The organism is Serratia sp. CY33802, assembly GCF_052169095.1.
Taxonomy (GTDB): Bacteria; Pseudomonadota; Gammaproteobacteria; order Enterobacterales; family Enterobacteriaceae; genus Serratia; species Serratia bockelmannii.
In genome coordinates this window covers 57,212-169,025 of sequence record NZ_JBJNLL010000008.1, presented here as the reverse complement: position 1 = coordinate 169,025, position 111,814 = coordinate 57,212, and the positions used below count along the sequence as shown (strand labels likewise).

The 111,814-nt window shown below is 59.1% G+C and carries 111 protein-coding genes and 5 tRNA genes (2 of these 116 cut by a window edge); 78 read left to right on the top strand and 38 right to left on the bottom strand.

Translation table 11 applies throughout. The annotated features are described in order from the left end of the window. A protein-coding gene (gene aspA / locus ACJ8HA_RS20715) for an aspartate ammonia-lyase (RefSeq protein ID WP_004929659.1) crosses the window boundary here: on the bottom strand, window positions 1–1,302 show its 5' portion. 135 nt of this gene lie to the left of the window's left edge; 1,302 of the gene's 1,437 nt are visible here — the first part of the coding sequence; the start codon lies at window positions 1,300–1,302; the stop codon falls past the left edge of the window. A gap of 369 nt (window positions 1,303–1,671) precedes the next feature. Here aspA and ACJ8HA_RS20710 point away from each other — a divergent pair, with 369 nt between their 5' ends. The 5 genes from ACJ8HA_RS20710 (at window position 1,672) to ACJ8HA_RS20690 (ending at window position 6,833) form a co-directional block, all read left to right on the top strand. Further along, window positions 1,672–2,160, top strand: a complete 489-nt coding sequence (locus ACJ8HA_RS20710) for an FxsA family protein (RefSeq protein WP_004929660.1) — start codon at window positions 1,672–1,674, stop codon at window positions 2,158–2,160. Between the two features lie 189 nt (window positions 2,161–2,349). After that, window positions 2,350–2,643, top strand: a complete 294-nt coding sequence (locus ACJ8HA_RS20705; RefSeq protein WP_004929661.1) for a co-chaperone GroES — start codon at window positions 2,350–2,352, stop codon at window positions 2,641–2,643. Between the two features lie 44 nt (window positions 2,644–2,687). Beyond that, window positions 2,688–4,334 (top strand): chaperonin GroEL, encoded by a 1,647-nt coding sequence (groL, locus tag ACJ8HA_RS20700; RefSeq protein ID WP_025305005.1) that lies wholly within the window; start codon window positions 2,688–2,690, stop codon window positions 4,332–4,334. Between the two features lie 225 nt (window positions 4,335–4,559). Then, window positions 4,560–6,185: a methyl-accepting chemotaxis protein gene (locus tag ACJ8HA_RS20695; protein ID WP_197827915.1), complete on the top strand. Its 1,626-nt coding sequence runs from the start codon at window positions 4,560–4,562 to the stop codon at window positions 6,183–6,185. A gap of 303 nt (window positions 6,186–6,488) precedes the next feature. Further along, window positions 6,489–6,833 carry a DUF4156 domain-containing protein gene (locus ACJ8HA_RS20690; RefSeq protein ID WP_025305007.1) on the top strand — a complete coding sequence of 115 codons (345 nt, stop codon included), beginning with the start codon at window positions 6,489–6,491 and terminating at the stop codon, window positions 6,831–6,833. Between the two features lie 83 nt (window positions 6,834–6,916). Here ACJ8HA_RS20690 and epmB read toward each other — a convergent pair whose 3' ends face one another. After that, window positions 6,917–7,945, bottom strand: coding sequence for an EF-P beta-lysylation protein EpmB (gene epmB / locus ACJ8HA_RS20685; protein WP_060448256.1), 1,029 nt, complete (start codon window positions 7,943–7,945; stop codon window positions 6,917–6,919). Window positions 7,946–7,987: 42 nt separating this feature from the next. Between epmB and efp the strand changes: the two genes are divergently transcribed. The 4 genes from efp to sugE all read left to right on the top strand — a co-directional run bounded on the left by efp (window position 7,988) and on the right by sugE (window position 9,518). Next, the gene (efp, locus tag ACJ8HA_RS20680) at window positions 7,988–8,554 is read left to right on the top strand and encodes an elongation factor P (protein ID WP_004929666.1); all 567 of its coding nucleotides are present in this window, start codon (window positions 7,988–7,990) and stop codon (window positions 8,552–8,554) included. A gap of 70 nt (window positions 8,555–8,624) precedes the next feature. Then, a complete protein-coding gene (locus ACJ8HA_RS20675; protein ID WP_004929667.1) occupies window positions 8,625–8,756 on the top strand; it encodes an entericidin A/B family lipoprotein in 132 nt (43 codons plus the stop codon). A gap of 120 nt (window positions 8,757–8,876) precedes the next feature. Beyond that, window positions 8,877–9,008, top strand: coding sequence for an entericidin A/B family lipoprotein (locus ACJ8HA_RS20670; protein ID WP_004929668.1), 132 nt, complete (start codon window positions 8,877–8,879; stop codon window positions 9,006–9,008). A gap of 192 nt (window positions 9,009–9,200) precedes the next feature. After that, complete coding sequence (gene sugE, locus ACJ8HA_RS20665; RefSeq protein ID WP_004929669.1) at window positions 9,201–9,518, top strand: quaternary ammonium compound efflux SMR transporter SugE; 318 nt, start codon at window positions 9,201–9,203, stop codon at window positions 9,516–9,518. On the opposite strand, the gene blc is transcribed toward sugE, so the two are convergent. From blc to frdA, 5 genes are all read right to left on the bottom strand, one after another. Then, window positions 9,512–10,045, bottom strand: coding sequence for an outer membrane lipoprotein Blc (blc, locus tag ACJ8HA_RS20660; RefSeq protein WP_025305009.1), 534 nt, complete (start codon window positions 10,043–10,045; stop codon window positions 9,512–9,514). The genes sugE and blc overlap by 7 nt on opposite strands. Before the next feature lie 84 nt (window positions 10,046–10,129). Continuing rightward, on the bottom strand, window positions 10,130–10,489 hold the full coding sequence (gene frdD, locus ACJ8HA_RS20655) for a fumarate reductase subunit FrdD (protein WP_004929672.1): 360 nt from the start codon (window positions 10,487–10,489) through the stop codon (window positions 10,130–10,132). Window positions 10,490–10,501: 12 nt separating this feature from the next. Further along, entirely contained in the window at window positions 10,502–10,894 is a 393-nt protein-coding gene (gene frdC, locus ACJ8HA_RS20650) for a fumarate reductase subunit FrdC (RefSeq protein ID WP_442515480.1), read from the bottom strand. A gap of 14 nt (window positions 10,895–10,908) precedes the next feature. After that, window positions 10,909–11,643 (bottom strand): succinate dehydrogenase/fumarate reductase iron-sulfur subunit, encoded by a 735-nt coding sequence (locus tag ACJ8HA_RS20645; protein ID WP_004929676.1) that lies wholly within the window; start codon window positions 11,641–11,643, stop codon window positions 10,909–10,911. Then, window positions 11,636–13,432: a fumarate reductase (quinol) flavoprotein subunit gene (gene frdA, locus ACJ8HA_RS20640; RefSeq protein ID WP_049209616.1), complete on the bottom strand. Its 1,797-nt coding sequence runs from the start codon at window positions 13,430–13,432 to the stop codon at window positions 11,636–11,638. Before frdA ends, ACJ8HA_RS20645 begins: the two co-directional genes overlap by 8 nt. 385 nt (window positions 13,433–13,817) lie before the next feature. On the opposite strand from frdA, the gene epmA reads away from it, so the two are divergent. Beyond that, window positions 13,818–14,795: an elongation factor P--(R)-beta-lysine ligase gene (gene epmA / locus ACJ8HA_RS20635; RefSeq protein ID WP_442515479.1), complete on the top strand. Its 978-nt coding sequence runs from the start codon at window positions 13,818–13,820 to the stop codon at window positions 14,793–14,795. A 67-nt stretch (window positions 14,796–14,862) separates the two neighbouring features. Here the strand turns inward: epmA and mscM are convergent, their stop codons facing one another. The 3 genes from mscM to rsgA all read right to left on the bottom strand — a co-directional run bounded on the left by mscM (window position 14,863) and on the right by rsgA (window position 20,243). Next, window positions 14,863–18,210 (bottom strand): miniconductance mechanosensitive channel MscM, encoded by a 3,348-nt coding sequence (mscM, locus tag ACJ8HA_RS20630; protein ID WP_049205242.1) that lies wholly within the window; start codon window positions 18,208–18,210, stop codon window positions 14,863–14,865. Between the two features lie 13 nt (window positions 18,211–18,223). After that, entirely contained in the window at window positions 18,224–19,117 is an 894-nt protein-coding gene (asd, locus tag ACJ8HA_RS20625) for an archaetidylserine decarboxylase (protein WP_025305014.1), read from the bottom strand. A gap of 76 nt (window positions 19,118–19,193) precedes the next feature. Further along, a complete protein-coding gene (gene rsgA / locus ACJ8HA_RS20620; RefSeq protein ID WP_004929686.1) occupies window positions 19,194–20,243 on the bottom strand; it encodes a small ribosomal subunit biogenesis GTPase RsgA in 1,050 nt (349 codons plus the stop codon). Window positions 20,244–20,488: 245 nt separating this feature from the next. Between rsgA and orn the strand changes: the two genes are divergently transcribed. From orn to ACJ8HA_RS20600, 4 genes are all read left to right on the top strand, one after another. Beyond that, complete coding sequence (orn, locus tag ACJ8HA_RS20615) at window positions 20,489–21,034, top strand: oligoribonuclease (protein ID WP_004929689.1); 546 nt, start codon at window positions 20,489–20,491, stop codon at window positions 21,032–21,034. A gap of 192 nt (window positions 21,035–21,226) precedes the next feature. Then, a tRNA-Gly gene (locus ACJ8HA_RS20610) sits at window positions 21,227–21,302 on the top strand. A 66-nt stretch (window positions 21,303–21,368) separates the two neighbouring features. After that, a tRNA-Gly gene (locus ACJ8HA_RS20605) sits at window positions 21,369–21,444 on the top strand. A 54-nt stretch (window positions 21,445–21,498) separates the two neighbouring features. Continuing rightward, window positions 21,499–21,574 (top strand) — tRNA-Gly (locus ACJ8HA_RS20600). A gap of 311 nt (window positions 21,575–21,885) precedes the next feature. Here the strand turns inward: ACJ8HA_RS20600 and queG are convergent. Then, window positions 21,886–23,025, bottom strand: coding sequence for a tRNA epoxyqueuosine(34) reductase QueG (queG, locus tag ACJ8HA_RS20595; RefSeq protein ID WP_442515478.1), 1,140 nt, complete (start codon window positions 23,023–23,025; stop codon window positions 21,886–21,888). Between queG and nnr the strand changes: the two genes are divergently transcribed. The 16 genes from nnr to ACJ8HA_RS20515 all read left to right on the top strand — a co-directional run bounded on the left by nnr (window position 23,024) and on the right by ACJ8HA_RS20515 (window position 41,652). Continuing rightward, window positions 23,024–24,538, top strand: a complete 1,515-nt coding sequence (nnr, locus tag ACJ8HA_RS20590; RefSeq protein ID WP_442515477.1) for a bifunctional ADP-dependent NAD(P)H-hydrate dehydratase/NAD(P)H-hydrate epimerase — start codon at window positions 23,024–23,026, stop codon at window positions 24,536–24,538. The two genes, queG and nnr, sit on opposite strands and share 2 nt — an antisense overlap. A 10-nt stretch (window positions 24,539–24,548) precedes the next feature. Then, window positions 24,549–25,019: a tRNA (adenosine(37)-N6)-threonylcarbamoyltransferase complex ATPase subunit type 1 TsaE gene (gene tsaE, locus ACJ8HA_RS20585; RefSeq protein ID WP_025305017.1), complete on the top strand. Its 471-nt coding sequence runs from the start codon at window positions 24,549–24,551 to the stop codon at window positions 25,017–25,019. A 7-nt stretch (window positions 25,020–25,026) separates the two neighbouring features. Next, complete coding sequence (amiB, locus tag ACJ8HA_RS20580) at window positions 25,027–26,838, top strand: N-acetylmuramoyl-L-alanine amidase AmiB (protein ID WP_197781585.1); 1,812 nt, start codon at window positions 25,027–25,029, stop codon at window positions 26,836–26,838. 22 nt (window positions 26,839–26,860) lie between these two features. Continuing rightward, entirely contained in the window at window positions 26,861–28,732 is a 1,872-nt protein-coding gene (mutL, locus tag ACJ8HA_RS20575) for a DNA mismatch repair endonuclease MutL (RefSeq protein ID WP_442515476.1), read from the top strand. Continuing rightward, on the top strand, window positions 28,725–29,666 hold the full coding sequence (gene miaA / locus ACJ8HA_RS20570; RefSeq protein WP_025305020.1) for a tRNA (adenosine(37)-N6)-dimethylallyltransferase MiaA: 942 nt from the start codon (window positions 28,725–28,727) through the stop codon (window positions 29,664–29,666). Before mutL ends, miaA begins: the two co-directional genes overlap by 8 nt. A 114-nt stretch (window positions 29,667–29,780) precedes the next feature. After that, window positions 29,781–30,089 carry an RNA chaperone Hfq gene (hfq, locus tag ACJ8HA_RS20565; RefSeq protein WP_004933678.1) on the top strand — a complete coding sequence of 103 codons (309 nt, stop codon included), beginning with the start codon at window positions 29,781–29,783 and terminating at the stop codon, window positions 30,087–30,089. Window positions 30,090–30,187: 98 nt separating this feature from the next. Next, window positions 30,188–31,468, top strand: coding sequence for a ribosome rescue GTPase HflX (hflX, locus tag ACJ8HA_RS20560; RefSeq protein ID WP_004933675.1), 1,281 nt, complete (start codon window positions 30,188–30,190; stop codon window positions 31,466–31,468). A gap of 68 nt (window positions 31,469–31,536) precedes the next feature. Then, on the top strand, window positions 31,537–32,787 hold the full coding sequence (hflK, locus tag ACJ8HA_RS20555; RefSeq protein ID WP_025305021.1) for an FtsH protease activity modulator HflK: 1,251 nt from the start codon (window positions 31,537–31,539) through the stop codon (window positions 32,785–32,787). Window positions 32,788–32,790: 3 nt separating this feature from the next. Then, a complete protein-coding gene (hflC, locus tag ACJ8HA_RS20550; RefSeq protein ID WP_004933669.1) occupies window positions 32,791–33,795 on the top strand; it encodes a protease modulator HflC in 1,005 nt (334 codons plus the stop codon). A gap of 63 nt (window positions 33,796–33,858) precedes the next feature. Further along, a complete protein-coding gene (locus ACJ8HA_RS20545) occupies window positions 33,859–34,059 on the top strand; it encodes a DUF2065 domain-containing protein (protein WP_004933666.1) in 201 nt (66 codons plus the stop codon). A gap of 98 nt (window positions 34,060–34,157) precedes the next feature. Continuing rightward, on the top strand, window positions 34,158–35,456 hold the full coding sequence (locus ACJ8HA_RS20540) for an adenylosuccinate synthase (RefSeq protein ID WP_025305022.1): 1,299 nt from the start codon (window positions 34,158–34,160) through the stop codon (window positions 35,454–35,456). 233 nt (window positions 35,457–35,689) lie between these two features. Beyond that, window positions 35,690–36,115, top strand: a complete 426-nt coding sequence (nsrR, locus tag ACJ8HA_RS20535) for a nitric oxide-sensing transcriptional repressor NsrR (RefSeq protein WP_025305023.1) — start codon at window positions 35,690–35,692, stop codon at window positions 36,113–36,115. Window positions 36,116–36,174: 59 nt separating this feature from the next. Continuing rightward, window positions 36,175–38,649, top strand: a complete 2,475-nt coding sequence (gene rnr / locus ACJ8HA_RS20530) for a ribonuclease R (RefSeq protein WP_197832099.1) — start codon at window positions 36,175–36,177, stop codon at window positions 38,647–38,649. A gap of 61 nt (window positions 38,650–38,710) precedes the next feature. Then, a complete protein-coding gene (gene rlmB, locus ACJ8HA_RS20525; RefSeq protein WP_025305025.1) occupies window positions 38,711–39,442 on the top strand; it encodes a 23S rRNA (guanosine(2251)-2'-O)-methyltransferase RlmB in 732 nt (243 codons plus the stop codon). 116 nt (window positions 39,443–39,558) lie between these two features. Then, window positions 39,559–41,187 (top strand): isovaleryl-CoA dehydrogenase, encoded by a 1,629-nt coding sequence (locus ACJ8HA_RS20520; protein WP_442515475.1) that lies wholly within the window; start codon window positions 39,559–39,561, stop codon window positions 41,185–41,187. Window positions 41,188–41,253: 66 nt separating this feature from the next. Further along, a complete protein-coding gene (locus ACJ8HA_RS20515; RefSeq protein ID WP_015376394.1) occupies window positions 41,254–41,652 on the top strand; it encodes a DUF350 domain-containing protein in 399 nt (132 codons plus the stop codon). Here the strand turns inward: ACJ8HA_RS20515 and ACJ8HA_RS20510 are convergent. Together ACJ8HA_RS20510 and bsmA are read right to left on the bottom strand one after the other, a co-directional pair. Further along, the gene (locus ACJ8HA_RS20510) at window positions 41,649–41,924 is read right to left on the bottom strand and encodes a DUF1471 domain-containing protein (protein WP_025305027.1); all 276 of its coding nucleotides are present in this window, start codon (window positions 41,922–41,924) and stop codon (window positions 41,649–41,651) included. The two genes, ACJ8HA_RS20515 and ACJ8HA_RS20510, sit on opposite strands and share 4 nt — an antisense overlap. 123 nt (window positions 41,925–42,047) lie before the next feature. Then, complete coding sequence (bsmA, locus tag ACJ8HA_RS20505) at window positions 42,048–42,356, bottom strand: biofilm peroxide resistance protein BsmA (protein WP_164068210.1); 309 nt, start codon at window positions 42,354–42,356, stop codon at window positions 42,048–42,050. A 127-nt stretch (window positions 42,357–42,483) separates the two neighbouring features. Between bsmA and yjfP the strand changes: the two genes are divergently transcribed. Then, the gene (gene yjfP, locus ACJ8HA_RS20500; protein ID WP_025305029.1) at window positions 42,484–43,236 is read left to right on the top strand and encodes an esterase; all 753 of its coding nucleotides are present in this window, start codon (window positions 42,484–42,486) and stop codon (window positions 43,234–43,236) included. Between the two features lie 123 nt (window positions 43,237–43,359). After that, window positions 43,360–43,734: a hypothetical protein gene (locus tag ACJ8HA_RS20495; RefSeq protein WP_025305030.1), complete on the top strand. Its 375-nt coding sequence runs from the start codon at window positions 43,360–43,362 to the stop codon at window positions 43,732–43,734. 99 nt (window positions 43,735–43,833) lie between these two features. Here the strand turns inward: ACJ8HA_RS20495 and ACJ8HA_RS20490 are convergent, their stop codons facing one another. Further along, window positions 43,834–44,100, bottom strand: a complete 267-nt coding sequence (locus ACJ8HA_RS20490; RefSeq protein ID WP_043139300.1) for a DUF1471 domain-containing protein — start codon at window positions 44,098–44,100, stop codon at window positions 43,834–43,836. 454 nt (window positions 44,101–44,554) lie between these two features. Here ACJ8HA_RS20490 and rpsF point away from each other — a divergent pair, with 454 nt between their 5' ends. The 5 genes from rpsF (at window position 44,555) to ACJ8HA_RS20465 (ending at window position 46,468) form a co-directional block, all read left to right on the top strand. Further along, window positions 44,555–44,953: a 30S ribosomal protein S6 gene (gene rpsF / locus ACJ8HA_RS20485; RefSeq protein WP_004933634.1), complete on the top strand. Its 399-nt coding sequence runs from the start codon at window positions 44,555–44,557 to the stop codon at window positions 44,951–44,953. An 8-nt stretch (window positions 44,954–44,961) separates the two neighbouring features. Then, window positions 44,962–45,279, top strand: a complete 318-nt coding sequence (priB, locus tag ACJ8HA_RS20480) for a primosomal replication protein N (protein ID WP_049233092.1) — start codon at window positions 44,962–44,964, stop codon at window positions 45,277–45,279. A gap of 4 nt (window positions 45,280–45,283) precedes the next feature. Next, on the top strand, window positions 45,284–45,511 hold the full coding sequence (rpsR, locus tag ACJ8HA_RS20475; protein WP_000135199.1) for a 30S ribosomal protein S18: 228 nt from the start codon (window positions 45,284–45,286) through the stop codon (window positions 45,509–45,511). Window positions 45,512–45,550: 39 nt separating this feature from the next. Beyond that, a complete protein-coding gene (gene rplI, locus ACJ8HA_RS20470) occupies window positions 45,551–46,003 on the top strand; it encodes a 50S ribosomal protein L9 (protein WP_004933629.1) in 453 nt (150 codons plus the stop codon). A 111-nt stretch (window positions 46,004–46,114) separates the two neighbouring features. Continuing rightward, the gene (locus ACJ8HA_RS20465) at window positions 46,115–46,468 is read left to right on the top strand and encodes a DUF488 domain-containing protein (RefSeq protein ID WP_025305032.1); all 354 of its coding nucleotides are present in this window, start codon (window positions 46,115–46,117) and stop codon (window positions 46,466–46,468) included. Between the two features lie 3 nt (window positions 46,469–46,471). Here ACJ8HA_RS20465 and ACJ8HA_RS20460 read toward each other — a convergent pair whose 3' ends face one another. Continuing rightward, window positions 46,472–47,143 carry an OapA family protein gene (locus ACJ8HA_RS20460; protein WP_049208601.1) on the bottom strand — a complete coding sequence of 224 codons (672 nt, stop codon included), beginning with the start codon at window positions 47,141–47,143 and terminating at the stop codon, window positions 46,472–46,474. Between the two features lie 267 nt (window positions 47,144–47,410). Between ACJ8HA_RS20460 and fklB the strand changes: the two genes are divergently transcribed. Next, a complete protein-coding gene (fklB, locus tag ACJ8HA_RS20455) occupies window positions 47,411–48,031 on the top strand; it encodes an FKBP-type peptidyl-prolyl cis-trans isomerase (protein WP_004933618.1) in 621 nt (206 codons plus the stop codon). Between the two features lie 43 nt (window positions 48,032–48,074). Here fklB and ytfE read toward each other — a convergent pair whose 3' ends face one another. Next, window positions 48,075–48,740, bottom strand: coding sequence for an iron-sulfur cluster repair protein YtfE (gene ytfE, locus ACJ8HA_RS20450; RefSeq protein ID WP_025305034.1), 666 nt, complete (start codon window positions 48,738–48,740; stop codon window positions 48,075–48,077). Between the two features lie 113 nt (window positions 48,741–48,853). Further along, window positions 48,854–50,806 (bottom strand): bifunctional 2',3'-cyclic-nucleotide 2'-phosphodiesterase/3'-nucleotidase, encoded by a 1,953-nt coding sequence (locus tag ACJ8HA_RS20445; RefSeq protein ID WP_442515474.1) that lies wholly within the window; start codon window positions 50,804–50,806, stop codon window positions 48,854–48,856. 255 nt (window positions 50,807–51,061) lie between these two features. Between ACJ8HA_RS20445 and cysQ the strand changes: the two genes are divergently transcribed. Further along, complete coding sequence (gene cysQ, locus ACJ8HA_RS20440; protein ID WP_004933611.1) at window positions 51,062–51,802, top strand: 3'(2'),5'-bisphosphate nucleotidase CysQ; 741 nt, start codon at window positions 51,062–51,064, stop codon at window positions 51,800–51,802. 1 nt (window position 51,803) lies between these two features. Here cysQ and ACJ8HA_RS20435 read toward each other — a convergent pair whose 3' ends face one another. After that, window positions 51,804–52,361: a YtfJ family protein gene (locus ACJ8HA_RS20435; protein WP_025305036.1), complete on the bottom strand. Its 558-nt coding sequence runs from the start codon at window positions 52,359–52,361 to the stop codon at window positions 51,804–51,806. 330 nt (window positions 52,362–52,691) lie between these two features. On the opposite strand from ACJ8HA_RS20435, the gene ACJ8HA_RS20430 reads away from it, so the two are divergent. Beyond that, window positions 52,692–52,898, top strand: coding sequence for a DUF1107 domain-containing protein (locus tag ACJ8HA_RS20430; protein WP_004933604.1), 207 nt, complete (start codon window positions 52,692–52,694; stop codon window positions 52,896–52,898). 69 nt (window positions 52,899–52,967) lie between these two features. Here the strand turns inward: ACJ8HA_RS20430 and ACJ8HA_RS20425 are convergent, their stop codons facing one another. After that, window positions 52,968–54,299 carry a hemolysin family protein gene (locus ACJ8HA_RS20425; RefSeq protein ID WP_004933603.1) on the bottom strand — a complete coding sequence of 444 codons (1,332 nt, stop codon included), beginning with the start codon at window positions 54,297–54,299 and terminating at the stop codon, window positions 52,968–52,970. A 180-nt stretch (window positions 54,300–54,479) separates the two neighbouring features. Continuing rightward, entirely contained in the window at window positions 54,480–55,121 is a 642-nt protein-coding gene (gene msrA / locus ACJ8HA_RS20420; RefSeq protein WP_043139288.1) for a peptide-methionine (S)-S-oxide reductase MsrA, read from the bottom strand. Between the two features lie 304 nt (window positions 55,122–55,425). Here msrA and tamA point away from each other — a divergent pair, with 304 nt between their 5' ends. Genes tamA through ACJ8HA_RS20405 form a run of 3 tightly spaced genes read left to right on the top strand, consistent with a single transcriptional unit; the run spans window position 55,426 to window position 61,309 of the window. Then, window positions 55,426–57,144 carry an autotransporter assembly complex protein TamA gene (gene tamA, locus ACJ8HA_RS20415; protein ID WP_169540592.1) on the top strand — a complete coding sequence of 573 codons (1,719 nt, stop codon included), beginning with the start codon at window positions 55,426–55,428 and terminating at the stop codon, window positions 57,142–57,144. Then, the gene (tamB, locus tag ACJ8HA_RS20410; RefSeq protein ID WP_439056324.1) at window positions 57,141–60,959 is read left to right on the top strand and encodes an autotransporter assembly complex protein TamB; all 3,819 of its coding nucleotides are present in this window, start codon (window positions 57,141–57,143) and stop codon (window positions 60,957–60,959) included. The genes tamA and tamB overlap by 4 nt, the downstream gene beginning before the upstream one ends. 2 nt (window positions 60,960–60,961) lie before the next feature. Then, window positions 60,962–61,309, top strand: coding sequence for a gamma-glutamylcyclotransferase family protein (locus tag ACJ8HA_RS20405; protein ID WP_025159589.1), 348 nt, complete (start codon window positions 60,962–60,964; stop codon window positions 61,307–61,309). 53 nt (window positions 61,310–61,362) lie between these two features. Here ACJ8HA_RS20405 and ppa read toward each other — a convergent pair whose 3' ends face one another. Then, window positions 61,363–61,893, bottom strand: a complete 531-nt coding sequence (gene ppa / locus ACJ8HA_RS20400; RefSeq protein WP_004933594.1) for an inorganic diphosphatase — start codon at window positions 61,891–61,893, stop codon at window positions 61,363–61,365. A 261-nt stretch (window positions 61,894–62,154) separates the two neighbouring features. Between ppa and ACJ8HA_RS20395 the strand changes: the two genes are divergently transcribed. After that, the gene (locus ACJ8HA_RS20395) at window positions 62,155–63,708 is read left to right on the top strand and encodes a methyl-accepting chemotaxis protein (RefSeq protein ID WP_089181570.1); all 1,554 of its coding nucleotides are present in this window, start codon (window positions 62,155–62,157) and stop codon (window positions 63,706–63,708) included. A 45-nt stretch (window positions 63,709–63,753) separates the two neighbouring features. On the opposite strand, the gene fbp is transcribed toward ACJ8HA_RS20395, so the two are convergent. After that, entirely contained in the window at window positions 63,754–64,758 is a 1,005-nt protein-coding gene (gene fbp / locus ACJ8HA_RS20390) for a class 1 fructose-bisphosphatase (RefSeq protein ID WP_004933587.1), read from the bottom strand. A 169-nt stretch (window positions 64,759–64,927) separates the two neighbouring features. Here fbp and mpl point away from each other — a divergent pair, with 169 nt between their 5' ends. Continuing rightward, complete coding sequence (gene mpl, locus ACJ8HA_RS20385) at window positions 64,928–66,307, top strand: UDP-N-acetylmuramate:L-alanyl-gamma-D-glutamyl-meso-diaminopimelate ligase (RefSeq protein WP_089181571.1); 1,380 nt, start codon at window positions 64,928–64,930, stop codon at window positions 66,305–66,307. 197 nt (window positions 66,308–66,504) lie between these two features. Here mpl and yhcN (ACJ8HA_RS20380) read toward each other — a convergent pair whose 3' ends face one another. From yhcN (ACJ8HA_RS20380) to argR, 3 genes are all read right to left on the bottom strand, one after another. After that, window positions 66,505–66,768 (bottom strand): peroxide/acid stress response protein YhcN, encoded by a 264-nt coding sequence (gene yhcN / locus ACJ8HA_RS20380; RefSeq protein WP_025305042.1) that lies wholly within the window; start codon window positions 66,766–66,768, stop codon window positions 66,505–66,507. A 120-nt stretch (window positions 66,769–66,888) separates the two neighbouring features. Then, a complete protein-coding gene (yhcN, locus tag ACJ8HA_RS20375; RefSeq protein WP_025305043.1) occupies window positions 66,889–67,152 on the bottom strand; it encodes a peroxide/acid stress response protein YhcN in 264 nt (87 codons plus the stop codon). A gap of 403 nt (window positions 67,153–67,555) precedes the next feature. Then, window positions 67,556–68,026: a transcriptional regulator ArgR gene (gene argR, locus ACJ8HA_RS20370; protein WP_016929335.1), complete on the bottom strand. Its 471-nt coding sequence runs from the start codon at window positions 68,024–68,026 to the stop codon at window positions 67,556–67,558. 464 nt (window positions 68,027–68,490) lie between these two features. On the opposite strand from argR, the gene mdh reads away from it, so the two are divergent. Next, the gene (mdh, locus tag ACJ8HA_RS20365) at window positions 68,491–69,429 is read left to right on the top strand and encodes a malate dehydrogenase (RefSeq protein ID WP_004933569.1); all 939 of its coding nucleotides are present in this window, start codon (window positions 68,491–68,493) and stop codon (window positions 69,427–69,429) included. A 67-nt stretch (window positions 69,430–69,496) separates the two neighbouring features. Here the strand turns inward: mdh and ACJ8HA_RS20360 are convergent, their stop codons facing one another. Then, window positions 69,497–69,757: a helix-turn-helix domain-containing protein gene (locus ACJ8HA_RS20360; protein ID WP_004933567.1), complete on the bottom strand. Its 261-nt coding sequence runs from the start codon at window positions 69,755–69,757 to the stop codon at window positions 69,497–69,499. A 180-nt stretch (window positions 69,758–69,937) separates the two neighbouring features. Between ACJ8HA_RS20360 and ACJ8HA_RS20355 the strand changes: the two genes are divergently transcribed. After that, window positions 69,938–70,294 carry a DNA-binding protein gene (locus ACJ8HA_RS20355; RefSeq protein ID WP_025305044.1) on the top strand — a complete coding sequence of 119 codons (357 nt, stop codon included), beginning with the start codon at window positions 69,938–69,940 and terminating at the stop codon, window positions 70,292–70,294. A 50-nt stretch (window positions 70,295–70,344) separates the two neighbouring features. Here the strand turns inward: ACJ8HA_RS20355 and ispB are convergent, their stop codons facing one another. After that, complete coding sequence (ispB, locus tag ACJ8HA_RS20350; protein ID WP_025305045.1) at window positions 70,345–71,316, bottom strand: octaprenyl diphosphate synthase; 972 nt, start codon at window positions 71,314–71,316, stop codon at window positions 70,345–70,347. A 270-nt stretch (window positions 71,317–71,586) separates the two neighbouring features. Between ispB and rplU the strand changes: the two genes are divergently transcribed. The 4 genes from rplU (at window position 71,587) to cgtA (ending at window position 74,439) form a co-directional block, all read left to right on the top strand. Next, window positions 71,587–71,898: a 50S ribosomal protein L21 gene (gene rplU / locus ACJ8HA_RS20345; RefSeq protein WP_004933561.1), complete on the top strand. Its 312-nt coding sequence runs from the start codon at window positions 71,587–71,589 to the stop codon at window positions 71,896–71,898. Window positions 71,899–71,915: 17 nt separating this feature from the next. Further along, a complete protein-coding gene (gene rpmA, locus ACJ8HA_RS20340; RefSeq protein ID WP_004933559.1) occupies window positions 71,916–72,173 on the top strand; it encodes a 50S ribosomal protein L27 in 258 nt (85 codons plus the stop codon). Window positions 72,174–72,278: 105 nt separating this feature from the next. Next, window positions 72,279–73,250: a DMT family transporter gene (locus tag ACJ8HA_RS20335; protein WP_380827486.1), complete on the top strand. Its 972-nt coding sequence runs from the start codon at window positions 72,279–72,281 to the stop codon at window positions 73,248–73,250. 16 nt (window positions 73,251–73,266) lie between these two features. After that, the gene (gene cgtA / locus ACJ8HA_RS20330) at window positions 73,267–74,439 is read left to right on the top strand and encodes an Obg family GTPase CgtA (protein ID WP_025305047.1); all 1,173 of its coding nucleotides are present in this window, start codon (window positions 73,267–73,269) and stop codon (window positions 74,437–74,439) included. A 36-nt stretch (window positions 74,440–74,475) separates the two neighbouring features. Here cgtA and pmrB read toward each other — a convergent pair whose 3' ends face one another. Genes pmrB through dacB form a run of 3 tightly spaced genes read right to left on the bottom strand, consistent with a single transcriptional unit; the run spans window position 74,476 to window position 77,638 of the window. Next, window positions 74,476–75,537 carry a two-component system sensor histidine kinase PmrB gene (gene pmrB / locus ACJ8HA_RS20325; protein WP_197813008.1) on the bottom strand — a complete coding sequence of 354 codons (1,062 nt, stop codon included), beginning with the start codon at window positions 75,535–75,537 and terminating at the stop codon, window positions 74,476–74,478. Then, entirely contained in the window at window positions 75,534–76,196 is a 663-nt protein-coding gene (pmrA, locus tag ACJ8HA_RS20320) for a two-component system response regulator PmrA (RefSeq protein ID WP_049203934.1), read from the bottom strand. The genes pmrB and pmrA overlap by 4 nt, the downstream gene beginning before the upstream one ends. Window positions 76,197–76,204: 8 nt before the next feature. Continuing rightward, complete coding sequence (dacB, locus tag ACJ8HA_RS20315) at window positions 76,205–77,638, bottom strand: serine-type D-Ala-D-Ala carboxypeptidase (RefSeq protein WP_025305050.1); 1,434 nt, start codon at window positions 77,636–77,638, stop codon at window positions 76,205–76,207. Between the two features lie 256 nt (window positions 77,639–77,894). On the opposite strand from dacB, the gene greA reads away from it, so the two are divergent. After that, window positions 77,895–78,371: a transcription elongation factor GreA gene (gene greA, locus ACJ8HA_RS20310; RefSeq protein ID WP_025305051.1), complete on the top strand. Its 477-nt coding sequence runs from the start codon at window positions 77,895–77,897 to the stop codon at window positions 78,369–78,371. Between the two features lie 112 nt (window positions 78,372–78,483). Here greA and yhbY read toward each other — a convergent pair whose 3' ends face one another. Continuing rightward, a complete protein-coding gene (gene yhbY / locus ACJ8HA_RS20305) occupies window positions 78,484–78,777 on the bottom strand; it encodes a ribosome assembly RNA-binding protein YhbY (RefSeq protein ID WP_004933536.1) in 294 nt (97 codons plus the stop codon). 143 nt (window positions 78,778–78,920) lie between these two features. On the opposite strand from yhbY, the gene rlmE reads away from it, so the two are divergent. From rlmE to yedF, 19 genes are all read left to right on the top strand, one after another. After that, window positions 78,921–79,550 (top strand): 23S rRNA (uridine(2552)-2'-O)-methyltransferase RlmE, encoded by a 630-nt coding sequence (gene rlmE, locus ACJ8HA_RS20300; RefSeq protein WP_004933533.1) that lies wholly within the window; start codon window positions 78,921–78,923, stop codon window positions 79,548–79,550. Between the two features lie 56 nt (window positions 79,551–79,606). Beyond that, complete coding sequence (ftsH, locus tag ACJ8HA_RS20295) at window positions 79,607–81,538, top strand: ATP-dependent zinc metalloprotease FtsH (RefSeq protein ID WP_004933529.1); 1,932 nt, start codon at window positions 79,607–79,609, stop codon at window positions 81,536–81,538. 92 nt (window positions 81,539–81,630) lie between these two features. Next, window positions 81,631–82,467: a dihydropteroate synthase gene (gene folP, locus ACJ8HA_RS20290; protein WP_043139266.1), complete on the top strand. Its 837-nt coding sequence runs from the start codon at window positions 81,631–81,633 to the stop codon at window positions 82,465–82,467. Window positions 82,468–82,471: 4 nt separating this feature from the next. Continuing rightward, on the top strand, window positions 82,472–83,809 hold the full coding sequence (gene glmM / locus ACJ8HA_RS20285) for a phosphoglucosamine mutase (RefSeq protein ID WP_025305053.1): 1,338 nt from the start codon (window positions 82,472–82,474) through the stop codon (window positions 83,807–83,809). A gap of 220 nt (window positions 83,810–84,029) precedes the next feature. Then, window positions 84,030–84,365 (top strand): preprotein translocase subunit SecG, encoded by a 336-nt coding sequence (gene secG / locus ACJ8HA_RS20280; RefSeq protein ID WP_004933519.1) that lies wholly within the window; start codon window positions 84,030–84,032, stop codon window positions 84,363–84,365. A 69-nt stretch (window positions 84,366–84,434) separates the two neighbouring features. Continuing rightward, window positions 84,435–84,521 (top strand) — tRNA-Leu (locus ACJ8HA_RS20275). Between the two features lie 60 nt (window positions 84,522–84,581). Next, a tRNA-Met gene (locus ACJ8HA_RS20270) sits at window positions 84,582–84,658 on the top strand. A 217-nt stretch (window positions 84,659–84,875) separates the two neighbouring features. After that, window positions 84,876–85,328, top strand: a complete 453-nt coding sequence (gene rimP, locus ACJ8HA_RS20265; RefSeq protein ID WP_004933515.1) for a ribosome maturation factor RimP — start codon at window positions 84,876–84,878, stop codon at window positions 85,326–85,328. A gap of 21 nt (window positions 85,329–85,349) precedes the next feature. Next, on the top strand, window positions 85,350–86,858 hold the full coding sequence (nusA, locus tag ACJ8HA_RS20260) for a transcription termination factor NusA (protein WP_019453340.1): 1,509 nt from the start codon (window positions 85,350–85,352) through the stop codon (window positions 86,856–86,858). A gap of 23 nt (window positions 86,859–86,881) precedes the next feature. Then, window positions 86,882–89,569 (top strand): translation initiation factor IF-2, encoded by a 2,688-nt coding sequence (gene infB / locus ACJ8HA_RS20255; protein ID WP_004933511.1) that lies wholly within the window; start codon window positions 86,882–86,884, stop codon window positions 89,567–89,569. Between the two features lie 70 nt (window positions 89,570–89,639). Next, window positions 89,640–90,050: a 30S ribosome-binding factor RbfA gene (rbfA, locus tag ACJ8HA_RS20250; RefSeq protein ID WP_004933508.1), complete on the top strand. Its 411-nt coding sequence runs from the start codon at window positions 89,640–89,642 to the stop codon at window positions 90,048–90,050. Beyond that, the gene (gene truB / locus ACJ8HA_RS20245) at window positions 90,050–90,994 is read left to right on the top strand and encodes a tRNA pseudouridine(55) synthase TruB (RefSeq protein ID WP_025305054.1); all 945 of its coding nucleotides are present in this window, start codon (window positions 90,050–90,052) and stop codon (window positions 90,992–90,994) included. Before rbfA ends, truB begins: the two co-directional genes overlap by 1 nt. A 124-nt stretch (window positions 90,995–91,118) precedes the next feature. After that, entirely contained in the window at window positions 91,119–91,388 is a 270-nt protein-coding gene (rpsO, locus tag ACJ8HA_RS20240) for a 30S ribosomal protein S15 (protein WP_004933502.1), read from the top strand. 256 nt (window positions 91,389–91,644) lie between these two features. Next, a complete protein-coding gene (gene pnp / locus ACJ8HA_RS20235; protein WP_025305055.1) occupies window positions 91,645–93,762 on the top strand; it encodes a polyribonucleotide nucleotidyltransferase in 2,118 nt (705 codons plus the stop codon). A gap of 128 nt (window positions 93,763–93,890) precedes the next feature. Beyond that, window positions 93,891–94,775 (top strand): lipoprotein NlpI, encoded by an 885-nt coding sequence (gene nlpI, locus ACJ8HA_RS20230; protein WP_025305056.1) that lies wholly within the window; start codon window positions 93,891–93,893, stop codon window positions 94,773–94,775. 116 nt (window positions 94,776–94,891) lie between these two features. Continuing rightward, the gene (gene yrbN, locus ACJ8HA_RS20225; RefSeq protein WP_099032700.1) at window positions 94,892–94,972 is read left to right on the top strand and encodes a protein YrbN; all 81 of its coding nucleotides are present in this window, start codon (window positions 94,892–94,894) and stop codon (window positions 94,970–94,972) included. Beyond that, window positions 94,962–96,890 carry a DEAD/DEAH family ATP-dependent RNA helicase gene (locus ACJ8HA_RS20220; protein WP_442515473.1) on the top strand — a complete coding sequence of 643 codons (1,929 nt, stop codon included), beginning with the start codon at window positions 94,962–94,964 and terminating at the stop codon, window positions 96,888–96,890. The genes yrbN and ACJ8HA_RS20220 overlap by 11 nt, the downstream gene beginning before the upstream one ends. 146 nt (window positions 96,891–97,036) lie before the next feature. Continuing rightward, a complete protein-coding gene (gene yedE / locus ACJ8HA_RS20215) occupies window positions 97,037–98,251 on the top strand; it encodes a selenium metabolism membrane protein YedE/FdhT (RefSeq protein ID WP_049203332.1) in 1,215 nt (404 codons plus the stop codon). Beyond that, the gene (gene yedF / locus ACJ8HA_RS20210) at window positions 98,248–98,487 is read left to right on the top strand and encodes a sulfurtransferase-like selenium metabolism protein YedF (RefSeq protein ID WP_004933486.1); all 240 of its coding nucleotides are present in this window, start codon (window positions 98,248–98,250) and stop codon (window positions 98,485–98,487) included. Before yedE ends, yedF begins: the two co-directional genes overlap by 4 nt. 37 nt (window positions 98,488–98,524) lie before the next feature. Here the strand turns inward: yedF and ACJ8HA_RS20205 are convergent, their stop codons facing one another. Beyond that, window positions 98,525–99,538, bottom strand: coding sequence for a luciferase-like monooxygenase (locus tag ACJ8HA_RS20205; protein WP_033633542.1), 1,014 nt, complete (start codon window positions 99,536–99,538; stop codon window positions 98,525–98,527). A 231-nt stretch (window positions 99,539–99,769) separates the two neighbouring features. Here ACJ8HA_RS20205 and ACJ8HA_RS20200 point away from each other — a divergent pair, with 231 nt between their 5' ends. From ACJ8HA_RS20200 to ACJ8HA_RS20190, 3 genes are read left to right on the top strand one after another with little or no spacing between them, the layout of a single operon-like run. Beyond that, a complete protein-coding gene (locus ACJ8HA_RS20200) occupies window positions 99,770–100,741 on the top strand; it encodes an HlyD family secretion protein (protein ID WP_033638900.1) in 972 nt (323 codons plus the stop codon). Further along, a complete protein-coding gene (locus ACJ8HA_RS20195; protein ID WP_025305061.1) occupies window positions 100,723–101,877 on the top strand; it encodes an ABC transporter permease in 1,155 nt (384 codons plus the stop codon). Before ACJ8HA_RS20200 ends, ACJ8HA_RS20195 begins: the two co-directional genes overlap by 19 nt. Beyond that, window positions 101,874–103,016 (top strand): ABC transporter permease, encoded by a 1,143-nt coding sequence (locus ACJ8HA_RS20190; RefSeq protein WP_089181575.1) that lies wholly within the window; start codon window positions 101,874–101,876, stop codon window positions 103,014–103,016. The genes ACJ8HA_RS20195 and ACJ8HA_RS20190 overlap by 4 nt, the downstream gene beginning before the upstream one ends. A gap of 35 nt (window positions 103,017–103,051) precedes the next feature. Here the strand turns inward: ACJ8HA_RS20190 and ACJ8HA_RS20185 are convergent, their stop codons facing one another. Both ACJ8HA_RS20185 and ubiU read right to left on the bottom strand, forming a co-directional pair. Then, window positions 103,052–103,930: a U32 family peptidase gene (locus tag ACJ8HA_RS20185; protein WP_148123068.1), complete on the bottom strand. Its 879-nt coding sequence runs from the start codon at window positions 103,928–103,930 to the stop codon at window positions 103,052–103,054. 11 nt (window positions 103,931–103,941) lie between these two features. Then, on the bottom strand, window positions 103,942–104,937 hold the full coding sequence (gene ubiU / locus ACJ8HA_RS20180) for a ubiquinone anaerobic biosynthesis protein UbiU (protein ID WP_015376422.1): 996 nt from the start codon (window positions 104,935–104,937) through the stop codon (window positions 103,942–103,944). Between the two features lie 258 nt (window positions 104,938–105,195). On the opposite strand from ubiU, the gene ubiT reads away from it, so the two are divergent. Then, complete coding sequence (gene ubiT, locus ACJ8HA_RS20175; protein WP_025305082.1) at window positions 105,196–105,717, top strand: ubiquinone anaerobic biosynthesis accessory factor UbiT; 522 nt, start codon at window positions 105,196–105,198, stop codon at window positions 105,715–105,717. Further along, window positions 105,711–106,214 (top strand): GNAT family N-acetyltransferase, encoded by a 504-nt coding sequence (locus tag ACJ8HA_RS20170; protein ID WP_043139248.1) that lies wholly within the window; start codon window positions 105,711–105,713, stop codon window positions 106,212–106,214. Before ubiT ends, ACJ8HA_RS20170 begins: the two co-directional genes overlap by 7 nt. Here ACJ8HA_RS20170 and ACJ8HA_RS20165 read toward each other — a convergent pair. The 4 genes from ACJ8HA_RS20165 to speFL form a co-directional block, all read right to left on the bottom strand. Beyond that, entirely contained in the window at window positions 106,201–106,506 is a 306-nt protein-coding gene (locus tag ACJ8HA_RS20165) for a GIY-YIG nuclease family protein (protein ID WP_442515472.1), read from the bottom strand. The genes ACJ8HA_RS20170 and ACJ8HA_RS20165 overlap by 14 nt on opposite strands. Before the next feature lie 86 nt (window positions 106,507–106,592). Continuing rightward, window positions 106,593–107,909, bottom strand: coding sequence for a putrescine-ornithine antiporter (potE, locus tag ACJ8HA_RS20160; protein ID WP_025305085.1), 1,317 nt, complete (start codon window positions 107,907–107,909; stop codon window positions 106,593–106,595). 62 nt (window positions 107,910–107,971) lie between these two features. Continuing rightward, a complete protein-coding gene (speF, locus tag ACJ8HA_RS20155; RefSeq protein ID WP_060448244.1) occupies window positions 107,972–110,134 on the bottom strand; it encodes an ornithine decarboxylase SpeF in 2,163 nt (720 codons plus the stop codon). 272 nt (window positions 110,135–110,406) lie between these two features. After that, on the bottom strand, window positions 110,407–110,511 hold the full coding sequence (gene speFL, locus ACJ8HA_RS20150) for a leader peptide SpeFL (protein ID WP_004933443.1): 105 nt from the start codon (window positions 110,509–110,511) through the stop codon (window positions 110,407–110,409). A 433-nt stretch (window positions 110,512–110,944) separates the two neighbouring features. Between speFL and ACJ8HA_RS20145 the strand changes: the two genes are divergently transcribed. Continuing rightward, entirely contained in the window at window positions 110,945–111,385 is a 441-nt protein-coding gene (locus tag ACJ8HA_RS20145) for a YhbP family protein (protein ID WP_281041709.1), read from the top strand. 30 nt (window positions 111,386–111,415) lie between these two features. After that, window positions 111,416–111,814, top strand: the 5' portion of a protein-coding gene (locus ACJ8HA_RS20140; RefSeq protein ID WP_442515471.1) for an NAD(P)H-binding protein. Its footprint extends 240 nt past the window's final position; the window shows 399 of its 639 coding nt (coding positions 1–399); it begins with the start codon at window positions 111,416–111,418; its stop codon lies beyond the right edge, outside the window.

The following is a 111,814-nucleotide window of genomic DNA, read 5'->3' as shown; positions in this document are numbered from 1 at the left end:
GGTTTCGGCGCAGATCTTCCCGACGATGTCACCGTTGTGGTGGCCAATGAACGGGTTCAGATAGGTGACGATACCGATCGAGTTGAAGACGTAGTGTTCGCAGACTTCTTTATTCGCGGTGATGCCGTTAATGCATTTTTCCAGCAGGTTGTAGCAGGCGTTGGTCAGGATGTGGATCGACTCGAACATCGCCTGGCCGATCACCGGCTCCATCACGTTCAGCTGCAGCTGGCCCGCTTCGGCCGCCATGGTAACGCAAGTGTCGTTGCCAATCACCTTGAAACACACCTGATTGACCACTTCCGGCACCACCGGGTTCACTTTGGCCGGCATGATGGACGACCCCGCCTGCAGCTCCGGCAGGTTGATTTCGTTCAGGCCGGCGCGCGGGCCGGAGGAGAGCAGGCGCAGGTCGTTACAGATTTTGGACAGTTTCACCGCCAGGCGTTTGAGTGCGCTGTGCACCATCACGTAGGCGCCGCAGTCGGAGGTGGCTTCGATCAGGTCTTCCGCCGGTACCACCGGCAGGCCGCTGACTTCCGCCAGTTTTTGCACCGCCAGCGGCTGATAGCCTTCCGGGGTGTTGAGTGCGGTGCCGATGGCGGTGGCGCCCAGGTTAACTTCCAGCAGCAGCTCCGCGGTGCGGTGCAGGTTGCGGGTCTCTTCGTTCAGCAGCACGCTGAAGGCGTGGAATTCCTGGCCGAGGGTCATCGGCACTGCGTCCTGCAGCTGGGTGCGGCCCATTTTCAGGATGGTTTCGAACTCTTTCGCCTTGCGATCGAAGCCTTCACGCAGCTGGTTGATGGCGTCGATCAGTTTCTGGTTGGAGGCGTACACCGCGATGCGGAACCCGGTCGGGTAGGCGTCGTTGGTGGACTGGCACTTATTGAGGTGATCGTTCGGGTTCAGGTACTGGTATTCGCCTTTTTGATGGCCCATCAGCTCCAGGCCGATGTTCGCCAGCACTTCGTTGGTGTTCATGTTCAGCGAGGTGCCTGCGCCGCCCTGGAACACGTCCACCGGGAACTGATCCATGCACTTGCCTTTATCCAGCACCTCGTCGCAGGCCTGGATGATCACGTCGGCGATTTTGCGTGGGATGGTTTTGAGTTCTTTGTTGGCCATCGCCGCGGCCTTTTTCACCATCACCATGCCGCGAACGAACTCGGGGACATCGCTGATTTTGCTGTTGCTGATGTAGAAGTTTTCAATCGCACGCAGAGTGTGAACTCCGTAGTAAGCGTCTGCGGGGACTTCACGTGTTCCTAACAGGTCTTCTTCGATACGAATGTTGTTTGACATGAGAACCTTCTCTATGTGTTGCTGCCGAATTAATAATTTGTCAGGTCAAGGCTAGTAAGGGCACAGCCTAAATTAATGTTGCCGAAGGCTTGGGGCGTGAAACGATTAACCAAATCGCCCGTTGCTGCCCAGATCATATGCTGGTTGATAAGAAATGACTGAATCCAGATCACCTTATGGTGTTTAAGGATATGCCCTTTTCCGGTTCTGTGACTTCTTTCACGTTTGTGAACTTTAGCAATAAAAACCGGCTCTCGGTTGAAATGGTGGGGGGATGCCCTCATTGTAATGGTGTCGGCCGTTTACGGCCTCTTTTTTCGCGCCGTCGCCCCGTGGCGGCCGTGCCTTACCTACCGATAGGAGAACCAGGTGCGCTGGTTACCGCTACTGCTGATATTTCTGCTGGCTTACATAGAAATATCCATCTTTATCAAAGTCGCCGCCGTGCTCGGCGTGGCTGTCACCCTGCTGTTGGTGGTGTTCAGCTCCTGCGTCGGCATTTCGCTGGTGCGCAATCAGGGCATGAAAACCTTCGTGCAGATGCAGCAAAAACTGGCGGCCGGCGAAAGCCCGGCGGCGGAAATGGTGAAAAGCGTTTCGCTGGTGCTGGCGGGCTTCCTGCTGCTGATACCGGGCTTCTTCACCGACTTCCTCGGCCTGTTGCTGCTGCTGCCGCCGGTGCAAAAATCGCTGACGCTGAAGCTGATGCCGCACCTGTCGGTGTATCGCCCCGGCGGTTGGACGGGCGGCGACGCCGCCAACGGCAATACCTTCGACGGCGAATTCCAGCGCAAGGACGACGAACGCCCGGTGCTGGAACACCGCCCGGACGAGGATCGCAAACCTCACGATCGTTAAGCAAACGCGGCTCAGGCCGCGTTTTTCATCTCTGCGGCACTCGCCGAACCGAAAATGCGAAATTTTTTTTGTTCGCCCCCTTGAAGGGGGCTGGAACGCCCCCATCTCAAATGCCACGAGGCCGGTAATAACAACCATCCGGTGTACAACCCTAAATCTGATAGAGACCTTCTTACAGGAGAGCGTTCAATGAGTATTCGTCCATTGCATGACCGCGTTATCGTCAAGCGCAAAGAAGTTGAATCAAAATCTGCTGGCGGCATCGTCCTGACTGGCTCTGCTGCGGGTAAATCCACTCGCGGTGAAGTGGTTGCAGTGGGTAAAGGGCGTGTGCTGGAAAACGGCAACATCCAACCGCTGGATGTGAAAGTTGGCGATATCGTGATTTTCAACGACGGCTACGGCGTGAAAGCAGAGAAGATCGACAATGAAGAAGTGTTGATCATGTCCGAAAGCGACATTCTGGCAATTGTTGAAGCGTAATTGCGCTTTATCTTCTGAACTGAACGAGTTGAAGGGAAATACCAATGGCAGCTAAAGACGTAAAATTCGGCAATGACGCTCGCGTGAAAATGCTCCGCGGCGTGAATGTTCTCGCTGATGCAGTAAAAGTGACCCTGGGCCCGAAAGGCCGCAACGTAGTGCTGGATAAATCTTTCGGCGCACCGACCATCACCAAAGACGGCGTTTCCGTTGCGCGTGAAATCGAACTGGAAGACAAGTTCGAGAACATGGGCGCACAGATGGTGAAAGAAGTGGCCTCCAAAGCGAACGACGCGGCGGGCGACGGCACCACCACTGCAACCGTACTGGCTCAATCCATCATCACCGAAGGCCTGAAAGCGGTTGCTGCAGGCATGAACCCGATGGATCTGAAGCGCGGCATCGACAAAGCGGTTGTCGCTGCGGTTGAAGAACTGAAAAAACTGTCCGTACCTTGCTCCGATTCCAAAGCTATCGCTCAGGTCGGCACCATCTCCGCCAACTCCGACGAAACCGTGGGTAAACTGATCGCGGAAGCGATGGAGAAAGTGGGCAAAGAAGGCGTTATCACCGTTGAAGAAGGCACCGGCCTGCAAGACGAGCTGGACGTGGTTGAAGGTATGCAGTTCGACCGCGGTTACCTGTCTCCATACTTCATCAACAAGCCGGAAACCGGTTCTGTTGAGCTGGAAAGCCCGTTCATCCTGCTGGCCGACAAGAAGATCTCCAACATCCGCGAAATGCTGCCGGTGCTGGAAGCCGTTGCCAAAGCAGGCAAACCGCTGCTGATCATCGCTGAAGACGTAGAAGGCGAAGCGCTGGCGACCCTGGTGGTCAACACCATGCGCGGCATCGTGAAAGTGGCTGCCGTTAAGGCGCCTGGCTTCGGCGACCGTCGTAAAGCCATGCTGCAGGACATCGCTACCCTGACTGCCGGTACCGTTATCTCTGAAGAGATCGGTCTGGAACTGGAAAAAGCCACCCTGGAAGATCTGGGTCAGGCGAAACGCGTTGTCATCAACAAAGACACCACCATCATCATCGATGGCGTGGGCGACGAAGCGACCATCCAGGGCCGCGTTGCTCAAATTCGTCAGCAGATCGAAGAAGCGACCTCTGACTACGATCGTGAAAAACTGCAGGAGCGCGTAGCGAAACTGGCCGGCGGCGTTGCCGTTATCAAGGTTGGCGCAGCCACTGAAGTTGAAATGAAAGAGAAGAAAGCCCGCGTTGAAGACGCCCTGCACGCAACCCGCGCCGCAGTGGAAGAAGGCGTGGTTGCCGGCGGCGGCGTCGCGCTGATCCGCGTTGCAGGCAAAATCGCCTCGCTGAAAGGCGACAACGAAGACCAGAACGTGGGTATCAAAGTTGCGCTGCGCGCAATGGAAGCCCCTCTGCGTCAGATCGTGGTCAACGCCGGTGAAGAAGCTTCCGTTATCGCCAACCAGGTGAAAGCGGGCGAAGGCAGCTACGGCTACAACGCTTACTCTGAAGAATACGGCGACATGATCGCGATGGGTATCCTGGATCCAACCAAAGTGACCCGTTCTGCTCTGCAGTACGCGGCTTCCGTGGCTGGCCTGATGATCACCACCGAATGCATGGTCACCGACCTGCCGAAGGCTGACGCACCGGATCTGGGCGCAGCAGGCGGTATGGGTGGCATGGGCGGCATGGGCGGCATGATGTAATCATCCCCCACACGCTTGTGTGCTGAGAACCCCGGTCAACTGACCGGGGTTTTTTTTAGCTTAAAAATCAATAAAAAGAATGTTTATTTAGCTTGTTATTAGTTCACTGAATGAATAATTGCATTATTTTGTTTTTACCCTAAACCGTTGTCGTTTCGTACCGATATAGCCCTTACCGAGCGGGGAATTTCCCCTCGCCGGTGTGACTGTCAACGGAGACGACTTATGCTGAAAAATATGAAAATAGCCACCTGGCTGATGTTGATGCTGTTGCTGCTGGGCTTGATGCCCATGGGAACCGGCGCCATTGCCTTCTATTTCATGCAGCAAAACGGCCACAGTATCGACAGGATGAGCACCTTCTCCGACGAGGAAGCGGCGCTGAACCGCAGTTGGCGTGCTTTGCTGCAAACGCAGACGCTGATCGACAACATGGCGTTCGAGCGCTGGGCGCAGACCAGCAGAGCCGACATTCAACAGGGTATCGATGAGGCGCGAGGTGAGCTGCGCAGCGCCGACGTCGCTTTCAACCTGTTTTGGGAGACGCCGGGCCTGACGGTATCGCGCCCGGATCTGGGCGAGGCGATGAAAAAGGTCTACCTGGCGCAGCAGGCGGTGCTGAAGCAAGAACTGACGCTGTTGGCCGACACGCCACAGGCGGCGCTGATCGAGCGGCTGCACGCCATGGCGGCAGAGAAGCGCCAGGTGCGCCAGCGGCTGGATAACCAGTTTGCCGACTACATGCGGGCCACGGTGGCCGCCCACCGTCTGGCAGTGGAAGAGGCGGAGCAGACCCAAAAAGTCTTCGCCCGCCTGCTGAGCGGCACCCTGGCGGCGATCCTGCTGCTGCTGGTCGCCGTGCAGCGTGATTTCCGCCGGCGCTTGATTCTGCCGCTGCGCCAGATCGCCGAACACTTGCAAAAGGTTGGGCGCGGCGATCTACGCAGCGAGATCGCGGTACGCAACAACAATGAGATCGGCATGCTGTTCGCCAGCCTACGGACGATGCAGCAGGAGCTGAGTGCGACCGTGCAGCAGGTGCGTGACGGTGTGGAGTCGATCAACCACGGTACGCACGAGATCGCCGTCGGCAACGCCGATCTCTCCAGCCGCACCGAAGAACAAGCCAGCGCGCTGACGGAAACCGCCGCCAGCATGGAGCAGATTACCGCCACGGTGCGGCAAAACGCCGATAACGCCACTCAGGCCGCCGGCATGGTCAATCAGACCGCCGGCATTGCCCGCAACGGCGAAACGCTGATGGCCAGCGCGATCGACAAGATGCGGGCGATCAACGACAGCGCGCGTCAGGTGGGGGATATTACCAGCGTGATCGACGGCATCGCCTTCCAGACCAACATTCTGGCGCTGAACGCCGCCGTCGAGGCCGCACGTGCCGGGGAGCAGGGGCGGGGTTTTGCGGTGGTAGCCGGCGAAGTGCGCAATCTGGCGCAGCGCTGCGCGACTTCGGCCAAGGAGATCAGCGGTCTGGTCGACGGCGTAACCGGCGATATCGCCGCCGGCGTGCGGCTGGTGGAACAGGCGGGCGAGACGATGAATGCCATCGTCGGCTCGGTGAACCAGGTGACGTCGCTGATGGATAACATCTCCTATGCGTCGGAAGAGCAAAGCAAAGGCGTCGAGCAGGTCGGGGTGGCGGTGACCCAGATGGATCAGGTGACCCAGCAGAACGCCGCGCTGGTGGAGGAGGTGGCGACCACCGCCGTCGGCGTGGAGGAACAGGCGGCCCTGCTGGCGCAGGCGGTGGCGGTATTCAAACTGGCGGAGGGGGAACCGCGCCAGGGCGACGTGGAGGCGCAGGCATCGGCGGCCGTTGCCGGTTGGGTATAACGCCGCCGCACTGTATTTGATGATATTTTTGCCGCCCGGGGCGATTTAGCTGGTAAACTGGTAAGTCATCAGCTGTCGCTCAAGACGTTGGCCCGCTCGCGTGGCAACGGATGCTTAAGAGATGGCATCGCTTTCTGATATACCCTATGAATTTCAAGTTGTAGCTAGGTGGCCAGCTCGTGAGTCCCCAGGCGCTTACTTGAGTAAGTAACTGGGGTGAGCGAGCGCAGTCAACAACGCTACAGCTTGAAAGGCGACGGGTAGAAGATTTTGCGTAATTCTCAACATCGAATGGGGAACAAGATGCGGATTAAAGCCTTACTGGGTCTTTCGGCAGCGATGCTGCTGGCGGGTTGCAGCACCACTCATGAACTGACCGCTGCGGGTCAGCAGATCAAGTTCACCGACAGCAAGCCGGCGGCGGAATGCCAGCTGCTGGGGGAAGTGACCGGCACCCAGAGCAACTGGCTGTCCGGCAACGGCGGTGAAGGCAGCTCCATGCGCGGTGCGGCCAACGATCTGCGCAACAAGGCGGCGGCCATGGGCGGCAACGTGATCTACGGCGCCAACAGCCCGAGCCAGAATCTGCTCTCCAGCTTCGCACCGCTGGACAGCAAAATGGTCGGCCAGGTTTACAAGTGCCCGTAAGGCGCTGAGACCGCAGTCGCAAAGAGATAAAAAAAGAGGAATGCCAAGGCATTCCTCTTTTTCGTTACGGCATTTGGCGCACGTCACTCCGGCATCAGGCGCAGGTCGATCGGCGTTTTGCTCGGTTCGCCGCCCACTTCACGCGTCAGGCGCGGCACCAGATAACCGGACACCTTGCTCAGCAGCGCCTGCATGATGACGCGCGCTTCATCGTCGCTGACCATGAAGTGCGCCGCGCCCTGCACCTTGTCCAGCACGTGGATGTAATAGGGCAGGATGCCGGCGTCGAACAGCGCGTTGCTGAGTGCCGCCAGCGTATCGGCATTGTCGTTGACGTCGCGCAGCAGCACGCTCTGGTTGAGCAGCGTGACGCCGGCGAGGCGCAGCTGCGCCATGGCGCTTTGCAGGTCGCGGTCAATTTCGTTGGCGTGGTTGATGTGCGTGACCATCAGCACCTGCAGGCGCGAGGCCGACAGCAGGCGGCACAGCGCCGGCGTGATGCGCGCCGGGATCACCACCGGCAAACGGGTGTGAATGCGCAGGCGTTTCAGGTGCGGGATGGCCTCCAGTTCGCCAACCAGCCATTCCAGCTCGCTGTCTTTGGCCATCAGCGGATCGCCGCCGGAAAAAATGATCTCGTCCAGTTCCGGGTGTTGGCGGATATAATCCAGTGCCTGCCGCCAGTTGTTCTTATTGCCCTGATTATCCTGATAGGGGAAGTGGCGACGGAAGCAGTAACGGCAGTTGACCGCACAGCCGCCCTTGACCAGCAGCAGTGCGCGATTGCGGTATTTGTGCAGCAGGCCCGGCACCACGCTGCGCTGCTCATCGAGCGGATCGGTGGTGAACCCTGGGGCGTTGATGAACTCCTCTCTGGCGGTCAGCACCTGGCGCAGCAGCGGGTCGTTGGCATCGCCGGGGCGCATGCGCGCAGCGAAGGCGCGCGGCACGCGCAGGGCAAACAGCCGGCGGGCATCGCGCCCCTGCGGCAGTTCCGGGTGCGTATTCAGTGACAAAAGCTGCAGTAATTCATCAGGATCGGTAATAACATCGGCGAGTTGATGCAACCAATCTTCTCTATGTGCCGTACTTTGGGTTATAATGTGTGCCATTTTTTTGGCTAAGCTACCAGTTCAAATATTCAGAGGGCCATCATGGCGACTTATTCTAGCAACGATTTCCGTCCGGGTCTTAAAATCATGTTCGAGGGCGAACCTTACGCCGTCGAAGCCAGTGAGTTCGTTAAGCCGGGCAAAGGCCAGGCGTTCGCGCGCGTGAAAATGCGTCGTCTGCTGACCGGCACCCGCGTGGAAAAAACCTTCAAGTCTACCGATTCTTGCGAAGGCGCAGACGTGATGGACACCAACATGAACTACCTGTACAGCGACGGTGAGTTCTACCACTTCATGCACCCTGAGTCTTTCGAACAGCATCAGGTTGACGGCAAAACCGTCGGCGACGCGGCCAAATGGCTGCAGGATAACGCAGAGTGCATCATCACCCTGTGGGATGGCCGTCCAATCGCCGTTCAGCCGCCGAACTTCATCGAAGCGGAAATCACCGATACCGATCCTGGCCTGAAAGGCGATACCGCAGGAACTGGCGGCAAGCCGGCAACCCTGAGCACCGGCGCCGTGGTGAAAGTGCCGTTGTTCGTCCAGATCGGCGAAGTGATCAAGGTTGACACTCGCTCTGGCGAATACGTCTCTCGCGTTAAATAAGTTTCAAAACAGAGGAACCCCCGCGGTTCCTCTGTTTTATCCTATCCCCGTTCGTTGGCAGAAAATCCGCATGTTCAAGAAAACGTTGTTGGCCGTGCTCTCCCTGTTGTTCCTTTTCTCCCTCAGCAGTTGCAATACGTTTCGCGGTTTCGGCGAAGACGTTCAGCATCTCGGCGGCGCCATCTCCCGCACGGCCAGCTGATCCCGCCTTTAACCCGATGTATTTGCGCCACAAAGCCGGTCACGATCCCACACCCTCCGTCAATTTTGACTACGCTTAGAAAGCCGTACTTTTTCATCAACGACAAATAAGGACTTTCTTATGCTGAAGAAAAGTATTATCGCGATCTTCTCTTTGATGATTTTGAGCTCGCTGACCGCCTGCAATACCACCCGCGGTGTGGGTGAAGACATTCAGGCCGGCGGCAAGGCTATTCAGCGCAGCGCGGAATAATCCGTTCTCTACCCGGCGGCGTTCCGGCTGCGGAGAGCCGCCACATTTCTATCCCTTGCCTGCGCGTTAACGCTGCTGCTATCCTGCCGCAGTGCGGGTGAGGTTACCCGTCATGCGTCACCTCGCTAAACGGGACGACCCGTTTACGCGTCATTTTATCGGGGACGACCCCAGTGGTAGGGAGGCCGTCTCATGGCCTGGATTATTCTGCTTATCGCCGGTTTGCTCGAAGTGGTTTGGGCTATCGGTCTGAAATACACCCACGGTTTTACCCGGCTGACGCCGAGCATCATCACCATTGCTGCGATGGTGGTCAGCATGTTGCTGTTGGCCAACGCCATGAAAACGCTGCCCGCCGGCACCGCCTATGCGGTGTGGACCGGCATCGGCGCGGTGGGCGCGGCCATCATGGGCATGGTGCTGTTGGGCGAATCGACCAATATCGCGCGCATCATCAGCCTGTGCCTGATCGTGGTCGGCATACTCGGGCTGAAGTTCAGCAGTCACTGATCGGCGGACTGTTGCACCCAGATCAGCTTGTCGGTGGCGAAACCGTAGCCTTTGGCCGTCTGCAATAAGCTGTCGCGTACGCTGGCGTCAAGCGTCGGCGTGCGCGACAGGATCCACAGATAGTCGCGGTTAGGGCCGCAAACCAGCGCGTAGCGATACGCCGGGTCCAGGGCAATCACGTTATAGCCGCCGTAGAAGGGGCCGAAGAACGACACTTTCAGCGCCGCGACCTGCGGTGAACCGATAAAGTAGGCTTTGCCTTCGCTTTCTTGCCATTGCTGTTTTTGCGGATTGAAGCCGCGATTGATGACTTTCAGCCCGCCGTCGGCGCGCGGGCTGTAATGGGCGGTCACCTGCTGCAAACCGCGTTCAAAACGATGATCCAGACGAGCGATCTCATACCAGGTACCGAGATAGCGCTGGCTGTCAAAGGGGGTCACGACCTTGATGTCTTTAGGCGGGGAGACGCTGCAGGCGACGGAGAGCAGGGCGGAAAGCATGACGCTAAGCTTTGACCATAAACGCATCGGTGACTCCTGTTTACCGGGGGCGAGTAGACAGTGTAGCCGATGAGAAAAGGGCGGCCAACGGGCGTTGGCCACCCGAGCGGTTTACAGAGTGACGACGCCGATGACGGTGACGACGCTGAGGATTGCCGCCAGACCGTAGAACACCCACTTGCCGGCCGGCACGTGGATCTTCAGATCGTGCATCGCATGGTGGATGCGGTGCAGGCCGCACCACAGCGGCAGAATGATCATCAGCAGTAGGAACAGGCGGCCGATCAGGCTCTGGCAGAACGCCAGCACGCGTTCGTAACCCAGCGCTTCACCGGGGAACAGCCCCAGCGGCAGCAGAATGCCGACCAGCAGCACGATAGCCGGCGCGACGATCGCGCCCCACATGCCGCCGGCGCCGAACAATCCCCAGAAAACCGGCTCATCGGAGCGTTTAGGTGCTTGATTTATCATGTTTCCTCCGGATTAGAACAGGGCCACGGCCAGGATGACCACGCTGACGACGATCGTGACGGCCCACAGCCCTTTCACGATGGGGCCCGGTCCCATTTTCTCGCTGTTGACCACGATATTGGCGGCCTTCGGCGCCAGATCGAACCAGGTTTTGGTGTGCAGCGCCGCCGCCAGCAATGCGACGACGTTGATTAACAGCACCAGCGGATTCTGCAAGAAACCGACGAAGCCGGCCCAGCTCTCGGCGCCGCCCTTCAGCGCGAACACGCCGTAGAGCAGCACGATGCTGAACCAGACCGCCAGCACCGAGGTGCCTTCGCGCAGCATGTAGAAACGGTAAAAGCCGGGCTTTTGCCACCAGGTGGGCGTCATGGTGCGCACATAGGGCTTACGTTGAGTTGTCATGGCAATTTTCTCCCTTATTGCGGCTTCAGCATGGCGATCATGAAGTCCTTGGCGCTCTCCACCTTGCCTTGCTGGATAGCGGCGGCGGGATCGACGTGTTTCGGACAGACTTCGGAGCAATAGCCGACGAAGGTGCAGCTCCAGACGCCGTTTTGGCCGTTGAGCTGCGGCATGCGCTGTTTCTTGCCGTGGTCGCGGTTGTCCAGGTTATAACGGTGCGCCAGCGTGATCGCCGCCGGGCCGATAAACTCGGGGTTGAGACCGAACTGCGGGCATGCCGCGTAGCACAGGCCGCAGTTGATGCAGCCGGAGAACTGATGGTATTTGGCCATCTGCGCCGGAGTCTGCACGTTTGGGCCATCCTCCGGTTTGCGATCGTTGCCGATGATGTACGGTTTGATCGCCTCCAGGCTTTCGATGAAGTGGGTCATGTCGACCACCAGATCGCGCTCGATCGGGAAGTTGCCCAGCGCTTCAACCTTCATGCCGCCGACGTAGTCGCGCAGGAAGGTTTTGCACGCCAACTTCGGCACGCGGTTGACCATCATGCCGCAGGAGCCGCAGATCGCCATGCGGCAAGACCAGCGGTAGGAGAGGTCCGGCGCCAGGTTATCCTTGATGTAGCCCAGTGCATCGAGCAACGAGGTCTGTTCGTCGTAAGGCACGGCGTAAGTGACGAAATGCGGCTCGGCGTCGCTTTCCGGGTTATAGCGCATGACGTCGATCTTCAGGGTTTGCATCTCAGCCATTTGCCTGCTCCTTATTCTTTTTCTCCTGCGCTTCGGCTTCTGCGCCGTAGACGCGTTTGGCCGGCGGCAGCTTGGTAATTTTCACGTCGCTGTATTCGAGACGCGGCGCGCCCTGCGGGTTATGGAACGCCAGCGTATGCTTGAGGAAGTTGACGTCGTCACGTTCGGTGCAGCCTTCGTCCAGGCGCTGGTGGGCGCCGCGCGACTCTTTGCGGTTAAATGCGGAGTGCGCCATGCATTCGGCGACGTCCAGGCCATAGCCCAGCTCGATGGTGTACAGCAGATCGGTATTGAAGACGCTGGTGTTGTCGGTGATGTTGACGCGCTTGAAACGCTCTTTCAGCTCGGCCAGCTTATCGATGGTTTTTTGCATCAGCTCCGGCGTGCGGTAGATGCCGCAGCCTTCTTCCATCGACAGCCCCATTTCGTCGCGGATCTTCGCCCAGTTTTCGTTGCCTTCCTGCTTCATCAGGTTGCTCAGGCGGGTTTCGACGTCGCGGGTTTGTGCATCCAGCGCGCTGCCGTTGGCCGGCGCGGTCTCGAGCGCGCGGCGCGCGGCGTGTTCACCGGCGACGCGGCCGAACACCACCAGTTCCGCCAGCGAGTTGGAGCCGAGGCGGTTGGCGCCGTGCAGGCCGACGGAGGAGCACTCGCCGACCGCGAACAGCCCCTTGATGCGGGTTTCACAGTTCTGGTCGGTTTCAATGCCGCCCATGGTGTAGTGCGCGGTAGGGCGCACCGGGATCGGATCTTTCACCGGATCGACGCCGACGTAGGCCTTGGCCAGTTCGCAGATGAACGGCAGCCGCTCCAGCAGCTTTTTCTCGCCCAGGTGGCGCAGATCGAGGTAGACCACGTCGCCGCGCGGGGTGGCGATGGTGCGGCCGGCGCGCCATTCATGCCAGAAGGCCTGGGACACTTTATCGCGCGGGCCCAGCTCCATGTATTTGTTCTTCGGCTCGCCCAGCGGGGTTTCCGGACCCATGCCGTAGTCTTGCAGGTAACGGTAGCCGTCTTTGTTCACCAGGATGCCACCTTCGCCGCGACAGCCCTCGGTCATCAGGATGCCGGAACCGGGCAGGCCGGTCGGATGATACTGCACGAACTCCATGTCGCGCAGCGGTACGCCGTGGTGGAACGCCATGCCCATGCCGTCGCCGGTAACGATGCCCCCGTTGGTGTTGTAGCGATAAACGCGCCCGGCGCCGCCGGTGGCCATCACCACCGCGTTGGCGCGGATCTGCACGCGGGTGCCTTCCATCATGTTGAGCGCCACCAGGCCGCGCGCCTGGCCGTCATCCACCAGGATATCCAGCACGAAGTGCTCGTCGAAGCGTTGGATCTGCGGGTATTTCAGCGAGGTTTGGAACAGGGTGTGCAGCATGTGGAAGCCGGTCTTGTCGGCGGCGAACCAGGTGCGTTCGATCTTCATGCCGCCGAAGCGCCGCACGTTGACCGACCCGTCCGGTTTGCGGCTCCACGGGCAGCCCCATTGCTCAAGCTGGGTCATCTCGCGCGGGCACTGATGCACGAAGTGATCGACCACGTCCTGCTCGCACAACCAGTCGCCGCCGGCGACGGTGTCGTTGAAGTGGTAGTCGAAGGTATCGTGATCCTGGGTGACGGCGGCGGAGCCCCCCTCGGCGGCGACCGTGTGGCTGCGCATCGGATAGACCTTAGAGATCAGCGCGATTTTCAGTTGGGGATTGGCTTCCGCTGCGGCTATTGCTGCACGTAAACCAGCGCCCCCGGCCCCAATAATGGCAAGATCGGCGTTAAAGGTTTGCACTGCATTCCTCCAATGTTCTTGTTAAGAACGGCAAGTTAAATATCTATGCTTAAAATTTAGCGAACTCTTCGGGTGCTAACTAATTGAACCGATTAATGTTGCTTAAAGGTTAAGGATAGATATCTCCCACCAATAATGGGGAATTAACTATACCTAAAGTTAAGTAGTCGAAATTTGATGTGATCGATTGTTTTGTCGATTAACGCTCGACCAACAGGCTTGCCTGTTTTTTTGCGCGTTTGGCCTGCTTTACCCTTTTTAACGCGCTTTTGCCGCCCATTTATCGGAAATTGGCGTTATGGACGGTTGTGCATCGTGAAGAATTTGTTTGGCTGCAAGGATGCGAGTAGACTGCATCCCCTGTTTGATTTCGGAGTTAATTACCATGAGCGAAACGGCAAGCTGGCAGCCTAGTGCACCCATCGCCAATTTGTTGAAACGCGCAGCGATTCTGGCTGAGATCCGGCGTTTCTTCGCCGATCGTGGCGTGCTGGAAGTTGAGACGCCCACCATGAGCCAGGCGACGGTCACCGACGTTCACCTGTTCCCGTTCGAGACGCGTTTCGTCGGGCCGGGGGCGGCAGAGGGCCTGACGCTATACATGATGACCAGCCCGGAATATCACATGAAGCGCCTGTTGGCGGCGGGCAGCGGCCCGATCTACCAAATGGGGCGCAGCTTCCGCAATGAAGAAGCCGGGCGGCATCACAACCCGGAATTCACCATGCTGGAGTGGTACCGTCCGCACTACGACATGTACCGCCTGATGAACGAGGTGGACGATCTGCTGCAACAGGTGCTGGACTGCGAGAGCGCGGAGACCCTGTCCTATCAGCAGGCGTTCCTGCGCCATCTGGACATCGATCCGCTGTCGGCGGAGAAGGCGCAGCTGCGTGAAGCGGCAGCCAAACTCGATCTGAGCAACATCGCCGATACCGAAGAAGACCGTGATACGTTGTTGCAGCTGCTGTTCACCGTGGGCGTGGAGCCGCATATCGGCCGTGAAAAACCGGCGTTCGTGTACCACTTCCCGGCCAGCCAGGCGGCGCTGGCGGAGATCAGCACCGAAGACCACCGCGTGGCGGAGCGTTTCGAGGTGTATTTCAAGGGCATTGAGCTGGCGAACGGTTTCCGCGAGCTGACCGACGGCCGTGAACAACATCAGCGCTTCGAGCAGGACAACCGCAAACGTGCGGAGCGCGGCCTGCCGCAGCAGCCGATCGACTACAACCTGTTGGCGGCGTTGCAGCACGGCATGCCGGAATGCTCCGGCGTGGCGCTGGGCGTGGATCGCCTGGTGATGCTGGCGCTGGGCGCCGAGAGCCTGAGCGAAGTATTAGCCTTCCCAGTCGGGATCGCCTGAGTTTCAGGCGGTAAGAAAAGCAAAAAAGGCCGGCATTTGCCGGCCCTTTTTTTATCGCGAGAAACGCTTACAGCCCCCCGGCGTCGCGCTTGGTGTTCGGCGCCGGCGTGGACGGCGGCGTACGGCCGTTGTTGGTCAACCGCGACAGCGTCTCGGTGCGCACCTGGAACGGCGGGTACGGCAGCGTGATGCCGTGCTCGCGGTAGCCCGCCAAGATCAACTGGTGGATCTCGTGACGCAGCGGCATACGGTGGCCCATCTCGGCGGCGTAAATACGCATCTCGAAGATCTGGATGCCCTGTTGCAGATCGACCAGGTAAACCTCCGGCGCCGGGTTATCCAGCACCAGCGAGCAGCGCTCGGCGGCGTTCATCAGGATCTTGGTCACTTCTTCGCTGTTGGCTTCGCCCGGCGCCGGTACGGTCAGCACCACACGGGTCAGGGTGTCGGACAGCGACCAGTTGACGAACTGTTCGGTGATGAAGGCTTTGTTCGGCACGATGATCTCTTTGCGGTCCCAGTCCGAGATGGTGGTGGCGCGGGTGTTGATCTTGGTGACGGTACCGGTCAGGTTGCGGATCGTCACGGTGTCGCCGATGCGGATCGGTTTCTCGAACAGGATGATCAGGCCGGAGATGAAGTTGGAGAAGATCTCCTGCATGCCGAAGCCCAACCCCAGACTGAGCGCGGTAACCACCCACTGCAGTTTCGACCATTCGATGCCGATCCAGGCGAAGCTGAGCACCGCGCCGAACACCAGCAACAGGTACTTGGTGATGGTGGTAATGGCGTAGCCGGTGCCCGGCGTCAGATCCAGGTGCTGCAGCACTGCCAACTCCAGCAGCGCCGGCAGGTTGCGCACCAGCTGCATGGTGATGATCAACACCAGAATGGCGATCAGAACCGCGCCGAGAGTGATTGGATGGGCGGTTTCCACGCCGTTCACCGTCGAGGTCACGTCCCACAGCGAGATGTTTTCCAGGAAGGCGAACGCGGAGTGGATCTCCGACCACAGCACGATCACCGACACCAGTGCGATCAGCGTCAGGATCGAGCGCACCAGCCGCAGCGACTGGGCGCTGATGGTGTCCAGATCGAAGTCCGAATCGTCCGGATCGATGGCGCCTTCAGTGCTGTTCGGGGTGTGCGAGGTTTCGTCTTCGCCGCGGGCGCGCTGGGCCAGGATGTCGGCGCGGCGCTGTTTGGCGCGATCGAAGGCGATGCGCCGCCGTTGGATCAGCATCCAGCGGCGGATGATGTGGTAGATGACCAGCAGCAGGAACCAGATCGCCACCGAGGTTTCCAGGCGCGCCAACAGCGCCTGCGCGGTGGTGAGGTAACCGACGGTCGAGGCCAGTGCCGCCAACAGCGGCGCCGACAGCAGCAGCCCCCAGAAGGCGCTGTTGAGCATGTTGTCGCCGGAGCCGTTTTTATCCAGATACAGCGGGATACCGGCGCGCTTCAGGCTGTGGGTGACCAGCGCCAGCGCCAGACACAGCAGGATGAAGCACAGCCGTCCCAGCGTGTTGGCGAACTCGCGTTCTTTCAGGCTATCGAAAGTGATCAGCGCCATGATCAGCGGCACGATCAGCCAGATCGACATCTTGTAGTAGCGCATGGCGCGCGAAACCTGCTTCGCCGGCCAGCGGAAGTGCACGATGAACAGCCCCTGAGGGTGGGCGAAGGCGGCGCAGATCATGCAGATCCACAGGATCGGCAGCGTGGCGGTCACCCCTTTGCCGATCGCTTCCGCCACCGGGTAGTTCCAGGCGCTCTGCAGGCCGTAACCGAGCGCGGCCCATAGCACTGGCAGCGGCATCGCCACCAGAATCGACCAGAATACGGTGCGCACCGTCAGGAAGAATTCGTCCTGCGTCACCTTGCCGACGCGGCTGCTGGCGCGCTCGAGGAAGGCGTGATAGTGCTTGCGCGAACTGATGCTGAAAATCACCAACAGCAGGGCGCCGAAGATCGGGATCAGCGTTTCGCGGCTGGTCACCATCATCATGAAGGCGCCGCCGAGCTGCGACAGCGTGTCCAGCGACAGGACGCGGGTCAGATCGTGTGCCACGTTGAGCGGGTAGGAAAAGTTGATCGGATTAACGTCCGGCACCCAGAACAGATAGCGGTGGGTGGCGTCGCGGATCTCGTTCAACGCTTCGATCAGCTGGGTGTTGGCCACCTTCAGCTTGGTCAGCTCGAGGATTTGGGTGTCGCAACCGGACAGCAACGAGTTGAGCAGTTCGCGCTGGGTGCGCAGCTGAGCATCGACGATGCGCTGCTCCTGGTTGGTCAGCGCGCTGCCGTCGTCGCGTTTGAATTCGCGCTGCGACAGTTTTTCCAGTTGATTTTCAAACTGCAGGCGCTGCACGCGCAGCTGGGCCATGTCGCCGTCCAGCTGTTGCGGCTTGGGCATTTCCGGCAGCGTTGCCACCTGGGCGCGCAGGGTTTCCCCTAACGCCGACGACGAGCCGAGCCACTGGGCCTGTTCGATAATGGTGCTCAGCGCCTGGCGCACCTGCAGCGTCTGCGCCGCCGCCTGCCGCTGCTGCGATGAAATCAGATCCATGCGCTGCGCCTGGCTGTTCAGCGCGGCGGACAGTTCGCGGTTGATCTGCAGCTGTTGGCTGAGGCTTTTTGGCAAGTCGCCGTTCTGCTCGGCCAGCTGCTCGGTTTTTTCCAGCGCCAGTTCCGCTTCGCGTTGGCGCTGGGCGTTGAGGTTGTTGCGCAGCGCCTGCAGCTGAACGTCTATTTTCTCGTGGCGCTTTTTATAGACCTCGGCGCGCATGCGCGCCAGCTCCTGACGGTTGTTGGCCGACAGCTGCGCCAGCTCCAGCTCGTCCACTTTGGCTTTGCGCGCCGCGGCTTCGGTCTGCAGCAGGGCCAGGGCGGCCTGCGCGTACGGGGTGGTCGGGTTGGCGGGCTGCGCCTGCAGACGGCGCTGCACTTCGGTCAGCGCGCGGCGGGCGTCGGTCTGCTGCTGCGGCAGCTGGCCGAGCGAATCGCTGATTTCCCGCGTGCGATCCTGCTCTTGCTGCAGCAGGCGCGCCTGTTCCAGCAGCAGGCTGCTGGTTTGCAGGATCTGCTGTTCCAGCTCGGCGGCCGGCAGATCGTCGCCGTTCGGCAGGATCTTGTTGCTTTCCAGCACCAGCTGACGGCGCAGCTCCTGCGTCATCTTAGGGAAATCGTCGATCACCCTCTGATACTGCTCGGAGCGAGTCTGCGACTCTTTACGCTCCGTCAGCCAGTTGAGGGCGCTTTGCAGCGCCTCGGTGGTTTCCGCCTGATTCGGCGCGTTTTTGCTGCTTTCCGCCTGCTTCAGCTCCTGTTTGAGCTGGTTCTCGGTCGGCACGGGGGCGGCCAGCGCCGGTTGCCACAGCAGGCAACCGAGCAAAAGCGTGATGATCAGGCGCACGGCGTCGATTCCTTTAGAGCGGGGTCTGTGGTGTTTCAGCGGCGGCCGGGATTTCGGCGAAGGCCTCACCCATGCGGGTGACGGTGCCGTTATGCAGCTGCGGCGCAAACTGCACGCTGCCTGCGGTAAACAGGTTGATCACCGTGGAGCCGAGTTTGAAACGGCCCATCTCGGCGCCTTTTTCCAGCGCGATGGCGCCTTCTTCGCCGGCGGCCGGGTAGGTCCAGCGTTTGATGATGCCTTCGCGCGGCGGCGTGACGGTGCCGGCCCAGATGGTTTCGATGCTGCCGACGATGGTGGCGCCGACCAGGATTTGCACCATCGGCCCGATGTCAGTGTCGAATACGCAGATCACGCGCTCGTTGCGAGCGAACAGGTTAGGCACGTTGGCGGCGGTGAGCGGGTTGACCGAGAACAGATCGCCCGGCACATAGATCATTTCGCGCAGTACGCCGGCGCACGGCATGTGTACGCGGTGATAGTCGCGCGGTGCCAGGTAGGTAGTGGCGAACAGGCCGTTGCGGAACGGCTCGGCCAACAGGTAGTTGCCGGCCAGCAGTGCTTCCAGGCTGTAGTGGTGGCCTTTGGCCTGGAAGATTTGATCCTCGCGGATCGGGCCGAGCTGGCTGATGGCGCCATCGGCAGGCAGCGCCAGCCAGTTGGCGTCGGCGATGATCGGGCGCGCGCCATCGCGCAGCGGGCGCACGAAGAAGTCGTTGAAGGTGGCGTAAGACGTCAGGTCCGGGTTTTGCGCTTCCTGCATGTCCACGCGGTAGTAGCGGGCGAAGGTTTTGACCACCAGTTGGGTCAGCCAGCCTGCCTGTTTGTCGGCGCCCCAGCCCGCCAGGCGGGTCAGCGCCAGCTTCGGTAGCCAATATTGCAGTTTAATCTTGATGCTATCCAGCACGTTAACCTCGTGAATCAGGGTAAAGGGCGCGCATTGTAACGAGGGCCTCGCCGTCGTCAATGCTCGCCCGTCAGTGTCAGTCTGCGGCGTCCGTGAAGTTCTTGCGAACCTTCACCTGAGCCATGCTTTCCAGAATGCGGTGATAGTTGTCGAAACGCTCTTCCGCGATATCGCCTTTCTCCATCGCCGCGCGGATGGCGCAGCCGGGATCGGTATCGTGGCGGCAGTCGCGGAATTTGCAACCGCCTAAATAATCACGGAATTCGACAAAGCCGCGGGTGATTTGTTCCGGCTCCAGGTGCCACAGGCCAAACTCGCGTACCCCCGGGGAGTCGATCACGTCGCCACCGTGCTGGAAATGGTATAGCCGCGCGGCGGTGGTGGTATGTTGCCCGAGGCCCGAGACGTCGGAAACCTGATTTACCAGAATTTGCTCTTCAGACGGCGGCAGCAGCGCGTTCAGCAGGCTGGACTTGCCGACTCCCGACTGGCCGGCGAAGATGCTGATGCGCCCGGCGAGCGCCTGTTCGAATTCCGCCATGCCTTCTCGTGTCTGGCTGGAGACTTCCAGCACCCGGTAGCCAATCTTGCGATAGATATCCATCATGCCGTCGACCAGCTTGCGCGCTTCGGCGTCCAGCAGGTCAATTTTGTTGAGCACGATCAGCGGCTCGACTTCGAGCGTTTCGCAGGCCACCAGATAGCGGTCGATGATGTTCAGCGACAGCTCGGGCAGGATCGCTGACACGATGACGATCTGATTGATATTGGCGGCGATCGGTTTCACGCCGTCGTAGAAGTCCGGGCGCGTCAGCACCGAGGTGCGCTCGTGCACCGCTTCCACAATGCCTTTTACCCCTTCATGGGTGCCCAGGCCGGGGCGCCACACCACGCGATCGCCGGTGACCAGCGAACGCAGCGTGCGGCGGATATTGCAGCGGTGCTGAGTGCCATCCGGCGCCTCAACGTCGGCGTGCATGCCGAAACGGCTGATGACGACGCCTTCCTGCGGCTCGCCCAGCTGGGAATCATCCGGTTCCGGTTTGTTATCAGCGCGTTTCAGACGGCGCTGATGGTTCGCCTGCACGCGGCGTTGCTGACCTTTGGACAGTTTGTTCTTACTCACTGCGCCTCACTTGAATCGGTTTTATACCTTTACGTATACGCACAGCTGCGGCGAGGGACTAGCCCCGGGCGCAGCCTTGAACCCGTCAGGGTATATGTCGCCGATGGCGACCAAAAAGACTATGATACACGCTATTTTATATTAAATAACCGTTGTTAGCCGCCGGCTGCGGCGCGTTGCCACCGGCGGCGCCCGTCGTCTCGTCCGCACAGCGTTTTTCTCTCGGCTTTTAGGCAGGAAACATCATGACAGGAAACGAAAATAACCTGATTTGGATCGATTTGGAGATGACCGGGCTGGATCCCGAGCGTGACCGCATTATTGAGATCGCCACGCTGGTCACCGACGCCAACCTGAACATCCTGGCGGAAGGGCCGGTGATCGCCGTGCACCAATCCGACGAGCAGTTGGCCTTGATGGACGAGTGGAACGTGCGCACCCATACCGGCAGCGGGCTGGTGGAGCGGGTGAAAGCCAGCCGCCAGGACGATCGCGCCGCTGAGCTGGAAACGATAGCCTTCCTGCAGCAGTGGGTACCGGCCGGCAAATCGCCGATCTGCGGCAACAGCGTGGGCCAGGATCGCCGTTTCTTGTTCCGTTATATGCCGGAGCTAGAGGCCTACTTCCATTACCGCTATCTGGACGTCAGCACGCTGAAGGAGCTGGCGCGCCGTTGGAAGCCTGAAATTCTCGGCGGCTTTAAGAAGCAGGGCACCCATCAGGCGCTGGATGACATCCGTGAATCGGTGGCCGAACTGGCTTATTACCGCGAACATTTCATTCAGCTTTAAGGCGATGACGGCCCCTGCGGGGAAAAAACGCCGTTTTTAGCCGCTTAATTCGCCAATCTGGCGCTTTAATCGGCAATCAAACAAAAATCGCGTTTTTTTGCTTTCAGGGGCTTGCGACAAAAAGGATTTCTCGTATAATGCGCACCCCGTACCGATGAAGAATTTCGTAACGTTCCACCATCGATACGCCGGGCGGGAATAGCTCAGTTGGTAGAGCACGACCTTGCCAAGGTCGGGGTCGCGAGTTCGAGTCTCGTTTCCCGCTCCAAATTCAACAATGTCGCGATGCGGCATGATGAATAAATAAAGCAGTATCAAGCAGTACCTATGCGACGCGGGAATAGCTCAGTTGGTAGAGCGCAACCTTGCCAAGGTTGAGGTCGCGAGTTCGAGCCTCGTTTCCCGCTCCAAAAATTCAAAGGTCACGCCAGTATTTGGTGGCCGGATGCCAAAAGCATCTCAATGCGGGAATAGCTCAGTTGGTAGAGCACGACCTTGCCAAGGTCGGGGTCGCGAGTTCGAGTCTCGTTTCCCGCTCCAATTTTCTCTTCGTTTCAAACTCAAATCCAACGCCTTATCCGGCGCGGGTTTTTGTCCCGTTTTACACGCCTGGTAAAAATGTTGTAAACAGAGTTATCCACAGCCTCTGTACATAAACTCGCCTGCCTGAAAAATCAACGTCATACAAATTAAATATTTATCTATTTGATTTGTATGCTTATTTATTTATCCCAAAACGTTATGCCGATCACTTGCTCTTTTTGTTGCAGTTGAAAGACAACGTGTTTTTATTTTTATGCACAAATCCACAGAGTGAGTCTTCCGGCGATACGCCTGAATGGCGTACGCCGTCAGGCATCCCTTGGCAAACCTTTTTCCACAGCCCGTATCAGCCGCTTTTTCTGCGCCGTCTGCACCTCGATACCCTGCGCTTCGCGGCGAGCGAGCTGTTGCGCCAGCGCCCAGTGGATATGTTCATCCAGCATGGCGTCTTGGCCCAAACGCGTGCGCAGTGCGAGCACGATGCTGTCTTCGTAGGGCGCATTGCCCAGCGCCACTGCGATATTGCGCAGCCAGCGCAGGTGGCCGATGCGGCGTATCGCCGAGCCTTCGGTGATGCGCAGGAATTTTTCTTCCGTCCAGTTGAACAGATCGAGCAGCTGCGGCGCATGCAGCGCGGCACGGGGGCTGAAATCGTCTTCGTCGGTGAGCTGAGAAAAGCGGTTCCACGGGCAAATCAGCTGGCAGTCGTCGCAGCCGTAGATGCGGTTGCCGAGCAGCGGACGGAATTCTTCCGGGATCGCGCCTTCCAGCTCGATGGTCAGGTAGGAGATGCAGCGCCGGGCATCGACGGTGTAGGGCGCGACGATGGCCCCGGTCGGGCAAGTGGTGATGCAGGCGACGCAGCGGCCGCACTGCTCTTCCTGCGGCTGATCCACCGGCAGCGGCAGGTCGATCAGCAGTTCGCCGAGGAAAAACCAGGATCCTGCTTCGCGGTTAAGAGTTAGTGAGTGTTTACCAACCCAGCCGATGCCCGCCTTGGCGGCCAGCGCGCGCTCCATGACCGGCGCCGAGTCGACAAAGGGGCGGAAATTCAGTTCGCCGCAGTAGGCCTGGATCTGATCGCCCAACTTTTTCAGGCGCTGACGCAACAGCTTGTGATAATCGCGCCCCAGCGCATAGCGGCTGACGTAGCCCAATTGCGGGTTCTGCAGGGTGCTGGCGAACGCCGCCTTGGCCGGCAGGTAGTTCATGCGCACGCTGATCACCCGCAGCGTGCCCGGCAACAGCTCGTGAGGGCGTGCGCGCAGCATGCCGTGGCGCGCCATCCACTCCATCTCGCCGTGGTACTGTTTGTCGAGCCAGGCCTGCAGCTTCGGCTCTTCCAGGCTGAGATCGGTATCGCAGATGCCAACCTGCTGGAATCCTAGCGATTGCCCCCATTGCTTGATATGTTGGGCGAGTTGATGGAGATCGAGGGGGTGCGTCATGACGGGCCACAGTGAAAAAGCATACGCTGACAGTTTACCACACTCTGTCTGGCCTGCGGATTGGATCCGTCGTTCGGAACCTGCGGCGGCGGCCTCGCTCGGTCTTTCTCTTTACGATTTAATGCTGCGCGCCGGTCAGGCGGCCTACGTACTGGCGCGCGACACTTATCCCTCCTGCAACCACTGGCTGGTGCTCTGTGGCCACGGCAACAACGGCGGCGACGGCTATGTGGTGGCGCGTTTGGCGAAGGCGGCGGGCGTGCAGGTGACGGTGATCGCCTGCGAAGGCGCACGCCCTTTGCCGCCGGAGGCCGCAGCGGCCCGCGAGGCCTGGCTGGCTGCCGGCGGCGACATTCTGCCGGCGAACAGCCGCTGGCCGGCGTCTGTTTCGCTCATCATTGATGGCCTGCTAGGCACAGGCCTCGGCAGCGCGCCGCGTGCGCCCTACGACGCGCTGATCGAGGCCGTCAACCGCCATTCGGCGCCGGTGGTGGCGCTCGATATCCCGTCCGGCCTGCTGGCGGAAAGTGGCGCGACGCCGGGTCCGGTCGTGCGTGCCGCGCACACCATCACGTTCATTGGCCTCAAGCCGGGTTTGCTGACCGGGCAGGCGCGCGACTGGGTCGGGCAACTTCATCAGAATACGCTAGGCTTATCGGATTGGCTGGCGAAGCAACCGGAACAGATTCAGCGGCTTAACGCCGAGGCGTTGCCGCGCTGGCTGCATCCGCGGCGCCCCTGCGCCCATAAGGGCGAGCATGGCCGTCTGCTGCTGGTGGGCGGCGACCGCGGATTCGGCGGCGCCATTCGCATGGCGGCGGAAGCGGCGCTGCGCAGCGGGGCTGGATTGGTGCGAGTGCTTACTCACATTGAGCACGTCGCGCCGCTGCTGGCGGCCAGGCCGGAGTTGATGGCGCAGGCGCTGGACGAGACGACGCTTCGGCAGGCGATGCAATGGGCGGATGTGCTGGTGATCGGTCCGGGGCTTGGCCAGGCTGAGTGGGGCAAAAATGCCTTGAACGTGCTGCAAACCAGCGATAAACCGGCCTTGTGGGACGCCGATGCGCTGAACTTGCTGGCATTAAATCCCGAGAAACGGCAGAATCGCGTGATGACTCCGCATCCTGGAGAGGCTGCGCGGCTGTTGAGCTGCAGCACTGTCGACATCGAGAGTGATCGCTTACTTGCCGTGCGTAAGCTGACGGCACGCTACGGCGGCGTGGCGGTGCTAAAAGGCGCCGGTACGCTGATCGCCGATGAGCAGGGGCAGATGGCGATCGCCGACGTCGGCAACGCCGGCATGGCCTCCGGCGGCATGGGCGATGTGCTGTCGGGCATCATCGGCGGTTTGCTGGCGCAAAAGCTCTCGCTGTATGATGCCGCCTGTGCGGGCTGCGTCGTACACGGCGCGGCCGGCGATCGCGTAGCGGAAAGACAAGGAACAAGAGGCATGTTGGCGACCGATTTACTGCCGGACATCCTTCATTTCGTTAACCCTAAGTGGGCAAAATAGACTTTATCGAATGAAAGAACTCGTTTTACCTCTGCCGGACGAGGCAGCGACTGTCGCTTTGGGCACCACTTTGGCCAAGGCCTGCGATCGCGCCAGCGTCATCTATCTCTACGGCGACCTGGGCGCCGGTAAAACCACCTTCAGCCGTGGTTTCCTGCAGGCGTTGGGGCATCAGGGCAACGTCAAAAGCCCAACCTACACGCTGGTGGAACCCTATGCCTTGCAGCCGCTGGCGGTGTATCACTTCGATCTGTATCGCCTGGCCGATCCGGAAGAGCTTGAATTTATGGGCATTCGCGATTACTTCGCGCAAGACGCCATCTGCCTGGTCGAATGGCCGCAGCAGGGCACTGGCGTGCTGCCGGAGCCGGATCTGGCGCTGCACCTCAGCTATCAGGGCGAGGGGCGAGAGGCGAAGATCGAGGCGATTTCCGCATACGGCAGCCAGCTGTTAGACCGCATTCATGGATCACAGGGATGATGCTGCAATGACGCATGTGTTGAAAAAATTTGCGGTCATCATGCTGATCGCCGTGCTGGGGCCGCTCGGCGCGTTGAACGTGCTGGCGGCGTCCTCGCTGTCCGATATCAAAGTGTCCAACGCCCAACGCGAAGCGACGGTGTCGGTGAGCTTCAATGGTCCACCGGACTACGCGTTTTTCCCGCTTCACGGCCCGGAGCGCGTGGTGCTTGACGTCAACCAGAAAGGCAAGGTCGGCGGCCTGCCGCTCAATTTCAGCGGCCAAAACCTGGTGAAGAGCATTCGCTCCAGCGCGCCGAAAGACGCTCAGAGCGTGCGTTTGGTGTTTGATCTGACGCAGCGCGCCAAAACCCGCGTCGCCACCCGCCAGAACGGCGGCGTGCACACCGTAGTGTTCACTATCACGGCCGAAGGCAGTGCCAATACCGTAGTGCGTAAAGCGCCGGTTGCGGTCAATCCACCGCCGCGTCAGGCACCCGTCACGGTCAGCCAGCCACCGCGCCAGGCGCCGGTGGCGGTGCGTGAAGCGCCGGAGCCGCCGCTGCGCAAAGCGCCGACGGGATCGAATCCCTTTACCCATAAACAGACCGTGGTTGCAGGCACCGCCACCGAGGTGACGCCGCGCAGTAGCCGCGTTTCCGCCGGTTCCGGCGATCGGGTGGTGGTAGCGATCGACGCCGGCCACGGCGGCCAGGATCCGGGCGCCATTGGCCCGAGCGGACTGAAAGAAAAGAACGTCACCATCGCCATCGCGCGCCGCCTGCAGGCGATGCTGGACGCCGATCCGCAGTTTAAACCGGTGCTGACGCGTAACGGCGACTATTTCATCTCGGTCATGGGGCGTTCCGACGTTGCGCGTAAACAGGGTGCCAACGTGCTGGTCTCCATCCACGCCGACGCCGCGCCGAACCGCAGCGCCAGCGGGGCTTCCGTCTGGGTGCTGTCCAATCGCCGCGCCAACAGCGAAATGGCCGGCTGGCTCGAACAGCATGAGAAGCAGTCTGAGTTGCTCGGCGGCGCCGGCGATTTGCTGGCCAACAGCCAGGCCGATCCTTATCTGAGCCAGGCGGTGCTGGACCTGCAGTTCGGCCACTCGCAGCGCGTCGGGTACGATGTGGCGGTGAAGGTGCTGCAGCAGCTGCAGAGCGTCGGATCGTTGCATAAACGCCGGCCGGAACACGCCAGCCTGGGTGTATTGCGTTCGCCGGATATTCCCTCGCTGCTGGTGGAAACCGGATTTATCAGTAATAGCACGGAGGAGCGGCTGCTGGGCAGTAGCGCGTATCAGGAGAAGATTGCCAAGGCTATTCATAACGGCCTGCGCAGCTACTTCCTGGCGCATCCGCTGCAAGCCGACCCAAAGGTGGAAAACCGACCGCTGGACGTCGCAGCGGCGGTTAACACCTCAACACCAGACGTGCGCCAGCCGGAGCCTATCGTGAGCTCGGCCGGCGCGAGCCGCAGCGTAAGCGGCAAGACTCAGATCCATGTGGTGAAACGGGCGGAGACGCTGTCCGGCATCGCCGACAGCTACGGCACGACCATGGCGGCGCTGCGGGATCTGAACAAACTGAAAAAAGACGGCGTGTGGGTCGGGCAACGTCTGAAGGTGCCGGCGGGGAAAACCGCCGCCGTCACCGCCGTCGCCAAGGCGAAAACGCCGGCGAAGAAGCCGTCTAAACATAAAGTGGCCCGCGGGGACACGCTGTCCTCTATCGCTTCTCGTTATGGGGTCAGCGTCGGCGATCTGAAACGGGTCAATAATCTGAAGTCGGACGTCGCGCCGCTGGACCGGACGCTGACCATTCCGCAGGCCTAGCGCCACCGCTACAGGAGTCAGCATGCCTATCCAGGTGTTACCGCCACAGCTCGCCAACCAGATCGCCGCCGGAGAGGTGGTTGAACGCCCCGCGTCGGTCGTCAAAGAGCTGGTGGAAAACAGTCTGGACGCCGGTGCGACGCGCATCGATATCGATATCGAACGCGGCGGTGCCAAGCTGATCCGCATTCGCGATAACGGCTGCGGCATCGGCAAGGACGATTTGGCGCTGGCGCTGGCGCGGCACGCTACCAGTAAAATCAGCACGCTCGATGACCTGGAAGCGATCGTCAGCCTCGGTTTTCGCGGCGAAGCGCTGGCCAGTATCAGCTCGGTTTCCCGTTTGACCCTGACGTCGCGCACCGCCGAACAAAGCGAGGCGTGGCAAGCCTATGCCGAAGGGCGCGAGCAGGCGGTGACGGTCAAACCCGCCGCGCACCCGGTCGGCAGCACGCTGGAAGTGCTGGATCTGTTTTACAACACGCCGGCGCGCCGCAAGTTCATGCGTACCGAGAAAACCGAATTCGGCCATATCGATGAAGTGGTGCGGCGCATCGCGCTGGCGCGTTTCGATGTGGCGATCAACCTCAGCCACAACGGCAAACTGATCCGCCAATACCGGGCGGCGAAAGAAGAGAGCCAGCACGAACGCCGTTTGGGCAGCATCTGCGGCCCGGCGTTTTTACAGCATGCGCTGAACATCGACTGGCAACACGGCGATCTGAGTATCCGCGGCTGGGTGGCGGATCCGGCGGGGGCGCGCCAGCTGGGTGAGATGCAATACTGCTACGTCAATTGCCGCATGATGCGCGATCGCTTGATCAATCACGCGATTCGTCAGGCCTATCAGGATCAGTTAAAAGACGATCAGCAGCCCGCTTACGTGCTGTATCTGGAAGTCGACCCGCACCAGGTGGACGTCAACGTTCATCCCGCCAAGCACGAGGTGCGTTTCCATCAGGCGCGGCTGGTACACGATTTTATCTACCAGGCGGTGACCACCGTGCTGCAACAGGCCAGTCAGACACCGTCGCTGCCGCTGGCGGAAACGCCCGCGCCGGTCTGGCAGCAGGAAAACCGCGTCGCCGCCGGCGGCAACCATTTTTCTCAGCCGGCGCCGCGTCGCGAAACGCCGTCATCGGCCGGCGCCGTCCGCGAGCGCGCGCCGCAGCCCGGTTGGCAAACGGCGGGCGGTTACCAGAAACGCGAAGGCGAGCTGTACGGCAAACTGATGCAGCCCGCCACCGAGCCACCGGCCGATGCGACGCCGGAAGTTTCGAGCAAGCCGCCGCTGTTCCCGCCGGCGAAAGCCGCCGTGGAAACGCCGTTGGCGAGCGGACAACACAGCTTTGGCCGGGTGCTGATGATCCATCCGCCGTGCTACGCGCTGATTGAACAGCGCCAGCAGCCGGCGTTGCTCAATCTGACGGTGGCCGAACGCTGGCTGCGCCAGGCGCAGCTCAATCCGCCGACGGAAGGGCTGCGGCCGCAACCGCTGCTGATACCGATCAAGCTGACGTTGGATAAGAACGAAGCGGCGGCCATTGCACGGCATCAGGCGCTGCTGACGATGATGGGGCTGGATCTGCAGACGGATCACGGCCGTGTGACGCTGCGCGCAGTGCCTTTACCATTACGCCAACAAAATTTACAAAAACTGATACCCGAACTGTTAGGCTATCTGGCCGAACATCAGGAGATGTCGCCCGCGGTGCTGGCCACCTGGCTCGCTCGCCGTCTTGGCAGCGAACATGAACAGTGGAACACCTCGCAAGCGATACAATTGCTGACCGACGTTGAACGACTTTGCCCGCAGCTGGTCAAATCGCCACCGAGCGGACTTTTACAACCCGTTGATTTACAGGCCGCACTGGCGGCCCTCAAGCATGACTAACACTGAAATGACACCACGTCCCCCGGCTATTTTCATCATGGGGCCGACCGCCTCAGGCAAGACCGCGCTGGCGATCGCGCTGCGCGAACGCCTGCCGGTGGAACTGATCAGCGTCGATTCCGCGCTGATTTACCGCGGCATGGATATCGGCACCGCCAAGCCGAGCGCCGAAGAATTGGCGCAGGCGCCGCATCGGCTGATCGATATTCGCGATCCCGCCGAAGCTTACTCGGCCGCGGAGTTCCGCGCCGACGCGCTGAAGGAGATGGCCGATATCACCGCCGCCGGGCGCATTCCGCTGCTGGTCGGCGGCACCATGTTGTATTTCAAGGCGTTGCTGGAAGGATTGTCGCCGCTGCCCTCCGCCGATCCCGCGGTGCGCGAGCGCATCGAACGCCAAGCGGCGGAGCAGGGCTGGGAGGCGCTGCACCGTCAGTTACAGGCGATCGATCCCGTCGCGGCAGTGAGAATTCATCCGAATGATCCGCAGAGACTGTCCAGAGCACTGGAAGTTTTTTTTATTTCGGGTAAAACTTTAACGGAACTGACTCAAATTTCGGGTGAATCGTTACCGTATCAAGTTCACCAATTTGCGATAGCGCCGACCAGCCGTGAGTTGATCCATCAACGCATCGAGCTGCGGTACCATCAAATGTTGGCGGCGGGTTTTGAGACGGAAGCGCGTGCACTTTTCGCACGGGGTGATTTGCATACGGACTTGCCCTCCATTCGCTGTGTCGGTTACCGCCAGATGTGGTCATACTTGTCTGGTGAAATTAGTTACGATGAGATGGTTTATCGTGGTATTTGCGCAACACGTCAGTTGGCTAAACGTCAGATGACCTGGTTACGGGGTTGGGAGTCGGTCCATTGGTTGGACAGTGAAAAGCCGGGAGAGGCTTTGGACTCGGTGACACAGGTTGTTAGTGCATAGGTTGGGTGATTGTGTACAATTGCTGAGTATTCAGCGCGCAAATTTTTTACGTCGTTTATTTTAGAGCCGACAGGTTCTTAGTTACAAACAACAAGCAAATAAGGAAAAGATAGAATGGCTAAGGGGCAATCTTTGCAAGATCCGTTCCTGAACGCATTGCGTCGTGAACGTGTTCCGGTTTCTATTTATTTGGTGAATGGTATTAAGCTGCAAGGCCAGATTGAGTCTTTTGACCAGTTTGTCATCCTGTTGAAGAACACGGTTAGCCAGATGGTGTACAAGCACGCTATCTCTACCGTTGTCCCGTCACGCCCGGTTTCGCATCACAGCAACAACCCGAGCGGCGGTTCAAGCAACTATCACCATGGCAACAATCCGTCTGCGCAGCAACAGCCGCAGCAGGAAAGCGATGACGCTGAATAAAGCGCGTTGCAAGTCAACCATGACGGGGAGCATAAGCAGCCGCGGGCTGTTTATGTCCCCCAAACTCACGGTGAGTGTCCGTTTGAGAGGTTGCACGCTTGTTTGACCGTTATGAAGCCGGTGAGCAGGCCGTACTGGTTCATATCTATTTCTCGCAAGACAAAGATACGGAAGACCTCAACGAGTTCGAATCGTTGGTTTCCTCAGCCGGTGTCGAAGCTTTGCAAGTGGTGACTGGTAGCCGCAAAGCCCCGCATCCGAAGTACTTTGTCGGCGAAGGAAAGGCCGAAGAAATTGCAGATGCGGTGAAAGCCAGCGGCGCATCTGTTGTCCTGTTTGATCATTCCCTTTCCCCGGCGCAGGAAAGAAACCTCGAGCGCCTGTGCGAATGCCGGGTGATCGATCGCACCGGGCTGATTTTAGACATCTTCGCCCAGCGTGCCCGCACCCATGAAGGTAAGCTGCAGGTGGAGCTGGCGCAGTTGCGTCACATCGCCACGCGTCTGGTACGCGGTTGGACGCACCTGGAGCGGCAAAAAGGGGGGATTGGCCTGCGCGGGCCGGGGGAAACCCAGCTTGAGACCGACCGTCGCCTGTTGCGCGATCGCATCAGCTTGATTCTGCGCCGCCTCGAGCGGGTAGAAAAGCAGCGTGAACAAGGCCGACGCGCGCGGACCCGTGCCGATGTGCCGACCGTATCGCTGGTGGGCTACACCAACGCCGGCAAATCCACCCTGTTTAACCGAATAACGTCTGCCGAGGTGTATGCGGCGGACCAGCTATTTGCCACCCTGGATCCTACGTTGCGGCGCATTGACGTGCCGGACGTGGGGGATACCGTGTTGGCGGATACCGTAGGCTTTATCCGGCACCTGCCGCACGATCTGGTGGCCGCCTTCAAGGCGACGCTGCAGGAAACGCGCCAGGCGTCTTTGCTACTGCACGTCATCGATGCCGCAGATCCGCGCGTCGATGAGAACATCGAAGCGGTGAACACCGTGCTGGCGGAGATAGACTCGGATGAAATTCCTACACTGTTAGTGATGAACAAAATAGATATGCTGGACGATTTTGTGCCGCGTATCGACCGCAACGACGAAAACCTGCCGATCCGGGTGTGGCTGTCCGCCGCCAGCGGAGAGGGTATTCCGTTGCTGTATCAGGCGTTGACGGAGCGCTTATCGGGGGAGATCGCGCATTACGAATTGCGCTTACCGCCACGGGCAGGCCGTCTTCGCAGCCGTTTTTACCAGCTTCAGGCGATTGAAAAAGAGTGGAACGAAGAGGACGGCAGCATTGGCGTGGTGGTGCGAATGCCGATCGTCGAATGGCGTCGTCTCTGCAAGCAAGAACAGGACCTGATTGACTTTATCGTATGATCATATCCTGTTACATTTATGCTTCGCGAAAGCCTGAAGTACCCAATCACAGAATATGGAGCTAAAACATGGCGTGGAATCAGCCCGGTAATAACGGACAGGACCGCGACCCGTGGGGGAGCAGCAATAATAATGGCGGCAACTCTGGCGGTAACAACAAAGGCGGTCGTGATCAAGGGCCACCTGATTTGGACGATATCTTCCGCAAACTGAGCAAGAAATTGAGCGGTTTCGGCGGGGGCAAAGGCTCCAACAGCAATAGCGGCGGCACCGGCACCTCTGGTCCGGGCTTCAGCGGCCGCATTATCGGTATCGCGGCGGTTGCCGTGGTGGTGATCTGGGCCGCCAGCGGCTTCTACACCATCAAGGAAGCCGAACGCGGCGTTGTGACGCGTTTCGGTAAGTTCAGCCACCTGGTGCAGCCGGGCCTGAACTGGAAGCCGACCTTCATCGATGACGTGCGTCCGGTGAACGTGGAGTCCGTGCGCGAGCTGGCGGCGTCCGGCGTGATGCTGACCTCCGATGAAAACGTGGTGCGCGTGGAAATGAACGTGCAGTACCGCGTGACCAACCCGGAAGCGTACCTGTTCAGCGTCGTCAATGCCGACGACAGCCTGAGCCAGGCGACCGACAGCGCCCTGCGCGGCGTGATCGGCAAATACTCGATGGACCGCATCCTGACCGAAGGCCGTACCGTGGTGCGTAACGATACGCAGCGCATGTTGGAAGAGACTATTCGTCCTTACAACATGGGTATCACGTTGCTGGACGTCAACTTCCAGGCGGCGCGTCCACCGGAAGAGGTGAAGGCGTCGTTCGACGATGCGATCGCTGCGCGTGAGAACGAGCAGCAATACATCCGTGAAGCGGAAGCTTACGCCAACGAAGTTCAGCCCCGTGCGAACGGCCAGGCGCAGCGTCTGCTGGAAGACTCCAAGGCTTATAAAGACCGTACCGTCCTGGAAGCTCAGGGTGAGGTGGCGCGCTTTGCCAAGCTGTTGCCGGAATACAAGTCCGCACCGCAGATTACTCGCGAGCGTCTGTATATCGAAACCATGGAAAAAGTGCTGGGCCATACCCGTAAGGTGTTGGTGAGCGACAAAGGCAACAACCTGATGGTGCTGCCGCTGGATCAGATGCTGCGCGGTCAAGGCGCGGCAACGGAGAGCGGCAACAAGGATACCAGCCTGATTCGCCTCAATCCGAATCCTGCGCCGGCTGCCAACAGCAGCGCTCCGCGTACCAGCGGCGGTTCGATTATGGATCAGCGCCGGGCGAATGCGCAGCGTGACGACACCACTCGCGTAGGGAGAGAGTAATCAATGCGTAAGTCTTTTGTAGTTATTGTCCTCGCGGTGCTGGTGGTGCTGTACGCTTCGCTGTTCGTGGTGCAGGAAGGCCAGCGCGGCATCGTGCTGCGCTTCGGCAAGGTTCTGCGCGACGGCGAAAACAAGCCGCTGGTGTATGCGCCGGGTCTGCACCTCAAGATCCCGTTCATTGAGACCGTGAAGAACCTGGATGCGCGTATTCAGACCATGGACAACCAGGCCGATCGCTTCGTGACCAGCGAGAAGAAAGACCTGATCGTCGATTCCTATCTGAAGTGGCGCATCAGCGACTTCAGCCGCTACTATCTGGCGACCGGCGGCGGCGACGTCTCCCAGGCCGAAGTGCTGCTGAAACGCAAATTCAGCGACCGTCTGCGTTCCGAAATCGGCCGTCTGGACGTGAAAGACATCGTGACCGACTCGCGCGGCAAGCTGATGTCTGACGTGCGTGACGCGCTGAACACCGGCACCGTGGGTGACGGCGAAGAAGTGGCGACCACCGAAGCCGATGACGCTATCGCCTCTGCGGCGGCGCGCGTTGAACGGGAAACCACCGGCAAACAGCCGCAGGTTAACCCGAACAGCATGGCGGCGTTGGGCATCGAGGTGATCGACGTGCGTATCAAGCAGATCAACCTGCCGGCCGAAGTGTCCGACGCCATCTACCAGCGTATGCGCGCCGAGCGTGAAGCGGTAGCCCGTCGTCTGCGCTCGCAGGGCCAGGAAGAAGCTGAGAAACTGCGCGCCAGCGCGGACTACGAAGTGACCCGTACCTTGGCGGAAGCCGAGCGTCAGGCGCGTATCACCCGCGGTGAAGGCGATGCCGAAGCGGCTAAACTGTTCGCCAACGCGTTCAGCCAGGATCCGGACTTCTATGCCTTTATCCGCAGCCTGCGCGCCTATGAAGCCAGCTTCAAGGACAACCAGGACGTGCTGGTACTGAGCCCGGACAGCGATTTCTTCCGCTACATGAAGTCGCCTGATACCCTGCGCAAATAAGCGCGGCAGGCAATCTGACCGAGGGCCCGTTTACGCGGGCCCTTTCTCGTTTTTGGGGGATGCATGAACTCAACGATTTGGCTGGCGCTCGGGCTGGTCCTGGTGCTGGAAGGGTTAGGGCCGATGCTGTTTCCGCAGGCCTGGCGCAAAATGATTGTGGCGATGTCGCAGCTGCCGGACGCGACGCTGCGGCGATTTGGTGGTGGAATAGTGGTTGCGGGCTGCGTGATCTACTACATGTTGAGCGGCCGCACGGGTCTTTAAAGTCTAGCCCAAAATTTATGCAATCGTATGCTAAAAGTGCTGAAAATCGAAAATTACGGTGGTAGAATCCATTTTTAAGCAATCGGTGATTTTGAAAAATGGGTAAGAACGTCGTCGTACTGGGCACCCAATGGGGTGACGAAGGTAAAGGCAAGGTTGTAGACCTGCTGACTGAACGGGCTCAATATGTTGTGCGCTACCAAGGTGGCCATAACGCTGGCCACACTCTGGTAATCAACGGTGAAAAAACCGTCCTTCATTTAATTCCTTCAGGTATTCTGCGTGAAAACGTCACCAGCATCATCGGCAACGGTGTTGTTCTGGCGCCGGATGCGTTGATGAAAGAAATGGGTGAACTCGAAGCGCGTGGCATCCCGGTACGCGAACGTCTGTTACTCTCTGAAGCTTGCCCGCTGATCCTGCCTTACCACGTTGCGTTGGACAACGCGCGTGAGAAAGCGCGCGGCGCGAAAGCGATCGGCACCACCGGTCGCGGCATTGGCCCGGCTTACGAAGATAAAGTGGCACGTCGCGGCCTGCGCGTCAGCGACCTGTTCAATAAAGAAACCTTCGCCGTTAAGCTGAAAGAGATCGTCGATTACCACAACTTCCAACTGGTCAACTACTACAAAGTTGAAGCCGTCGATTATCAGGCGACGCTGGACTACGTACTGTCTATCGCCGACATCCTGACCGCCATGGTGGTTGACGTTTCCGAACTGCTGGACGGCGCACGCAAGCGTGGCGACCTGATCATGTTCGAAGGCGCTCAGGGCACTCTGCTGGATATCGACCACGGTACTTATCCGTACGTGACCTCTTCCAACACCACCGCCGGCGGCGTGGCTACCGGTTCCGGCATTGGCCCGCGTTATGTGGACTACGTGCTGGGCATCGTGAAAGCCTACTCCACTCGCGTGGGTGCAGGCCCGTTCCCAACCGAACTGTTCGATGAAACCGGTGAGTACCTGTGCAAGCAGGGTAACGAGTTCGGCGCCACCACCGGCCGTCGTCGTCGTACCGGCTGGTTGGACGCGGTAGCGGTGCGTCGCGCGGTGCAGATCAACTCCCTGTCCGGCTTCTGCCTGACCAAACTGGACGTCCTGGACGGCCTGAAAGAAGTGAAGATCTGCGTGGGCTACCGCATGCCGGACGGCCGCGAAGTGGACACCACTCCGCTGGCGGCTGAAGGTTGGGAAGGCATCGAGCCTATCTACGAAATCATGCCGGGCTGGAGCGAAACGACCTTTGGCGTGAAAGAGCACAGCAAGCTGCCTCAGGCTGCGCTGAACTACATCAAGCGCATCGAAGAAGTGACCGGCGTACCGGTAGACATCATCTCTACTGGCCCGGACCGCAGCGAAACCATGATCCTGCGCGACCCGTTCGACGCATAATCAGGCTTTGCGGCATTAAACAAACCGGGCGCGTCCCGGTTTGTTTTTATCCTGACTCCCTCCGATTGCGGTTTCACGTCAAAAAATCCTTTCATAAACTCGCCTTAGGGCGCGGGATCCGCTAAATAATTAGCGACGAACTCTCCGGCTGGTTTATTATCCAATGAGTAATCTTTTGAATAGCGCCGAAAAGCGGCGTATCAGACGGGTAAAGTGATACCCAGAGGTAAGATGTGCAGTTAACAAGTTTTACTGATTATGGCCTGCGGGCGTTGATCTACATGGCCTCGTTGCCGCAGGACAAGATGACCAACATCTCGGAAGTGACTGAGGTTTATGGCGTGTCCCGCAACCATATGGTGAAGATCATCAATCAGTTGAGCCGGGTCGGTTTTGTCACGGCGGTGCGCGGCAAGCATGGCGGCATTCGTTTGGGTAAACCGGCCGAGAGCATTCGCCTCGGTGACGTCGTGCGGGCGCTGGAGCCGCTTGCGCTGGTTAACTGCAGCAGTGATTTTTGCCACATCACCCCTGCCTGCCGATTGAAGCAGGTGCTCCAACAGGGCGTACAGAATTTCCTTGAAGAGCTGGATAAACATACGTTGGCCGACATGGTCGAAGACAATCCGCCGCTCTACAAGCTATTGCTTGTCGAATAAAACGACGTTGAGAAGACAAGGCTCAACGTCATCCTGCTGATGACAACGGAGGAACCGCAATGTCACAAGATCCATTCCTGGAACGAGAAGCAGAAAAATACGAATCCCCTATCCCCAGCCGTGAATATATCCTGGCCCATTTGGCGAAACGAGAAACGCCGGCCAGTCGCGAAGAACTGGGCAACGAATTGGGCCTCAGCGGTGAAGAGCAGCTGGAAGCGCTGCGTCGCCGCCTGCGCGCCATGGAGCGCGATGGCCAGTTAGTGTTTACCCGCCGCCAGTGCTATGCGCTGCCGGAGCGTTTGGATCTGCTGCGCGGCACGGTGATCGGCCACCGCGACGGCTACGGCTTCCTGCGCGTTGAAGGCAGCAAAGACGATCTGTACCTGTCTGCCGAACAGATGAAAATGGCGATCCACGGTGATGTGGTGCTGGCGCAGGCGCTGGGTGCGGACCGTAAAGGGCGCCGCGAAGCGCGCATCGTGCGCGTGCTGGTGCCGAAAACCAGCCAGATTGTCGGCCGCTTCTTCATGGACGCCGGTACCGGCTTCGTGGTGCCGGACGACAGCCGTCTGAGCTTCGATATTCTGATCCCAGCCGACAGCGTCAGCGGCGCGCGCATGGGCTTTATGGTGGTGGTGGAGCTGACTCAGCGCCCGACCCGCCGTACCAAGGCGGTCGGCAAGATCGTCGAGATCCTCGGCGACAAAATGGGCACCAGCATGGCGGTGGACATCGCGCTGCGCACCCATGAGATCCCGCATACCTGGCCGCCGCAGGTGGAAAAGCAGGTGGCCGATCTCAGCGAGCAGGTGCCGGAAGCGGCCAAGAAGGGCCGCGTCGATCTGCGCAAACTGCCGTTGGTCACCATCGACGGTGAAGATGCGCGCGACTTCGACGACGCCGTGTACTGCGAGAAAAAACGCGGCGGCGGCTGGCGTCTGTGGGTCGCGATCGCCGACGTCAGCTACTATGTGCGTCCACGCACCGCGCTGGATGACGAAGCGCGCAGCCGTGGCAACTCGGTCTACTTCCCGTCGCAGGTGATCCCGATGCTGCCGGAAGTGCTGTCCAACGGACTGTGCTCCCTGAACCCACAGGTCGATCGCCTGTGCATGGTATGCGAGATGACCATCTCTGCCCAGGGGCGCCTGTCCACGGCCAAATTCTACGAGGCGGTGATGAGCTCGCACGCCCGCCTGACCTATAACAAGGTGTGGCACATTCTGCAGGGCGATCAGGAGCTGCGCGAGCATTACCACCCGCTGGTCAAGCACCTGGAAGAGCTGCACACGATGTATAAGGTGCTGGATAAGGCGCGCGCCGAGCGCGGCGGCATCGCGTTTGAAACCGAAGAAGCCAAGTTCATCTTCAACGCCGAACGCCGCATCGAGCGCGTGGAGCCGACGGTGCGCAACGACGCCCACAAGCTGATTGAAGAGTGCATGATCATGGCCAACGTGGCGGCCGCGCGCTTCGTCGAGAAACGCAACGAGCCAGCGCTGTACCGCGTGCACGATCGTCCGAGCGACGACCACATCTCCGCGCTGCGCAGCGTGCTGAGCGAGCTGGGGCTGACGCTGGGCGGCGGCAACAAGCCGCAGCCGAAGGACTATGCGGTGCTGATGGATGAAGTGTCCGAGCGCCCTGACCACGAAATGCTGCAAACCATGCTGCTGCGTTCGATGAAGCAGGCGATTTACGATCCGGAAAACCGCGGCCACTTCGGTCTGGCGCTGGCGTCTTATGGCCACTTCACCTCGCCGATCCGCCGTTATCCGGATCTGGCGCTGCACCGTGCGATCAAATACCAGCTGGCCAAAGAACACGGCGAGCCGAAAGAGCGCTGGACGCCGACCGGCGGCTGGCACAGCGAATTCGAAGAGATGCTGCAGCTGGGTGAGCACTGTTCGATGACCGAGCGCCGCGCGGACGAAGCGACGCGCAACGTCGCCGACTGGCTGAAGTGCGACTTCATGCAGGATCACGTCGGTGAAGTGTTCAGCGGCATCATCTCCAGCGTGACCGGCTTCGGCTTCTTCGTGCGCCTGAACGATCTGTTTATCGACGGGCTGGTGCACGTATCAACGCTGGATAATGATTACTATCGCTACGATAATATCGGCCAGCGCCTGATCGGCGAGTCTTCCGGCACGGTCTATCGCCTGGGGGATACGGTGGAGATCCGCGTGGATGCGGTGCATATGGACGAGCGCAAGATCGACTTCGCGCTGGTATCCAGCACCCGCAAAGCGCGCGGTGAAGGCAAAACCGAGCGCGATCGCGCCAAGAAGGGCGGCCAGCGCACGCTGCGCGACAGCGGCAACGCGGGGCGCGGCAAGCGCCGCGGCGGCAAACCGCCGGCTAACTTCGAACCGGACAGCGCCTTCCGCAAGCAGGATGACGCCAAGCCCGCGGACAACGTGAAGAAGGCGAAGAAGAAAGCCAAGAAAGCGTCCGACAAAACGCGGAAAATCGCGGCGGCGACCAAAGCCAAACGCGCAGCCAAGAAGAAAGGTGCCGAGCAGGCTTAACCTGCCGCACATCGTTATCATCGGCCGGTTATCGCCGGCCGCACGAATTTAAAAGAGCATCATGAGCGAAATTATTTACGGCATCCACGCCGTCAAAGCCCTGTTAGAGCGCGATCCGCAACGCTTCCTGGAAGTGTTTATCCTGAAAGGCCGCGAAGATCGCCGTCTGCAACCGCTGATCGCCGAGCTGGAAGCGACCGGCATCGTGATCCAGGTGGCGAACCGCCAATGGCTGGATGACAAGGTTGAAGGCGCGGTGCACCAGGGGATCATCGCCCGGGTGCGCGAAGGGCGTCAGTATCAGGAGAACGATCTGCCGGGCCTGCTGGAAAGCGTGGCGACCCCGTTCCTGCTGGTGCTGGACGGCGTGACCGACCCGCATAACCTCGGTGCCTGCCTGCGCAGCGCCGACGCAGCCGGCGTGCACGCGGTGATCGTGCCGCGCGACCGTTCCGCCCAGCTGAACGCCACCGCCAAGAAAGTGGCCTGTGGTGCCGCCGAAAACGTGCCGTTGATCCGCGTGACCAACCTGGCACGTACGCTGCGTCTGCTGCAAGAGATGAATGTCTGGGTGGTGGGCACCGCCGGCGAAGCCGACCATACGCTGTATCAGAGCAAAATGACCGGCCCGATGGCGCTGGTGATGGGCGCGGAAGGCGAAGGCATGCGTCGCCTGACTCGCGAACACTGCGACGAGCTGATCAGCATCCCGATGGCCGGCACCGTCTCTTCGCTGAACGTGTCGGTCGCCACCGGCATCTGCCTGTTCGAAGCGGTGCGTCAGCGCGGCTGATTCTTCTGACGGGGGCCCCGTGCCCCCGTTAATTCCCCCTCTTGTGATCCCGCCTGCGGCAGAAATCTCTGCGCCGACCATACTTATTCCTGACGCTTTTTTCAGGGAGCACTCTCATGGTCTGGACTACGCACACCGTTTTTAACCAACCCAAGCCGCTGGGCAACAGCAACCTGTTTCTCTCCGATACGCCGCTGCGCGAAGCGTTGCAGCGTGAACAAGGCGGTTGGGACGCCGAGGTATTGGCCTCGCTGGGCCAGCAGCTCGGTACCCAGGAGTCGCTGGAGCTGGGGCGGCTGGCTAACGCCAACCCGCCGGAACTGTTGCGCTACGACGCCACTGGCCAGCGGCTGGACGACGTTCGCTTTCACCCCGCCTGGCATATTCTGATGCAGGGCCTGATCGCCAATCGGGTGCACAACCTGCCCTGGCAGGAGGATGCGCGCATCGGTTCCTTCGTGGCGCGCGCCGCGCGCTTTATGCTGCATGCGCAGGTCGAGGCCGGCACGCTGTGCCCGGTGACCATGACCTTCGGCGCCACGCCGCTGTTGCTGCAGGCTTTACCGGCCGAGTTTCGCTCCTGGCTGACGCCGCTGCTGTCGGACCGTTATGACGCTCACCTGCTGCCGGGCGGGCAAAAGCGCGGCCTGCTGATCGGCATGGGCATGACGGAGAAACAGGGCGGCTCCGATGTCTTGAGCAATACCACCACCGCCACGCCGCTCGGCGCGCGCGGGCCGGGCGAAGCCTACCGGCTGGTGGGGCACAAGTGGTTCTTCTCGGTGCCGCAGAGCGATGCGCACCTGGTGCTGGCGCAGGCCGAAGGCGGGCTGTCCTGCTTCTTCCTGCCGCGCATTTTGCCGGACGGCAGCCGCAACGCCATTCGCCTTGAGCGGTTGAAAGACAAGCTGGGCAACCGCTCCAACGCCAGCAGCGAGGTGGAGTTTCAGGATGCCACGGCCTGGCTGCTGGGCGATGAGGGCGACGGCGTGCGGCATATCCTGAAGATGGGCGGCCTGACCCGTTTCGACTGTTCGTTGGGCAGCCACGGCCTGATGCGCCGCGGGCTGTCGGTGGCGCTGTATCATGCGCTGCAGCGGCAGGCGTTCGGCAAGCTGTTGATAGAACAACCGCTGATGCGCCAGGTCTTGGCGCGCATGGCGCTGCGGCTGGAAGGGCATACCGCGTTGCTGTTCCGGCTGGCTCGCGCCTGGGAAAGCCGCAGCAATGAAGGCGAACTGATCTACAGCCGTCTGCTGACGCCGGCGGGCAAATACAGCATTTGCCGCCAGGGCATGCCGTTCATCGCCGAGGCGATGGAGGTGCTGGGCGGCATCGGTTACTGCGAGGAGAGTGAACTGCCGCGCCTGTACCGTGAAATGCCGGTGAACAGCATCTGGGAGGGCTCTGGCAACATCATGTGTCTGGACGTGTTGCGCAGCCTGCACAAACTGCCGGGCGCGCTCGAGATGTTGCAGTTCGAGCTGCAGCCGGTGCGCGGCCATAATCGGTTGTTCGATCGCGCCTGGCGACAGTGGCAGCAGCGTGCCCGGCAACCGCGTGAAGAGATGGGGCGGCTGCTGACCCAGCAGCTGTTCGACCTGTGCTGCGCCGCGCAGCTGCTGCAGCACGCCAGCCCGCAGATCGCCGACGCCTGGTGTCATCTGACGCTGGATCACCGTGGCGAGAGCCTGCTGTCGGCCGAGGTGTGCGAACTGCTGCTGAGTCGCGCCATCGGCGGTTAGGGAAAAGGGTGGCGCCCGGCGGCGAAAACCTTTTTAATTCAGCCTCACTCTGACAGGAAAATGCACATGGATATTCTCAGCGCGTTGGCGGCGTTTGCCTCTTACTTCTTCAGCGGCTTCGCCATGATTTTGGTGTTTCTGTTCGTCTATACCCGTATCACCCCGCACGATGAATGGGCGCTGATCAAGGCCGATAATCAATCCGCCGCCTTTGCTTTCATCGGCGCCTGCCTGGGGTATGTGATCCCGTTGGCCAGCGCGGCGATCAACTCGATCAGCCTGCTGGATTACCTGCTGTGGGGCGTAGTGGCGCTGGTGGTGCAACTCTTGCTGTTCGCGGCCGTGAAGATCTACATGCCGCGTATCAGCGACAAGATCGAAGCGAATCACCTGGCCGCCGGGATTTTCCTGGGGGGCGTCTCCGTTAGCGGCGGCGTGTTGAATGCGGCTTGCATGAGCTATTAAAGGTATAAGATGGCGGAGGCGCGCCAGCCAAGCGGGTGCGCCTGTTCTTCCATCCGCAGGATGCGGTAATAGCTGGCGCCGTGTTGGTCGGCGGTGCGGGCAATGGCCAGTTCCGCTTCCTGCGGCGAACCGGGCAGATCGTTGAAAGTGATCTCGGCGATTTCACTGAGCGGCGTCACGCGATCGGCGGGCGCCAGCTCGGCGGACTGTGCGCCAGTGCTGAGCAATCCCATGGAAAGCAAGAGGGAGGTGAGTGCGGTGGAGCGTTTCATGGCGTTCCCCTTCGTCAGATCCTGAATCGACACCCGCAACATGCGGCATGCTGTCCCTCAGTGTGCAACACCCTTCTTCAGCCAGTGCAAAGCCAGTGTAAATCTGCTTAAAAAATCCCCGCCTTAACGATACAGGATCGCCTGGGAATACCATTGGCCCGGCACGACGGTTTCGCTGTTCATGATGATCACGTAATAACGGGCGCCGGCGGCGGTGGCCTTGCGTTGGATCTCCGCTTCCACGTCCATCGGACTGCCGCGCACCACGGCGGTGATGGTACCGATTTTCACCAGCTCGGCGGTCTGCGCGCGGACGATCTCCTGCGCCTGTGCGGTGGGGGGCGGCGGCGGTTTCGGCGTGGTGGTCATGATGCCGCAGGCGGAAAGCTGTGCGGCCAGCGTCAGGGCGATGAGTGTGCGGACTAGCGTCATGGTGACCTCGAAAGAGCCGGTGCGATGGCTTCAGTGTAACGCAATATAAGCTGTAACAGATTGAGCTAACGCTGTTTCGCGCAAGTTTGTCATGATTAAGGCCAACAGGTGGAGTGAGGATGAACGGATGATCGAAATTCATGACGAGCGAGTGGGCGATATCGCGGTGATCCATGCGGTGCCGGCGGGGCAGTATCATCGGCCGCTGCCGACGGTGTTCTTCTGCCATGGTTATACCTCGTCGAAAGAGGTGTACGCCTACTTCGCCTATGCGCTGGCGCGTGCCGGTTTTCGGGCGGTGTTGCCGGATGCCGATCGGCACGGCGAGCGATTCGACGGCGATGAGGCGCAGCGCCTGGCGTCATTCTGGGAGATCCTGCGCAGCAATATCGACGAACTGCCGCAGATCAAGGCGCATTTCGAGCGGCTTGGCCTGATCGTCGACGGCCGCATCGGCGTCGCCGGCGCCTCAATGGGCGGCATGACCGCGCTGGGCGCCTTCGCGCGCTTTCCGTGGATCCGGGCGGCCGCCAGCCTGATGGGCTCAGGCTATTACCGTGCGCTGGCGCAAACGCTGTATCCGCCGTTGGGCGAAGAGGGCGAGGCACTCTCGCCGGCGGCGTTTGCGGCGCGCACCGCCGTGTTGGCGGAGTATGAGCTGGAAGGGCGTTTGGAGACGATCGCCGGGCGGCCGCTGCTGCTGTGGCACGGCGAGACGGACGACGTGGTGCCGGCGGCGGACAGCCTGCGTTTGGCGGCTGAACTGCGGCAGCAAGGCGCAGATGGCCGCTTGACGTCGCTCGTCGAGCCGGGCGTGAAGCACCGCATCACGCCGCTGGCGCTGTCCGCTACCACCGATTTCTTCCTCCGCGAGCTGTAATACGCCTCCGGGCGCGATGCGTGGAATTGCGCCGCTCTCTGCGGGCTGTTTCGGTCATTGTTTGACGCATGGCGGAGGAGAATGTCAGCGTGAATTCTTTCAGGGCAGCAAGGAGCGGAGAGCATGATAAAGGGTATCAGCAATACGGCCGAGACAGCGCGCGGGCTGGTGGGAACGATGAAAGTGCGCGCCGATCTTAACTCAGCGGCCTTCAGCGAGATGTTGGGGGCAGCCGACGGCAAGGTGCGGCAAAACAAGGCGGATCCGCTGTCGCGCATCACCGCGCAGACGGTGCAAAACCTGACGGCGCTGTTTGCCTTCGCGCCGAAAGCGGCGGCCACTCACACCGCGGCGGCCGGTACGCTCTCCTTCGAGCAGCGGGTGACGCTGACGCAAAGCGCCGAGCTGCTGCAAACGCGGACAAACTATCTGCGGATGGCGCTGCAATTGCACAATCCGGGCAAAGCGTTCAGCGCGCCGGCGTTGCTCAAGCTGTGACAGGTGAGAAAGTGGAGCGCCCGACAAGCGGCGCTCCGGCGAGGATTGAGCGGGCTTTCTGATGAAGCCCTGGGGATTTCCCTGGCGTGGCGCGTCTTTTTAGCGGTACAGCTCGGCGCTGACGTGCATCGTGCTGTTGTCGCCCGGTTCGTGCAGGGCGATGATGCGATAAGAGGTCGCGCCGCGTTGATCGGCGATTTTACTGACCTGGCTGCTGGCGTCATCCGGCGAAACCACGTTCTGGTTCAGGGTGACGAAGCCAACGCTCTGGCGTTGATCGGCCTGGTGCGAGCTAATCTCCGTCGCGGCCATCACGTTGGCGGAGAATAGGGCGGCCAGCGCCGTCGCGAGAATAATGCGTTTCATAGTGCCTCTCTTAACCCTTTGCCGTTACGGCCTGACAGCGAGTGTCGCTGCGGCAAAAAGTCATTTATCTGCATTGAATAACCTGAAATCTTTTTCGTCGCGCTGTCTGCGGCGGATATGGTTAATTTTAGTCCGTTACTGCGGATTAAAAAGTGGGGTGTTTTGATGACCTCTTTCAAAAAAAATGAAATAGATTTGTGACTCAGCGCTGATTTCATTGAAAGATTTTTGAAACCCATGGATCGGCGTACATAGGTTCACCCACGAGCAAATCGTGCTATTTCCCATAGCGCCTCGCATTAACGCGAATAAAACCCACGCAGTCCTTGAGTTTCCCGCCCTGCGTCAGTATGATTACGCGTCATTTTTCAGCCGCACACTAAACACGTTCCTTGCTTCCATGGGCCGCGGTTGACCCTGACAGGAGGCTGAATAATCCGTAAGGAGCAATTCGATGCGTCATTACGAAATCGTTTTTATGGTCCATCCTGACCAAAGCGAACAGGTTCCGGGCATGATCGAGCGTTACAGTGCTACCATCACTAACGCGCAAGGTCAGATTCACCGTCTGGAAGACTGGGGCCGCCGTCAGCTGGCTTATCCGATCAACAAACTGCACAAAGCTCACTACGTTCTGCTGAACGTTGAAGCGCCGCAGGAAGCGATCGATGAGCTGGAAACTAACTTCCGCTTCAACGACGCCGTTATCCGCAGCATGGTTATGCGCGTTAAGCACGCGGTAACTGAAGCATCTCCGATGGTTAAAGCGAAAGACGAACGTCGTGGCGATCGCCGCGAAGACTTCGCTAACGAAACCGCAGATGATGCAGATGCTGGGGATTCTGAAGAGTAATTGCCGTCGTGACGGCTAATCGTCTGGTCTTGTCGGGCACTGTGTGCAAGGCGCCGGTTCGAAAAGTGAGTCCTTCCGGGATACCGCACTGCCAATTTGTGCTAGAGCACCGTTCGCAGCAGATGGAAGCCGGATTCAGCAGACAAGCATGGTGCCGAATGCCCGTGGTTGTCAGCGGACAACAGTCACAAGCACTAACTCAAAGATTAACGGTCGGCAGTCAGATTACCGTGCAAGGCTTTGTAAGCTGCCATCAAGGGCGCAACGGGCTGAGCAAATTGGTTCTGCATGCCGAGCAGATTGAATTGATAGATTCTGGAGACTAGCCAAATGGCACGTTATTTCCGTCGTCGCAAGTTCTGCCGTTTCACCGCGGAAGGCGTTCAAGAGATTGACTATAAAGACATCGCTACGCTGAAAAACTACATCACCGAAAGTGGTAAAATTGTACCGAGCCGTATCACCGGTACTCGTGCAAAATATCAGCGCCAGCTGGCCCGTGCTATCAAGCGCGCGCGCTACCTGTCTTTGTTGCCGTACACTGATCGTCATCAGTAATCGGCCACTGTCCATTAACGACTTTGAGAGGATAAGGTAATGCAAGTTATTCTGCTTGATAAAGTAGCAAACCTGGGCAGCCTGGGTGATCAAGTTAACGTTAAAGCGGGCTACGCTCGTAACTTCCTGGTACCACAGGGCAAAGCTGTTCCTGCTACCAAGAAAAACGTTGAGTTCTTCGAAGCACGCCGTGCTGAACTGGAAGCCAAACTGGCTGACGTTCTGGCTGCTGCTGAAGCTCGCGCAACCAAGATCAACGAACTGGGTTCAGTGACCATCGCTTCCAAATCTGGCGACGAAGGTAAACTGTTCGGCTCTATCGGCACCCGCGACATCGCTGACGCAGTGACTGCGGCAGGCGTTGAAGTTGCCAAGAGCGAAGTTCGTCTGCCGAACGGCGTTCTGCGTACCACTGGTGAGCACGAAGTGCACTTCCAGGTACACAGTGACGTGTTCGCACAGCTGAATGTAGTTGTGGTTGCAGAAGCGTAATTTACGCTGCTGTTAACCCGGTTAAAACGCCAGCCTCGCGCTGGCGTTTTGCTTTTCTGCGCCCGGCAAAACGCGCTACGCTTGAAGACGGGATGAAAAGGAGAGCGAGCGATGGCAAAGATTATGCTGCAGCGGGTTTATGACTTCAGCGCGCCGGCGCCGGAACACTGTTATCTGATAGACCGGCTATGGCCGCGCGGTATCAGCAAGGAGCGGCTGACGGGCGTGCAGTGGCTGAAACAGGTGGCGCCGGATGACGAACTGCGCAAGTGGTTCCATCAGCATACCGACCAGTGGACAGTCTTCGAAGAGCGTTACCGCCAACAGCTGGCTACCAACGACGCCTGGCAGCCGCTGGTGGCGCTCTTACGGCAGGGGAAAACGCTGACGCTGCTGTATGGCAGCAAGGACACCGAGCACAACCAGGGCGTGGTGCTGCGCGAGTTTTTGCTGGCGCAGCTGTAGGGATTAGCGTTCCCGGCGGTAGCTGCCGTCGGCCTGGCGGCGGAACAGCGCCTGGCTGTTGTCCACGGTGGTGACTGACAGCGCGTTAATCACGCCGTTAGCGTCGCGTTCGATGCGCACTTCCTGGCCGGCTTTCATGTTGCTCAGCGGCTTGTCGCCGCCTTCCACCTGCGCCATGGCAAACACTTCATTTACCGGCAGATTGTTATCGCGAAACAGCTGGGCCAGGGTCTGGCCTGGCTGGATTTGGTAACGCTGCCAGTTGCCCGCCGGCGTCGGTTCGTTGGCTGAAGTGGTACCGCCGTCGTTTTGCAGATCGGCCTGCAGTGGCACGCTGGTTTCTTGGTGGGAGACCGGGAACGGCTGTCTTTCGGGCGAATAGGGCCACAGCAACGCCAACAGCAGAATGATGCCAAAGATCAGCACCCAGCGGCGGTGAAAGTAGGGCAGCGGCTCCATCCAATGGAAACGGTCCGGCAGATGCCAGACTTTGGCCAGCAGCGCTTTGAGCTGCTGCATTTTATCGTTGGCCGACGGTGGCTCCGATGGCGGTTCCGCGCCTTCAGACGTGGGTGCGGCGCCCGGTTTCAGGCGCTGGCTGACGTTCAGCCAGGTGCGCAGCAGCGGCTGGTAGATGCGGGTGGTTTTCCTTCTCCTGGGCGCGATTCTGCCCATGGTGACCTCTCTTCGACGGCGTAATAATGAGCGCGGCGCGGCAAGCGCGTTGCCTGCCCGATATCCTGCTTTCAGTATAGTCCGCTAACTGATTGAAGTGAAAGGCGGCTGAGCGGCAGGGCCGGGGTTTGCGGCTGCGGGCGTTAACAGAAGGTTATTGTTTCTTTTTCTACGACAAAAGTCATCATTCTCCACACAAGATTTTACCCGGCATTGACGCGCTGTTATGCTGCGCTTTCGACTTTTTACAGACTTAAGGAAAACCCCATGACAACCCCTTCTTTTGACAGCGTTGAAGCGCAAGCAAGTTACGGGATTGGTTTACAGGTCGGCCAGCAGCTGCAAGAGTCCGGGCTGGAAGGTTTGCAACCGGAAGCTTTGCTGGCGGGTCTGCGCGACGCGCTGGAAGGGAATGCCCCGGCGGTTCCGGTAGACGTGGTGCACCGTGCGCTGCGTGAAATCCACGAGCGTGCGGATGCGGTGCGCCGCGAGCGCCAGCAGGCGATGGCCGTTGAAGGCCAGAAATTCCTGGACGACAACGCCAAGCGCGACGACGTGACGCTGACCGAGTCCGGCCTGCAGTTCTCCGTACTGGAGCAGGGCAACGGCCCGATCCCGTCCCGTCAGGATCGCGTGCGTGTGCACTACACCGGTCGTCTGATCAACGGCGACGTGTTCGACAGCTCGGTCGAGCGCGGCCAGCCGGCAGAATTCCCGGTCAGCGGCGTGATCCCAGGCTGGATTGAAGCGCTGACCCTGATGCCGGTCGGTTCCAAATGGCAGCTGTATATCCCGCACAACCTGGCCTACGGCGAACGTGGCGCAGGCGCGTCCATCCCGCCGTTCAGCGCGCTGGTGTTCGACGTCGAGCTGCTGGAAATCCTGTAATCCTACCGAAGATTGCTCTGGGCGCCTTTATGGCGCCCTTGTTTTATGCGCCGCTCAGCGCGCGCGGGAACAGCAGATTGTTTTCCAGGCTGATGTGCTCCATCAGATCGCCGATGAACTCGTCGAGGCCGTTGTACAGCGCCCGCCAGGTGGTGCAGGCGCCCTCCGGTGGCGTCACGTTATCGGTGAGGAACTTCACCACCTCCAGTTGTTCACCCGCCTCGTCATGCTCATGTTCCATCACTGAGATCGGTCCGGCGGCCTGCGGCCCCATGCCTTGTTTGATCAGCGGGAACAGGATCTGTTCCTCTTTCATCATGTGATTCTCCAGATCCAGGCGGATCAGGTTCAGCTGCTTCGCCAGTCCGCGCGGGCAGGTGGGTTTGTCACCGTGCACACGTTCGACTTTTTCCGCCATCAGCACCAGTTCGGCCAGCTGCTCGCGGTGCCGCTGATGAAAGCGCGGCAGAATGTAATCAATTACTTCACCGAGCGGCGCCGTGCGCCAGTCCCGACTCTGCTCCGGTGTGGCGGCCAGGGCGGCCAGTTCGTTTTCCAGTGTGTCGATATCCAGCCCTTTGCGCTCGGCGGCGCGTGCCAGCGATTGCCGGCCTCCGCAGCAGAAATCCAGCTGATGCTGGCGAAACAGGCGGGATGCCCGGGGAATGGCGATAGCGAGCGCGCCAAGGGATTGATTGCGGTAATCCATGGTAGTGCCTCTTTAAACGAAGGGATTTTATAACATGTATTTTAAATGCAATTTAAAGGGCGCGCCAGCGGGAAAATAGAGGTGATGGCCGGGGGAGTGCCCCGGCCTGGTGATTATTTCGCGCTTAAATCGATGCGATAGACCGCGAAACCGATACGGTCATTGCCTTCGGCGGTCATCGGGTATTGGGCGTGCTCTTTGATAAACGCCGTCGCTTTGTCCGAAGGCGAGGTCTCGAAGCGAATATCCAGCGGCTGCTTGCTGCTGAAGTTAGCCAAACGCCAATTGTTGTCCGCCTGCGGGCGCACCGCGCCATGCCGCTGGGTTTCGGCGCTGATGTAGGTCGCCAGCACCGAGCGGTTTTCATCCGGCGAAGCGAAGGCGATATGTTTGTCGCCGGTGCCGGCAAACTTGCCGCCGTAGGCGCGATAGTTGTTGGTGGCAACCAGGAAGGTGGCGTTCGGATCGATAGGCTTGCCGTTAAAGGTCAGCTGTTTGATACGCTCCGCCTTCTCGTTGATCAGCTGGCATTCGCCGTCGTAACGCGCCGGCTGGCTGACGTCGATCTGGTAGTTGACGCCGTCGATCACGTCGAAGTTATAGGTGCGGAAGCCGTCCCAGTTGATCAAGCCCTGCGGCTTGGCGCTGTTGACGTCGATCTGGTTGAACTGGCCGGCGGAGCACTCCAGCCACTCTTTCACCTCTTTGCCGCTGGCCTTCACCACCACCAGCGTATTGGGGTAGAGATAGAGATCGGCGGCGTTGCGGAAGGTGAGCTGGCCTTTTTCCACTTCGACGAAGCTGGCGGGATCGTTCTTGCGGCCGCCGACCTTGAACGGCGCCGCCGCCGACAGCACCGGCAGATCGGCCAGGTCCGGGTCGCCCTGAATGTAATGTTCGACGTAGGCCTTCTGCGCATTGTTGACGATCTGCACCGTCGGATCGTCCTGCACCAGCGCCAGGTAGCTGTACATGTTGCCGTCGGATTTACCGATCGGCTGGCTGACGAACTCGCGCGTGCCTTTGTGATCGTCCGCCAACACTTTCACCAGCGCGGCATCTTCCGCCGCCAGCGATGTCTTGTTCTCTTTGTCATAGATCGGCCGTGCTTCCGCTTTGGCGGCGGTCACTTTCCAGCTGCCGTTATCGTTGTTGAGCTGCAGATCGACCACGCCGAGATGATCGCCCCATTGGCCCGGCATCACCGCCGGTACGCCGTTCAGCAGGCCTTTGTCGATATCCGCGCCTTTGATGTTGGCGAAGTCTTTGCTCGGGAACACCGCATGGGCGTGACCGAACATGATGGCGTCGATGCCCGGCACCTGGCTGAGGTAGTAGACTGAGTTCTCCGCCATTGCCTTGTAAGGCTCGCTGGACAGCCCGGAATGCGGGATCGCCACCACCAGATCGGCGCCCTGCTTACGCATTTCCGGCACGTAGCGCTTGGCGGTGGCGGTGATGTCGTCCACCGTCACCTTGCCCTGCAGGTTGGCTTTGTCCCACACCAGGATCTGCGGCGGCACGAAGCCGATATAGCCGATGCGCAGCGTATGCGCCTTGCCGTCGCGGTCTTTCACCGGCGTATCGACGATGATGTACGGCGTGAACAGCGGTTTTTGCGTTTTGGCGTCGATGACGTTGGCGTTGATGTACGGGAATTTGGCGCCGGCGATGGCGTTCTTCAGATAGTCCAGCCCGTAGTTGAACTCATGGTTGCCGATGTTGCCGACGACGTAGTCCAGCGTGTTCATCGCCTTATAGACCGGGTGCACGTCACCCGGTTTCAGCCCCTTGGCTGCCATGTAGTCGCCGAGCGGGCTGCCCTGAATGATGTCGCCGTTGTCCACCAACACCGCGTTGGCGGCCTGCTGGCGCGCCTGTTGGATCAGGCTGGCGGTGCGCACCAGGCCGAATTTGTCGGTCGGCGTGTCCTTGTAGTAATCGAAGTCCATCATGTTGCTGTGCAGATCGGTGGTTTCCAGCACGCGCAGATCGACGGTCGCCGCCTGCGCCGAGGCGCACACCAGCAGCGCAAGCGCGGACAGCGTCAGTGGATGCTTCATCATTTGGGGTTCTCTCCATTCCATTATTCGAGTGTTATCGCAGAGGGAAATGTAATTAACACTGCTTGCCACAGCAAACTGTGAAGTGTGGCAGAAAACGGGAGCAGGTAACGCGGGGAAGTTCACAGTTGTGCCCAACAAGATCTGAGGATTTCCCGTGGCTTAGCCGGTTGAGATGGATATTCGGCGTAAAAAAAACTAGTCTGCTAGCAGAGACAGAGGGAAATTTCCCACGGAGATGCAGAGTTGAGGTGCATGATGTTAGAGCGAATTTGCCAACTGTCCCGCGAGGCGGGGGCGGCGATCATGGCGGTGTACGACGGTGAACAACCGCTTGATGTCGCACAGAAAAAAGATGACTCACCGGTGACGGCGGCCGATCTGGCGGCGCATCACATCATCAAGCGCGGCCTGGCGGCCCTGACGCCGGAGGTGCCGCTGCTGTCGGAAGAGGATCCGCCGGCGTGGGAAGAGCGCCGCAGCTGGACGCGCTACTGGTTGGTCGATCCGTTGGACGGCACCAAAGAGTTTTTGCACCGCAACGGCGAGTTCACGGTCAATATCGCCCTGATTGAAGACGGGCAGGCGGTGATGGGCGTGGTGTATGCCCCAGCGATCGACGTGTTGTATCTGGCGGAGCGCGGCAAGGCCTGGAAAGAAGAGAAGGGCGTGCGGCAGGCGATCGGCGTCAGCAACGCGCATCCGCCGCTGGTGGTGGTGAGCCGCTCGCATATCGACGACGAGCTGAAAGATTACCTTCAGCAACTGGGCGAGCACCAGACCGTGTCCGTCGGTTCCTCGCTGAAGTTTTGCCTGGTGGCGGAAGGCAAGGCGCAGCTTTATCCGCGCTTTGGGCCGACCAACATTTGGGATACCGCCGCAGGGCATGCGGTGGCGGTGGCTGCCGGGGCGCAAATTCACGATTGGCAGGGCAAGCCGTTGCTCTATACCCCGCGTGAATCTTTCCTCAACCCCGGCTTCCGGGTGTCGCTGTTCTGAGTTAGTTCGCCAACAGCTGGTGCAGTTTGGATATCACCTGCTGCACCTCTTCCGGCGTCAGCGCGCCGTCTTTAGCAAACTGAATGCGCCCTTGCTTATCCAGCACCACGATGGCTGAGCCTTTCGGCTGCAAATCCCAGGCCTTGCGCACGTTGCCGTCGCTGTCGACGATAAACTGCGACCACGGGAACTCCTTCTTGCTGTCTTCAATGCTGCTGCGCACGAACATCGCGGTGCCCATCAGGGCATCGTCGGTGTTGACGATTGTCGTCGTTTGGTAACGATCGTGTGGTAGCTTCGCTTTCTTGATCGCTTCAATCAGTGGGTCGTTCATGTCTTTGGCGGAGCTGCGGCCGGCAATATGTTGTATCACTCGCACTTTTCCACTGAGCTGCGCGCTGTTCCAGTTTTGGTAGCTAAAATTACCGTCAGCGTAGTTGAGCTCTCCTTTGTCGCTGACGCCAACCGGCGCTACGCGCTGCTGGAGCTGGAAGTTGTGCGCGGAAGCGAAAAGCGGGGCGAGCAGCAGGGATACCATCAGCATGCGACTTGTTTTCATGCTTTCTCCTTGTAATGGGGGGAATTTGTGCGACAGCACTTCGACAGCCTAAAGCATAGGATGTGATAAGAGGTCTGTCCTGTTAACCGGATCGCAGATTTTCCCTTGGTTCGCTAATCATCAGATTTTGAAGGGATATCCTGAAAACGTTATAAATTATCATATACAATTCTGTCAAAAAGTGTAAATCCAGCGTAGATAACCAGGCAGAAGTGAACGTTCTGGTCTTTACTGGGTCTACTACATGCAATCAAGTTGCGTTCTGAATTTCGAGGCTGCCACCTTTGGCGGCTCGCTGAGCGCATGGATCAACGGGAGGAGCGTAAAAGAATGAGAATCTTCCAGCGTTATAACCCTTTGAAAGTGGCAAAGTACGTTAAGACCCTGTTTCGTGGAAGGCTGTATATCAAGGACGTAGGCGCATTTGAATTCGACGAAGGGAAAATCCTGCCGCCGAAGATTCGCGACAAGCGCCATTTCAGCGTGATGTCTGAAGTGAACCGTCAGGTGCTGCTGTTGCAGACCGAGATGGGGTGAACACCTCGCTGACAGCGGTAAAAAAATGCGGCCCCGATGGGGCCGCTGATGTTTCTGTCCTTCGCGCCGTCAGGCCGCCGGGGTGTCGTCTGGCGCTTTCGGCAGCACCGCCGCCGGTTTGTCGCTCAGCCGGGTGACCAGCAGCTGGTCTATCTTGTAGCTGTCGATATCCACCACCTCGAACTTGTAGCCGGCGTATTTGACGAAGTCGGTGCGTTTCGGGATCTTGCGCAGCATATACATCATAAAGCCGCCGATGGTCTCGTAGTTGCCCGCCTGCGGGAATTCGTCGATGTCCAGCACGCGCATCACGTCGTCGATCGGCGTGCCGCCTTCAATCAACCATGAGCTTTCGTCGCGCGCCACGATCTGTTCTTCCTGGCCCTGGCCGACCAGATCGCCCATCAGCGTGGTCATCACGTCGTTAAGGGTGATGATGCCCACCACCAACGCATATTCATTGAGGATCACCGCGAAGTCTTCGCCGGCGGTTTTGAAGCTTTCCAGCGCTTCGGACAGCGTCAGCGTATCCGGCACGATCAGCGCCGAGCGGATCTGCACGCCGCTGCTCAGCACCAGGCTCTGGTTGCCCAGCACGCGGTTCAGCAGGTCTTTGGAATCGACGTAACCCACCACCTGATCGATATGGCCGTCGCACACCAGGAACTTGGAGTGCGGATGGGTCGAGACCTTCTCCTTGATGCTCTCTTCGCTTTCGCGCAGATCGAAGTACACCACGCTTTCGCGTGAGGTCATCGAAGACGGCACGGTGCGCGATTCCAGCTCGAACACGTTTTCAATCAGCTCGTGCTCCTGCTTGCGCAGCACGCCCGCCAGGGCGCCGGCTTCCACCACCGCGTAGATGTCATCGGAGGTGATATCGTCCTTACGCACCATCGGCAGCTTGAACATGCGGAAGATCAGGTTGGCCATGCCGTTGAAGAACCACACCAGCGGGCGGAAGATCATGATGGAGAAACGCATCGGGTTGATGATCCGGACGGCGACCGTCTCTGGTGCAATCATACCGATGCGCTTCGGGGTCAAATCGGCGAACAGGATAAACAGGCTGGTCACCAGCACGAAGGAGCAGATGAAGCTGACCTGTTCTGCCAGTTCAGGCGACAGGAAGCGATCGAACAACACCTTGAAGGTGGGAGAGAAAGCCGCGTCGCCGACGATACCGCCGAGGATGGCCACGGCGTTCAGGCCGATCTGCACCACGGTGAAGAAGATGCCTGGGGTTTCTTGCAGCTTGAGCACTCTGGCGGCGTTGACGTTACCTTCGTCGGCCATCAGCTTCAGTTTGATCTTGCGCGAGGCGGCCAGAGAGATTTCCGACAGTGAGAAGAACGCACTCACCGCGATCAGAAAAAGAATCAGTAAAATACTGTTTAACATAATCTATCCATACGTGCCGACGGGATGACGGCGCTCTTGAGGAAGGGTAGTACATAGTAAAAAAAGCAGCGATAACAACCAGAAGGGAAGCTATCGGGCCGCAGAAGCGGCCCGCATAGTATAGCAGTTGCCCCACAGGGGCCGCCAGCGGTTAAAAAAGTGCCGCCGGCTGGCATCGGATCAGCCCTGCGGCGGCAGGCAAACGCCGATGCCGCCCAGCCCGCAGTAGCCTTCCGGGTTTTTGAACAGGTACTGCTGATGATCGTCTTCCGCATAATAGAACGGCAGCGCCGGCGCGATCTCGGTGGTGATGACGCGCTTGTCGCCCGCCGCGTCCATCGCCTGCTGGAAGCGTTGCAGGCTGCTTTCCGCCTCGGCCTGCTGCTCTGGGCTCAGCGTATAAATCGCCGAGCGGTACTGAGTGCCGACGTCGCCGCCCTGGCGCATGCCCTGCGCCGGATCGTGATTTTCCCAGAATACCTGCAGCAGCTGTTTGTAGCTGACGACCTGCGGATCGAACACCACGCGCACCACTTCGGCGTGGCCGGTCTGGCCGCTGCACACTTCGCGGTAGGTCGGGTTCGGCGTATAGCCGCCGCTGTAGCCGGCGGCGGTGCTGTAGACGCCCGGCTGCTGCCAGAACAGACGCTCAACGCCCCAGAAACAGCCCATGGCGAAGATCGCCACTTCCATGCCTGCCGGCACCTGGGTCATCGAGTGTTCGGTGACCACGTTGAGCGTTGCGACAGGCATTGGCGTGGTGCGGCCAGGCAGCGCGCTTGCCTTATCGACGGTTTGTGATTTATCAAAAAATGGCACCACGGTTGACTCCTGTTGTCACAGTAAGAATTGACCCTACATGGCGGCGGTTCGGTTGTATCTCACCGCGTCTTTGCCCACAATAAGTGGCAAGTTGGATTTTGTATAAGCTTAACGCAGTATTTTGAGCGCCAAAAGTGAAGAATTCGCCTGTTGCGCGGCGGTGGCAAAGCGCGGCGGGCGGCGTCCGGAATAAGGTTGAAGAGGGCTGCCGTCATGATAGCGCGGAGTCTGCCCTGGCCCCGGAGCAAACACCATAACAGGAAAGTAAAATCAATAAGGAGAACACGTGCCAAAGTACCCGGTCATGTGCTTGATATCTGTGTTGCTTGCGGCACCTGCGGCCTATGCGGCGAACGTGCGGCTGCAGGTGGAGGGGTTAAGCGGAGAGTTGGAAAAAAACGTCCGAGTGCGGCTGTCGTCGATCACGCCTGAAGAGGTCGGCACCGACGGCCGCTTCCGCGCGCGGGTGGATGAGGCGGTGCGCCAGGGGCTGCGCGCGCTCGGCTATTACCAGCCGACCATCGAGTTTACGCTGGACGACCGACCGGGAATGTCGCGCCCGGTGCTGCATGCCAAGGTCAATCCGGGCGAGCCGGTGCGTATCGCCGGCGCCAATATCGTGCTGGAGGGCGGCGCGAAGACCGATGAAGACTACCTGACGCTGGTAAAGAAGGGGCGGCCGACCATCGGCGAGATCCTCAACCACGGCAAGTATGACAGTTTCAAAGGCTCGCTCACCGGCCTGGCGCTGCGCAAAGGCTATTTCGACGCCGACATGACCAAAAGCCAGCTCGGCGTGGCCGAAGATCTGCACAAGGCGTTTTGGGACATCGATTTCAACAGCGGCGAACGTTACCGCTTCGGCAAGGTGAAATTCACCGGTTCGCAAATCCGCGAAGACTATCTGCAAAATCTGGTGCCCTTTCATCAGGGGGATTACTACAGTTCGGAGGATTTGGCCGAGCTGAACCGCCGTTTGTCCGCTACCAACTGGTTCAACTCGGTGGTGGTGTCCCCTGATTTCAACGATGCCAAAGAGAACAAGATTTTGCCGTTGGACGCGCTGGTAACGCCGCGTACGCGCAATACCATCGAAACCGGTATCGGTTACTCCACCGACGTCGGCCCGCGGGTGAAAGGCACCTGGAAAAAGCCCTGGCTCAACGATCGCGGCCACAGCCTGGAAACCAGCGCCAGCGTGTCGGCGCCGGAGCAGCAGCTGGATCTGACCTATAAGATCCCGCTGCTGAAGAATCCGCTGGAGCAGTATTACCTGCTGCAGGGCGGGCTCAAGAACGTCGATCTTAACGACACCAAATCCGTGACCTCCAAAGTGGTGGCCTCGCGCAACTGGGATCTCTCCAGCGGCTGGCAGCGGGCGATCAACCTGACCTGGCGCTGGGATAACTTTACCCAGGGCAACGTCAGCAACACTACCATGCTGTTGTACCCCGGCGTCAGCTTCAACCGCACCCGCTCACGCGGTGGCCTGATGCCAACCTGGGGCGACAGCCAACGCTACTCCATCGACGTGTCCGACACCACCTGGGGCTCCGGCGTGGACTTCGCGCTGATGCAGGCGCAAAACGTCTGGATCCGCACGCTCGCCGACAAGCATCGTTTCGTGGCGCGCGGGCAGGTGGGATGGATAGAAACCAACGACTTCGACAAGGTGCCGCCGGATTTGCGCTTCTTCGCCGGCGGTGACCGCAGCATTCGCGGCTACAAGTACAAAGACATTTCGCCGCGCGGTGACGATGGCAAGCTGACCGGCGCCTCCAAAATGCTGACCGGCTCGCTGGAGTATCAATACAACGTGACCGGCAAATGGTGGGGGGCGATGTTCGTCGATTCCGGTGAAGCGGTGAACGATATCAAGAAAAGCAACTTCAAGACCGGCGCCGGTGTCGGCGTGCGCTGGCAGTCGCCGGTGGGGCCGGTGAAGTTGGATATCGCCGCGCCCGTGGGAGACAAGGACACTCACGGGATGCAGTTCTACATCGGTTTGGGGCCTGAACTATGAGCCTGGTTAAAAAGATTTGTCTCGGATTTCTGGTCGTCCTGCTGTTGCTGATCGGCGGGCTGGCCTTTCTGGTGGGCACTACCACCGGTTTGCATATGGTCATCAACGGCGCGGCGCGTTGGGTGCCGGGGCTGGAGATCGCCGGCGTCAGCGGCGGCTGGCGCGATCTGACGCTGAAGGGCGTGAAGTATCAGATGCCGGGCGTGACGGTCAACACTGGGCAATTCCATCTGTCCCTCGATCTCTCCTGCTTTAAACGCAGCTCGCTGTGCGTCAACGCCTTGACCGCTCAGGACGTGGACGTGGCGGTGAACACCAAAGAGATGGCGCCCTCCACGCCGGTGGAGGAGAGCAGTGAGCCGACCACCAATCTCAGCACCCCTTATCCGATCACCCTGCGCCTGTTGGCGCTGAACAACATCAAGGTCACCGTCGACGACACCGCCATTTCTCTGGCCGAGTTCCGCACCGGCGCACAGTGGCAAGAGCGCGCGCTGACGCTGATGCCAACCAAGATCGGCTCGTTGCTGATCGCCTTGCCGAAAACGCCGCAAAATCCGTTGCCGGAAGCGGTGCAACCGGCGGTTGAGGTAGCGAAAAAGGTCGGTGAACAGGTTACCGACGCGGCGAAACCGGCGCCGCAGCCGGAAGAGAAGCCGCTTGGCGAAACGCTGAAGGAACTGTTCGCCAAACCGCTGTTGCCGGATCTGCCGGACATCCGCCTGCCGCTGGATATCACCGTCAAAGAGATCAGCGGCGAACAGCTGCGCTTGACCGGCGATACCGACGTGCTGATCACGAGTCTGTTGCTGCAGGCCAGCACGCAGGATCAGCATATCCAACTGGACAACTTCGACGTGAAGTCGCCGCAGGGCACGCTGTCGGTGCAGGGGCAGGCGACCCTGACCGGCGACTGGCCGGTGGCCCTGACCGCCAACAGCGCGCTGAACATCGAACCGCTGAAGGGCGAGAAGGTGAAGCTGAACATCGGTGGCGGGTTGCGTGATGAGCTGAAGGTCGCGCTGAACCTGTCCGGCCCGGTCGGCGCCCAGCTCGATGTGCAAACCCGGCTGGCCGAAGCCGGCCTGCCGCTGGCGCTGACGTTGCAGAGCAAACAGCTGAAATGGCCGCTGAGCGGCGAGGCGCAGTACCAGGTCAACGATTTTCGCCTGCGCTTTAACGGCAAGGCGACCGATTACGCGCTATCGACACGCGCCAATCTGAAAGGCCAGGATTTGCCGCCGGCGGTGCTGACGCTGGACGGCAAAGGCAACGTTGAGCAGTTCAAGCTGGAGCGCCTGCGGCTGGCGGCGCTGCAGGGCAATACCGATCTCACTGCGCTGGTGGACTGGAGCAAGGCCATCAGCTGGAACTCGCAATTGACGCTGAGCGGCATCAATACCGCTAAGCAGTGGCCGGAATGGCCGGCGAAGCTGGATGGCAAGATCACCACGCGCGGCAGCCTGCACGGCGGCAGCTGGCAGCTGCAGGTGCCGGTGCTGCAGCTGGACGGCAACGTGAAGCAGAACAAGGTCACGGCGCGCGGTACGCTGAGCGGCAACGCCGCCGGGCAGTGGAAAATCCCCGGCATCGATCTGACGCTGGGGCGCAACCAGCTGAACGTCAAAGGGCAGCTGGATGAGAAAAGCTGGAACCTGGACGCCAACATCGACGCGCCGCGTCTGGACGGCGCGCTGCCGGGCCTGGGCGGCACCGCCAAAGGGCTGTTGAAACTGCGCGGCAATCTGCAGGCGCCGCAACTGCTGGCGGATTTGACCGCCTCCGGCTTGCAGTGGCAGGCGCTGCGTATCAACCGCGTGAAAATAGACGGCGACGTGCGCTCCACGGATCAGATCCAGGGGCAGTTGGCGGTACGCGTCGAGCAGCTGAAGCAGGACGCGCTGGAAGTCAGTCTGCTGACCCTCGACGCCAAAGGCAGCGAGAAGCAGCATCAGCTGCAGTTGAAGATCGACGGCAAACCGGTCTCCGGCCAGCTGGCGCTGCAGGGCAGCTTCGATCGTCAGCAGCAGCGCTGGCGCGGCAATTTGAACAATACCCGCTTCGATACGCCGGTAGGGGAGTGGCGCCTGACGCGCGCCATCGCGCTGGATTACCTGAACACCGCGCAGAAAATCAGCATCGGGCCGCACTGTTGGCAGAACCCGAACGCCGAGCTGTGCGTGCCGAAGACCATTGAAGCCGGCCAGAGCGGCCAGGCTAGCGTGGTGCTCAATCGGTTCGACCTGGCGATGATCAAGCCGTTTCTCGGCCCGGAAACCGCCCTGAGCGGCGTGTTCACCGGCCGGGCCGACGTCAGCTGGAAACCAGGCGGCGCGCTGCCGGAGGCGAAAGTCACGCTGGCCGGCAACGGCGTCAAGGTGGTACAGCAGGTGCAGGGCAACGCGCTGCCTATCGCTTTCGATACGCTGACCCTCAACGCTGGCCTGAACAACGGCCGCGCGCAGGCCGACTGGCGGATCAAACTGACCAACAACGGCCAGTTTGACGGCAATATCCAGGTGGTGGATCCGCAGGTGCGGCGCACCATCAGCGGCAACGTCAATATCACCAACATCTCGCTGGCGCTGATCAACCCGGCGCTGATGAAGGGCGAAAGTGCAGCGGGCATGCTGAATGCCAACCTGCGTCTGGGCGGCAGCGCGCAGAAGCCGCTGGTGTTCGGGCGTCTGGCGTTGGATCGGGCGAAGGTGCAGGGGCACTGGATGCCGTTCGATATGACCGACGCGCGGCTGGCGGTGAATTTCAACGGCATGACCTCGACGCTGGAGGGGCTGCTCAGCACCACCCGCGGCCAGCTGAATCTGGCGGGCGATGCCGACTGGCGTGACATCAACGCCTGGCGTGCGCGCATTGCCGCCAAGGGCGACAAGCTACGGGTGACGGTGCCGCCGATGATCCGCATCGACGTGTCGCCGGATCTGGTGTTCGAAGCCACGCCGCAGCTGTTCTCGCTCAACGGCAAGGTCGATATCCCTTGGGCGCGCATTACGGTGCAGGAGCTGCCGGAAAGCGCGGTGGGCGTCTCTTCCGACGAGGTGATGCTGGACGATCAGCTGAAGCCGATTCAGCCGAAGACCGCTTCGATCCCGATCAACAGCAACCTGATGATCCACGTCGGCAATGACGTGCGGCTGGACGCCTTCGGCCTGAAAGCCCGCTTGAAGGGCGATTTGAAAGTGGTACAGGACAAGAAAGGGCTGGGCCTCAACGGCCAGATTGACATCCCTTCCGGTCGCTTCCATGCTTATGGTCAGGATTTGATCGTGCGTAAAGGGCAGCTGATGTTCTCCGGCCCGCCGGATCAGCCGCTGCTCAATATTGAAGCGATCCGCAACCCGGAATCCACCGAGGACGACGTGACTGCCGGCGTGCGCGTGACCGGCCTGGCGGATGCACCGAAGCTGGAAGTGTTCTCCGATCCGGCCAAATCGCAACAGGAAGCCTTGTCTTATCTGCTGCGCGGCCAGGGCTTGAGCAGCTCCGGCGCCGACGGCAACGCCATGACGTCGATGTTAATCGGCATGGGGGTTGCACAAAGTGGTCAACTTGTGGGTAAAATCGGCGAGGCATTCGGCGTGAGTAATTTGGCTCTGGACACTCAAGGGGTTGGCGACAATTCCCAGGTTGTCGTGAGCGGCTATGTCCTCCCAGGCTTACAAGTAAAATATGGGGTGGGCATTTTCGACTCGCTGGCCACGCTGACGTTGCGTTATCGCCTGATGCCTAAGTTGTATCTTGAAGCGGTGTCTGGTCTCGACCAGGCATTAGATTTGCTCTATCAGTTTGAGTTTTAGCGATGCGAATAATTGTCTACGGCAGTTTACGGCGCAAACAGGGAAACAGCCATTGGATGACCAACGCCCAATGGCTCGGCGAGCACGAGCTCGAAGGCTATCAGATTTATAATCTGGGCCATTACCCGGCGGCGATCCCTGGAGAGGGCACGATACATTGCGAGGTGTATCGTATTAACTCATCGATTCTGGCAGAGCTGGACGAACTGAAAAGCAACACCAAGGACTATAAGCGCGAGCTGATTCAGACGCCTTATGGGAGTGCGTGGATCTACCTGTACAAACACAGCGTGGACGGTTACCCGCGAATTACCAGCGGTGACTGGCTGAAGCGTCTCGAAGAACAGTAAGAAAAAAAACACCGCTCAATGAGCGGTGTTTTTTCATCGGACGGCGGCTGGAATTACTTCTTGGCAGCGCGTTCGAAGGAGGCGATGATTTCCGCTTTAGCCGCGGCAGCGTCTGCCCAGCCTTCCACTTTCACCCATTTGCCTTTTTCCAGATCTTTGTAGTGCTCGAAGAAGTGAGCGATCTGGGCTTTCAGCAGTTCCGGCAGGTCGTTCACGTCTTTCACGTGATCGTACTCTTTGGTCAGCTTGCTGTGTGGTACCGCAACCAGCTTGGCGTCTTCACCGGCTTCGTCGGTCATCTTCAGTACGCCAACCGGACGGCAGCGGATCACGGAGCCCGGCTGCAGCGGGTATGGGGTTGGGACCAGTACGTCAACCGGGTCACCGTCCAGAGACAGGGTGTGGTTGATGTAGCCGTAGTTGCACGGGTAGAACATCGCGGTGGACATGAAACGGTCAACGAACAGCGCGCCGGTTTCTTTGTCGATTTCGTATTTGATTGGATCGGCGTTGGCCGGGATTTCGATTACTACGTAGATGTCTTCCGGCAGGTCTTTGCCAGCAGGGACCAGATTCAAGCTCATGTCGGTTTCCTTTAATCATCAAACCAGAAATGGAGTGGCGGCTATTATAGCGGACTCTTTTGCGATTTCCTGCCCTTTTCATCGTCGAAAACCCAGTGTGCCGGCGCAGGGATAATTTCCAGATTAATCCCGCCGCGGCATGAAGTTTTGCCTTCGCCTGCCGATAACTTCAACAAACAATAATGAGCTAGCAAAGCTGGCTCCGCGTTTTGCCACCCCTACTACGTCTGATCTCACAATTTCTGAAGCCGGGAAGAACTCATGCTAAAAAAGATTACGGTGAAGGCTGGGCTGATCGCCCTGCTGAGCCTGATGACCATGTTGCTGATCATGGTCAGCGTTATTGGCGTCAACGCGATTAACGAAGGATCGCGATCGATCCATACCTTGAACCAGATCCTCGGTGAAGAGCTGGGCTCGCTGGCCAACAGCTCCAACCTGACGCTGCGCGCCCGAACCGCCGCTTCGTTGGCGGTGCGCCAACGGGAGATCGGCCAGATCGATGTGTCCGACGCCACCGTGGGCCGCATCTACGGTTACCTCGATCAGTCAAACAAGGAAATGGCGCGCTTTGTCGGCGTCGGCACCGTGACCGATCGCGGCCGCGAACTCTCCAATCGTCTGCAAAACAGCTATCGCGCCTACCTCGAGCAGGGCGTGAAGCCGATGGCTGCCGCCATCAAGGCCGGCAAAATCGATGAGTATTACCATATTCAGGAGACCCGCATCTCTGCGCTGAGCATCGCGTTTGAAAAGGATCTCAGCGATTTCCGCAGCTTTGCCATGAAGCTCGGCGAAAAGCAGGTGTATGACGCGGAAAACAACGCCAGCACCAAGATTTCGCTGATCGTGGTGGCGGGCCTGCTCAGCGTGCTGCTGGCGGTGCTGGCCTGGTTCGCGCTGCGCGTGATCATTTTGCGCCCGTTGGACGAGTCCATCGCGCAGTTGGAACACATCGCCGGCGGCGATCTGACCCATGAGATCCGCGGTGAGGGTGATACCGAGATGGGCCGCTTGGTGCGGGCGATGCAGCGTATGCAGCAGGCGTTGGCCAGTTCGGTCAGCAAAGTGCGCGATGCCAGCAGCCAGATCGACACCGGTTCACGCGAACTGGCGGCCGGTAACCTGCATCTGGCGCAGCGTACCGAAGAGTCGGCCGCTTCGCTGGAAGAGACCGCCGCCAGCATGGAACAGCTGACTTCGACGGTGAAAATGAACGCCGAGAACTGCGAGCAGGCCAACCAACTGGCGCTGAGCGTGTCCGATATCGCCAACCAGGGCAGTGACGTGGTCAGCCAGGTGATGAGCAAGATGCAGGCGATCACCGACAGTTCGCGCCGCATCGCCGACATCATCAGCGTGATGGACGGCATCGCCTTCCAGACCAATATCCTGGCGCTGAACGCGGCGGTGGAAGCGGCGCGTGCCGGCGAGCAAGGCCGCGGTTTCGCGGTGGTGGCCGGTGAAGTGCGCAGTCTGGCGCAGCGTAGCGCCCAGTCGGCGAAAGAGATTAAAGGGCTGATTGAAGCGTCGCAGAACAGGGTGCAGGAAGGCGAACAGATGGTGGCGTCGGCCGCGCAGACCATGAGCGGCATCACCGGTGAAGTGGGCCGGGTGACGGCGTTGATGCGTGAGATCTCGGCGGCGACGCGCGAACAAAGCAGCGGTATCGAACAGGTAAACCTGGCGGTGGCGCAGATGGATCAGGTGGCGCAGCAGAATGCGGCGCTGGTGGAAGAGTCGGCGGCGGCAACGCGCTCGCTGGAAGATCAGGCTCAGCTGCTGGCGCAGAGCATGGCGGCGTTCAAGCTGTAAGGCGATAAGGGTTCGGCGCGGTGCCGAACCCTTGCCAGAAACGCGTTACTCGTCCGGGTTTTCGGCGATGAAGCGTTCTGCGTCTTCTACCATCGACTTGGTGCCGACGAAGAATGGCGCGCGCTGGTGCAGTTTCACCGGCGTGATGTCCAGAATGCGGTTTTTGCCGTCGCTGGCTTTACCGCCGGCCTGTTCGGCCAGGAACGCCATCGGGTTGCATTCGTACAGCAGGCGCAGCTTGCCTTGCGGATGGCTGGCGGTGCTTGGGTAGATGTAGATGCCGCCTTTCAGCAGGTTGCGGTGGAAGTCCGCCACCAGAGAACCGATGTAGCGCGAGGTGTAAGGGCGCTGCGTCGCTTCATCCTGCTCTTGGCAGTACTTGATGTATTTCTTCACGCCGAGAGGGAACTTGATGTAGTTGCCTTCGTTGATGGAATACATGTTGCCGCTCGCCGGGAAGCGTACTTTCTCGTGGGAGAGGCAGAACACGCCCAGAGACGGGTCGTAAGTAAAGGCGTGGACACCGTAACCAGTGGTGTACACCAGCATGGTGGACGAACCGTAAACCACATAACCCGCTGCGACCTGGGCGCTGCCCGGCTGCAGGAAGTCTTCTTCGGTCACCGGCGTGCCGACCGGCGTGATGCGACGGTAGATAGAGAAAATCGTACCGACCGAGACGTTGACATCGATGTTGGACGAACCGTCCAACGGATCCATCAATACGACATACTTGGCATTTTCAGCACGCTCGCCGTCGAATATCACGATTTCATCTTCTTCTTCGGAAGCGATACCCGCAACTTCACCACGCGCTTTCAACGCCGCTTTCAGTTTTTCGTTCGCGTACAGGTCCAGTTTCATCTGAACTTCGCCCTGTACGTTGGACACCCCGCTGGTCCCCAGAATATCAACCAGGCCAGCCTTGTTGATGTCGCGGTGGATGATTTTGGCGCCCAGTTTAATGGCAGAAAGTAACGCGGTCAGCTCGCCGGTGGCGTGCGAGAAGTCGTGCTGTTTCTCGACGATAAATTCGCCTAACGTTTTCATGACACAATCCCTGAATCTACGGATGGATAGCGGCCTGTTAACAAACCGCCAACGTTTTCGCGAGCAGTGTAGCCCAAAGATGCGCGCCATTCATAGGCAAATCCATTTCTTCTGGACGATTCTGAGCGTTAGAATATGCCGACATTCGATGCACTCACATGAGAAACCTATGCGCATTCACATTCTTGGGATCTGTGGCACCTTTATGGGCGGGTTGGCGATGCTGGCGCGTTCACTGGGGCATGACGTCACCGGTTCGGACGCCAACGTCTATCCGCCGATGAGCACGCTGCTGGAGAACCAGGGGATCGATCTTATTCAGGGTTATGATCCAGCCCAGTTGGATCCGGCGCCGGATCTGGTGATCATCGGCAACGCCATGACGCGCGGCAACCCGTGCGTGGAGGCGGTGCTGGAGCGTGGCATCCCTTACGTTTCCGGCCCGCAGTGGCTGCACGACGCCGTGTTGCGCGATCGCTGGGTACTGGCGGTCGCCGGTACCCACGGCAAAACCACCACCGCCGGCATGGCGACCTGGATCCTCGAGGCCTGCGGTTACCAGCCCGGCTTCGTCATCGGCGGCGTGCCCGGCAACTTCGACGTATCGGCGCGCCTCGGCGGCAGCCCGTTCTTCGTGATTGAGGCCGACGAGTATGACTGCGCGTTCTTCGACAAGCGCTCCAAGTTCGTGCACTACAGCCCGCGCACGCTGATCATGAACAACCTGGAGTTCGACCACGCCGATATCTTCGACGATCTGAAAGCCATCCAGAAACAGTTCCACCACTTGGTGCGCCTGGTGCCGGGCAAAGGCAAGATCATCCTGCCGGACAACGACAGCCACCTGAAGCAGGTGATGGCGATGGGCTGCTGGAGCGAACAGGAGCTGGTGGGCGAAGAGGGGACCTGGCGTGCGCAGAAGCTGACGCCGGACGCCAGTCATTACGCGGTGTTCCTCGACGGCGAGCAGGTCGGCGAAGTGAACTGGGCGCTGGTGGGCGAGCACAACATGCATAACGGCCTGATGGCCATCGCCGCGACTCGCCACGTTGGCGTGCAGCCGGCAGACGCCTGCCGCGCGTTGGGCGATTTCATCAACGCCCGCCGCCGCCTGGAGCTGCGTGGCGAAGCCAACGGCGTCACGGTTTACGACGACTTCGCGCACCACCCGACCGCGATCCTGGCCACCCTGGCCGCGTTGCGCGGCAAGGTCGGCGGCACGGCGCGCATTCTGGCGGTGCTGGAACCGCGATCCAACACCATGAAAATGGGCATCAGCAAAAACGATCTGGCGCCTTCGCTCGGCCGCGCCGACGAAGTGTTCCTGTTCCAGCCGCATCACATTCCATGGCAGGTAGCGGAAGTGGCTGATGCCTGTGTGCAGCCGGCGCACTGGAGCGCGGATCTCGACACGCTGGTGGACATGGTGGTGAAAACCGCACAGCCGGGCGACCACATTCTGGTGATGAGCAACGGCGGTTTTGGCGGCATTCACGATTGCCTGCTGGACGCGCTGGCGAAAAAGCAGGAGCCGAAGGTGACCTACTGATTGTTCAGTAGCATAAGCCACTCTAAGGGCCGCATTTGCGGCCTTTTTTACGCCCATAAAAAAGCCCTCGCGAGCGAGGGCAACGGGGTTCGTCGGATAGGACGACGAGAGGGTCTCTGGGAAATCGGCGTTTGCGTCAGAACTCGGCAGTGGCAGTGACGAGGGTAATCAGCTCTGCAAAGCCGTTCCCAGAGTTGTTATTTGTAAATCTCGGCGGTGGCGTGGTAGTTGCCTTCGTTACGCGCTTCGATCACGCGGTAGGCGGTCGCGCCTTTAGCGTCGGCTTTCTCCGACAGCGCCTGGCGAATGTCGGTCGGTGCGCCGTCGATACCGCTGACGGTAATGGTGCCGATAGATTGCAGATTGGCGGTCTGATCGTTAGTCACCAACTGGGCGGCAGATGCGCCGAAGGAGATGACGGACAGCAGACCGAGTGCAGCAAGCGTAGTTTTCATGTTCATGATAGCGATCCTTGGTCATAACAGCCTGGAAGGGCTTGGCAGCGATTTTTATTCTTGAAGGCCGTTATGACAGCGTTTGATTCCAGAGATGTATTGCCCGTTGCCGGGTAATGTCGTTACTTATTTGTAGATTTCAGCGGTCGCGTGGAAGTTGCCGTCGTTACGCGCTTCGATCACGCGGTAAGCGGTCGCCCCTTTGGCGTCAGCTTTGTCAGACAGTGCCTGGCGGATGTCGGAAGGCGCAGCGGCGACGCCACTCACGGTGATCACACCGGCGGGTTGCAGTTGTGCGGCCTGGGTTGCATCAACAGATTGTGCTGCGAATGCACCAAATGAAAGCATGGACAGAACGCTCAGGGTTGCAACGGTAGCTTTAATTTTCATTATCTCACCTCATCGTATTCTTTTATCAGTTCCAACGAACTGTGATTCAGTTCACGAAAATGAGTATACAGCTAGTAACGCGAAAAATTAATAGTTCGCTAACAGTTGCTAGTGAAACTTTAACCTTATGATCCTTATTTTTTATAACTGTAAGGAATAAAAAACGCTCATAAAACGATCTTTTGATGTTAAATTTATGTAATTTCAATAAGGTAAGTGCTTTTAACCAAAAGTGCGGAAGATCACAGTGGGTACTGCTGGTTACATGGCGATGTCATGGAAATGTGTTGTTGCGGGATAAAAAAGCAGTGTTAAACGCGGTTAAAGGCCGGGGAGGTAACGCGAGGGTTAAAGAAGCGCTAACAAAATGCGGAAGGTAGCCGCACTTTGTTAGCGCCAGGTTTCACAGCTCTTGCTCAAACACGCCCAGGATCGCTTCATGCAGCTTCTGAGCGGTAAAGCCGCTGGACGGGGTGACGAAAATGGTATCGTCGCCGGCAATCGTGCCGAGGATGCCCTGGGATTTACCCAGTGAGTCGAGCAGGCGGGCGATCAGCTGCGCGGCGCCCGGGCTGGTATGGATCACCACGACGGCGTCGTTATGGTCGACGTCCAGCACCAGATTCTTCAACGGGCTGGTGGTGGTCGGCACGCCGAGTTCGGCAGGAAGGCAATACACCATTTCCATTTTGGCATTGCGCGTACGTACCGCGCCGAACTTGGTCAGCATGCGCGATACTTTGGATTGGTTAATGTTTTCGAAGCCTTCTTCTTGCAGCGCCAAAACGATCTCGCCTTGAGAACTGAATTTTTCTTCTTTCAATAACGCTTTGAACGTCTTGATCAGATCTTCCTGTTTTGCGGGATTACGCATTTTGCACCGTGGAATGTTGATAGTGGAAGTCATGATTATGCATATAGATGAATTTTTATGCAACAAAGGCCGCCCCAAAGAAAATAAAAAAGACCGGGCGGCGAGGAAAGGGCGGCATTTTAACAAAATCCGGCCGCGATGAATATGCCCTTTTGACGACGGAAAATCGGCCTACGGTGGTAAATAAAATGTTATTAAAATGATGTTGTTCTGATGTTGCGTAAGGGTGTAATGTAACGGCCGGTTAACTTGCTCGTGAATAACCTCGCACTATTTTTGATTAGTGTGCGCTATGCCCTTCATGCGCAAGCGATTTAATCTAAAATGGGCGCGACAGCGGCCGTTTTATTACACCTGCAGGCAAGAATTGGCTAATTTATTGTTTTAAAAGGTGTAATGACTCAAGGTCCGTAACCAACACATTCACGGCGCTTTATATATTTAAGATAATAAAGGAGTATAGGATGAAAGTTGCAGTTCTCGGTGCTGCTGGCGGTATCGGCCAGGCCCTCGCCCTTCTACTCAAAACCCAGCTTCCTTCAGGTTCTGAACTCTCTCTCTACGACATTGCCCCCGTTACCCCAGGCGTTGCCGTCGACTTAAGCCACATCCCAACCGCAGTTAAAATTAAAGGCTTCAGCGGCGAAGACGCGACCCCGGCTCTGCACGGTGCGGACGTGGTGCTGATTTCCGCCGGCGTGGCCCGTAAGCCAGGCATGGATCGCTCTGATCTGTTCAACGTTAACGCCGGCATCGTGCGTAACCTGATTGAGCAAGTGGCGAAAACCTGCCCGAAAGCCTGCATCGGCATCATCACCAACCCGGTTAACACCACGGTCGCCATCGCGGCGGAAGTGCTGAAAAAAGCCGGCGTTTACGACAAGAACAAACTGTTCGGCGTGACTTCGCTGGATATCATCCGTTCCAACACCTTCGTGGCCGAGCTGAAAGGCAAGCAGCCGGAAGAGCTGAACGTGCCGGTTATCGGCGGCCACTCTGGCGTGACCATTCTGCCTCTGCTGTCGCAGATCCCTGGTGTGAGCTTCACCGATCAGGAAGTGGCGGATCTGACCAAACGCATTCAGAACGCCGGTACCGAAGTGGTAGAAGCCAAAGCCGGCGGCGGGTCTGCAACGCTGTCCATGGGCCAGGCGGCCGCACGTTTCGGTCTGTCTCTGGTGCGTGCGCTGCAGGGCGAAAAAGGCGTTGTGGAATGCGCTTACGTTGAAGGCGACGGCAAATACGCTCGCTTCTTCGCGCAGCCGCTGGTGCTGGGCAAGAACGGCGTTGAAGAGCGTAAAGATATCGGCACCCTGAGCGCCTTCGAGCAGAAAGCGCTGAACGAGATGCTGGACGTGCTGCACAAAGATATCGAACTGGGCGAGAAGTTCATCAATAACTGATCGATACCGAGAGTCAGCCTATAAACGCCGCCGGACGCTGTTCCGGCGGTTTTTTTTTGTTCCGCGTTCACGACTTGATGCGTGCTTTGCGATCCAGCAGGCAATCGCTGTGCGGATCGTAATAACGGCTTGGCCAGATCTCCGATGGGTGAATGCCTATCGCTTCGGCGATCAGCCATTCCCCCTTCGGCCACGGGCGCGACAGCGCATTGGCCAGCGTCGATGAGCTCAATCCGGCCTTGCGCGATACCGCCGCCAGCGTGGTGCCCTGCTTGCGTAGCGCCGCGATGATATCTGCCGGGTGCCAATCTGGGTTCCTTGAATTCATGTTTACATCCCTTTTCTGATTAGCCAAAGTTGCGTTAGTGGTATAACTAACGAGTCAAAGTTAAGCGTTTGAACAACGTGAAACGTTTATTCGGAAACCAGAATACCATTAAATTTCCTAAAAAATACCCAGGTAATTTCCAAAAATGACGTTGCCCACTATTGCCCAGAGATGATGGCCATGAAAAACGAGTGGTTTGCCGCCAAGGAACTGACAGGCATCGCAGGATTACCCTCCTCACCACAGGGAATCAATTTGATGGCCCGGCGCGAAGGCTGGATCAGCCGCAGGCGTAAAGGCGTGCAGGGAAAAGCGTTGGAATACCATATCGATAGCCTGCCTTCAGGTGTGCGTAACCTGCTGGTGCTGAAGGAAGACGGGGCGGCCTATGACGTAGAACGCCAGGATCCGTTGGCGGTCTGGATCGAGTATTACTACCATTTGACGGAGAGCGAGCGCGAGAAAATGGTGGCTTTCCTGATGCGGGAAGGGATTGGCGGCCTGCTGGCGCGTATCGACGAAGAGAGCAATACCTAAGCAGGCCCGCGTACGCGGGCCTGATGAGTGTATTGCGAAATCACGATTTCTTAAAAATCGCGTTGCACCGCTAAATGGGCCAGGCCTTCCAGCGCCGTGCGGTGCTCCGATGCCGGCAACACCTGCAGCGCGGCGATCGCCTTGTCGGCCTCTTCCTCGGCGCGTTGGCGGGTGTATTCCAGCGAACCGCATTGCTGCATCGCCTGCAGTACCGGCTCCAACAAATGACGGCCGTTGCCTTGCTCAATTGCGCCACGGATCATGTCACGCTGGGCGTCGTCGCCGTTGTGCATCGCGTGCAGCAGCGGCAGGGTCGGCTTCCCTTCGTTCAGATCGTCGCCGGTGTTTTTGCCCAGGGTGCTGCCGTCGGCGCTGTAGTCGAGCAGATCGTCGATCAGCTGGAAAGCGGTGCCGAGGTAGCGGCCATAATCTTGCAGCGCCTTCTCTTGTTCGGCGCTGGCGCCGGACAGGATCGCCGACGATTGCGCCGCCGCCTCAAACAGACGGGCGGTTTTGCTGTAGATCACCCGCATATAGCTTTCTTCGCTGATGTCGGGATCGTGCACATTCATCAACTGCAGCACTTCGCCTTCGGCGATGACGTTGACCGCCTCCGACATCAGCGCCAGCACGCGCAGGGATTCCAGGCTGGTCATCATCTGGAAGGCGCGGGTATAGATAAAGTCGCCGACCAGCACGCTGGCGGCGTTGCCGAACGCCGCGTTGGCGGTGGCTTTGCCGCGGCGCATGTCCGATTCGTCGACGACGTCGTCATGCAGCAGCGTGGCGGTATGAATGAATTCGATCAGGGCGGCGACGGTGACGTGCTTGTTGCCTTCATAGCCCAACGCCCGCGCCGCCAGGACGGCGATCATCGGCCGGATGCGCTTACCGCCACCGCTGATAATGTAATAGCCAAGCTGATTGATGAGCGTGACATCGGAATTCAGCTGTTCGAGAATTGTTGCGTTCACGGCCGCCATATCTTGCGCGGTTAACTCGGTAATTTGCTCTAGGTTCATTGTGTTTTTTTCAGCTGTGTTTCTCTTCACCGCGTTGAGATCGCTGCTCACATCGGTACATGGCGGTAACTGTCCCTATGATTGTACTTGAAAAACGGTTCAGATAAACGCCACGAAAGAAACTGCGCTTTTTTTCTTCTTTTTTCTTGTTCTGGTCTTATTCTGCTCTTGTCATACGCTGCTTTTTTGCGTAGAATTCGCGCCCTATTGTGAATATTTATAGCGCGCTCTGAACTAACACAGTCGGGCACGCGGAAAGCGGAGTTTTATATGTACGCGGTTTTCCAAAGTGGTGGTAAACAACACCGAGTAAGCGAAGGTCAGACCGTTCGCTTGGAAAAGCTGGACATCGCAACTGGTGAAGCGGTTGAGTTTGACCAGATTCTGATGATCGCTAATGGCGAAGATATCAAAATCGGCGTTCCTTTCGTCGATGGCGGCAAGATCAAAGCTGAAGTTGTTGCTCACGGTCGTGGCGAGAAAATTAAAATTGTTAAGTTTCGTCGTCGTAAACACCATCGTAAGCAGCAGGGCCACCGTCAGTGGTTCACTGACGTTAAAATCACCGGCATCAGCGCTTAAGTTAGGAGAGCGGATTAATGGCACACAAAAAGGCTGGCGGCTCGACTCGTAACGGTCGCGATTCAGAAGCTAAACGTCTGGGCGTAAAACGCTTTGGCGGCGAAGCAGTACTGGCAGGCAGCATCATCGTTCGTCAGCGCGGCACCAAATTCCACGCTGGTACCAACGTGGGTTGCGGCAAAGACCACACTCTGTTTGCTTTGAAAGACGGTAAAGTCAAATTCGAAGTTAAAGGCCCGAGCAATCGTAAATTCATCAGCATCGAAGCTGAATAATTTTTCGAGCCTTACGAAATAGATGTAAGCCCCGCAATTCGTTGCGGGGCTTTTTACATTTATGGGTTGCCCGAGGGCAGGCCCGTCAGCGTTGACGAAGGTGATATGGATACGAAGCAGCAGGTCGGCGTTGGCATTTCTCTGGCGTTAACCACGGCGGTTTGCTGGGGCGCGTTGCCGATCGCGATGAAAGAAGTGTTGGTCGTGATGGAGCCGTTTACCGTTGTCTGGTATCGCTTTACCATGGCCGCCATCGGTTTGGGCGTGATCCTCGCGGTACGCGGCAAGCTGCCGCGGCTGACGATGTTCCGCCAGCCGCGTTGGCTGCTGCTGTTGGCGATCGCGACGGCGGGGCTGCTAGGCAACTTTGTGTTCTTCAGCTCCTCGCTGCAATACCTGAGCCCGACGGCGTCGCAGGTGATTGGCCAGCTGTCGCCGGTGGGCATGATGTTCGCCAGCGTGCTGATTTTAAAAGAACGTATGCGCATCACCCAGGTTATTGGCGCCCTGATGCTGATTTGCGGACTGATGCTGTTTTTCAACGTCAGTTTGATAGAGATCTTCACCCGGCTGACGGACTACACGCTGGGCGTTATGCTGGGCGTGTGCGCGGCGATGGTTTGGGTGAGCTACGGCGTGGCGCAGAAGGTGTTGCTGCGCCGACTGGCTTCGCCGCAGATCCTGGTTATGTTGTACACTTTATGTGCGATAGCGTTGTTCCCTCTGGCCAAACCCGAGGTGATTTTCCAGCTGAGCGGCTGGCAATTGGCGTGTCTGCTATTTTGCGGCGCCAACACGCTGATCGGCTACGGCGCACTGGCAGAGGCGATGGCACGCTGGCAGGCGGCGCAGGTGAGCGCGTTGGTGACGCTGACCCCGCTGTTTACCCTGCTGTTTTCAGATTTATTGGCGCTGGTCTGGCCCCAGGCATTCGCTGCGCCGACGCTGAACGTCGTCGGCTATGTGGGTGCGTTTGTGGTTGTGGCGGGCGCCATGTTTTCCGCAATTGGTCACCGGTGGTGGCCGCGACGGGCAGAACCCCCCCTGGTTGCTCCTTTGAAGCAGCCCGGTGAATGATTTACGGAGACGGTAAATGAAGTTTGTAGATGAAGCAGCGATTCTGGTCGTTGCAGGCGACGGCGGCAACGGGTGCGTCAGCTTCCGCCGCGAAAAATATATCCCGAACGGTGGGCCTGACGGCGGTGACGGCGGTGACGGCGGCGACGTTTACCTGCTGGCGGATGAGAACCTCAACACCCTGATCGACTACCGCTTTGAGAAGTCTTTCCGCGCCGAGCGCGGCCAGAATGGCCAGAGCCGCGACTGTACCGGCAAACGCGGTAAAGACGTCATCATCAAGGTGCCGGTCGGCACGCGCGTGAAGGATCAGGGCACCGGCGAGATCCTCGGCGACATGACGCGTCACGAGCAGAAGCTGATGGTCGCCAAAGGCGGCTGGCACGGTCTGGGCAACACCCGTTTCAAATCTTCGGTCAACCGCGCGCCGCGTCAGAAGACGCTGGGTACCGCGGGCGAAGCGCGTGACCTGTTGCTGGAGCTGTTGCTGCTGGCCGATGTGGGCATGCTGGGGCTGCCGAACGCCGGTAAATCGACCTTCATCCGCGCGGTGTCTGCTGCCAAACCTAAGGTGGCCGATTATCCGTTCACCACGCTGGTACCGAGCCTGGGCGTGGTGCGTATGGACCACGAGCAGAGCTTTGTGGTTGCCGACATTCCGGGGTTGATCGAGGGGGCCTCCGAAGGGGCGGGCCTGGGGATTCGCTTCCTGAAACACCTGGAGCGTTGCCGCGTGCTGTTGCACCTGGTGGACATCGCGCCGATCGACGAAACCGATCCGGTGGAAAACGCCAAAGTGATCATCAACGAGTTGAACCAATACAGCGAAAATCTGGCGCAGAAGCCACGCTGGCTGGTGTTCAACAAAATTGATGTGATTGGTGAGGAAGAAGCTGCCGAACGCGCCAAAGCGATTGTGGAAGGCATGGGTTGGGAAGGGAAGTACTACATGATCTCCGCCGCCAACCGCGAAGGCGTCAACGCGCTGTGCTGGGACGTGATGAACTTCATCAACACTCAGCCGAAAGCGATGGCGATCGAAGAAAGCGCGCCGGAAAAAGTCGAATTCATGTGGGATGACTACCACCGCGAGCAAATCGCGGAGGTGGAAGCCGAAGCGGAAGATGACTGGGATGACGACTGGGACGAAGACGACGACGAAGGCGTCGAAATCATTTACCAGAAGTAATTCGGTGATAAAGGGCTCAGCAACGCTGGGCCCTTGTTATTTGAGCGCCTTTTCCGGCAACCAGCACTGGGCGTTCAGGCCGCGCGCATCGCGGCGGTTTTCCAGCGTCAATCGCCCCTGGTGCAGTTGCGCGATGCGGATCACGATATTCAGGCCCAGTCCGCTGCCGCCGTAGCGTTGATCCATGCGGCGAAACGCCTGCGTCAGCTCCCCAATCATCTCTTCCTTGATACCCGGGCCATCGTCGATGACCTGCAGCAGATAGCCGCTGTCTTGCGGCGTTAATCGCACCTGTATCGCGCCGCCTTCCGGGCCGTAACGGTGGGCATTTTCGACCAGGTTGCGCAGCAGCAACCGCAGCAGCACCGGATCGCCGTTCACCGCGGCGACGGCCGGCAATTGCCAATCCAGCGTCTGCCCGCGTTGGGCGGTCATTTCGTCGAGTTCTTCGCGCAGCGGTTGGATCACATCGGCCACCCAATCGAAATGCTGATAATGGCCGCTGGCGAAGTCTTGCCCGGCGCGCGACAGCATCAGCAGCTGCTCGACGGTGTGCATCAGTTGATCGATGCGGGCGATCAGCACCTGGCTGCCCTGGACGCCCTGCTTTTCCATCAGTTCCAGGTGCAGGCGGATGCCGGCCAGCGGCGTGCGCAGCTCGTGGGCGGCGTCGGCAGTGAACAGGCGTTCCTGTTGAATGGTGTTATCCAGCCGTGAGAACAGCTGATTGAGTGCATTGGTGACCGCTACCATTTCCTGGCTGTCGCTGGTGATTGGCAGCGGCGTCAGGTTATCGGCAGAGCGCTTTTCCAGCCGCTGCTGCAATTGGTTTAGCGGGCGGATGATCCAGCTGATGGCCCAAAACGACGCCAGCAGCGTGACGACCATCATGATCAGCGAAGGCGCCAGCAGCGACGCGATGGCCTCGGCGATCTCGGTATCGACGCGCTCGGTACGCACTTTGGCGGACAGGGTTTCATCCACCAGGAAACTGATCTGCTCCTGGCTTTCGTGCCACAGCCAGAAGGCGCTGATGAGTTGCGTGACCAGCAGGATCAGCGCCAGCATCAGCAGCAGGCGGCGGCGCATGCTGATCATGACGAGGGTTCCAGGCGATAGCCGATGCCGCGCACGGTGCGGATGCGATCCTTGCCCAGTTTGCGGCGCAGGTTGTGGATGTGCACTTCCAGCGTGTTGGAACCCAGGTCGTCCTGCCAGGTGTAGAGATCCTGCTGCAGGAGTTCACGATTGACCGTCTGCCCGGCACGCATAATCAGGCGCGCCAGAATGGCAAACTCTTTCGGCGTAACCTCCACCGGCTGTTGCTGCAGGTAGACCTGCTGGCTCGAGAGGTTCAACTGCAGGTCATCCACCTGCATCAGATTGTCGCTGTGGCCCTGGTAGCGCCGCAGAAGGGCGCGCACGCGTGCCTGCAGCTCAACCAGCGCGAAGGGTTTGACCAGGTAGTCGTCGGCGCCGGCATCCAGCCCGTCGACGCGATCTTCCAGGGCATCGCGGGCGGTCAGGATCAGCACCGGCAGATCGATCTGCTGGCGGCGCCACTGCCGCAGCAGTGCGGCGCCGTCCATGTCCGGCAGACCGAGATCCAGGATCACCATGCTGTATTGGCTGGTGATGAGCAGGCTGTTGGCCTCTGCCGCCGTGGTGGCGCAGTCGCAGACGTAACCTTCGCCGGTCAGCGCCAGTGCCAGCCCCTGTTGCAACAGTTCATCATCCTCAACGACCAGCAGCTTCATGACGATCCTCAGTTGTTTTGGTAAATGTCCCGATACAGGCGGCTTTCGAAGCGCACCAGCGGCGCGCGGCGCTGTTTCTGATCTTCTGGCGGCACGGCGTAGCCGGAGAGATACTGCACGAAGGCCATGCGCTGGCCGCTGGCGGTCGTGATGAAGCCCGCCAGGTTGTAGACGCCCTGCAGTGCACCGGTCTTGGCCGACACCTTGCCGTCGACGCCGGCTTCGTGCAGGCCGCCGCGGTAGCGCAGGGTGCCATCATAGCCGGACAGCGGCAGCATCGAGATGAAGTTCAGCTCGTTGTCGTGCTGAGCGATGTACTGCAGCGCCTGCATCATAGTCGCCGGCGCCAGCAGGTTGTGGCGCGACAGGCCGGAACCGTCGGCGATAATGGTATTGCCCAGATCGATGCCGGCTTTCTGGCGCAGCACCTGCCGCACGGCATCGGAGCCCGCTCGCCAGGTGCCCGGTACGCCGAAGCGCTCGTGGCCGATGGTGCGGAAGACGGTATCGGCGATCATGTTGTCCGATTTCTTCAGCATGATCTTCAACAGATCGTGCAGCGGCGCCGACTGAGTTTGCGCGATTACCGTGCCGGTGATGCCGGGACGCGTCTGGCGTTTCAAGTGCCCGTCGATCTGGATACCGGCCTGGGTCAGTTCGTCTTTCAGGATTGCGCCCGCATAGCTGGCGCCGTCCTGGATGGCGAAGGCCAGCGGCAGCGGTTCGCTGCGTTGCGTCAGGCAGCCGGTCAGGGTAAAGCGGTTCAGTTCGCCCGGCACCACGTCCAGCTCGCAGTACTGCGCGTCTGCTGAGCCGCGCGCCAGGGTGCGCACCTGGCTAAACATATTGACTGGATAATAGGAGGCGACGCGGATAAACGCCATGTCGCCCGGATTCGGCGCGCTGTACAGCGAGACCGAGAAACAATTGCGATCGACGATGGCGGCGGCCGGCGGCGCGCTGAAGCACTGCGTCAGATCGTTCCACGGCCAGCCGGGCGCCTTGTCATGGCTGGCGAAGACCGAGGTATCGACCAGCACGTCGCCGCTGATTTGGCGCACGCCCTGTTTCTTCAGGACGGCCACCATATTGCGCAGGCTCTGGCGCTTGAAGGTCGGATCGCCGCTGAAGCGGGCGATCAGGTTGCCGCGCAGCACGCCATCGCGGATATCGCCCTGGCTCTCCAGCGTGGTGGTGAAACGGTAATCGGGCCCGAGTTGCAGCAAGGCCGCCAGCGCGGTCAGCACTTTTTGGGTACTGGCCGGCAGCGCCATCTGCTGAGAGTGATAATCGATCGTCGGCGCGCCGGCACCGATTTTCTGAACGACCAGGGCAAGGTTGGCCCCATCAGGCAGATATTGTGTGTACTCTTCAACCGGGGCCGCATTCGCATTCAGAACAAATGCGCAAGCCAATGCACTGACAATTCGTGAAAAACGCATAATCTCGGGATAACAGCTGGATAACGTGCCGTCATACTACGGTGCAATCAGGGAAAAAGTAAACGATGACCCTCAAGGAACTCTAGGCTAAAATGCGTATCAAAATGCAAAACCAATCTTGGCTTGGGCCTCGTTCCGAGTCAGGTTTCTTTTGTTTGTCGCCTGGAGGCGGGTGGCGGTATGCCAACCGTGTTTTCATACGAATACGTCAGGATGACGGTTATTTGAACAGGAAAGATTTAGAGGTATTTATACGATGAACCAAATTCCGATGACCTTGTTTGGCGCTGAAAAACTGCGCGAAGAGCTCGAATATCTGAAAAGCGTGCGCCGCCCGAAAATCATTGCGGATATCGCTGACGCCCGTGAGCACGGCGATTTGAAAGAGAATGCCGAGTACCATGCCGCCCGTGAACAGCAGGGTTTCTGCGAAGGCCGCATTCAGGAAATCGAAGCCAAGCTGTCCAATGCTCAGGTGATCGATATCACCAAGATGCCGAACACCGGCCGGGTGATCTTCGGTGCCACCGTATCGGTGATGAATCTGGACAGTGAAGAAGAAGTGACTTACCGCATCGTTGGCGACGATGAGGCCGATTTCAAGAAAAATCTGATTTCGGTAAACTCGCCGATGGCGCGCGGCCTGATCGGCAAAGAGCAAGACGACGTGGTGGTGATCAAAACCCCCGGCGGCGACGTGGAATACGAGATCCTGAAGGTCGAGTATCTCTGATCGAGGCCGTTGGTCATTAATGCGCCAACGTTTTGTAAAGATAGGAAAAAGGCCGCAAGCGGCCTTTTATCTTCGTCAGGCGCATGGCACCTTTTCGTTAACCTGATGGTTATTAACGCGGTAGACTGATCTTGCGCTCTTTCGACGGGCGGTAAAGAATAAGCGTACTGCCGATAACTTGCACATTGCAGGCGCCCGTTTCACGCACGATAGCGTCGGCGATCAGGGTTTTGGTTTCGCGATCTTCAGCGGCGATTTTTACCTTGATCAGCTCATGATGCTCCAGAGCCTGTTCAATTTCAGCCAGCACCCCTTCGGTAAGACCGTTATTGCCCAGCATTACCACCGGTTTTAACGGATGCGCCAGGCCTTTCAGGTGCTGTTTTTGTTTATTATTCAGATTCATTGTCTTTTTTGCTTAAGTTGGGATTGAAAACGGTACATTCTACCGCCATCTCATGTATATCACCAAATCGGTCTTCACCGGTGTGAGTCTACGTGAGCAGCGACCCTGACATAAGACTCTTTTTATGATAGTTGGAAAACGAGATGGCTAATAAAAAGCGTTCGGCTAGCTCCAGTCGCTGGTTACAAGAACACTTTAGCGATAAATATGTGCAGCAGGCGCAGAAAAAGGGACTGCGTTCCCGTGCCTGGTTTAAACTTGATGAAATACAGCAGAGCGACAAACTGTTCAAACCGGGAATGACCGTGGTTGATCTGGGCGCCGCACCGGGCGGCTGGTCGCAGTATGTGGTCACCCAAATCGGCGGTACCGGGCGCATCATCGCCTGTGATATTTTGCCAATGGATCCTATCGTTGGCGTCGATTTCCTTCAGGGCGATTTTCGTGATGAACTGGTGCTGAAGGCGCTGTTGGAACGAGTAGGCGAGAGTAAGGTTCAGGTGGTCATGTCCGATATGGCCCCGAATATGAGTGGCACCCCGGCGGTCGATATTCCAAGGTCGATGTATCTGGTGGAGTTGGCGCTGGATATGTGTCGTGATGTCCTCGCACCAGGCGGAAGTTTCCTGGTGAAGGTGTTCCAGGGAGATGGCTTTGACGAGTACCTACGGGAAATTCGCTCCCTGTTTACGAAGGTTAAGATTCGTAAGCCAGACGCTTCCCGCGCCCGTTCGCGCGAAGTGTACATTGTAGCGACAGGGCGCAAACTGTAGTACCCTAACGCTGTTTGTTAACACAGTTGTAAGATGAGGTTAATCCCTTGAGTGACATGGCGAAAAACCTAATTCTCTGGTTAGTCATCGCGGTAGTGTTGATGTCTGTATTCCAGAGCTTTGGGCCCAGCGAGTCGAATGGCCGTAGGGTGGATTACTCTACCTTCATGTCCGAACTGACCCAGGACCAGGTTCGCGAAGCGCGAATCAACGGACGTGAAATTAACGTTACCAAGAAAGACAGTAACAAATACACGACCTACATCCCTGTCAACGATCCTAAGTTGCTGGATACGTTGTTAACGAAGAATGTGAAAGTTGTCGGCGAGCCGCCTGAAGAGCCGAGCCTGCTGGCTTCTATCTTTATCTCTTGGTTCCCGATGCTGTTGCTGATCGGGGTCTGGATCTTCTTTATGCGGCAAATGCAGGGCGGCGGCGGCAAGGGCGCGATGTCCTTCGGCAAGAGCAAGGCCCGCATGCTGACGGAAGACCAGATCAAGACCACTTTCGCCGATGTCGCCGGTTGTGACGAAGCGAAAGAAGAGGTGAGCGAACTGGTGGAATACCTGCGCGAACCGAGCCGTTTCCAGAAGCTGGGCGGCAAGATCCCGAAAGGCGTGCTGATGGTTGGCCCGCCGGGGACCGGTAAAACGCTGTTGGCGAAAGCGATCGCCGGCGAAGCGAAGGTACCGTTCTTCACCATTTCCGGTTCCGACTTCGTCGAAATGTTCGTCGGCGTGGGTGCATCCCGCGTGCGCGACATGTTCGAACAAGCGAAGAAAGCCGCGCCGTGCATCATCTTCATCGATGAAATCGACGCCGTCGGTCGCCAGCGTGGCGCCGGCCTGGGTGGCGGTCACGATGAGCGTGAGCAGACCCTGAACCAGATGCTGGTTGAGATGGACGGTTTCGAAGGCAACGAGGGCATCATCGTCATCGCGGCGACCAACCGTCCAGACGTGCTTGACCCTGCGCTGCTGCGCCCGGGCCGTTTCGACCGTCAGGTCGTGGTCGGGCTGCCGGATGTGCGTGGCCGTGAGCAGATCCTGAAGGTGCACATGCGCCGCGTGCCGTTGGCTGCCGACATCGACGCCTCCGTCATTGCGCGCGGTACGCCGGGCTTCTCCGGTGCCGACCTGGCCAACCTGGTCAACGAAGCGGCGCTGTTCGCCGCCCGCGGCAACAAGCGCGTGGTGTCGATGGTGGAGTTCGAAAAAGCCAAAGACAAGATCATGATGGGTGCGGAACGTCGCTCCATGGTGATGACCGAAGCGCAGAAAGAGTCGACCGCGTATCACGAAGCGGGCCACGCCATCATTGGCCGCCTGGTTCCTGAACACGATCCGGTACACAAGGTCACCATCATTCCTCGTGGTCGGGCGCTCGGTGTGACCTTCTTCCTGCCGGAAGGGGATGCGATCAGCGCCAGCCGTCAGAAGCTGGAGAGCCAAATCTCCACCCTGTACGGCGGTCGTCTGGCGGAAGAGATCATCTACGGGCCGGAAAAAGTCTCTACCGGTGCGTCGAACGACATTAAAGTGGCGACCTCCATTGCCCGCAACATGGTGACCCAATGGGGCTTCTCCGAGAAGCTGGGGCCGCTGCTGTATGCGGAAGAAGAGGGTGAAGTGTTCCTGGGCCGTTCCGTGGCCAAGGCGAAGCACATGTCGGATGAAACCGCGCGTATCATCGACCAGGAAGTGAAGTCGCTGATCGAACGTAACTACACGCGTGCTCGTTCGCTGTTGATGGAAAATATGGACATCCTGCATTCGATGAAGGATGCGCTGATGAAGTATGAAACTATCGATGCGCCGCAGATCGACGATCTGATGAACCGCAAAGACGTGCGTCCGCCGGCGGGCTGGGACGATGCGAACAAAGGCAACAGCTCCGACAACGGTGGCACTCCGAAAGCCCCGACGCCGGTAGATGAGCCGCGCACCCCAACGCCGGGCAACACCATGTCCGAACAGCTCGACAAGTAACAGCGGCTGTGTAATAACATCAAACCCCGGTACGCCGGGGTTTTTTTTTGCCCGGCGGGCAGTGAACCAGGCAACAGTAAGGTGGACCAACCATGCAGTTAACCGTGCGCGACATGACGCTCAACCTCTCCTATCCGCAGGTGATGGGTATCCTCAATGTGACGCCGGATTCGTTTTCCGACGGCGGCCGTCACAACACCCTGAACCAGGCGCTGCTCCACGCGCATGCGCTGATTTCGGCCGGTGCCACGATGATCGATATCGGCGGCGAATCGACAAGGCCGGGGGCAGCTGAGGTGAGTGAAGAGGAAGAATTGGAACGGGTCGTGCCGGTGGTGGAAGCGCTGGCGCAGCGCTTCGAAGTCTTCATCTCGGTCGATACCTCGAAAGCGGGCGTGATCCGCGAATCGGCGCATGCAGGCGCACATCTGATTAACGACATTCGTTCGCTGCAGGAGCCGGGTGCCCTGGCGGCGGCGGCGGAAAGCGGTCTGCCGGTCTGTCTGATGCATATGCAAGGGCAGCCGCGCACCATGCAGCAGGCGCCGCATTACGATGACCTGATTGCCGATGTTCAGGCGTTTTTCGAGCATCATATTCAGCGCTGTAACGAGGTGGGGATAACAAATCAGAAATTGCTGCTCGACCCAGGCTTCGGTTTCGGTAAAAATTTGGCGCACAACTATCAGCTTCTGGCACGGTTGTCGGAGTTTCATCGTTTCGGTTTGCCGCTATTGGTCGGCATGTCGCGTAAATCGATGATTGGGCAACTGCTGAACGTGCCGCCGGATCAACGGGTTATCGGCAGCGTGGCCTGCGCGGTGATCGCGGCGATGCAGGGTGCGCAGATTGTCAGAGTGCATGACGTTAAAGAAACCGTCGAGGCGATGCGTGTCGTCGAGGCAACACTTTCAGCTAAGGGACAGTAGAGACATGAGCGAGCGCAAATATTTTGGCACCGACGGCATCCGTGGCAAGGTCGGGGACAGCCCCATCACGCCGGACTTCGTGCTGAAGCTGGGCTGGGCGGCCGGTAAAGTGCTGGCGCGTCACGGTTCCCGCAAGATCATCATCGGTAAGGATACGCGCATCTCCGGCTATATGCTGGAGTCCGCTCTGGAAGCCGGTCTGGCGGCCGCTGGATTGTCCGCCTCCTTCACCGGGCCGATGCCCACGCCGGCGGTGGCCTACCTGACGCGTACCTTCCGTGCCGAAGCAGGCATTGTCATTTCCGCTTCGCATAACCCGTTCTATGACAACGGTATCAAGTTCTTCTCAATCGACGGCGCCAAACTGCCGGACAACGTCGAAGAGGCAATTGAAGCCGAGATGGAAAAACCGCTGACCTGCGTGGAGTCCGCCGAGCTGGGTAAAGCCAGCCGTATCATCGACGCCGCCGGCCGTTACATCGAATTCTGCAAAGGTACCTTCCCGAGCGAGCTGAGCCTGAAGGGGCTGAAAATCGTGGTCGACTGCGCCAACGGGGCGACTTACCACATTGCGCCGAGCGTGCTGCGCGAACTGGGCGCCACGGTGATCGCCATCGGTGTTGAGCCGGACGGTATGAATATCAACGAAAAATGCGGTGCTACCGACGTGCGTCAGCTGCAGGAGCGCGTGCTGCAGGAAAAAGCGCACGTTGGCCTGGCGTTTGACGGCGACGGCGACCGCGTGATGATGGTGGATCACCTCGGCAACAAGGTGGATGGCGATCAGATCCTGTACATCATCGCCCGCGAAGGCCTGCGTCAGGGGCAGCTGCGCGGCGGCGCGGTCGGTACCCTGATGAGTAATATGGGGCTGGAGCTGGCGCTGAAACAGCTGGGTATTCCGTTCGCTCGCGCCAAAGTGGGCGACCGTTACGTGCTGGAGAAACTGCAGGAACTGGGCTGGCGCATCGGTGCGGAAAACTCCGGCCATGTGATCCTGCTGGACAAAACCACCACCGGCGACGGCATCGTGGCCGGGCTGCAGGTGCTGACTGCCATGGTGCGCAACCACATGAGCCTGCATGACCTGTGCAGCGGCATGAAGCTGCTGCCGCAGATCCTGGTCAACGTCCGCTTCGCCGGCGAGCATAATCCGCTGGAATCTGAAGCGGTGCGTAAGGTCACCGAGCAGGTGGAAACCGAGTTGGCCGGCCGTGGCCGGGTGCTGCTGCGTAAATCGGGCACCGAGCCGCTGATCCGCGTGATGGTGGAAGGCGAGGACGAGCAGCAGGTGACCGCGCTGGCGCATCGCATCGCCGATGCGGTGAAATCAGCAGGTTAAAACAGACAGTTAGCCATCGGGCTTGGCATCGCTGAGCCCGAATAGATGATTGTTGGCGTTTTTTTCCGCAAACGCGCCGGCGGCAGCAAATTGCCCTTGCGTGGGTTGGCGGCTTTGGTTAGTATTCACACCCGCTTCAGTAGGCAGTTTGTAAAAACGCCTGCTTGATGAGTGTGAAGCATTTGGCATGCGGTGAGGCCGCAAGGATACGGGTACTACTATGTACGAAGCTCTTCTGGTAATTTTCCTGCTGATCTCAATCGGGCTGGTTGCTCTGATTATGCTACAGCAAGGTAAAGGCGCTGATATGGGAGCCTCTTTCGGAGCAGGTGCATCAGGCACATTGTTCGGTTCGAGTGGTTCCGGTAACTTTATGACCCGCATGACTGCTGTGCTGGCGACGCTGTTCTTCGTCATCAGCCTGATTCTGGGCAACCTCAGCAGCAACCAAAGCAAGAAAGGCAGTGAGTGGGAAAACCTGGGTCAGCCAGTGAAAACTGAGCAGACGACCGCGCCGGCAGCACCAGCTAAGCCGAGCAGCGACATCCCGCAGTAAGCCGCAAAAAGTTTGTAAACGGTGGTTGTGAACTCGAAGGAACAACGGCCGTTAGCAGTAAGAATCAGTACCGAGGTGGTGGAATTGGTAGACACGCTACCTTGAGGTGGTAGTGCCCTAACGGGCTTGTGGGTTCGAGTCCCATCCTCGGTACCAAATCCCAGAGATAACTTGCAATTTTGCGATTATCGGCGTAGTATTTGCCACGTTTTCGGACGCGGGGTGGAGCAGCCTGGTAGCTCGTCGGGCTCATAACCCGAAGGTCGTCGGTTCAAATCCGGCCCCCGCAACCACTTTCCTTTAAGTGTTTATTTTCAAATACACTTTTCGATTGAAATCCGCTTTTCTCGATCAACATTTGAAAATGACACTTGCTCGAAAGTTGTACCGAGGCCGCCTAGCGGCAAACAGGGTCCAGTTGCATAAAGCCCCGATTTTTCGGGGTTTTTTGTTATTTGGCAACAGAATCACTGGGCTATTTAGCCCTTTTTTTATGTCTTGGGGGTGGGCTTGTCCACATTAGAGCAACAGTTAACAGAGATGCTTTCGGCACCCGTAGAAGCGTTGGGCTTTGAGCTTGTAGGCATCGAATTCATTCGTGCGCGCCAATCGACGCTCCGCATCTATATTGATAGTGATAACGGCATCAATGTTGATGATTGCGCTGATGTCAGCCACCAGGTCAGCGCTGTATTGGACGTCGAAGATCCAATCACGGTCGCTTACAACTTGGAAGTCTCCTCTCCTGGCCTTGATCGCCCGATGTTCACCGCAGAACACTATACGCGTTACCTCGGTGAAGAAGTCAGCCTGGTCCTGCGCATGGCGGTACAGAACCGTCGCAAGTGGCAGGGTATTATCAAGTCTGTCGAAGGCGAGATGATCACGGTTACTGTGGAAGGGAAAGATGAAGTGTTCGCGCTGAGCAACATCCAGAAAGCGAACCTGGTACCCCACTTTTAAAGTTTGGAAGAGGCAACTAGGATGAACAAAGAGATTCTGGCTGTTGTTGAAGCAGTTTCCAATGAAAAATCCCTTCCGCGCGAGAAGATTTTCGAAGCGCTGGAAACTGCATTAGCCACCGCAACCAAGAAAAAATACGAGCAGGAAATCGACGTGCGCGTCAGCATTGACCGTAGAACCGGCGATTTCGACACCTTCCGCCGTTGGGTCGCCGTAGACGAAGTGACTCAGCCGACGCGTGAAATCACGCTGGAAGCCGCTCAGTTTGAAGATCCGAGCATCGAGCTCGGCGGCTACGTCGAAGATCAGATCGAATCTGTGACCTTTGACCGTATCACCACCCAAACCGCCAAGCAGGTTATCGTGCAGAAAGTACGTGAAGCCGAGCGTGCGATGGTGGTCGACGCTTTCCGTGAACACGAAGGTGAGATCGTCACCGGCGTGGTGAAGAAAGTGAACCGTGACAGCATCGCGCTGGATCTGGGCAACAACGCCGAAGCGGTGATTGGCCGTGAAGACATGCTGCCGCGCGAAAACTTCCGTCCGGGCGATCGCATTCGCGGCGTACTGTACGCCGTGCGTCCTGAAGCTCGCGGCGCGCAGCTGTTCGTCAGCCGTTCCAGCTCGGAAATGCTGAAAGAACTGTTCCGCATCGAAGTGCCGGAAATCGGCGAAGAAGTGATCGAAATTAAAGCGGCAGCCCGCGATCCAGGCTCTCGCGCGAAAATTGCAGTGAAAACCAACGACAAGCGCATCGACCCGGTCGGCGCCTGCGTAGGTATGCGCGGTGCGCGCGTTCAGGCCGTGTCGAGCGAGCTCGGCGGCGAACGCATCGACATCATCCTGTGGGATGATAACCCCGCGCAATTCGTCATCAACGCCATGGCGCCGGCCGACGTCGCGTCGATCGTGGTAGACGAAGATAACTGCACCATGGATATCGCCGTTGAAGCCAGCAACCTGGCACAGGCGATCGGCCGTAACGGCCAAAACGTGCGTTTGGCTTCCCAGCTGCTGAAACAACACCGCGGCGACGATCGTTGGGAACTGAACGTGATGACGGCGGACGACCTGCAGGCCAAGCACCAGGCCGAGGCTCATGCCGCTATTGATACCTTCACCAAGTATCTTGATATCGACGAAGATTTCGCCACCGTACTGGTTGAAGAAGGCTTCTCCACGCTGGAAGAGCTGGCCTACGTGCCGATCAAAGAGCTGTTGGAAATCGACGGTCTGGATGAAGATACGGTTGAAGCATTGCGCGAACGCGCCAAAGCTGCATTGACCACGCTGGCCCTGGCACAAGAAGAAAGCCTGGGCGACAACAAACCGGCCGACGATTTGCTCAACCTGCCGGGTCTTGAGCGCAGCATGGCCTTTAAACTGGCCGCGCGTGGGGTTTGTACGCTGGAAGATCTTGCCGAGCAGGGTGTTGACGATCTGGCTGATATTGAAGGGCTTAGCGATGAGCAAGCCGGTGAGCTGATCATGGCTGCACGCAATATCTGTTGGTTTGGCGACAACGCGTAATAACTGTAGCAGGAAGGAACAGCATGACGACAGATGTAACCGTAAAATCGCTGGCAGCAGAGATTCAGACTCCGGTTGATCGCCTGGTACAGCAGTTTGCTGATGCAGGGATCAACAAGTCCGAGTCGGACTCTGTTACCCAGCAAGAAAAAGAAACATTGCTGGCGCACCTGAACCGTGAACACGGCAGCGCGCCAGGTAAACTCACTTTGCAGCGCAAAACGCGCAGCACCTTGAATATCCCGAGCACCGGCGGTAAAAGTAAATCGGTGCAAATTGAGGTCCGCAAGAAACGCACTTATGTAAATCGCGATACGCAGGAAGCCCAGTTGGCTGAAGCGGCAGAGCAGGCACAGCGTGAAGCGGAAGAGCAGGCACGGCGCGAAGCGGAAGAGCTCGCAAAACGCGAAGCGGAAGCGAAGCGCGCAGCCGAAGAGCAAGCCAAACGTGAGGCCGCGGAGATTGCTAAGCGTAATTCAGCGGAAAAAGAAAAAGTGACCAATCAACATACCGACGAAATGACCAAGCCAGCTCAGGCGGAAAAAGCACGCCGTGAAGCCGAAGCCGCTGAACTGAAACGTAAAGCGGAAGAGGAAGTGCGCCGCAAGGTTGAAGAGGAAGCCAAGCGCGTGGCGGAAGAAGCCCGTCGCATGGCCGAAGAGAACGGCGAGAAGTGGGCCCAGGCCGACGCGGCAAGCGCTGCGGTTGAAAGTGCCGACTATCACGTGACCACCTCTCAGCATGCGCGTGCCGCAGAAGACGAAAACGACGCCAAAGTTGAAGGCGATCGTCGTAGCCGCACCCGCGGCGGCAAAGCGACCAAGCAGAAGAAAGGCAACAAGCTGTCCGAATCCAAAGCGGATCGCGAAGAAGCGCGTGCCGTTACCCGTGGCGGTAAAGGCAAACGCAAGCCTAGCGCTCTGCAGCAGGGCTTCAACAAGCCGGCGCAGGTGGTTAACCGTGACGTGGTGATCGGTGAAACCATCACCGTGGCCGAGCTGGCCAACAAGATGGCGGTAAAAGGTTCTCAGGTCATCAAAGTGATGATGAAGCTGGGCGCGATGGCCACCATCAACCAGGTTATCGACCAGGAAACCGCACAGCTGGTTGCCGAAGAGATGGGCCACAAAGTTATTTTGCGTCGTGAAAATGAGCTGGAAGAAGCGCTGATGAGCGACCGTGATACGGGCGCTGCGGCTGAGCCGCGCGCGCCGGTCGTGACCATCATGGGCCACGTTGACCACGGTAAAACCTCTCTGCTGGACTACATCCGCTCCACCAAAGTGGCGGCGGGCGAAGCCGGCGGCATTACCCAGCACATCGGTGCCTACCACGTAGAAACCGAGAACGGCATGATCACCTTCCTGGATACCCCGGGCCACGCCGCGTTTACCTCGATGCGTGCTCGTGGTGCTCAGGCGACTGACATCGTGGTTCTGGTGGTGGCGGCCGACGACGGCGTGATGCCACAGACCATCGAAGCTATCCAGCACGCGAAAGCGGCGCAGGTGCCGTTGGTGGTTGCGGTGAACAAAATCGACAAGCCGGAAGCCGATCCGGACCGCGTTAAGCAGGAACTGTCTCAGTACGGCGTTATGCCGGAAGAGTGGGGCGGCGAAGCGCAGTTCGTTCACGTGTCCGCGAAAGCCGGTACCGGTATCGACGAGCTGCTGCAGGCTATCCTGCTGCAGGCCGAAGTTCTGGAACTGAAAGCGGTACGCAGCGGCATGGCGAGCGGCGTAGTGATCGAGTCCTTCCTGGATAAAGGTCGTGGCCCAGTGGCTACCGTACTGGTTCAGGAAGGTACGCTGAACAAGGGCGACATCGTCCTGTGCGGCTTCGAATACGGCCGTGTGCGTGCGATGCGTGACGAGCTGGGCCGTGAAGTGACCTCTGCCGGTCCGTCTATCCCTGTGGAAATCCTGGGTCTGTCCAGCGTGCCTGCAGCGGGTGACGAAGCGACCGTGGTGCGCGACGAGAAGAAAGCGCGTGAAGTGGCGCTGTATCGTCAGGGCAAGTTCCGCGAAGTCAAACTGGCGCGTCAGCAGAAGTCCAAGCTGGAAAACATGTTCGCTAACATGACCGACGGCGAAGTGTCTGAGCTGAACATCGTACTGAAGTCCGATGTGCAGGGTTCTTGCGAAGCGATCAGCGACTCGCTGCTGAAACTCTCTACCGACGAAGTGAAGGTGAAGATTGTCGGCTCCGGCGTAGGTGGGATCACCGAAACCGACGCGACGCTGGCTGCGGCTTCCAACGCCATCATCCTGGGCTTCAACGTGCGTGCCGACGCTTCTGCGCGCCGCGTGATCGAAGCGGAAAGCCTGGATCTGCGTTACTACTCCGTGATCTATAACCTGATCGACGAAGTGAAGCAGGCGATGAGCGGTATGCTGGCGCCGGAATACAAGCAGCAGATCATCGGCCTGGCCGAAGTGCGCGACGTGTTCAAATCGCCTAAGTTCGGCGCTATCGCCGGCTGTATGGTTACCGAAGGGACCATCAAGCGTCACAACCCAATCCGCGTACTGCGCGACAACGTGGTTATCTATGAAGGCGAGCTGGAATCCCTGCGCCGCTTCAAAGATGACGTTAACGAAGTCCGTAACGGCATGGAATGTGGTATCGGCGTTAAGAACTATAACGACGTGCGCGTCGGCGACATGATCGAAGTGTTCGAAATCATTGAGATCCAACGCACCATCGCTTAACGATTGCACATCTGCTTATATCTGTTTACGGGGGGCCTTTGTGCCCCCCGATTTGTCTGGAGAATCCAAAATGGCAAAAGAATTCAGCCGCGGTCAACGCGTGGCGCAAGAGATGCAGAAAGAGATTGCGATCATTCTGCAGCGTGAAGTTAAAGATCCGCGCGTCGGCATGGCGACCGTTTCCGGCGTGGAAGTGTCCCGCGACCTGGCGTATGCCAAGGTTTACGTCACCTTCCTGAACGTATTGACCGAGAACCACGATCCGGATCTGGTCACCAACGGCATCAAAGCGTTGCAGGACGCTTCCGGCTATATCCGTACCCTGCTGGGCAAAGCGATGCGCCTGCGCGTGGTGCCGGAGCTGACCTTCGCTTACGACAACTCCCTGGTGGAAGGCATGCGCATGTCCAACCTGGTGACCAACGTGGTGAAGAACGACGCCGAGCGCCGTTCCGCCTCAGGCGATGACAAGGAGGATTAATGAGTCGCCCTCGTCGCCGCGGCCGTGACATCCACGGCGTGCTGTTGCTGGACAAGCCGCAGGGGTTGTCGTCCAACGATGCGCTGCAAAAAGTAAAACGCCTGTACAACGCCAACCGAGCGGGCCATACCGGCGCGCTCGATCCGTTGGCGACCGGCATGCTGCCTATTTGCCTGGGCGAAGCGACCAAGTTTTCGCAATACCTGCTCGATTCCGACAAGCGCTATCGGGTGATCGCCAAGCTGGGGCAGCGTACCGATACCTCCGACGCCGACGGCCAGATCGTGCAGGAGCGCCCGGTGAATTTCACCCAGGCGCAGCTCGACGCGGCGCTGGACACCTTCCGCGGCGACATCCAGCAGGTGCCGTCGATGTATTCGGCGTTGAAATACCAGGGCAAGAAACTCTACGAGTATGCGCGCCAGGGGATTGAAGTGCCGCGCGAAGCGCGCAGCATCACGGTGTACGAGCTGCAGTTTATCCGCTGGGAAGGGGATGAGCTGGAGCTGGAGATCCACTGCTCGAAAGGCACCTACATCCGCACCATCACCGACGATCTCGGCGAGCTGCTGGGCTGCGGCGCGCACGTGATCTATCTGCGCCGCCTGCAGGTGGCGACTTATCCGATTGCGCGCATGGTGACGCTGGAACAGCTGAACGCTTTGCTGGCGCAGGCGCAGGAACAAGAAATCGCGCCCGGCGAGCTGCTCGATCCGCTGCTGATGCCGATGGACAGCCCGGTTGAGAACTATCCGGAAGTGAATTTGCTGCCGGTGGTTGCGGGTTACGTCAAGCAGGGGCAACCGGTGCAAGTCGCCGGCGCGCCGGCTTCCGGCCTGGTGCGTATCACCGAGGGTGAAGAGCGAAAATTCATCGGCGTTGGCGACATCGCCGAGGATGGTCGCGTGGCGCCGCGCCGCCTGGTGGTCGAGCATTTCGACTGACGGCGGGGCACTGCGTCGCCTTGCGATCGCACTGCGCTAAGAGTAGAATGGCGCAGCTTATGCATTGGGTTGCTGAATTAGAGATCGGCGCCTGTTTTTATTATCTATAATCTGGAGTATTACAATGTCTCTAAGTGTTGAAGCTAAAGCTCAAATCGTAGCTGATTTCGGTCGTGGTACTAACGACAGCGGTTCTACCGAAGTTCAGGTTGCCCTGCTGACTGCGCAGATCAACCATCTGCAAGGCCACTTCTCCGAGCACAAAAAAGATCACCACAGCCGTCGTGGTCTGCTGCGTATGGTTTCTCAGCGTCGTAAGCTGCTGGACTACCTGAAGCGTAAAGATGTAGCACGTTACACCAGCCTGATCGAGCGTCTGGGTCTGCGTCGCTAATCTAGCAAGTTTCAGTGGAAAGGGGCCTATTTTGGCCCCTTTCTTCTAGGAAGCATAAGCAAATCAGGTTAATGTATTACTGATGTTTCCAAACAGGTTCTTCCGTTACAGAGGTTCGCGCGGCTAATGAGAGGCTTTATCTCCTGCCTGAGATAAGGATTGTCATTAGTCGCGAGGATGTAGTGAGAAGGCAAATCGAGTCACAGGCGTGTCGAGTCGTCAATGCGATTGCGCGCCGCTAATCAAGGATATAATTTTGCTGACACCGATCATTCGCAAATTCCAGTATGGCCAGCATACCGTCACCATCGAAACCGGTATGATGGCTCGTCAGGCCACCGCCGCCGTTATGGTGAGTATGGATGACACCGCCGTATTCGTTACCGTCGTTGGCCAGAAAAAAGCCAAGCCGGGCCAGAGCTTCTTCCCGCTGACCGTTAACTACCAAGAGCGTACTTACGCCGCCGGCCGCATCCCGGGCAGCTTCTTCCGTCGCGAAGGCCGTCCGAGCGAAGGCGAGACCCTGACTTCCCGTCTGATCGACCGTCCGATCCGTCCACTGTTCCCGGACAGCTTCCTGAACGAAGTTCAGGTGATCGCGACCGTGGTTTCCGTTAACCCGCAGGTGAACCCGGACATCGTCGCGATGATCGGCGCCTCTGCCGCCCTGAGCCTGTCCGGTATTCCGTTCAACGGCCCAATCGGCGCAGCGCGCGTAGGTTACATCAACGATCAGTATGTGCTGAACCCGACAACTGACGAGCTGAAAGAAAGCCGTCTGGATTTGGTGGTTGCCGGTACTGCAGGCGCGGTGCTGATGGTTGAATCCGAAGCGGAAGTGCTGAGCGAAGATCAGATGCTGGGCGCCGTGGTGTTCGGCCACGACCAGCAGCAAGTGGTTATCGAAAACATCAACTCCCTGGTTGCCGAAGCCGGCAAGCCGAAGTGGGATTGGCAGGCCCCTGCGGTCAACGAAGCGCTGCACGCGCGCGTGGCTGAACTGGCCGAAGCTCGCCTGGGCGACGCTTACCACATCACCGAAAAACAAGAGCGTTACGCTCAGGTTGACGCGATCAAAGACAGCGTGGTTGAAACCCTGCTGGCGCAGGACGAAACGCTGGACGCCGGCGAAATCCAGGACATCCTGGGCAACGTCGAGAAGAACGTGGTGCGTAGCCGCGTACTGCGTGGCGAGCCGCGTATCGACGGCCGTGAAAAAGACATGATCCGTGGCCTGGACGTGCGCACCGGCGTACTGCCGCGCACCCATGGTTCCGCGCTGTTCACCCGTGGCGAAACTCAGGCGCTGGTTACCGCGACCCTGGGTACCGCGCGCGACGCACAGAACCTGGACGAGCTGATGGGCGAGAAGACCGACAGCTTCCTGTTCCACTACAACTTCCCTCCGTACTCCGTAGGCGAAACCGGCATGGTCGGTTCTCCTAAGCGTCGTGAAATCGGTCACGGTCGCCTGGCGAAACGCGGCGTATTGGCTATGATGCCTAAACCGGAAGATTTCCCGTACACGGTTCGCGTCGTGTCTGAAATCACCGAATCCAACGGTTCTTCTTCCATGGCTTCCGTGTGCGGCGCATCTCTAGCGCTGATGGATGCCGGTGTGCCAATCAAGGCTGCCGTTGCGGGTATCGCGATGGGCCTGGTGAAAGAAGCCGATAACTTTGTGGTTCTGTCCGACATTCTGGGTGACGAAGATCACCTGGGCGACATGGACTTCAAAGTGGCCGGTAGCCGCGACGGTATCACCGCGCTGCAGATGGACATCAAAATCGAAGGCATCACCCGCGAGATCATGCAGGTGGCTCTGAACCAGGCCAAGGGCGCGCGTCTGCACATCCTGGGCGTGATGGAACAGGCTATCAGCTCCCCACGCGGCGATATCTCCGAATTCGCACCGCGTATTCATACTATCCGCATCAACCCGGATAAAATCAAAGACGTGATCGGTAAGGGCGGTTCCGTTATCCGCGCATTGACCGAAGAGACTGGCACTACCATCGAAATTGAAGATGATGGTACAGTTAAAATCGCTGCGACCGACGGTGAGAAGGCGAAATTCGCTATCCGTCGTATTGAAGAGATCACGGCAGAGATCGAAGTGGGCCGTATCTACCAGGGTAAAGTGACCCGTATCGTTGATTTCGGCGCATTCGTCGCTATCGGCGGTGGTAAAGAAGGTCTGGTGCACATTTCTCAGATCGCCGACAAGCGCGTTGAGAAAGTGACCGACTATCTGCAGATGGGTCAAGAAGTGCCGGTTAAGGTACTGGAAGTTGACCGTCAGGGCCGCGTGCGTCTGAGCATCAAAGAAGCGATGGCGCCGGAAGCAGGTTCACCTGCGCCTGAAGCAGAATAACTGTATAGATAGTTTTACAGCTCCCCGCCATGGGGTTGGGAGCTGTTCGTATCGCGCGGGTAGGATACCCGCGTTTTAGCAAACGGAGGACAGGACGTTCATCCAATGTTTGTCTTCGGGAGTGGGAAATGAAGCCTTTCTTGCGCTGGTGTTACGTTGCGACAGCACTCATGCTGGCAGGATGCAGCAACCATGATTGGCGTAAAGACGAAGTTTTGGCAATCCCGTTGCAGCCTACGTTGCAGCAGGAAGTGATCCTGGCGCGCATGGAACAAATTCTTGCCAGCCGGGCACTGACGGATGACGAACGCGCACAGCTTTTATATGAGCGCGGTGTGCTGTATGATAGCCTCGGGTTACGTGCATTAGCGCGCAATGATTTCTCGCAGGCGCTGGCGATACGTCCCGACATGCCGGAAGTTTTCAACTACCTGGGCATTTACTTAACGCAGGCAGGCAATTTTGATGCTGCCTATGAAGCGTTTGATTCTGTACTAGAGCTTGATCCAACTTACAATTACGCGCGTTTAAACCGGGGCATCGCACTGTATTATGGCGGCCGCTTCCCGTTGGCGCAGGATGATCTGCAGGCGTTTTATCAAGACGACCCAAACGATCCCTTCCGTTCGTTATGGCTGTATCTGGTGGAGCGAGAAATCGATCCCAAGAAGGCCGAAGTAGCGCTTCAGCAGCGCTATGACAAATCGGACAGAGGGCAATGGGGATGGAATATTGTCGAATTCTACCTGGGCAAGATCAGCGAAAAAACGCTGATGGAACGCCTCAAGGCAGATGCAACGGATAACACTTCGCTCGCTGAGCATCTCAGTGAAACTGACTTCTATTTGGGTAAACACTACCTGAGTCTGGGGGACAAGGACACCGCTTCGGCGCTGTTCAAACTGACGGTGTCTAACAACGTTCACAACTTCGTTGAGCACCGCTATGCATTGTTGGAATTGGCGCTTTTGGGCCAAGAGCAAGACGACCTATCGGAATCGGACCAGCAATAGCTGACGAACACCTATCAGCCTGATGAACATTGGTTTTTAACCAAAGTTATCGCCTTAACGGGCGAGGGCTTTTTTGTTCGTTTTATAATCTAATTTGAGCCGGTTCACACTTTTCAATGAAAATGACTGAAAATTTTCTCGACGAGTTATGTAGACTGGCTGCCATTATTAATGAGGCACGTGTACATGACGACTGAGTTTGAAACCTCTTTTGCTGATCTGGGGCTGTCTGCTCCAATCATTTCCGCCCTGAACGATCTGGGCTATGAAAAACCATCTCCGATCCAGGCTGAGTGTATTCCTCACCTGTTGAACGGCCGCGACGTGCTGGGCATGGCACAGACCGGTAGTGGTAAAACTGCAGCGTTCTCGCTGCCGCTGCTGCACAACCTGCAGGCAGACCTGAAAGCACCTCAGATCCTGGTGCTGGCACCGACCCGCGAACTGGCGGTTCAGGTTGCCGAAGCGATGACCGATTTCTCCAAACACATGAACGGCGTTAACGTGGTAGCCCTGTACGGCGGCCAGCGTTACGACGTGCAGCTGCGCGCTCTGCGCCAGGGCCCGCAAATCGTTGTGGGTACCCCAGGCCGCCTGCTGGACCACCTGAAGCGCGGCACCCTGAACCTCTCTAACCTGAGCGGTCTGGTGCTGGATGAAGCCGACGAAATGCTGCGCATGGGCTTTATCGAAGACGTAGAAACCATCATGGCTGAGATCCCGGCTGAACATCAGACCGCGCTGTTCTCCGCCACCATGCCGGAAGCGATCCGTCGCATTACCCGCCGCTTCATGAAAGAGCCGCAGGAAGTGCGCATCCAGTCCAGCGTGACCACCCGTCCGGACATCAGCCAGAGCTACTGGTCGGTCTACGGCATGCGTAAAAACGAAGCGCTGGTGCGTTTCCTGGAAGCCGAAGACTTTGACGCGGCGATCATCTTCGTCCGTACCAAGAACGCGACCCTGGAAGTGGCCGAAGCGCTGGAGCGCAGCGGTTACAGCAGCGCCGCGCTGAACGGCGACATGAACCAGGCGCTGCGTGAGCAGACTCTGGAGCGTCTGAAAGACGGTCGTCTGGATATCCTGATCGCGACCGACGTTGCGGCCCGTGGCCTGGACGTTGAGCGCATCAGCCTGGTTGTCAACTACGACATCCCGATGGACTCCGAGTCTTATGTTCACCGTATCGGCCGTACCGGTCGTGCGGGCCGCGCCGGCCGCGCGCTGCTGTTCGTGGAAAACCGCGAACGCCGCCTGCTGCGCAACATCGAACGCACCATGAAGCTGACCATCCCGGAAGTGGAGCTGCCGAACGCAGAGCTGCTGGGCGAGCGTCGTCTGGCCAAGTTCGCCGCGAAAGTTCAGCAGCAGCTGGAAAGCAGCGATCTGGATCTGTACCGTGCGCTGCTGACCAAACTGCAGCCGGAAGAAGAGCTGGATATGGAAACCCTGGCCGCAGCGCTGCTGAAAATGGCTCAGGGCGAACGTCTGCTGATCCTGCCGCCGGATCCGGTCTTCAAGCCGCGTCAGCGTCGTGAGTTCAACGACCGTGACGATCGCCGCGGCGACCGTCGTGACAGCCGCGACAGCCGTGACGGCGATCGTCCGCGTCGCGAACGTCGTGACGTTGGCGAAATGCAGCTATACCGCATCGAAGTGGGCCGTGACGATGGCGTTGAAGTCCGTCATATCGTTGGCGCTATCGCTAACGAAGGCGACATCAGCAGCCGTTACATCGGTAACATCAAGCTGTTCGCTTCCCACTCCACCATCGAGCTGCCAAAAGGCATGCCGGGCGAGATCCTGAATCACTTCACTCGCACTCGCATCCTGAACAAGCCGATGAACATGCAGCTGTTGGGCGATGCACAGCCGTTCGAACGTCGCGAGCGTCGTGACGGTGGCAACGGTGGCGAGCGTCGTGGCAACGGTAACGGCCGTCCGTTCAACGGTGAACGTCGCGAAGGCGGCCCACGTCGTTCCTTCGGAGAACGTCGCGAAGGCGGTAACGGCGGCGAGCGTCGTGGCGGTAACTACAACCGTGACGGCAAGCCGGCGCCACGCCGTGATGACAGCGCACCGGCAGCACCACGTCGTCGTTTCGGCGACGCGTAATCGCTGATTCACCGTTCGCGGTGAAGCACTCTGAAAAACCAGCCTGCGGGCTGGTTTTTTTATGCCTGAAAATTGCCGTCAAACGCCCCTGAATGGCGTATCATTCATAAGGTTTTTTCTTATGGATGATATGCACGGGAGATGCCATGAGTTGGCAGCAGTTCAAATCTCAATACCTGGTGCGCTTTTGGGCGCCGCTGCCGGCGGTGATCGCCGCCGGGATCCTTTCTACCTACTACTTCGGCATGACCGGCACCTTCTGGGCGGTGACCGGCGAATTCACGCGCTGGGGCGGCCATGTGCTGCAGTGGTTCGGCCTGCACCCTGAGCAGTGGGGCTATTTCAAGGTTATCGGCCTGCAGGGCACGCCGCTGGAGCGCATCGACGGGCGCATGATCATCGGCATGTTCGCCGGCTGCATCGCCGCCGCGCTGTGGGCCAACAACATCAAGCTGCGCCAGCCGCAGCACCGCATTCGCATCGTGCAGGCGCTGCTGGGCGGCATCATCGCCGGTTTCGGCGCGCGCCTGGCAATGGGCTGTAACCTGGCGGCCTTCTTCACCGGTATTCCGCAGTTCTCGCTGCATGCCTGGTTCTTCGCGCTGGCGACCGCCGCCGGCTCCTACTTCGGCGCCAAATTCACGCTGTTGCCGATGTTCCGCATCCCGGTCAAATTGCAAAAGGTGAAGTCCGCCGCGCCGTTGACGCAGAAGCCTGAGCAGGCGCGCCGCCGCTTCCGGCTGGGCATGGCGGTCTTCGGCCTAGCGGTGGCCTGGTCGCTGTGGACGCTGTTCGATGCGCCGAAGCTCGGTATCGCCATGCTGTTCGGTATCGGCTTCGGTTTGCTGATCGAACGCGCGCAGATCTGCTTCACCTCGGCGTTCCGCGATCTGTGGATCACCGGCCGCACCCACATGGCGAAAGCCATCATCATCGGCATGGCGGTGAGCGCCATCGGCATCTTCAGCTACGTGCAGCTTGGCGTGGCGCCGAAGATCATGTGGGCCGGCCCGAATGCGGTGCTGGGCGGCTTGCTGTTCGGCTTCGGCATCGTGCTGGCCGGCGGCTGCGAGACCGGCTGGATGTACCGCGCGGTGGAAGGGCAGGTACACTACTGGTGGGTGGGGCTGGGCAACATCATCGGCGCTACGCTGCTGGCCTATTACTGGGACGATCTGGCGCCGGCGCTGGCGACCGACTACGACAAAATCAACCTGCTCGACACCTTCGGCCCGGTCGGTGGCCTGCTGGTGACCTATCTGCTGCTGGCGCTGGCCTTCGCCGCCATGCTGTGGTGGGAGAAACGCTTTTTCCGCGCCCGGCCTGAGGCGCAGGTGGTGAATTTGAGGAGTATGCCATGAAAGAGACGACGATAGTGCCGGACTACCGGCTGGACATGCTGGGCGAGCCTTGCCCGTACCCGGCGGTGGCGACGCTGGAGGCGATGCCGCAGCTGAAGCCGGGGGAAATCCTGGAGGTGATCAGCGATTGCCCGCAGTCGATCAACAACATCCCGCTTGATGCGCGCAACCACGGCTACAAGGTGCTGGATATCCAGCAGGACGGGCCGACCATCCGCTATCTGATCCAGCGTTAACGCCAAGGCGGTGGGGTTCCCACCGCCTTTTCGTTTTTTAGCCCTTCACGATGTCGCCCTTCACCCCGGCGACGATCTCGAACGAACGCAGCCGCGCCTGATGATCGAAGATCTGGCCGTTGACCATGATCTCGTCGGCATCGGTTTCACGCAGCAGCGTTTGCAGCCCGTGACGCACCGTTTTTTCATCGCCGACGATCGACATCCGCAGCGCCTGTTCGACGCCATACTGCTCGCCGGCGGTCCACAGCGCGTGGATGTTATCCACCGGCGGCGGCAGCGGGCCGGGCGAACCGCGGCGCAGATTGATGAATTGCTGCTGCATCGAGCTGAACAGGAAGCGCGCGTCGCGGTCGCTGTCGGCGGCGATCACGTTGACGCACACCATGGCGTGCGGCTGCGCCAGCTGTTTGGAGGGTTTGAAGTTCTCGCGGTACAGCTGCAGCGCCTGGAACAGCATATCCGGAGCGAAGTGCGAAGCGAAGGCGAACGGCAGGCCGAGCTGCGCCGCCAGCTGCGCGCTATAGAGGCTGGAGCCGAGCAGCCAGAGCGGCACATGTAGCCCCTGGCCCGGCACCGCCTGCACCGGTTGCCCGGGCTGCGCATCGCAGAAGTAGTTTTGCAGTTCCTGCACGTCGCGCGGGAAGGTATCCACGTCGCCGGACAGGTGGCGACGCAGCGCCATCATGGTGCGTTGATCGGTGCCGGGCGCGCGGCCCAGCCCCAGATCGATGCGGCCGGGGTAGAGCGACTCCAGCGTGCCGAACTGCTCGGCGATCACCAGCGGCGCATGGTTCGGCAGCATCACGCCGCCGGAGCCGAGGCGAATGCTCTGGGTGCCGGCGGCCAGATAGCCCAGCAGCACCGAGGTGGCGGCGCTGCCGATGCCGGTCATATTGTGGTGCTCGGCCAGCCAGTAACGCTGGTAGCCCCAGCGTTCGGCGTGCTGCGCCAAATCCAGCGAACAGTGGAAAGCGTCGCGTGCCTTGGCCCCTTGCGGGATTGGCGATAAATCCAGTACCGACAGCGGTACCGCAGTGTGTTCAGTCATGACATCGTCCATCAGAGAGTGGATCGCTTAAAGGGCGAGTGCAGGAGTCTGCATACCAAAAAGCCGAAAAAAGATGCTTTTTAGTGTTAAAAGCATAATCCAATTTATAGTTATAAAAGAGGAGATATGTGCTTGTGATATCCTCATGAGAGCAATGGTGTTTTTTGGAGCAATTTGAGACATGGAAATGATGATCCCCGCCCGCCGCTTACCGTTCCGGGAGCTGACATAATGAAAAAAAAGACGCTGTTTACCCTGTTGCTGATGTTGGCGGCGATCGCATTGGCGATCCTGTTCCGCGCGCACAATCAGGATCTGTTGCTGCAGGGTGAAGTGGATGCCCCCGAAGTGATCGTCGCATCCAAGGCGAAAGGCCGGGTCGTTGAACGCCTGATCGAACGCGGCGACGACGTGAAAAGCGGTCAGCTGATCATTCAGCTCGATAGCCCCGAACTGATGGCGCAGCTGCGTTCCGCGCAGGCGACGCGCGACGAGGCCAAGGCGCAGCTCGAGCTGTCGCTGCACGGCACCCGTGAAGAGAGCATCCGCAACCTGCGCGCCAACCTGGCGCAGGCCGAGGCGCAGTACCGCAATGCGCAAAATGACTACAACCGCAACCTGAGCGTGGCCGGCAAGGGCTATATCTCGAAGTCCGAGCTGGACGCTTCGCGCCGGTCGCGCGACACCGCCTTCCAGCAGGTACAGGCCGCCAAGGCCAATCTGGATGAAGGCATTAACGGCGACCGCGTCGAGCAGCGGCAGCAATATGCGGCGGCGCTGCGGGCGGCGGAAGAGAATCTGCTGCAGATCCAGGCGCAGAGCGACGATCTGCAGGTGAAAGCGCCGGTGGACGGCGAAGTGGGGCCGATCCCGGCCGAAGTGGGCGAATTGCTGAACGCCGGCAGCCCGCTGGTGACGTTGATCCGGGTGCCGGACGCCTACTTCGTGTTTAACCTGCGTGAAGACATCCTGGCCCACGTGCGCAAAGGCGACAAGGTCAAGCTGCGGGTGCCGGCGCTGAAGGACAAAATGATCGACACCGAGGTGCGCTACATCGCGCCGCTGGGGGATTACGCCACCAAACGCGCCACCCGCGCCACCGGCGACTTCGACCTGAAAACCTTCGAAGTGCGCCTGTATCCGTCACAGCCGGTGGACGGCCTGCGTCCGGGGATGAGCACCTTATGGCAATGGAAAGAGTAAGGGCCGGCTGGCGCTGCTTCAGTCACGCGTTCGACAAAGAGTGTCGCGTCGCCTTTCGCAGCCCGGTGGTGCACTGGCTGAGCTGGATCTTTCCGCTGATCCTGTTTGCGCTGATCAGCAGCAACTTCTCCGAAGGCACGCTGCTCGATCTGCCGGTCTCGGTGGTGGACAGCGATCACAGCCCGCTGTCCAAATCGCTGACGCGGCGGCTGGACGCCGGTTCGCATGCCCACGTCGAGGCATATGGCGGCGGGCTGCCGGAGTCGCTGAGCCGCCTGCGCAGCGCGCAGGATTACGCGTTGCTGTATATCCCGCCGGACTTTGAGGCCAACGCGCTGTCAGGCAAACAGCCTAGCGTAGTGATGTACTACAATGCGTTGTTCTACGGCGCCGGGCTGTACTCCACCCAGGACTTTGGCGGCCTGATGAACGAAATCAACGCCAGCACCCGCAGCATCATCGCCACCGAGATGGGTAAAACGCTGCCGCCGTTGGCGGACGTGACGCTCTCCTACGGCAGCCTGTTCAACGCCAGCGGCAGCTATATCTATTACCAGCAGTTCGCCGCCACCATCCACCTGCTGCAGCTGTTCGCGGTGACCTGCATGATCTACGTGCTGGCGCGCAGCAAGTCGCTGCTGCAGGCCAAGCCGTTCAGCCTGGCGCTGCTCGGCAAGCTGGCACCGTACACGCTGTGTTTCACCACCCTGCTGATGGTGGAGATCGCGGCGCTGGTGGGCATCTTTGACGCCCGCGTCAGCGGCAATCCGCTGTTTATGCTGATGATCGGCCTGTTCTACGTGATGGCGGCTCAGAGCATCGGCCTGCTGCTGTACACCTTTACCGGCAGCACCATCACCGCCTACAGCCTGATTGGTATTTTGGTCAGTATCGCGATGACCTTCTCCGGCATGGCGGTGCCTGAGCTGTCGATGCCGCTGCCGGCGCGCATCATTTCCAACATCGAACCGCTGACCCACGCGCTGTACGCGATGTTCGACGTGTTCCTGCGGCAGGTGCACGCCAGCGCCATCTTCAGCGTGTGCGCGCTGCTGGCGGTCTATCCGCTGGTGGCCGCGCTGCTGGTGCGCAATCGCCTGCCGGCGCGGCTGGCAAAAGAGGGGGAGGCCGGATGAAGCTCTATTGGCAAACCTTCGTTAAGGTGCTGCTCGGCATGCTGGAGCGGCCGGTGTGGCTGATGCTGATCCTGTCGCTGTGCATCATGAGCCTGGTGTACGCCAACCGCACGGTGTGGGATCTGCCGGTGGGGGTGGTCGATCAGGACCACAGTACCGCCAGCCGCCAGCTGATCCGCCAACTGGACGCCACCTCCAAGATAGCGATTGAAACCTACGACAGCCTGGAACAGGCACAGCGCGATCTCAGCTGGCGCAAGCTGTTTGCGGTGATCATCATGCCGGTGGATCTGGAGAAGAAGATCCTCAGCGGGCAGAACATCGTGGTGCCGGTGTACGGCGACGCCACCAACCGTCTGGCCAACGGCCAGATCCAACAGGACGTGGTGGCGGCCTATCAGCAGCTGCTGACGGAGTACAACAACGGGCTGCTGCTGCGCAGCGGTTTCAGCGAACGGCAGGCGCAGATACTGCTGACGCCGATACTGGGGCAAACGCTGGACGTGTTTAACCCCGGCATCAGCTTCGCGGCGATCATCTTTCCCGGCCTGTTGGTGATGCTGTTGCAGCACTCGCTGCTGATCGCCTGTATCCGCGTCAATATCGCCATGAAGAGCATGCCCGGCGGCAAAGCGCCGCTGGCGGCGCACCTCGGCGGGCTGACGGCGCTGCTGCCGATCTGGCTGTTCCTGTCGATCGTGCTGTTCGTGCTGTGGCCGTGGGTCTTGGGCTATCGGCAGACGGCGAACATCGCCGAACTGCTGCTGCTGACCTTCCCGTTCCTGCTGGCGGTATTGGGGCTGGGCAAGCTGGTGACCGAGTGCCTGCGCAGCGTCGAGATGATCTACCTGACGCTGGCGTTCATCACGACGCCGGTCTTCTACCTGTCCGGCACCATCTGGCCGCTGCAGTCGATGCCGGCCTGGGTGCGCGCCATCTCGTACAGCATTCCCTCCACCTGGGGCACCAAGGCGATCGCCGGCGTCAACCAGATGGGGCTGTCGCTGAATGAAGTGTGGGGCGACGTGATGATGATGCTGATACTCGGCGTGGTCTACACCCTGCTGGGCTTCGGCGTCGGCTTCTTACGCAACAGCGTGGCGCTGCGCGGGATGTTCAGGAAACGGCGGGCGAGTTGATTGAAAACTCCCCTCGGTGAGGAGGGGAGCGAGGATCACCCCACCAACTCCAACCCCGCCACGCGGCGCCAGTAGCCGTTGCAGTCGGCGTGGTTGGTCAAGGCCAGCGGCTGCTCGCCGCGCTCGTTGGCGCGGAAGGCATCGATCTGTGCCAACGTCTCGGCGCCCTGCGGCGACAGCCGCACGATGTCCACCAGCCCCTGCATGCTTGGCAGCTCGTTGCCGAGGTTGTAGCAGTAACCGCTCATGGTCTGGATGCCGTTGAGTACGAACACCTGCTGCTGTTCCTGGGAGCGCATCATGCGACCCTGCGGATACTTGATGCAGCAGGTTTCGCACTCGTCCTTGCCACGGTTTTCCGAGCGGGCGGTGAAGCAGCGCGCCGAATAGGCCAGCGGCAGATGGCCGTAGCTCAGCACCTCCACCTCGAAGTCGTGGCGGAAGCCCAGCTCGTCGCACTGCGTCAGCAGATTGGCCAGCCAATCGCGTGACAGCTCGACCGGCATGCACCAGCGCATCATGCCCTGGCGGCGCAGCAGGCGCAGAGTATAGGCGTTGTAGCAGTTCAGCGCATGGCCGGCGACGAACGGCAGACCGCGTTCCGCCGCCATGTTCACTGCGCCCAGATCGTTAGCTTCAAACAGGAACTCGCCGTTCTCCACATAGCGTTTCAGCTCATTCAGTTCGGACGGCGCCTGCAGCAGCGCCAGCGTGGAGATCACCACCTGCTTGCCGCTGCGGGCGATGTCGCGCGCCAGCGCCAGCCAATCGCCGACCTTCATCTCGCGCCGCTTGGTGCAGACGCTCTCGCCGAGATAAATGATGTCGGCGTTACTCTCCGCCGCCTGCTGATAGAACGCCGCGATGTCGTTTTTCGGCCAGTAGTAGAGTACCGGCCCCAGTGCGTATTTCATGTTTCCTCCGGCTACTGCCATTTGCGGTGATAGGCGCCCAGCGTGGTCTGGGTGCCCTCGGACATCGCGCCCAGCGTCTCCATCCAGGCGGCGTCGGCGCGGTAGGCGGCCGGATCGGCCTGGCAACGGTCGATCGCCTGGCGCCAGACGCGCGCCACCTGGCTGACGTAAGCCGGGCTGCGCTGGCGGCCTTCGATCTTCACCGAGGCGATGTTGGCGGCCAGCAGCTCCGGCAGCAGCTCCAGCGTATTGAGGCTGGTGGGCTCTTCCAGCGCGTGGTAGCGCACGTCGTCCACCAGATAGCGGCCCTTGCACAGCGTCGGGTAACCGGCGTTTTCATGGTCCTGGTAGCGGTCGATCAGCACGTCGTTCAGGCGCGACTCCATGCCCTGCGGGGTTTGCTGCCAGCGCACGAAACGCGCCGGCGAACAGGCGCCGACGGTGTTCGGCGACTCGCCGGTCAGGTAGGAAGAGAGATAGCAGCGCCCCTCGGCCATGATGCACAGGCTGCCGAAGGCGAACACTTCCAGCGGCACCGGGCTGGTGCGTGCCAGCTGTTTCACCTGATGCATCGACAGCACGCGCGGCAGCACCACCCGGCCGACCTCGAAGTTGCGCTGGTAAAAACGGATCGCTTCCTCGTTGGTGGCGGAAGCCTGCACCGAAACGTGGCGTTCCAACTGCGGATAGCGTTGGGCGGCGTATTCCAGCATCGCCAGATCCGCCAGAATCAGGGCGTCGGCGCCCAGTTGGGCCGCCATATCCACCGCGCGCTGCCAGCGGGCATAGCCGTCGGGATGGGCGAAGGTGTTGATGGCGATATGCAGTTTGCGGCCGTGGCGATGCACATAATCGACCGCTTCCTGCAGCTTTTTCTCGGTGAAGTTAAGGCCGGCGAAGTGGCGCGCGTTGGTATCGTCTTTCAGACCGATGTAAACGGCATCGGCGCCGTTATCCACCGCGGCCTTCAGGGCCGGCAGGTTGCCGGCGGGACAAAGCAGCTCCATAGATTTATCCTGGCTTAGCCGTGCGCCCGGCCGGGCGCACGCTGTCTTTAAAGGTTGCCGGCGGCGGTGTTCCGCCGGCAAATGCGAATCGGGGAGGTCATTTTAGGCAATGGGGCACACACAGGTTTTGATTTGAGGCAGCTTATGGCGTATTGATAAACATGGCGGTGAAATGCACTATTTGTTGATATAGACCGCTGAAGCCGCGCGTCAGTGTGGCAAAATAGCGGTAGTCCGTATTGAAAGGAGTGGATGACCGTGTTGGAACAACTACGAGCACGCCTTGTGCGCCAGGGGCCGTCGCTGCTGCGCATCCCGCTGAAATTCACGCCGTTCGCTCTGCAGCGTCAGCTGCTGCAACAGGTGCTGAGCTGGCAGTTCCGCCAGGCATTGGCGGATGGGGATCTGGAGTTTCTCGAATCGCGTTGGCTGAAGATCGAAGTTCGCGATCTGGCGCTACAATGGTTTATGACGGTAGAAAACGACAAACTGGTGGTCAGCCAGCACGCCGAAGCGGACGTCAGCTTCAGCGGCGATGCCAACGATCTGATCCTGATCGCGGCGCGCAAGCAAGATCCGGATACGCTGTTCTTTCAGCGTCGGCTGCAGATTGAAGGGGATACCGAATTGGGCCTGTATGTGAAAAATTTGATGGACGCCATCGAGCTGGAAAGCATGCCTGCGCCGCTGCGCATGGGGCTGTTGCAGTTGGCTGATTTTGTCGAAAAAGGGTTGCAGGAGGGCACGGCGTCGGCTTCCCGTGTGGCGGTATCATGCTGATCCGCGTAGAGATCCCGGTAGACGCGGCGGGCATCGACACCTTGCTGCGCCGCGCCTTTGGCCGCGACGACGAAGCCGATCTGGTGCAGCAGCTGCGCGAAGACGGCCTGCTGACGCTGGGCGTGGTCGCCACTGACGACGAAGGCGGGGTAGTGGGTTACGCCGCGTTCAGCCCGGTAGACGTGGCCGGCGAAGACCGCCAATGGGTGGCGCTGGCGCCGCTGGCGGTAGACGAAAGCCTGCGCCGCCAGGGGCTGGCTGAAAAGCTGGTGTACGAAGGCCTGGATTCGCTGAACGAATTCAGCTACGCCGCGGTGGTGGTGCTGGGCGATCCGGCCTACTACGGCCGCTTCGGCTTTAAACCGGCCGCCACCTATGGCCTGAACTGCCGCTGGCCGGACACGGAAAGCGCGTTCCAGGTGTATCCGCTGGCGGAAGACGCCCTGAATGGCGTCAGCGGCGAAGTGGCTTTTTCGGCGCCGTTTAATCGCTTTTAACGACCGGCAATAGATACGCCAACGACAGCGGCGGGTGATTCACCAGCCGCTCTTTTTGTATTTTGCTCAGCTGTTTGACGCGGTATTCCAGCTTCAGCGCCGTTGAGCGATCCCCCACCTGGCAGTGAAACGCCAATGTCAGTTCCCCTTTACCGCGCAGCGCCTTGGCGCCTTTGCCGGCTTGGTGCTGTGCCAGGCGGCGCGCCACGTCGGTAGTGATGCCGGTATACAGCATGCCGCTCGGTAAACGCAGCATATAGAGGTGCCAGGGAGTGGGGGTAGTGTCGCTCATCGTACGCCGTTTCGGTGGCCAGGGTCGGCGTATGATGGCATGTTCGCCATCACAATCCCATCCCCGGCCGCCGGAGCCTTACCGCTTTACCCCTTTTTTCCCGCCAGCTCGAAGCGCGGCGAGACGATGCCGTACAGCGTCCAGCCGAGGAAGGTGGCGATGGCGCCCCACATCATCGCTTCTTCACCGGAGCTGTAGAGCGCATAGAAGCTGTACAGCGCGCCGATGCCGGCGATGATATTGGCGATGCGCGCCTTGTTGTCCGGCACCTTCGCCACTTTCTGAATAATGACCAGCGCCGCCATCGACAGGATGTAAGGGATGATGTTGGTCACCACCGCCAGGTTCACCAGCACGTTGAACTGCTTGTTCAGCGACGGGCTGATGGTCATCAGGGACAAACCACTCTGGATGACGACGATGGTCAGCATGCCTTTAACCGGCGCGTCGGCCTTGCTCAGCTTGGAGAAAATTTTCGGGAAGAAGCCGCTGTCGGCGGAGGATTTGAACACCTGAGCGATGGTGAACTGCCAGCCGAGCAGCGAGCCGACGCAGGACATGACCATCAACGCCATGATGATCTTGCCGACCGTCGGGTTGAACATGTGGGAGAACGCCAGCCCGAACGGGGCGGTGGAGTTGGCCAGATCCATGTTCGGCACGATGCCGGCGATCACGTTGGTCGAAATGATATAGATCACCGCCGCGCTGAGGGTGCCGCCCAGTACGGCGATCGGCACGTTGCGCTCCGGGTTTTCCACCACGTCGGTGTTGGCGCAGGCGGATTCCAGCCCCAGGAACGCCCACAGGGTCATTGAGATCGAGGCGCCGATGGCTTCGAAGGTCGGCACCTGATGCGGGTTCCAGGCGGCGACGTAGGCGCTGCCGCTGAACCAGTACCAGCCGATGACCGAGATGCCCACCACCGGAATGATCACGCCCCAGACGGTGATGCCGCTGATTTTGCCGGTGATGCGCGCGCCGCCGAAGTTAGCGACGGTCGCCAGCCACAGCACGCCGATGGTGGCGATACAGATCCCGAGCGGGCTGAGCGTGGTGTCGAACAGCTCGGTGCCGTAGCCGACGGCGGAAATGGCGATGGCGATATTGGCGATCAGCAGTGAAACGCCGTAGGTGTAGTTCGCCATAAAGTTGCCTGATTTACCGAAGGCGTATTCGGCGTAGCCGCCCATGCCGCCGGATTTACGGCTGAACATGCCGCATTTGGCGAAGGCGTAGGCCAGCGCCATCGAGCCGACGGCGGTCACCAGCCAGGAAACGATCGAAATCGTGCCCACTTCGGCCAGCTTGGTCGGCAGCATAATTATGCCGGAACCCATCATATTCACGGCGGTCAGGATCGTTAATTGCACGACCCCCATTTTATTATTGGACTTACTCATGATCATTTTCTCTTTTAGGATGCGATCCGGGCGGCGGGAATCATTGCCGCCCCGTAAGGTGATTAATTTTTCATGACGTAGCCGTAAGCGCGGTTCCAGCCGTCCTCATCCTGTTGGATATAAACGCCCTGTAATTCCGGCGCGAATCCTGGCAATAAATTGATGCCTTCTTCCAGTGCCAGGAAATAACGCTGCGCGGCGCCGCCCCAAATTTCACCGGGCACCACGCACAGCACGCCTGGTGGGTAAGGCAGGGCGCCTTCGGCGGCGATGCGGCCCTCGGCCTTGGCCAGCGACACCAATTCCACATTGCCGCGTACGAACTCGGTATTGGCATCCTGCGGATTCATTACCACGCGCGGGAAATAACTTTTGCGGAACATCTCTTTTTGCAGCTCTTTAACGTCATAGCTGACGTAAAGATCGTGCATTTCCTGGCACAGCTGGCGGATGGTGTAGTTTTTGTAGCGCTGCTGGTGGTTTTTATAGACCGCAGGCAGCACCTCGCTGAGCAGGGAGTTTTGCTCGATGTGCTTCTCGAAGCGGGCGATCAGGGCCACCAGGTGCTGCATCTTGGCGATGTCTTCCGCCGGCGTCAGCAGGAACAGGATCGAGTTGAGATCGCATTTTTCCGGCACGATGCCGTTTTCGCGCAGGTAGTTGGCCAGAATGGTCGCCGGAATGCCGAACTCGCTGTAGCTGCCGGTCGCGGTATCGATGCCCGGCGTGGTGAGCAGCAGTTTGCACGGATCGACGAAATACTGCGATTCGGCATAGCCTTCAAAGGCGTGCCATTTCTCGCCGGGCACGAAGTTGAAGAAGCGCAGATCGTTGGCCATCGCCGCGGTGTCATAGGCCTGCCACGGCTTGCCGTCGATCTGATCCGGCACGAACGGTTTGATCATCGTGCAGGTGTCCAGCAGCATTTTGCGCGCTTCGATGCCCACGCGCACACATTCTTGCCACAGGCGTTGGCCGCTCTTGCCCTCGTGCATCTTGGCGTTGACGTCCAGCGCGGCGAACAGCGGATAGAACGGGCTGGTGGAGGCGTGCAGCATAAAGGCGTTGTTGAAGCGCTTATGGTTGCAGTAGCGGCTCTGTCCCTTGATGTGCTTGTCTTTTTTGTGGATCTGCGAGGTTTGCGAGAAGCCAGCCTGCTGTTTGTGCACCGACTGGGTGACGATGATGCCGGGATCGTTCTCGTTCAGCTCCAGCAGCAGCGGCGAGCAGTCTTTCATCATCGGAATGAATTGCTCATAGCCCACCCAGGCGGAGTCGAACAGGATGTAATCGCACAGGTGGCCAATCTTGTCGACCACCTGGCGGGCGTTGTAGATGGTGCCGTCGTAGGTGCCGAGCTGGATGATCGCCAGGCGGAACGGGCGGGCTTCGTTGGCGCGTTCCGGCGCCACTTCGCGGATCTGTTGGCGCAGGTAGCGCTCGTCGAAGCAGTGCGCGTCGATGCCGCCGATAAAGCCGAACGGGTTGCGCGCGGTTTCCAGATAAACCGGCGTGGCGCCGGCCTGGATCAATGCACCGTGGTGGTTGGATTTATGGTTGTTACGGTCGAACAGCACCAGATCGCCGCGCGTCAGCAGGGCGTTGGTCGCCACCTTGTTCGAGGCCGAGGTGCCGTTGAGCACGAAGTAGGTCTTGTCGGCGTTGAACACCTTGGCGGCGTGCTGCTGCGCGGCGCAAGGCGCGCCTTCGTGGATCAACAGATCGCCCAGTTTGACGTCGGCGTTGCACATGTCGGAGCGGAAAAGCGTTTCGCCGTAGAAGTCGAAGAACTGGCGGCCCGCTGGGTGTTTGCGGAAGAACTCGCCGCCCTGGTGGCCGGGGCAGGCGAAGGTGGCGTTGCCCATTTCCACATACTGCGTCAGCGTGTTGAAGAACGGCGGCAGCAGCTCGCTCTCATATTTGGCGGCGGCGGCCTCCAGCTGTTTGCCGTAGAACTGGGTATTCTTGCCGCACAGTTCAAACACACCGTGCAGCGCCGGCAAGACGGCGTTATCCAGCTCTTCTTCGCAGCAGACGGCGACGAACAGCGGAATGTTCAGGCCGTGTTCTTCGATGCGCGCCACCATGCCTTGCGTGACGTCGTCTACCGACAGCACAATGGCGGCGACGTCATTGAAATCGCTGTGGTGCACATCGACGATGTCGCGTTCAGTTTCAAAGCAGCCGAGGGTTTGGGTGTTGGCGGCAATTTTTAATTTTTTCATTTTTCTCATTCTTCAGGCAAAGGCATTCCGCCGGCAAATAATTCCATTTGCCGTTAACGCCTTCACGAAAATAAAGGTGTGCGAGAACCCAGTGATGCCGAAAGGCATTAACTGTGTTCGCTGTTTTATTTAGCTTGGATGCGCTTGGCCGAAATTAAAAATGAATTGCGTGTCCTTCCCGGTTAGCGAGAAAGAGATATTATCACCGGCGTGCGGAGAATAAATAAAACGCAATGACACTCTTATCAACGGCGTAAGAGCGAGGGGGAGGGTTATCTGTAGTTGAAGAATGCGAAACTAAAGCAGCTGCGATGAGCCATCATCATAATATGGGTTGTGCGCCTGATGTGCGCCATTTTTCGGTTATTGTTTTCCATTTTCTAATCCACCTTGCTGAGTGAAAAGATGGCGCTATTTTAACGCAAGGTGGGCTAAAAATCGTGATGAAAGTCACATAAATGCCGGTGTTTATAAATAACTATTCACCTATTATGCAATGAATTGCATAAGTATCATCCGGGTCCAGAGGTTGGCATGTAAATGAATTGCTAATGCTCGCGGCCCTTAAGCGCTTAATTTCAATGGCGCTCGGAAAGGAATAAAAAAAGCGGTCAAATAACCGGCTACATAACGATCAAATAAATCCGCCTTGTGTTTTTTATGTTATCAATCTGCTTTATGCAAAAATAAATAAAAATTCATTATTGTTGTTTTTATATTCATGTGTGATTTTTGATGATTATCGTTATTTGTGACTCGCCTCAACAACGCAGGGTAAGATGAAGTGAGTGAACCGGGAGGCGAGTAACCTTGAATACCTCAGAACAACGGCAACAGATTGCGGATTTCATCGGCAAGCAACATGTCTTAACGCTGTGCGCCGGCGACGGCCTCGACATGTGGTGCGCCAACTGTTTTTACGTGTTCGACGCCGCGACGATGGCGCTGTGGCTGATGACCGAACCGCACACCCGCCACGGCGGGCTGATGCTGAACAACGGCCGGGTGGTCGGCACCATCGCGCCGAAACCGAAAAGCATCGCGCTGATCCGCGGCGTGCAATACCGCGCCGAGGCGGTGCTGCTGAGCGGTGAAGAAGCCGAGGCGGCGCGCGCGCGTTACTGCAAGCGCTTCCCGATCGCCAGGGCGATGAAGGCCTCGGTATGGCGGCTGGATCTGCACGAGGTGAAGATGACCGACAACACCCTCGGCTTCGGCAAGAAGCTGCACTGGGCGCGGTCTATAATTTAAATCGACGTATTGATTACAACGGGAGATCGCATGGCGCGAGCACTGTTAGTCGGCGCAACCGGGCTGGTGGGGCGCGAGTTGCTGCAGCGGTTGCAAAGCGATCCGCAGATAACGGCCATCGTGGCGCCGACGCGTGCGCCGCTGCCGCCGCACGGCAAGCTGACCAACCCGGTCGGCGATGCGCTGTTCGAGCTGCTGAGTAGCCTGCAGCAACCGGTCGATCTGGTGTTCTGCTGCCTGGGCACCACCCGCCAGGCGGCGGGCAGCGCCGATGCCTTCCGCTACGTCGATTACCAACTGGTGGTGGAGAGTGCGCTGACCGGCCGCCGGTTGGGGGCGCAGCACTGTCTGGTTGTGAGCGCGTTGGGCGCCAATGCGCATTCCACCTTCCTGTATAACCGCACCAAAGGCGAGATGGAGCAGGCGCTG

Coding starts and splice junctions, on each gene's coding strand:
- ACJ8HA_RS20705 (WP_004929661.1), top strand. CDS start 2,350: ATGAGTATTCGTCCATTGCATGACCGCGTTATCGTCAAGCGCAAAGAA.
- groL (WP_025305005.1), top strand. CDS start 2,688: ATGGCAGCTAAAGACGTAAAATTCGGCAATGACGCTCGCGTGAAAATG.
- ACJ8HA_RS20695 (WP_197827915.1), top strand. CDS start 4,560: ATGCTGAAAAATATGAAAATAGCCACCTGGCTGATGTTGATGCTGTTG.
- ACJ8HA_RS20690 (WP_025305007.1), top strand. CDS start 6,489: ATGCGGATTAAAGCCTTACTGGGTCTTTCGGCAGCGATGCTGCTGGCG.
- epmB (WP_060448256.1), bottom strand. CDS start 7,945: ATGGCACACATTATAACCCAAAGTACGGCACATAGAGAAGATTGGTTG.
- efp (WP_004929666.1), top strand. CDS start 7,988: ATGGCGACTTATTCTAGCAACGATTTCCGTCCGGGTCTTAAAATCATG.
- ACJ8HA_RS20675 (WP_004929667.1), top strand. CDS start 8,625: ATGTTCAAGAAAACGTTGTTGGCCGTGCTCTCCCTGTTGTTCCTTTTC.
- ACJ8HA_RS20670 (WP_004929668.1), top strand. CDS start 8,877: ATGCTGAAGAAAAGTATTATCGCGATCTTCTCTTTGATGATTTTGAGC.
- sugE (WP_004929669.1), top strand. CDS start 9,201: ATGGCCTGGATTATTCTGCTTATCGCCGGTTTGCTCGAAGTGGTTTGG.
- blc (WP_025305009.1), bottom strand. CDS start 10,045: ATGCGTTTATGGTCAAAGCTTAGCGTCATGCTTTCCGCCCTGCTCTCC.
- frdD (WP_004929672.1), bottom strand. CDS start 10,489: ATGATAAATCAAGCACCTAAACGCTCCGATGAGCCGGTTTTCTGGGGA.
- frdC (WP_442515480.1), bottom strand. CDS start 10,894: ATGACAACTCAACGTAAGCCCTATGTGCGCACCATGACGCCCACCTGG.
- ACJ8HA_RS20645 (WP_004929676.1), bottom strand. CDS start 11,643: ATGGCTGAGATGCAAACCCTGAAGATCGACGTCATGCGCTATAACCCG.
- epmA (WP_442515479.1), top strand. CDS start 13,818: ATGAGCGAAACGGCAAGCTGGCAGCCTAGTGCACCCATCGCCAATTTG.
- orn (WP_004929689.1), top strand. CDS start 20,489: ATGACAGGAAACGAAAATAACCTGATTTGGATCGATTTGGAGATGACC.
- nnr (WP_442515477.1), top strand. CDS start 23,024: ATGACGGGCCACAGTGAAAAAGCATACGCTGACAGTTTACCACACTCT.
- queG (WP_442515478.1), bottom strand. CDS start 23,025: ATGACGCACCCCCTCGATCTCCATCAACTCGCCCAACATATCAAGCAA.
- tsaE (WP_025305017.1), top strand. CDS start 24,549: ATGAAAGAACTCGTTTTACCTCTGCCGGACGAGGCAGCGACTGTCGCT.
- amiB (WP_197781585.1), top strand. CDS start 25,027: ATGACGCATGTGTTGAAAAAATTTGCGGTCATCATGCTGATCGCCGTG.
- mutL (WP_442515476.1), top strand. CDS start 26,861: ATGCCTATCCAGGTGTTACCGCCACAGCTCGCCAACCAGATCGCCGCC.
- miaA (WP_025305020.1), top strand. CDS start 28,725: ATGACTAACACTGAAATGACACCACGTCCCCCGGCTATTTTCATCATG.
- hfq (WP_004933678.1), top strand. CDS start 29,781: ATGGCTAAGGGGCAATCTTTGCAAGATCCGTTCCTGAACGCATTGCGT.
- hflK (WP_025305021.1), top strand. CDS start 31,537: ATGGCGTGGAATCAGCCCGGTAATAACGGACAGGACCGCGACCCGTGG.
- hflC (WP_004933669.1), top strand. CDS start 32,791: ATGCGTAAGTCTTTTGTAGTTATTGTCCTCGCGGTGCTGGTGGTGCTG.
- ACJ8HA_RS20545 (WP_004933666.1), top strand. CDS start 33,859: ATGAACTCAACGATTTGGCTGGCGCTCGGGCTGGTCCTGGTGCTGGAA.
- ACJ8HA_RS20540 (WP_025305022.1), top strand. CDS start 34,158: ATGGGTAAGAACGTCGTCGTACTGGGCACCCAATGGGGTGACGAAGGT.
- rnr (WP_197832099.1), top strand. CDS start 36,175: ATGTCACAAGATCCATTCCTGGAACGAGAAGCAGAAAAATACGAATCC.
- rlmB (WP_025305025.1), top strand. CDS start 38,711: ATGAGCGAAATTATTTACGGCATCCACGCCGTCAAAGCCCTGTTAGAG.
- ACJ8HA_RS20520 (WP_442515475.1), top strand. CDS start 39,559: ATGGTCTGGACTACGCACACCGTTTTTAACCAACCCAAGCCGCTGGGC.
- ACJ8HA_RS20515 (WP_015376394.1), top strand. CDS start 41,254: ATGGATATTCTCAGCGCGTTGGCGGCGTTTGCCTCTTACTTCTTCAGC.
- ACJ8HA_RS20510 (WP_025305027.1), bottom strand. CDS start 41,924: ATGAAACGCTCCACCGCACTCACCTCCCTCTTGCTTTCCATGGGATTG.
- bsmA (WP_164068210.1), bottom strand. CDS start 42,356: ATGACGCTAGTCCGCACACTCATCGCCCTGACGCTGGCCGCACAGCTT.
- yjfP (WP_025305029.1), top strand. CDS start 42,484: ATGATCGAAATTCATGACGAGCGAGTGGGCGATATCGCGGTGATCCAT.
- ACJ8HA_RS20495 (WP_025305030.1), top strand. CDS start 43,360: ATGATAAAGGGTATCAGCAATACGGCCGAGACAGCGCGCGGGCTGGTG.
- ACJ8HA_RS20490 (WP_043139300.1), bottom strand. CDS start 44,100: ATGAAACGCATTATTCTCGCGACGGCGCTGGCCGCCCTATTCTCCGCC.
- rpsF (WP_004933634.1), top strand. CDS start 44,555: ATGCGTCATTACGAAATCGTTTTTATGGTCCATCCTGACCAAAGCGAA.
- rpsR (WP_000135199.1), top strand. CDS start 45,284: ATGGCACGTTATTTCCGTCGTCGCAAGTTCTGCCGTTTCACCGCGGAA.
- rplI (WP_004933629.1), top strand. CDS start 45,551: ATGCAAGTTATTCTGCTTGATAAAGTAGCAAACCTGGGCAGCCTGGGT.
- ACJ8HA_RS20465 (WP_025305032.1), top strand. CDS start 46,115: ATGGCAAAGATTATGCTGCAGCGGGTTTATGACTTCAGCGCGCCGGCG.
- ACJ8HA_RS20460 (WP_049208601.1), bottom strand. CDS start 47,143: ATGGGCAGAATCGCGCCCAGGAGAAGGAAAACCACCCGCATCTACCAG.
- fklB (WP_004933618.1), top strand. CDS start 47,411: ATGACAACCCCTTCTTTTGACAGCGTTGAAGCGCAAGCAAGTTACGGG.
- ytfE (WP_025305034.1), bottom strand. CDS start 48,740: ATGGATTACCGCAATCAATCCCTTGGCGCGCTCGCTATCGCCATTCCC.
- ACJ8HA_RS20445 (WP_442515474.1), bottom strand. CDS start 50,806: ATGATGAAGCATCCACTGACGCTGTCCGCGCTTGCGCTGCTGGTGTGC.
- cysQ (WP_004933611.1), top strand. CDS start 51,062: ATGTTAGAGCGAATTTGCCAACTGTCCCGCGAGGCGGGGGCGGCGATC.
- ACJ8HA_RS20435 (WP_025305036.1), bottom strand. CDS start 52,361: ATGAAAACAAGTCGCATGCTGATGGTATCCCTGCTGCTCGCCCCGCTT.
- ACJ8HA_RS20430 (WP_004933604.1), top strand. CDS start 52,692: ATGAGAATCTTCCAGCGTTATAACCCTTTGAAAGTGGCAAAGTACGTT.
- ACJ8HA_RS20425 (WP_004933603.1), bottom strand. CDS start 54,299: ATGTTAAACAGTATTTTACTGATTCTTTTTCTGATCGCGGTGAGTGCG.
- tamA (WP_169540592.1), top strand. CDS start 55,426: ATGTGCTTGATATCTGTGTTGCTTGCGGCACCTGCGGCCTATGCGGCG.
- tamB (WP_439056324.1), top strand. CDS start 57,141: ATGAGCCTGGTTAAAAAGATTTGTCTCGGATTTCTGGTCGTCCTGCTG.
- ACJ8HA_RS20405 (WP_025159589.1), top strand. CDS start 60,962: ATGCGAATAATTGTCTACGGCAGTTTACGGCGCAAACAGGGAAACAGC.
- ppa (WP_004933594.1), bottom strand. CDS start 61,893: ATGAGCTTGAATCTGGTCCCTGCTGGCAAAGACCTGCCGGAAGACATC.
- ACJ8HA_RS20395 (WP_089181570.1), top strand. CDS start 62,155: ATGCTAAAAAAGATTACGGTGAAGGCTGGGCTGATCGCCCTGCTGAGC.
- fbp (WP_004933587.1), bottom strand. CDS start 64,758: ATGAAAACGTTAGGCGAATTTATCGTCGAGAAACAGCACGACTTCTCG.
- mpl (WP_089181571.1), top strand. CDS start 64,928: ATGCGCATTCACATTCTTGGGATCTGTGGCACCTTTATGGGCGGGTTG.
- yhcN (WP_025305042.1), bottom strand. CDS start 66,768: ATGAACATGAAAACTACGCTTGCTGCACTCGGTCTGCTGTCCGTCATC.
- yhcN (WP_025305043.1), bottom strand. CDS start 67,152: ATGAAAATTAAAGCTACCGTTGCAACCCTGAGCGTTCTGTCCATGCTT.
- argR (WP_016929335.1), bottom strand. CDS start 68,026: ATGCGTAATCCCGCAAAACAGGAAGATCTGATCAAGACGTTCAAAGCG.
- mdh (WP_004933569.1), top strand. CDS start 68,491: ATGAAAGTTGCAGTTCTCGGTGCTGCTGGCGGTATCGGCCAGGCCCTC.
- ACJ8HA_RS20360 (WP_004933567.1), bottom strand. CDS start 69,757: ATGAATTCAAGGAACCCAGATTGGCACCCGGCAGATATCATCGCGGCG.
- ACJ8HA_RS20355 (WP_025305044.1), top strand. CDS start 69,938: ATGAAAAACGAGTGGTTTGCCGCCAAGGAACTGACAGGCATCGCAGGA.
- ispB (WP_025305045.1), bottom strand. CDS start 71,316: ATGAACCTAGAGCAAATTACCGAGTTAACCGCGCAAGATATGGCGGCC.
- rplU (WP_004933561.1), top strand. CDS start 71,587: ATGTACGCGGTTTTCCAAAGTGGTGGTAAACAACACCGAGTAAGCGAA.
- rpmA (WP_004933559.1), top strand. CDS start 71,916: ATGGCACACAAAAAGGCTGGCGGCTCGACTCGTAACGGTCGCGATTCA.
- ACJ8HA_RS20335 (WP_380827486.1), top strand. CDS start 72,279: ATGGATACGAAGCAGCAGGTCGGCGTTGGCATTTCTCTGGCGTTAACC.
- cgtA (WP_025305047.1), top strand. CDS start 73,267: ATGAAGTTTGTAGATGAAGCAGCGATTCTGGTCGTTGCAGGCGACGGC.
- pmrB (WP_197813008.1), bottom strand. CDS start 75,537: ATGATCAGCATGCGCCGCCGCCTGCTGCTGATGCTGGCGCTGATCCTG.
- pmrA (WP_049203934.1), bottom strand. CDS start 76,196: ATGAAGCTGCTGGTCGTTGAGGATGATGAACTGTTGCAACAGGGGCTG.
- dacB (WP_025305050.1), bottom strand. CDS start 77,638: ATGCGTTTTTCACGAATTGTCAGTGCATTGGCTTGCGCATTTGTTCTG.
- greA (WP_025305051.1), top strand. CDS start 77,895: ATGAACCAAATTCCGATGACCTTGTTTGGCGCTGAAAAACTGCGCGAA.
- yhbY (WP_004933536.1), bottom strand. CDS start 78,777: ATGAATCTGAATAATAAACAAAAACAGCACCTGAAAGGCCTGGCGCAT.
- rlmE (WP_004933533.1), top strand. CDS start 78,921: ATGGCTAATAAAAAGCGTTCGGCTAGCTCCAGTCGCTGGTTACAAGAA.
- ftsH (WP_004933529.1), top strand. CDS start 79,607: ATGGCGAAAAACCTAATTCTCTGGTTAGTCATCGCGGTAGTGTTGATG.
- folP (WP_043139266.1), top strand. CDS start 81,631: ATGCAGTTAACCGTGCGCGACATGACGCTCAACCTCTCCTATCCGCAG.
- glmM (WP_025305053.1), top strand. CDS start 82,472: ATGAGCGAGCGCAAATATTTTGGCACCGACGGCATCCGTGGCAAGGTC.
- secG (WP_004933519.1), top strand. CDS start 84,030: ATGTACGAAGCTCTTCTGGTAATTTTCCTGCTGATCTCAATCGGGCTG.
- nusA (WP_019453340.1), top strand. CDS start 85,350: ATGAACAAAGAGATTCTGGCTGTTGTTGAAGCAGTTTCCAATGAAAAA.
- infB (WP_004933511.1), top strand. CDS start 86,882: ATGACGACAGATGTAACCGTAAAATCGCTGGCAGCAGAGATTCAGACT.
- rbfA (WP_004933508.1), top strand. CDS start 89,640: ATGGCAAAAGAATTCAGCCGCGGTCAACGCGTGGCGCAAGAGATGCAG.
- truB (WP_025305054.1), top strand. CDS start 90,050: ATGAGTCGCCCTCGTCGCCGCGGCCGTGACATCCACGGCGTGCTGTTG.
- rpsO (WP_004933502.1), top strand. CDS start 91,119: ATGTCTCTAAGTGTTGAAGCTAAAGCTCAAATCGTAGCTGATTTCGGT.
- nlpI (WP_025305056.1), top strand. CDS start 93,891: ATGAAGCCTTTCTTGCGCTGGTGTTACGTTGCGACAGCACTCATGCTG.
- yrbN (WP_099032700.1), top strand. CDS start 94,892: ATGAAAATGACTGAAAATTTTCTCGACGAGTTATGTAGACTGGCTGCC.
- ACJ8HA_RS20220 (WP_442515473.1), top strand. CDS start 94,962: ATGACGACTGAGTTTGAAACCTCTTTTGCTGATCTGGGGCTGTCTGCT.
- yedE (WP_049203332.1), top strand. CDS start 97,037: ATGAGTTGGCAGCAGTTCAAATCTCAATACCTGGTGCGCTTTTGGGCG.
- yedF (WP_004933486.1), top strand. CDS start 98,248: ATGAAAGAGACGACGATAGTGCCGGACTACCGGCTGGACATGCTGGGC.
- ACJ8HA_RS20205 (WP_033633542.1), bottom strand. CDS start 99,538: ATGACTGAACACACTGCGGTACCGCTGTCGGTACTGGATTTATCGCCA.
- ACJ8HA_RS20200 (WP_033638900.1), top strand. CDS start 99,770: ATGAAAAAAAAGACGCTGTTTACCCTGTTGCTGATGTTGGCGGCGATC.
- ACJ8HA_RS20195 (WP_025305061.1), top strand. CDS start 100,723: ATGGCAATGGAAAGAGTAAGGGCCGGCTGGCGCTGCTTCAGTCACGCG.
- ACJ8HA_RS20190 (WP_089181575.1), top strand. CDS start 101,874: ATGAAGCTCTATTGGCAAACCTTCGTTAAGGTGCTGCTCGGCATGCTG.
- ACJ8HA_RS20185 (WP_148123068.1), bottom strand. CDS start 103,930: ATGAAATACGCACTGGGGCCGGTACTCTACTACTGGCCGAAAAACGAC.
- ubiU (WP_015376422.1), bottom strand. CDS start 104,937: ATGGAGCTGCTTTGTCCCGCCGGCAACCTGCCGGCCCTGAAGGCCGCG.
- ACJ8HA_RS20170 (WP_043139248.1), top strand. CDS start 105,711: ATGCTGATCCGCGTAGAGATCCCGGTAGACGCGGCGGGCATCGACACC.
- ACJ8HA_RS20165 (WP_442515472.1), bottom strand. CDS start 106,506: ATGAGCGACACTACCCCCACTCCCTGGCACCTCTATATGCTGCGTTTA.
- potE (WP_025305085.1), bottom strand. CDS start 107,909: ATGAGTAAGTCCAATAATAAAATGGGGGTCGTGCAATTAACGATCCTG.
- speF (WP_060448244.1), bottom strand. CDS start 110,134: ATGAAAAAATTAAAAATTGCCGCCAACACCCAAACCCTCGGCTGCTTT.
- speFL (WP_004933443.1), bottom strand. CDS start 110,511: ATGGAAAACAATAACCGAAAAATGGCGCACATCAGGCGCACAACCCAT.